The 104,875-nt window shown below is 54.5% G+C and carries 98 protein-coding genes and 2 pseudogenes; 76 read left to right on the top strand and 24 right to left on the bottom strand.

All coding sequences use genetic code 11. The features are described from left to right. Positions 1–505: 505 nt before the first annotated feature. From FPZ49_RS18320 to fdhD, 4 genes are all read left to right on the top strand, one after another. On the top strand, positions 506–1,015 hold the full coding sequence (locus tag FPZ49_RS18320; protein ID WP_144849606.1) for a GNAT family N-acetyltransferase: 510 nt from the start codon (positions 506–508) through the stop codon (positions 1,013–1,015). Between the two features lie 99 nt (positions 1,016–1,114). Beyond that, on the top strand, positions 1,115–1,474 hold the full coding sequence (locus tag FPZ49_RS18315) for a DUF2294 domain-containing protein (RefSeq protein WP_144849626.1): 360 nt from the start codon (positions 1,115–1,117) through the stop codon (positions 1,472–1,474). Positions 1,475–1,622: 148 nt separating this feature from the next. Next, complete coding sequence (locus FPZ49_RS18310) at positions 1,623–3,977, top strand: FdhF/YdeP family oxidoreductase (RefSeq protein WP_144849604.1); 2,355 nt, start codon at positions 1,623–1,625, stop codon at positions 3,975–3,977. A 32-nt stretch (positions 3,978–4,009) separates the two neighbouring features. Next, positions 4,010–4,822, top strand: coding sequence for a formate dehydrogenase accessory sulfurtransferase FdhD (gene fdhD / locus FPZ49_RS18305; protein WP_144849602.1), 813 nt, complete (start codon positions 4,010–4,012; stop codon positions 4,820–4,822). Positions 4,823–5,036: 214 nt separating this feature from the next. On the opposite strand, the gene FPZ49_RS18300 is transcribed toward fdhD, so the two are convergent. Next, positions 5,037–7,286, bottom strand: coding sequence for a helix-turn-helix transcriptional regulator (locus FPZ49_RS18300; RefSeq protein ID WP_144849600.1), 2,250 nt, complete (start codon positions 7,284–7,286; stop codon positions 5,037–5,039). Positions 7,287–7,497: 211 nt separating this feature from the next. On the opposite strand from FPZ49_RS18300, the gene FPZ49_RS18295 reads away from it, so the two are divergent. The 12 genes from FPZ49_RS18295 to FPZ49_RS18240 all read left to right on the top strand — a co-directional run bounded on the left by FPZ49_RS18295 (position 7,498) and on the right by FPZ49_RS18240 (position 19,512). Beyond that, the gene (locus FPZ49_RS18295) at positions 7,498–8,478 is read left to right on the top strand and encodes an ABC transporter permease (RefSeq protein ID WP_144849598.1); all 981 of its coding nucleotides are present in this window, start codon (positions 7,498–7,500) and stop codon (positions 8,476–8,478) included. Then, positions 8,472–9,341, top strand: coding sequence for a carbohydrate ABC transporter permease (locus tag FPZ49_RS18290; RefSeq protein ID WP_144849596.1), 870 nt, complete (start codon positions 8,472–8,474; stop codon positions 9,339–9,341). The genes FPZ49_RS18295 and FPZ49_RS18290 overlap by 7 nt, the downstream gene beginning before the upstream one ends. A gap of 43 nt (positions 9,342–9,384) precedes the next feature. After that, positions 9,385–10,968 (top strand): extracellular solute-binding protein, encoded by a 1,584-nt coding sequence (locus tag FPZ49_RS18285; RefSeq protein ID WP_261381477.1) that lies wholly within the window; start codon positions 9,385–9,387, stop codon positions 10,966–10,968. 119 nt (positions 10,969–11,087) lie between these two features. Then, positions 11,088–12,065: a Gfo/Idh/MocA family protein gene (locus tag FPZ49_RS18280; RefSeq protein ID WP_144849594.1), complete on the top strand. Its 978-nt coding sequence runs from the start codon at positions 11,088–11,090 to the stop codon at positions 12,063–12,065. A 26-nt stretch (positions 12,066–12,091) separates the two neighbouring features. Then, positions 12,092–13,705 carry a gamma-glutamyltransferase family protein gene (locus FPZ49_RS18275; protein ID WP_144849592.1) on the top strand — a complete coding sequence of 538 codons (1,614 nt, stop codon included), beginning with the start codon at positions 12,092–12,094 and terminating at the stop codon, positions 13,703–13,705. Between the two features lie 19 nt (positions 13,706–13,724). Further along, positions 13,725–14,345: a chromate transporter gene (locus FPZ49_RS18270; RefSeq protein ID WP_144849622.1), complete on the top strand. Its 621-nt coding sequence runs from the start codon at positions 13,725–13,727 to the stop codon at positions 14,343–14,345. 11 nt (positions 14,346–14,356) lie between these two features. After that, positions 14,357–14,887 carry a chromate transporter gene (locus FPZ49_RS18265; protein WP_144849590.1) on the top strand — a complete coding sequence of 177 codons (531 nt, stop codon included), beginning with the start codon at positions 14,357–14,359 and terminating at the stop codon, positions 14,885–14,887. Between the two features lie 32 nt (positions 14,888–14,919). After that, a complete protein-coding gene (locus FPZ49_RS18260) occupies positions 14,920–15,981 on the top strand; it encodes a Gfo/Idh/MocA family protein (RefSeq protein ID WP_144849588.1) in 1,062 nt (353 codons plus the stop codon). A gap of 15 nt (positions 15,982–15,996) precedes the next feature. Continuing rightward, positions 15,997–16,905, top strand: a complete 909-nt coding sequence (locus FPZ49_RS18255; protein WP_261381476.1) for a Gfo/Idh/MocA family protein — start codon at positions 15,997–15,999, stop codon at positions 16,903–16,905. Between the two features lie 48 nt (positions 16,906–16,953). After that, complete coding sequence (locus tag FPZ49_RS18250) at positions 16,954–17,688, top strand: creatininase family protein (RefSeq protein ID WP_144849586.1); 735 nt, start codon at positions 16,954–16,956, stop codon at positions 17,686–17,688. 9 nt (positions 17,689–17,697) lie between these two features. After that, a complete protein-coding gene (locus FPZ49_RS18245; protein ID WP_144849618.1) occupies positions 17,698–18,579 on the top strand; it encodes a sugar phosphate isomerase/epimerase family protein in 882 nt (293 codons plus the stop codon). A 3-nt stretch (positions 18,580–18,582) separates the two neighbouring features. Next, positions 18,583–19,512 (top strand): AEC family transporter, encoded by a 930-nt coding sequence (locus FPZ49_RS18240; protein WP_144849584.1) that lies wholly within the window; start codon positions 18,583–18,585, stop codon positions 19,510–19,512. A gap of 338 nt (positions 19,513–19,850) precedes the next feature. Here the strand turns inward: FPZ49_RS18240 and gerQ are convergent, their stop codons facing one another. Next, positions 19,851–20,261 (bottom strand): spore coat protein GerQ, encoded by a 411-nt coding sequence (gene gerQ, locus FPZ49_RS18235; RefSeq protein ID WP_144849582.1) that lies wholly within the window; start codon positions 20,259–20,261, stop codon positions 19,851–19,853. Between the two features lie 48 nt (positions 20,262–20,309). Continuing rightward, positions 20,310–20,742: pseudogene (locus FPZ49_RS18230) on the bottom strand (cell wall hydrolase). Positions 20,743–20,933: 191 nt separating this feature from the next. On the opposite strand from FPZ49_RS18230, the gene FPZ49_RS18225 reads away from it, so the two are divergent. Continuing rightward, positions 20,934–21,668 (top strand): NPCBM/NEW2 domain-containing protein, encoded by a 735-nt coding sequence (locus FPZ49_RS18225; protein ID WP_144849580.1) that lies wholly within the window; start codon positions 20,934–20,936, stop codon positions 21,666–21,668. Positions 21,669–21,779: 111 nt separating this feature from the next. On the opposite strand, the gene urtE is transcribed toward FPZ49_RS18225, so the two are convergent. The 5 genes from urtE to urtA all read right to left on the bottom strand — a co-directional run bounded on the left by urtE (position 21,780) and on the right by urtA (position 26,695). Further along, positions 21,780–22,508, bottom strand: coding sequence for an urea ABC transporter ATP-binding subunit UrtE (urtE, locus tag FPZ49_RS18220; RefSeq protein ID WP_144849578.1), 729 nt, complete (start codon positions 22,506–22,508; stop codon positions 21,780–21,782). Then, positions 22,501–23,289, bottom strand: a complete 789-nt coding sequence (gene urtD / locus FPZ49_RS18215) for an urea ABC transporter ATP-binding protein UrtD (protein ID WP_144849576.1) — start codon at positions 23,287–23,289, stop codon at positions 22,501–22,503. Before urtD ends, urtE begins: the two co-directional genes overlap by 8 nt. Before the next feature lie 15 nt (positions 23,290–23,304). Then, positions 23,305–24,429 carry an urea ABC transporter permease subunit UrtC gene (urtC, locus tag FPZ49_RS18210; RefSeq protein WP_144849574.1) on the bottom strand — a complete coding sequence of 375 codons (1,125 nt, stop codon included), beginning with the start codon at positions 24,427–24,429 and terminating at the stop codon, positions 23,305–23,307. A gap of 29 nt (positions 24,430–24,458) precedes the next feature. Next, positions 24,459–25,364 carry an urea ABC transporter permease subunit UrtB gene (gene urtB, locus FPZ49_RS18205; RefSeq protein ID WP_144849572.1) on the bottom strand — a complete coding sequence of 302 codons (906 nt, stop codon included), beginning with the start codon at positions 25,362–25,364 and terminating at the stop codon, positions 24,459–24,461. 95 nt (positions 25,365–25,459) lie between these two features. Continuing rightward, positions 25,460–26,695: an urea ABC transporter substrate-binding protein gene (gene urtA, locus FPZ49_RS18200; protein WP_391563834.1), complete on the bottom strand. Its 1,236-nt coding sequence runs from the start codon at positions 26,693–26,695 to the stop codon at positions 25,460–25,462. Positions 26,696–27,062: 367 nt separating this feature from the next. On the opposite strand from urtA, the gene FPZ49_RS18195 reads away from it, so the two are divergent. From FPZ49_RS18195 to FPZ49_RS18155, 9 genes are all read left to right on the top strand, one after another. Then, positions 27,063–27,368 (top strand): urease subunit gamma, encoded by a 306-nt coding sequence (locus tag FPZ49_RS18195; RefSeq protein WP_144849568.1) that lies wholly within the window; start codon positions 27,063–27,065, stop codon positions 27,366–27,368. Between the two features lie 52 nt (positions 27,369–27,420). After that, positions 27,421–27,786 carry an urease subunit beta gene (locus FPZ49_RS36835; protein ID WP_144849566.1) on the top strand — a complete coding sequence of 122 codons (366 nt, stop codon included), beginning with the start codon at positions 27,421–27,423 and terminating at the stop codon, positions 27,784–27,786. Then, positions 27,787–29,526, top strand: a complete 1,740-nt coding sequence (gene ureC, locus FPZ49_RS18185; protein ID WP_144849564.1) for an urease subunit alpha — start codon at positions 27,787–27,789, stop codon at positions 29,524–29,526. It begins immediately after the preceding gene. A 21-nt stretch (positions 29,527–29,547) separates the two neighbouring features. Further along, on the top strand, positions 29,548–30,252 hold the full coding sequence (locus tag FPZ49_RS18180; RefSeq protein WP_261381475.1) for an urease accessory protein UreF: 705 nt from the start codon (positions 29,548–29,550) through the stop codon (positions 30,250–30,252). A 40-nt stretch (positions 30,253–30,292) separates the two neighbouring features. Beyond that, positions 30,293–30,955 (top strand): urease accessory protein UreG, encoded by a 663-nt coding sequence (ureG, locus tag FPZ49_RS18175; protein WP_144849560.1) that lies wholly within the window; start codon positions 30,293–30,295, stop codon positions 30,953–30,955. Then, on the top strand, positions 30,948–31,805 hold the full coding sequence (locus FPZ49_RS18170; protein ID WP_144849558.1) for an urease accessory protein UreD: 858 nt from the start codon (positions 30,948–30,950) through the stop codon (positions 31,803–31,805). Before ureG ends, FPZ49_RS18170 begins: the two co-directional genes overlap by 8 nt. A 220-nt stretch (positions 31,806–32,025) precedes the next feature. Then, a complete protein-coding gene (gene cyoE / locus FPZ49_RS18165; protein WP_144849556.1) occupies positions 32,026–32,961 on the top strand; it encodes a heme o synthase in 936 nt (311 codons plus the stop codon). Positions 32,962–33,049: 88 nt separating this feature from the next. Further along, positions 33,050–33,655, top strand: a complete 606-nt coding sequence (locus FPZ49_RS18160) for an SCO family protein (protein ID WP_144849554.1) — start codon at positions 33,050–33,052, stop codon at positions 33,653–33,655. Positions 33,656–33,686: 31 nt separating this feature from the next. Then, positions 33,687–34,613, top strand: a complete 927-nt coding sequence (locus FPZ49_RS18155) for an AEC family transporter (protein WP_144849552.1) — start codon at positions 33,687–33,689, stop codon at positions 34,611–34,613. 2 nt (positions 34,614–34,615) lie between these two features. Here FPZ49_RS18155 and FPZ49_RS18150 read toward each other — a convergent pair whose 3' ends face one another. Together FPZ49_RS18150 and FPZ49_RS18145 are read right to left on the bottom strand one after the other, a co-directional pair. Beyond that, positions 34,616–34,966 carry a toprim domain-containing protein gene (locus FPZ49_RS18150; protein ID WP_144849550.1) on the bottom strand — a complete coding sequence of 117 codons (351 nt, stop codon included), beginning with the start codon at positions 34,964–34,966 and terminating at the stop codon, positions 34,616–34,618. Between the two features lie 15 nt (positions 34,967–34,981). Beyond that, complete coding sequence (locus FPZ49_RS18145; RefSeq protein WP_144849548.1) at positions 34,982–35,308, bottom strand: YnfA family protein; 327 nt, start codon at positions 35,306–35,308, stop codon at positions 34,982–34,984. 218 nt (positions 35,309–35,526) lie between these two features. On the opposite strand from FPZ49_RS18145, the gene FPZ49_RS18140 reads away from it, so the two are divergent. The 16 genes from FPZ49_RS18140 (at position 35,527) to FPZ49_RS18065 (ending at position 60,106) form a co-directional block, all read left to right on the top strand. After that, positions 35,527–37,329 carry a cache domain-containing sensor histidine kinase gene (locus FPZ49_RS18140; RefSeq protein ID WP_144849546.1) on the top strand — a complete coding sequence of 601 codons (1,803 nt, stop codon included), beginning with the start codon at positions 35,527–35,529 and terminating at the stop codon, positions 37,327–37,329. Continuing rightward, the gene (locus tag FPZ49_RS18135; protein WP_261381474.1) at positions 37,329–38,903 is read left to right on the top strand and encodes a response regulator transcription factor; all 1,575 of its coding nucleotides are present in this window, start codon (positions 37,329–37,331) and stop codon (positions 38,901–38,903) included. The genes FPZ49_RS18140 and FPZ49_RS18135 overlap by 1 nt, the downstream gene beginning before the upstream one ends. 120 nt (positions 38,904–39,023) lie before the next feature. Next, complete coding sequence (locus tag FPZ49_RS18130; RefSeq protein WP_144849542.1) at positions 39,024–39,941, top strand: carbohydrate ABC transporter permease; 918 nt, start codon at positions 39,024–39,026, stop codon at positions 39,939–39,941. Between the two features lie 34 nt (positions 39,942–39,975). Beyond that, positions 39,976–40,815 (top strand): carbohydrate ABC transporter permease, encoded by an 840-nt coding sequence (locus FPZ49_RS18125; protein ID WP_144849616.1) that lies wholly within the window; start codon positions 39,976–39,978, stop codon positions 40,813–40,815. Positions 40,816–40,936: 121 nt separating this feature from the next. Further along, positions 40,937–42,289 (top strand): ABC transporter substrate-binding protein, encoded by a 1,353-nt coding sequence (locus FPZ49_RS18120; RefSeq protein WP_144849540.1) that lies wholly within the window; start codon positions 40,937–40,939, stop codon positions 42,287–42,289. A gap of 64 nt (positions 42,290–42,353) precedes the next feature. Beyond that, complete coding sequence (locus FPZ49_RS18115) at positions 42,354–44,009, top strand: MGH1-like glycoside hydrolase domain-containing protein (protein WP_144849538.1); 1,656 nt, start codon at positions 42,354–42,356, stop codon at positions 44,007–44,009. 29 nt (positions 44,010–44,038) lie between these two features. Further along, a complete protein-coding gene (locus tag FPZ49_RS18110; protein ID WP_144849536.1) occupies positions 44,039–44,968 on the top strand; it encodes a glycoside hydrolase family 43 protein in 930 nt (309 codons plus the stop codon). Positions 44,969–45,903: 935 nt separating this feature from the next. After that, positions 45,904–52,404, top strand: a complete 6,501-nt coding sequence (locus tag FPZ49_RS18105) for a fibronectin type III domain-containing protein (RefSeq protein ID WP_222429924.1) — start codon at positions 45,904–45,906, stop codon at positions 52,402–52,404. Between the two features lie 124 nt (positions 52,405–52,528). Next, positions 52,529–52,624 (top strand): (2Fe-2S)-binding protein, encoded by a 96-nt coding sequence (locus FPZ49_RS37485; RefSeq protein WP_391563833.1) that lies wholly within the window; start codon positions 52,529–52,531, stop codon positions 52,622–52,624. 170 nt (positions 52,625–52,794) lie between these two features. Next, positions 52,795–53,550 (top strand): gamma-glutamyl-gamma-aminobutyrate hydrolase family protein, encoded by a 756-nt coding sequence (locus FPZ49_RS18095; protein ID WP_144849530.1) that lies wholly within the window; start codon positions 52,795–52,797, stop codon positions 53,548–53,550. A 24-nt stretch (positions 53,551–53,574) separates the two neighbouring features. Next, positions 53,575–54,549, top strand: a complete 975-nt coding sequence (locus tag FPZ49_RS18090; protein WP_144849528.1) for an ABC transporter ATP-binding protein — start codon at positions 53,575–53,577, stop codon at positions 54,547–54,549. Continuing rightward, positions 54,550–55,518, top strand: a complete 969-nt coding sequence (locus FPZ49_RS18085) for an ABC transporter ATP-binding protein (protein ID WP_144849526.1) — start codon at positions 54,550–54,552, stop codon at positions 55,516–55,518. Positions 55,519–55,583: 65 nt separating this feature from the next. Further along, positions 55,584–57,224, top strand: coding sequence for an ABC transporter substrate-binding protein (locus FPZ49_RS18080; protein ID WP_261381473.1), 1,641 nt, complete (start codon positions 55,584–55,586; stop codon positions 57,222–57,224). Between the two features lie 81 nt (positions 57,225–57,305). After that, positions 57,306–58,310 carry an ABC transporter permease gene (locus FPZ49_RS18075; RefSeq protein ID WP_144849523.1) on the top strand — a complete coding sequence of 335 codons (1,005 nt, stop codon included), beginning with the start codon at positions 57,306–57,308 and terminating at the stop codon, positions 58,308–58,310. A gap of 12 nt (positions 58,311–58,322) precedes the next feature. After that, positions 58,323–59,219, top strand: a complete 897-nt coding sequence (locus FPZ49_RS18070; RefSeq protein ID WP_144849521.1) for an ABC transporter permease — start codon at positions 58,323–58,325, stop codon at positions 59,217–59,219. Between the two features lie 83 nt (positions 59,220–59,302). Beyond that, positions 59,303–60,106, top strand: coding sequence for a hypothetical protein (locus tag FPZ49_RS18065; protein WP_144849519.1), 804 nt, complete (start codon positions 59,303–59,305; stop codon positions 60,104–60,106). On the opposite strand, the gene FPZ49_RS18060 is transcribed toward FPZ49_RS18065, so the two are convergent. From FPZ49_RS18060 to FPZ49_RS18050, 3 genes are all read right to left on the bottom strand, one after another. Then, positions 60,061–60,747: a DNA-binding response regulator gene (locus FPZ49_RS18060; protein WP_261381472.1), complete on the bottom strand. Its 687-nt coding sequence runs from the start codon at positions 60,745–60,747 to the stop codon at positions 60,061–60,063. The genes FPZ49_RS18065 and FPZ49_RS18060 overlap by 46 nt on opposite strands. A gap of 219 nt (positions 60,748–60,966) precedes the next feature. Further along, positions 60,967–62,544 (bottom strand): S-layer homology domain-containing protein, encoded by a 1,578-nt coding sequence (locus FPZ49_RS18055; RefSeq protein WP_144849517.1) that lies wholly within the window; start codon positions 62,542–62,544, stop codon positions 60,967–60,969. Positions 62,545–62,901: 357 nt separating this feature from the next. Further along, positions 62,902–64,071 (bottom strand): MFS transporter, encoded by a 1,170-nt coding sequence (locus tag FPZ49_RS18050; protein ID WP_144849515.1) that lies wholly within the window; start codon positions 64,069–64,071, stop codon positions 62,902–62,904. A gap of 110 nt (positions 64,072–64,181) precedes the next feature. Between FPZ49_RS18050 and FPZ49_RS35790 the strand changes: the two genes are divergently transcribed. The 9 genes from FPZ49_RS35790 to FPZ49_RS18010 all read left to right on the top strand — a co-directional run bounded on the left by FPZ49_RS35790 (position 64,182) and on the right by FPZ49_RS18010 (position 74,562). After that, positions 64,182–64,334 carry a hypothetical protein gene (locus FPZ49_RS35790; RefSeq protein ID WP_186445892.1) on the top strand — a complete coding sequence of 51 codons (153 nt, stop codon included), beginning with the start codon at positions 64,182–64,184 and terminating at the stop codon, positions 64,332–64,334. A 53-nt stretch (positions 64,335–64,387) separates the two neighbouring features. Then, positions 64,388–64,822 carry a hypothetical protein gene (locus tag FPZ49_RS18045; protein WP_144849513.1) on the top strand — a complete coding sequence of 145 codons (435 nt, stop codon included), beginning with the start codon at positions 64,388–64,390 and terminating at the stop codon, positions 64,820–64,822. Between the two features lie 45 nt (positions 64,823–64,867). Beyond that, positions 64,868–66,019 (top strand): transglutaminase domain-containing protein, encoded by a 1,152-nt coding sequence (locus FPZ49_RS18040; protein ID WP_144849511.1) that lies wholly within the window; start codon positions 64,868–64,870, stop codon positions 66,017–66,019. Positions 66,020–66,121: 102 nt separating this feature from the next. Beyond that, positions 66,122–66,838, top strand: a complete 717-nt coding sequence (locus FPZ49_RS18035; protein ID WP_144849509.1) for an HAD-IA family hydrolase — start codon at positions 66,122–66,124, stop codon at positions 66,836–66,838. 46 nt (positions 66,839–66,884) lie between these two features. After that, complete coding sequence (locus FPZ49_RS18030) at positions 66,885–68,954, top strand: peptidoglycan D,D-transpeptidase FtsI family protein (protein ID WP_144849507.1); 2,070 nt, start codon at positions 66,885–66,887, stop codon at positions 68,952–68,954. 374 nt (positions 68,955–69,328) lie between these two features. Further along, positions 69,329–70,606 (top strand): cation:proton antiporter, encoded by a 1,278-nt coding sequence (locus tag FPZ49_RS18025; protein WP_144849505.1) that lies wholly within the window; start codon positions 69,329–69,331, stop codon positions 70,604–70,606. A gap of 317 nt (positions 70,607–70,923) precedes the next feature. Next, positions 70,924–72,348 (top strand): spore germination protein, encoded by a 1,425-nt coding sequence (locus FPZ49_RS18020; RefSeq protein ID WP_144849503.1) that lies wholly within the window; start codon positions 70,924–70,926, stop codon positions 72,346–72,348. A gap of 4 nt (positions 72,349–72,352) precedes the next feature. Further along, positions 72,353–73,474, top strand: coding sequence for a GerAB/ArcD/ProY family transporter (locus FPZ49_RS18015; RefSeq protein WP_144849501.1), 1,122 nt, complete (start codon positions 72,353–72,355; stop codon positions 73,472–73,474). Continuing rightward, the gene (locus FPZ49_RS18010; RefSeq protein ID WP_144849499.1) at positions 73,471–74,562 is read left to right on the top strand and encodes a Ger(x)C family spore germination protein; all 1,092 of its coding nucleotides are present in this window, start codon (positions 73,471–73,473) and stop codon (positions 74,560–74,562) included. Before FPZ49_RS18015 ends, FPZ49_RS18010 begins: the two co-directional genes overlap by 4 nt. Before the next feature lie 149 nt (positions 74,563–74,711). Here the strand turns inward: FPZ49_RS18010 and FPZ49_RS18005 are convergent, their stop codons facing one another. Beyond that, the gene (locus FPZ49_RS18005) at positions 74,712–75,560 is read right to left on the bottom strand and encodes a sugar phosphate isomerase/epimerase family protein (RefSeq protein WP_144849497.1); all 849 of its coding nucleotides are present in this window, start codon (positions 75,558–75,560) and stop codon (positions 74,712–74,714) included. A gap of 205 nt (positions 75,561–75,765) precedes the next feature. Here FPZ49_RS18005 and asnB point away from each other — a divergent pair, with 205 nt between their 5' ends. From asnB to FPZ49_RS17980, 5 genes are all read left to right on the top strand, one after another. Then, a complete protein-coding gene (gene asnB / locus FPZ49_RS18000; protein WP_144849495.1) occupies positions 75,766–77,643 on the top strand; it encodes an asparagine synthase (glutamine-hydrolyzing) in 1,878 nt (625 codons plus the stop codon). Between the two features lie 13 nt (positions 77,644–77,656). Next, a complete protein-coding gene (locus FPZ49_RS17995) occupies positions 77,657–78,406 on the top strand; it encodes a Cof-type HAD-IIB family hydrolase (protein ID WP_144849493.1) in 750 nt (249 codons plus the stop codon). A gap of 36 nt (positions 78,407–78,442) precedes the next feature. Continuing rightward, a complete protein-coding gene (locus FPZ49_RS17990; protein WP_144849491.1) occupies positions 78,443–78,928 on the top strand; it encodes a DUF456 domain-containing protein in 486 nt (161 codons plus the stop codon). 64 nt (positions 78,929–78,992) lie between these two features. After that, complete coding sequence (locus FPZ49_RS17985) at positions 78,993–80,657, top strand: putative polysaccharide biosynthesis protein (RefSeq protein ID WP_144849489.1); 1,665 nt, start codon at positions 78,993–78,995, stop codon at positions 80,655–80,657. 258 nt (positions 80,658–80,915) lie between these two features. After that, positions 80,916–82,538, top strand: a complete 1,623-nt coding sequence (locus FPZ49_RS17980) for a copper amine oxidase N-terminal domain-containing protein (protein ID WP_144849487.1) — start codon at positions 80,916–80,918, stop codon at positions 82,536–82,538. Between the two features lie 97 nt (positions 82,539–82,635). Here FPZ49_RS17980 and FPZ49_RS17975 read toward each other — a convergent pair whose 3' ends face one another. Together FPZ49_RS17975 and FPZ49_RS17970 are read right to left on the bottom strand one after the other, a co-directional pair. Next, positions 82,636–82,839: a hypothetical protein gene (locus FPZ49_RS17975; protein WP_144849485.1), complete on the bottom strand. Its 204-nt coding sequence runs from the start codon at positions 82,837–82,839 to the stop codon at positions 82,636–82,638. 8 nt (positions 82,840–82,847) lie between these two features. Next, positions 82,848–83,693 (bottom strand): SPFH domain-containing protein, encoded by an 846-nt coding sequence (locus FPZ49_RS17970; protein ID WP_144849483.1) that lies wholly within the window; start codon positions 83,691–83,693, stop codon positions 82,848–82,850. A gap of 184 nt (positions 83,694–83,877) precedes the next feature. Between FPZ49_RS17970 and FPZ49_RS17965 the strand changes: the two genes are divergently transcribed. From FPZ49_RS17965 to FPZ49_RS17955, 3 genes are all read left to right on the top strand, one after another. Further along, a complete protein-coding gene (locus tag FPZ49_RS17965; protein ID WP_144849481.1) occupies positions 83,878–84,222 on the top strand; it encodes a thioredoxin family protein in 345 nt (114 codons plus the stop codon). 225 nt (positions 84,223–84,447) lie between these two features. After that, entirely contained in the window at positions 84,448–85,395 is a 948-nt protein-coding gene (locus FPZ49_RS17960) for a COX15/CtaA family protein (RefSeq protein WP_144849479.1), read from the top strand. Positions 85,396–85,446: 51 nt separating this feature from the next. Beyond that, complete coding sequence (locus FPZ49_RS17955) at positions 85,447–87,207, top strand: menaquinone biosynthesis decarboxylase (RefSeq protein ID WP_144849477.1); 1,761 nt, start codon at positions 85,447–85,449, stop codon at positions 87,205–87,207. Here FPZ49_RS17955 and FPZ49_RS17950 read toward each other — a convergent pair. Beyond that, positions 87,107–87,649 (bottom strand): hypothetical protein, encoded by a 543-nt coding sequence (locus tag FPZ49_RS17950; protein WP_144849475.1) that lies wholly within the window; start codon positions 87,647–87,649, stop codon positions 87,107–87,109. The genes FPZ49_RS17955 and FPZ49_RS17950 overlap by 101 nt on opposite strands. A 112-nt stretch (positions 87,650–87,761) precedes the next feature. On the opposite strand from FPZ49_RS17950, the gene FPZ49_RS17945 reads away from it, so the two are divergent. Both FPZ49_RS17945 and FPZ49_RS17940 read left to right on the top strand, forming a co-directional pair. After that, complete coding sequence (locus FPZ49_RS17945) at positions 87,762–88,475, top strand: Cthe_2314 family HEPN domain-containing protein (protein WP_144849473.1); 714 nt, start codon at positions 87,762–87,764, stop codon at positions 88,473–88,475. A 102-nt stretch (positions 88,476–88,577) separates the two neighbouring features. Continuing rightward, positions 88,578–89,375, top strand: coding sequence for an SDR family oxidoreductase (locus FPZ49_RS17940; protein ID WP_144849471.1), 798 nt, complete (start codon positions 88,578–88,580; stop codon positions 89,373–89,375). 55 nt (positions 89,376–89,430) lie between these two features. Here the strand turns inward: FPZ49_RS17940 and FPZ49_RS17935 are convergent, their stop codons facing one another. After that, positions 89,431–89,679 carry a NifU family protein gene (locus FPZ49_RS17935; protein ID WP_144849469.1) on the bottom strand — a complete coding sequence of 83 codons (249 nt, stop codon included), beginning with the start codon at positions 89,677–89,679 and terminating at the stop codon, positions 89,431–89,433. An 80-nt stretch (positions 89,680–89,759) separates the two neighbouring features. Here FPZ49_RS17935 and FPZ49_RS17930 point away from each other — a divergent pair, with 80 nt between their 5' ends. Next, positions 89,760–90,014: a YuzB family protein gene (locus tag FPZ49_RS17930; protein ID WP_144849467.1), complete on the top strand. Its 255-nt coding sequence runs from the start codon at positions 89,760–89,762 to the stop codon at positions 90,012–90,014. Positions 90,015–90,029: 15 nt separating this feature from the next. Here the strand turns inward: FPZ49_RS17930 and FPZ49_RS17925 are convergent, their stop codons facing one another. Both FPZ49_RS17925 and mqnE read right to left on the bottom strand, forming a co-directional pair. Beyond that, the gene (locus FPZ49_RS17925) at positions 90,030–91,094 is read right to left on the bottom strand and encodes an NAD(P)/FAD-dependent oxidoreductase (RefSeq protein ID WP_144849466.1); all 1,065 of its coding nucleotides are present in this window, start codon (positions 91,092–91,094) and stop codon (positions 90,030–90,032) included. Positions 91,095–91,125: 31 nt separating this feature from the next. Continuing rightward, positions 91,126–92,232 carry an aminofutalosine synthase MqnE gene (gene mqnE, locus FPZ49_RS17920; protein WP_144849464.1) on the bottom strand — a complete coding sequence of 369 codons (1,107 nt, stop codon included), beginning with the start codon at positions 92,230–92,232 and terminating at the stop codon, positions 91,126–91,128. Between the two features lie 330 nt (positions 92,233–92,562). Here mqnE and FPZ49_RS17915 point away from each other — a divergent pair, with 330 nt between their 5' ends. The 8 genes and pseudogenes from FPZ49_RS17915 (at position 92,563) to FPZ49_RS17885 (ending at position 96,357) form a co-directional block, all read left to right on the top strand. Further along, the gene (locus tag FPZ49_RS17915) at positions 92,563–92,787 is read left to right on the top strand and encodes an aspartyl-phosphate phosphatase Spo0E family protein (RefSeq protein WP_144849461.1); all 225 of its coding nucleotides are present in this window, start codon (positions 92,563–92,565) and stop codon (positions 92,785–92,787) included. Between the two features lie 73 nt (positions 92,788–92,860). Beyond that, the gene (locus FPZ49_RS17910) at positions 92,861–93,223 is read left to right on the top strand and encodes a HesB/IscA family protein (protein ID WP_144849459.1); all 363 of its coding nucleotides are present in this window, start codon (positions 92,861–92,863) and stop codon (positions 93,221–93,223) included. A 205-nt stretch (positions 93,224–93,428) separates the two neighbouring features. Continuing rightward, positions 93,429–93,599: a hypothetical protein gene (locus FPZ49_RS35785; RefSeq protein WP_186445890.1), complete on the top strand. Its 171-nt coding sequence runs from the start codon at positions 93,429–93,431 to the stop codon at positions 93,597–93,599. A 123-nt stretch (positions 93,600–93,722) separates the two neighbouring features. Then, positions 93,723–94,481 (top strand): phosphoribosylformimino-5-aminoimidazole carboxamide ribotide isomerase, encoded by a 759-nt coding sequence (gene hisA, locus FPZ49_RS17905; protein WP_144849610.1) that lies wholly within the window; start codon positions 93,723–93,725, stop codon positions 94,479–94,481. Positions 94,482–94,614: 133 nt separating this feature from the next. Continuing rightward, on the top strand, positions 94,615–94,989 hold the full coding sequence (locus FPZ49_RS17900) for a response regulator (protein ID WP_144849457.1): 375 nt from the start codon (positions 94,615–94,617) through the stop codon (positions 94,987–94,989). Positions 94,990–94,996: 7 nt separating this feature from the next. Next, a pseudogene (locus FPZ49_RS17895) lies at positions 94,997–95,463 on the top strand (SRPBCC family protein). Positions 95,464–95,625: 162 nt separating this feature from the next. After that, positions 95,626–95,805: an aspartyl-phosphate phosphatase Spo0E family protein gene (locus FPZ49_RS17890; RefSeq protein ID WP_261381471.1), complete on the top strand. Its 180-nt coding sequence runs from the start codon at positions 95,626–95,628 to the stop codon at positions 95,803–95,805. A 126-nt stretch (positions 95,806–95,931) separates the two neighbouring features. Next, positions 95,932–96,357, top strand: coding sequence for a GNAT family N-acetyltransferase (locus FPZ49_RS17885; protein ID WP_186445889.1), 426 nt, complete (start codon positions 95,932–95,934; stop codon positions 96,355–96,357). 28 nt (positions 96,358–96,385) lie between these two features. Here FPZ49_RS17885 and FPZ49_RS17880 read toward each other — a convergent pair whose 3' ends face one another. After that, positions 96,386–96,823, bottom strand: a complete 438-nt coding sequence (locus tag FPZ49_RS17880; protein WP_144849453.1) for a hypothetical protein — start codon at positions 96,821–96,823, stop codon at positions 96,386–96,388. Between the two features lie 157 nt (positions 96,824–96,980). Next, a complete protein-coding gene (locus FPZ49_RS36830) occupies positions 96,981–97,154 on the bottom strand; it encodes a DUF1427 family protein (RefSeq protein ID WP_261381470.1) in 174 nt (57 codons plus the stop codon). Between the two features lie 226 nt (positions 97,155–97,380). Here FPZ49_RS36830 and sda point away from each other — a divergent pair, with 226 nt between their 5' ends. Further along, entirely contained in the window at positions 97,381–97,536 is a 156-nt protein-coding gene (gene sda, locus FPZ49_RS17870; protein WP_144849449.1) for a sporulation histidine kinase inhibitor Sda, read from the top strand. A gap of 124 nt (positions 97,537–97,660) precedes the next feature. Here sda and FPZ49_RS17865 read toward each other — a convergent pair whose 3' ends face one another. Continuing rightward, the gene (locus FPZ49_RS17865) at positions 97,661–98,647 is read right to left on the bottom strand and encodes an NAD(P)/FAD-dependent oxidoreductase (protein ID WP_144849447.1); all 987 of its coding nucleotides are present in this window, start codon (positions 98,645–98,647) and stop codon (positions 97,661–97,663) included. A gap of 419 nt (positions 98,648–99,066) precedes the next feature. Between FPZ49_RS17865 and FPZ49_RS17860 the strand changes: the two genes are divergently transcribed. Beyond that, positions 99,067–100,257, top strand: a complete 1,191-nt coding sequence (locus FPZ49_RS17860) for an NAD(P)/FAD-dependent oxidoreductase (RefSeq protein WP_144849445.1) — start codon at positions 99,067–99,069, stop codon at positions 100,255–100,257. 3 nt (positions 100,258–100,260) lie between these two features. Next, complete coding sequence (locus FPZ49_RS17855; protein WP_144849443.1) at positions 100,261–100,539, top strand: hypothetical protein; 279 nt, start codon at positions 100,261–100,263, stop codon at positions 100,537–100,539. 51 nt (positions 100,540–100,590) lie between these two features. Here FPZ49_RS17855 and hemQ read toward each other — a convergent pair whose 3' ends face one another. Then, entirely contained in the window at positions 100,591–101,337 is a 747-nt protein-coding gene (gene hemQ, locus FPZ49_RS17850) for a hydrogen peroxide-dependent heme synthase (RefSeq protein ID WP_144849441.1), read from the bottom strand. 205 nt (positions 101,338–101,542) lie between these two features. On the opposite strand from hemQ, the gene FPZ49_RS17845 reads away from it, so the two are divergent. From FPZ49_RS17845 to dnaI, 3 genes are all read left to right on the top strand, one after another. Further along, positions 101,543–101,860 carry a YuiB family protein gene (locus FPZ49_RS17845; protein ID WP_144849439.1) on the top strand — a complete coding sequence of 106 codons (318 nt, stop codon included), beginning with the start codon at positions 101,543–101,545 and terminating at the stop codon, positions 101,858–101,860. Between the two features lie 325 nt (positions 101,861–102,185). Then, the gene (locus FPZ49_RS17840; RefSeq protein WP_144849437.1) at positions 102,186–103,703 is read left to right on the top strand and encodes a helicase DnaB; all 1,518 of its coding nucleotides are present in this window, start codon (positions 102,186–102,188) and stop codon (positions 103,701–103,703) included. 48 nt (positions 103,704–103,751) lie between these two features. Then, positions 103,752–104,714, top strand: coding sequence for a primosomal protein DnaI (gene dnaI, locus FPZ49_RS17835; RefSeq protein ID WP_144849435.1), 963 nt, complete (start codon positions 103,752–103,754; stop codon positions 104,712–104,714). Positions 104,715–104,875 lie beyond the last annotated feature (161 nt).

The following is a 104,875-nucleotide window of genomic DNA, read 5'->3' as shown; positions in this document are numbered from 1 at the left end:
TGGGTGTATAGTTGCCATGAGTAGGGTTCCTTTCTTGGTGACTTCAGCAATCCCGAGAATACCCTACTTTTTTGCTGCCTGGAAAGGCTCCAAATCTTGGTACACAAACAATTTTACATCATCCTGATCTCACGATTTAGCGGAACTGTATTCCGTTATTCTCATGGTTTTTCTCCCCTTACGGGATTTCGACCCAAATAACGGAACGTAGTTCCGCTACGTCCGCCGGCGCCCCAAACGAACCCCAAATAGAGGAATTGAGTTCCGCTATCTCATCGGTACTCTGCCGCGGATGCGATTCTAGATCATGTACGAATCGGCTGACACTACTTGTGTACTTAGGCTCAAGATTAGTGTTAGTTGGTTCGCAGACTGAGCGGGCGACGCGTTTTGGTGTGACATTGGGGAGATGGTCGAAAGGTGGTACACTGTTAAGGAAAGCATGGCCCGAGCCGTCGAAGAAGTAAAACAATGACAGCAACCACACACCGAAAGGGAGATGCACATGAGCAACGAAATCACCACTATGGAGCTTCACTCTATCGATCCAGCCGCTCTCACTCCATTGTCCGAGCTGCTGATTCACGTGGTCGAGGACGGGGCATCGATTGGCTTTTTGCCGCCTGTAGGCCATCAAGATGCGGTAGCCTACTGGAGCGGGGTGCTGCAGCCCGGCGTGGTCATGTGGGCAGCAGTTCAGCAGGGCCGCATCGTGGGCACGGTGCAGCTGCACCTGGCGCTAAAAGCGAATGCCGTTCATCGCGCCGAGGTGGCCAAGCTGATGGTGCATCCCGAGCACCGCAGACAAGGCATCGCACAGCGGCTTATGCAGACGCTCGAGAACGCGGCGAAGGAGCAAAGCCGCAGCCTATTGGTGCTGGATACGAGGGCGGGCGATCCCTCCAACACGCTCTATCAATCGCTGGGGTACATCGAAGCGGGGCGCATCCCGAATTACGCGATGTCCGCCGACGGAAGCCTGCACGAAACGGTGTACTATTACAAGCAGCTATAGCTAGCAGCCCTATCGCCACCGAAATAATATTGAACTTCATCCGACCGCATGGTACTATTTGACACATAGACTTCGTTGAAAAAGAGGGATTCCGTGGGCATGAACAAGGTGGAGGCGGAGTTCAGCAATCTCGTGAAAGCGTTTCGAAAGCGCCACATGGGCAAGGGGCCGAGCGTCATTCGGACAACGTTCTGCAAGCATTGGGCGATTTGCGAGATGGAAGGCAATCTATCGCCGGTGGAGAGGTTCATCGTCTCCGGCGGGACGGACGGCAAGCAGCTGCTGCGCGGCGCCCGAACGGAGATGGTGAAGGAGCTGTATCGAAGCCACCCGCCGGTCGAGATGGAAGCGCTGCTCGGAGCGAAATTCGTGGAGCTGTTCGTGGATATTGATTTGGAGAAGGATTTTGCGATGTCCGTGTTCGTATTCGATCAGGATATTCAGCGCAAGTTCTCATAACCTAACTGCATACCTGTGCCGTTGGCACTTAGCAGCGAACCTGCTCAAGACTAACCGCCGTAACTGTCGAATCCTTTTTTTTGATCTAAAGAAGGGTTTGGTTGTTGCGGCTTTTTTATGCCCGAAAATGGAATGGAGGATGACAAAAATGGGGAGCACGAAGCATACGGGGCCAATTAAGCTGCCTAAGCGGCTCGAGCCGAAGCTGTGGGTGAGCAAGGTACCGTTCGGATTAGGGCAGGTCAAGCCACATCATATAAGGGACATGGCCAAAATCGCATGGGAAAACCGCGACCAGCTGCCGTATGCGTACCGGATTTTGACACAGGGGGTGTGCGACGGCTGTGCGTTGGGTGTGTCCGGACTGTACGACCGCACGCTGGAGGGGCCGCATTTGTGCACCACGCGCCTGAATGTGCTGCGGCTCAGCACGATGCCGGCGATTCGTCCGCAGGTGCTGCATCAGGACATCGCTAAGCTGCGCCAAATGGACAGCACCGAGCTGCGCAAGCTGGGGCGCATCCCGTATCCGCTCATCCGGCGGAAGGGGGAGACACGGTTCACGCGGCTGTCATGGGACGAGGCGCTGGATCGGATCGCGGGCAAAATCCGGGCGATCGACCCGAAGCAGCTGGCGTTTTATTTGACGGCGCGGGGGATCACGAACGAGTCGTATTACGCAGCAGCCAAAGTGGCGCGCTTCATCGGAACGAACCATATCGACAACGCCTCCCGCATCTGCCACTCTCCGTCGAAAACGGCGCTGAAGCGCTCGGTGGGTATCGGGGCGTCCAGCTGCAATTACAAGGATTGGATCGGCACCGACGTGCTGGTGTTCTGGGGCAGCGTTGCCGCGAACAACCAGCCGGTGTCGACGAAATATATGTACGCGGCCAAACGGGCAGGCACGAAGATCATCGCGATCAACCCGTATTACGAGCCGTCGATGGAAAAATATTGGATTCCATCCATCCCGGAATCGGCGTTGTTCGGCACGAAGCTGACCGATGATTTTTATCAAGTGAACATCGGCGGCGATATCGCCTTCATGAACGGAATCATGAAGATTTGGTTCGAGATGGAGGCGAATCAGCCGGGCTCGGCGATTGATCATACCTTCGTGCGGGAGCACACGAATGGCATCGAGGCGCTGAAGGCGCATGTGCTGAAGCAGGATTGGGCGCTGCTGGAGCGGTCATCCGGCTTGAGCCGGGAGCGCATGCGGGAGTTTGCTCAGCTGCTGGCGGGGGCGAAGTCCGCCGTGTTCGTCTGGAGTATGGGGCTGACGCAGCACCGCTTCGGCACGGACAACATCTCGCAGGTCGCAAACCTCGCGCTGCTGCGCGGCTTTCTCGGCCGGCCTCACTGCGGCCTGATGCCGATCCGCGGGCACAGCGGCGTGCAGGGCTCCGGCGAAATGGGGGCCGACCCGTTCAGCCTGCCCGGCGGCGAGTTCAAGCCCGCCGACATCGAGCGCATTGAACGGGTTTGGGGCTTCAAGCTGCCCGAGTGGCAGGGCGATATCGTCGGCGTGTCGCTCGAGAATGCGCTGCTGCCCGAGGACCACGAGCGGAAGCTGAAGGTGTTCTATACCTCCGGCGGCAACTTCCTCGAAACGATGCCGGACCCGGATTTCATCCGGCAGTGCCTCGAGAGCGTCGATGTCCGCGTCCATCAGGACATCGTGCTGAACACCTCCACGCTGGCGGATGCGCGGGAAGAGGTGATCGTGCTCCCGGCGATGACGCGCTACGAGCAGCCCGGCGGGGGGACTTCCACCTCGACGGAGCGGATGGTGTACTTCTCGCCCGAGATCGAGGGTCCGCGAATCGAGGAAGCGCGGGCGGAGTGGGCGATCTACGCCGACCTGGCGGCGAGAATTAAGCCGGAGGGCAAGGCGCTCCTGCGCATGAGCAGCGCCGCCGAGCTTCGCGAGGAAATCGCGAAAGCGGCGCCATACTACGACGGCATTCAGCAGCTGCGAGGGCGCGGCGATGTGTTTCAATGGGGCGGCGCCTGGCTGTGCGAGGGCGGCGTCTGTCCGACACCGGACGGGCGCGGGCAGCTGCTGCCGATTGAGCTGCCGGAGCTGCGTAAGCCGGAGGGGCATTTTCACGTGACGACGCGGCGCGGCAAGCAGTTCAACTCGATGATCTACAGCGAGACGGACCCGTTCAATGCGGCGGATCGGTACGACGTGCTCATCAGCGGAGAGGATGCGGCCGAGCTGAATCTGAAGGACGGCGATCCGATCGTCGTGTATAACCGGTACGGGCGGATGAACGGCAAGGCCAAGACGGTCAACGTGCGAAAAGGCAATATCGAGGTGCACTGGCCCGAAGGTAACTGTCTGATTCCAAAAGGAGTATACGAGCCATTCGCCGGAATCCCGGAGTATACTACCGCAGCGATCGTGGAGAAGGCGGAAACGTATTTTGCGCTAAAGGATACAAGGTATGTCGAGAAGCGAATCGTCGAGCTCGAGGATGCGGTTGATCAGTAGCTGCGGTGCCTCACCAGAATGGAGTGACCACCTTGGAACCGGAACAAAAAGTAACAGCGGTACGCCGCATTCTGAAATATGAGGGAGGACGGCTGCACGAGCAGGAGGACGAGGTCGTCACCGAGCGTCCGTTGACGATCCGCGTGGACGGCGAAGAGTTCGCGACGCTCGTCTGCACGCCGACCGAGCTCGAGGAGCTCACGATCGGCTTTCTCGCATCGGAGGGAATGATTCGCACCGCAGCCGACATTCGCAGCCTCGCATTGCACATCGAGCAAGGTATAGCCGAGGTGACGCTGGTCAACCCGCAGACCCGGGGAAAGGACTGGTACAACAAGCGCTTTCTCGGATCCTGCTGCGGCAAGAGCCGCCAATTCTACTTCCACAACGACGCCCAAACGGCGAAGACGATCCCTGTCCGCCCAAATCAGCTGACCCCGGAGCAGTGCCTCGGGCTGATGCGCGAGCTGCAGCGGAGCTCGGATGATTTTCGCCGCACGGGAGGCGTACACAATGCCGCGCTGTGCACAGCGGATCGGCTGCTCGCCGTCCGCACCGACATCGGCCGGCACAATGCTCTCGATAAGCTGTATGGACACATCCTCCATGAACGCATCCCACTCAAGGGGAAGATGCTCGCGTTCAGCGGACGCATGTCTTCGGAGATCATCCTCAAAGCCGCCAAGATTGGCGTCGGCATCCTCTTGTCCAAATCGGCACCGACCGAGCTTGGGCTGCAGCTGGCGGAGGAGCTCGGCATTACGGTCGTCGGATTTATCCGGGGCGACGCCTTCAATGTGTACACCCACGCGGAGCGGATCGCGCATCGATCGCCGGAGCAATAGCTGCACTACGAGCAGCTAAATTCACCCGCAGACAAGCAAAGCCCGATTTAATTGCTCAACGAGCAGCTAAATCGGGCTTTTTCGGCAGCCGGAGGCGATGGCTGGTCTGTAACTGCCGCAAAGGCAGCTATTCCACTATAGTTTCCTCGATATTAGCGAATAAGTGCCTTCAAAGCAGCTAATGGCCACAGGGGCCTTCTCCCCGGCCCGCATTTTAAGAACTGCGACGGAATTCGCTGGGGGTCATGCCGGTGTACTTTTTGAACATGCGGTTAAAGGAGTTCAGATTGTGGTAGCCGACCTGGGACGCCGCCTCCTGAATTTTCAGCTCGGATTGGAGCAGCAGCTCCCTGGCCTTGGTAATGCGCACCTCATGCACGTAATCGATGAAATTATGCCCGGTCTTTTCCTTAAAATAGCTGGAGAGATAGCCTCCGGAAATGTCCAGCTTCTCGGCCACCGAATCGAGCGTAATATCCTCGTGATAATGCTGCTCCAGGTACTCGAGCACGAAGCGGGCCATGGGGTCGCGCTGATCCTTGCGCAGCCGAACCAGCTCGCAGGCCGCACTGAGCGCCTGCATCATCAGCGTCTCCAGCTGCTCCAGCGTGTGACACGCTAGCACCTGACGCTGCAGTTCGAGCTGCTCCCCGCCGATCTTGCTGTCGATGTTCAGCAGAGCGAGCGTGGTGAGCGTCTTGTCCAGCAGGTCCTTGCACAGCCGCTTGATTTGCCCCGCCGTCGCCCCTTTTTTCTGCATCGCACCCAGCACCCGCCTAACGAGCCGAAGCACCACTTCATCATTGCCGCCCCGCAGATTGGCTTCGAACTCCTGCTCCTGCGACGGGGTCAGCGTGAACGGCTCGCCGGACCTTGGCGGCTGCTCGATAATTTGCGTGTCCGCATTCAGCATTCGGCCCTCGGCCAGCTCCAATACGGCTTCATAAGCGACGGTAAATTGCGCGGACTCTTGATAGAACGGGCTCAGCGCGATCGTCAGGAAGCAAATTTCCTTATCGTGGTCGAAGACCTCCTTCAGCCGGTTCAAAACAACGGAAAGCTCCTCCTCCTGCACCTGCTCCCCATTAAACACGACGGTCAAAATCTGATCGTTCTCCACTTGAAAGGTGTGCGCATCCTTGTAGTACGTGGACATATACTGCCGAATAATTTCCCGGGAAAAATACGTGGCGCGCGCCTCTCCCACCTCGGCGAACTCATAGAACCGAGGGGTAAAATACAGCTGAAACAGCACAAAGCGGAACGGCCGGCCATTCGGCGCAAGCTCCTTGAAGTCGTCGTACTGGCTGTGAATATTTTTGACCTTGTTCGTGATGGCGTAGTATTTGAGCAGCGAATTTTTCTCGTCCAGCACTTGGTGAATGTCTTTATTGGTTTTAAACAGGCTGTGGATGGTTGTGTTGATTTGCTCGAATTCGTCCTTGCTAAGCCCGGTGGCTGCGGCTTCGCCTGTGTTGAGCTGCCGGATCGAATCGATGATCTTCTTCACCGGGTTGTTGAACCGCAGACTGAACAAGACCGAGGTGCCGATACCGATGGCGATCGCGACGAGCAGCAAGGTGAACAGCGTCAGATTGAGCCGGGAAACCTTCGAGCCGATCTCCTGCGTCGGAATGATATTCACGTACGTCAGCCCAGAATAGTCACCCTTCGTATAAAAGTAATAATAGTTGCCGTTTTGCACATAGCCATGCCCGTTCTTCAGCTCGGGGAGCGGCCCGAACGCCTCGGCTGCGGAGGAGTAGACGATCTTGCCTTGTTCGTCGAGCATGACAAAGTTGTCGTTGATCGAGCGGTGAAACGCCTTGTACGCTTTCTCCGCATCCAGCAAGGCGACCATGTACAGTCCGGGGGTCAGCTTGTTTTTAATGATGACCGGCAGCAGGGTTCCCCTGGGAGCTGGGACGCTTTTAAAGGTTTTATAGTAAAAAGGGGCGGCCGGATACAGATTGAAGAACAGCGGAGCATCAAACTGCTTTTGCCAAAACTCATACGGGTAGGCGTCGCTGCTGTAAAACTTCGTGAACATTGTGTCCGGAGCGGACGAGCCCTCTTTTTCCAAGATGAAGTTCGTGTCCTTAAACACCAGCATCAAGTTCTCCATATACAGCAGCGGATTGTTAACGGTGTTCTGGATATCGGACCGGATGTCGCTGGCGAGATTATAGGCGGAGGGGTTTTTATATAAAATTTGCACCCGGTCGCTGGAATAAAAGCCGAGCACCAGATTCGCGATGAGCTGAAGATGCGTCTCATAGCTGTCGGTCGTTTGCTTGAGGTTCAAATTGTTATACGTAATGATTTCCTCTTCCAGCTGGGTACGGAAAAAGGTGAAGGACAAGTAGTTGAACGAAGACAGCAAAACGATGATCAGCGTAAAGCTGGCGAGCAAGCGAATGAATAAGGATCGGGACAGCTGCCTAAAGCGAAGAATGGTTTGCATTCGGGCTCGCTCCGTTCGATAGGGGATTTTACTATATAGGGCTTGGACTTGTCGTTTTTATAGATCCTTCACACATCTTCGGATTATCCGTAAATTCGTCCAGAACCAGTAAATCTGCTGATTTCTATTCGGGAATTTGTCTTTTACTATAGGCATTACCAAGCGAAAGTCAACACCTTTTCACAAAAATGAGAGGAACAGGAGAATGCGTATGCCCACTGTAGATGTGACGACTTCCCGGACGGACGTGCTGCGGCCCGGCGAAGTGAAAGCAGCTCGGTCCACGGCGCCGAGTCTGCGGAAGCGATTCAAGCAAAGCCGATTGTTACTGCTGCTGTTCCTGCCTTGTCTCCTGTACTATATCGTGTTTAAGTACCTCCCCATGTTCGGAATTGTCATTTCGTTTAAAAACTACAACTTATTTAAAGGCGTATGGGCGAGCCCGTGGGTCGGACTCAAGTATTATCAGCTGTTTTTTGAGAATCCGGATTTCTTCAAGCTGCTGCGCAATACGTTCCTGCTCGGCGTGAATAAGCTGGTGTTCGGGTTTCCGGCGCCGATCGTCCTCGCGCTCCTGCTCAACGAGCTGAAGCACGCGGTGTTCAAGCGGTTCGTGCAGACGGTCAGCTACCTGCCGCACTTCATATCCAATGTCGTGGTGGCGAGCATGGTGGTCATGTTCTTATCGCCGACCAGCGGGATCGTGAACCACATCATTAAATGGCTCGGCATGGAGCCGATCAATTTCATGGTGAGAGCGGAGCTGTTCCGGCCGATCTACGTCATTTCGGAAATTTGGCAGCATGTCGGCTGGGAAACGATCATTTATTTGGCGGCGCTGACCGCCATCGACCCTCAGCTGTACGAGGCGGCGGAAATGGATGGCGCCAGCCGGTGGAAGCGCGTCCTGCACGTCACACTGCCCGGCATCGCGCCGGCGATCGTCATCTTATTCATTCTGAACATCGGCAAGGTGCTGGAAATCGGCTTCGAAAAGGTGTTTCTGCTCTACAATCCGGCGATTTATGAAACGGCCGACATCATCGGCACTTACGTGTACCGCACCGGTCTCAGTCAGGGGAACTACAGCTATGCGACGGCCATCGATATGTTCGGCGGCGTCGTGAGCCTGATCTTCGTTTATTCGGCCAATTATTTGAGCCGCAAGGTAGGTGAAACGAGCTTATGGTAGCCAAAAAATGGAGCCTAGCCAATGTGCTGATCGTCATCTGCTTGCTGCTCGTCGTGGCAGCCACCTTGTATCCGTTCCTGTACATGATCGCCGTCTCCCTTAGCAAGGACATCTACGTGATGCGAGGCGAGATTGGCCTGTGGCCGAAGGGACTTAACTTCGATATGTATAAGCTCGTACTGAAGGACCCTCGCATTGGCAGTGCGTACGTGAATACGATTGTGTACACCGTCGTTTCTACTGTGCTGTCGCTGATCATCACCGCGATGGGCGCGTACGCCATCTCGAAGAAGCACATGCTGTTTCATCAGACGTTTACGCTTATGATCGTATTCACGATGTTTTTCAGCGGAGGCATGATTCCAACGTTTCTCGTGGTGAAGCAGGTCGGCATCGTCGATACGATCTGGGGCATGATTTTGCCGACCGCGGTCAGTACCTGGAATCTGATCATTATGCGGACGTTTTTCTCGAACATCCCGAAGGAGCTGGAGGAGGCAGGCCGCATCGACGGGCTGAACGATATCGGCATCTTCGTCCGGCTGGTGCTCCCACTGTCGAAGGCGTCGCTCGCTACAATCGGGCTGTTTTACGCGGTGGGGATGTGGAACAATTTCTATTCCGCGCTGCTGTATCTCCGCAAAGCCGAGCTGTTCCCGCTGCAGGTCGTACTGCGCAATATCGTCCTCGCCGGTCAAATCGTCAATGGCGATGTGAGCAGTGTGGGAGGTGATTCGCTCATCGTCGAGGAGTCGCTCAAATTCGCCACGATCATCGTGTCGACGGTTCCGATTCTGCTGCTGTATCCGTTCCTGCAAAAGTATTTTGTCAAAGGCGTCACGATCGGCTCCGTCAAAGGCTAAAGCTTAAGGCTGATTCCATTCCAATCGAAAGAAGGGGAACGCTTTGAAAAAGGGAGTATCGTTAATCATGTCCATCGTCATGACCGGAGCCATAGCCGCAGGCTGTTCGAGCGGCAGCGGTTCCGGCGGAAGCACAAGTCCGAAGGCTGGAGACAGCGGCAGCGGGGCAGGCAGTGGCAGCGCGAGTGGAAGTACGACCTCGAAGCTGCTCGATCCGTCGAAGAAGCTGACATTCAAGATGCTCGACGATTCGCACCCCAGCTGGCCGTACAACAAGGATTGGCCGGTCTGGAAATGGATTGAGGAGAAGACCGGCGTCACGCTGGACGTCCAGGTTCCCTCCGGCAAAATCGAGGACAGCTTAAGTCTGGCGATTGCTTCGGGCAGCATGCCGGACATCATGTATTCGCCGAGTAAGTCGCTCGCGGATAAATACGGTCAGCAAGGTGCGCTGGCTAATATTTTGGATTACGTGAACGATATGCCGAACTTCAAGAAGTGGATGGATAAATACCCGGACGATACGAAATATTCGCTGTCGGCGGACGGGAAAATGTACATTTTCCCGAACCAGGGTATTGCCGAGACGAACCGGACGACGTGGCTGTACCGCGAAGACGTGTTTAAAAAGAACGGACTGAAGGCGCCGACGACTTACGATGAGCTGTATACCGTGCTCAAGAAGCTGAAGGAGCTTTATCCGAACAGCTATCCGTTCTCGTTCCGTACCGGCGCTCAAGTGAAAATTATGCGGACGCTGGCGGCCGAGTTCGGCACGGGCGAGGAGTTCTACTACGATTACGACAAGAAGGAATGGCGCTACGGCGCGATCGAGGACAATTACAAAAAAGCGGTCGAGTACATGAACAAGTTTTACAAGGAAGGGCTGATCCCTCCGGATTGGTTAACGGTAGACGCGAAGCAGTGGCAGGATCTGATCTCGACCAACCGCAGCTTTATTACAAACGATTATATCGGGCGGATCGACTTCTTCAACCAGCCGCTGCGCAAGGATAACAAAGACTTCAACCTGGCGTTCATGCCGCCTCCGGCGGGTCCGGGAGGGAAAGCGCTGAATGCGTACACCCACTTTAAGGTGTCGGGGCCGATGGTAGCCTCCACGTCCAAGCAGATCAAGGACATCATGAAATTCATGGATTACTTCTACTCCGAGGATGCCTTGGCGTCGTTCAGCTGGGGGAAAGAGGGCACCACATACAAGGTGGAGAACGGCAAGAAAAAGTTTATCGAGAACTACACGGACGTAGCGGATATGCGGAAAAAAACCGGCTTGTCCACCTACGCCACGTATACCTGGTTCGATTATGACGCCCACTTGTCCTTGTCTTCGCCGGAGCTGCAGAAGGCTTACACCGATGCTCGGCCGTATGATGACAAGCTGAAGCCGGAGCTTGCATACAATGAGAAAGAGATGGAGCTGATGGCGACCGCCGGAGAAGCAATCAACAAGCACCGGGAAGAAAATATTGCGAAATTCATCCTGGGCCAGCGCAGTCTGGATGAGTGGGGCAAATATGTCGATGAGGCGAAAAAGCTCGGCGTCGATAAGGTGCTTGAAGCGGACCGCGCCGCCTTCCAGCGGATGTCGAATGCCAAGATTAAGTAAAGGCTGAGATGACGGTTGGTTTTATTAGCATGGGGCTTTTCGGGGAGCGCTGAGGGTGCTGCCGGAGGGCCCCGGCTATTTCTATTTTTTATTTCTAACGACCTTGGGAGGGAACAAGCATGAAGTTAGCAGTGATTGGCGGAGGTACGATCGGCGTGAAGCACCTGGAGGCGGCTCGCGACGTGGAAGGCTTGGAAGCGGTGGCAGTTGTGGAAGTGAACCCGGAGCGGGCAGCGGAGCTGTCGGCGGAATTCGGGGTTCGTGCTTACGCCCATTATGAGGAGATGCTTGCGGAGGCGCAGCCAGAAATTACGGTTGTGGCGCTGCCGCATTTTTTGCATAAGGAAGTGGCGATCCGCTGCGCGGAGCGGGGCGTACATATTTTGCTCGAGAAGCCGATGGCGCTGAACGTTGAGGAATGCGACGCGATTATCGAAGCGGCCCATCGGCACGGTGTGAAGCTGATGGTGGGACATACGCAGCACTACCACCCGGATAACCTGGCGGCGAAGCGGATCATCGAAAGCGGCGAGCTGGGACAGCTAGTCATGATCAATGATATGCGTCACGTCAATTACTACCGGGCGGACCGGCCGGGATGGTTTTTCGAAAAGGCGAAGGCCGGCGGGGGCATCTTCACCAACCTCGGGGCACACTCCATCGATAAAATCCAGTGGCTGACCGGCAGCCGAGTTACGAAAGTAAAAGCGTTCGTCAGCCATTACGGTGACCGGGGCGATATCGAAGGCAGCGGCGTACTTCTGGCGGAAACGTCCATCGGGGTGCCGGCCACGATCTCGCAGTCCGGTTATCTCGGCGTTTCGCGCAACGAAACGGAGTTTATTTTTACGAAGGGCATGCTCAAGCTGGAGACGGGCAAAGGGCTGCAAATCAGCCGCAACGGCGTGTACGAGAAGGTCGCTGTGGAGGATTTGGGCAAGCCCTTGGCCCGGCAGCTGAAGGATTTGATGGCCGCGATTCAGGACGGGGCGGAGCTGGACTGCTCCGGCGAGTATTCGCGGACGGTCATCTCGGTGCTGGAGAGCGTGTATCGCTCGAGCGAGACCGGGACAGAGCAAGCGGTACGGCTAGTTTAGGAACAGGAGAGGGGAGACGACGAGCTATGGTTGCTTTTGACCCGCATTATTATCCGAATGCCTCCCGCAGGACGTGCACTTACGCTTCCCGCGGGATGGTGGCGACCTCCCAGCCGCTCGCTGCGCAAGCGGGGCTGGATATTCTGAAGCGCGGAGGCAACGCGGTCGATGCCGCGATTGCGACCGCAATCAGCTTGACCGTGCTGGAGCCGACGTCCAACGGGATCGGCGGCGATCTTTACGCGCTGGTGTGGATGGGAGGCCAGCTGCATGGGCTCAACGGCAGCGGAACGGCGCCGCAGGCGCTGGCCATTGACGCCGTGAAGGCGCGCGGGTACGAGGCGATGCCGATGTACGGCATCGTGCCGCTGACGGTGCCGGGTGCGCCAGCAGCGTGGGTGGAGCTGTCGTGCCGGTTCGGCAAGCTGCCCTTTGCTGCGCTGTTCGAGCCTGCGATCGAGTATGCGGAGCGGGGCTTCCCGGTGTCCGTGACGCTGGGCGCGCTGTACGAGTATGAGTTCACCAAGTTCAACAAGATGCAGAAGGGCCCGGAGTTTGAGCATCTGTATACGACCTTCGCTCCAGACGGCCGCTATCCGAGAACCGGGGACTATATTCGCTATCCGGATCATGCAGCGACCTTGCGCAAGATTGCCGAGACAAGGTCCGAAGCGTTCTATCGCGGGGAGCTGGCGGAGCGAATCGACGCTTACATCCGCGAGAAGGGCGGCTTCCTGACGGCGGCGGATCTTGCAGGGTACAAGCCGGAGTGGGTGGAGCCGATCAAGGTGAACTACAAGGGCTACGACATCTGGGAAATTCCGCCGAACGGGCAGGGCATCGTGGCGCTTATGGCGCTCAATATGCTGAAGCGGCTTCCGGTGACCGGGCGGGATGATGTGGAGCAGTACCATCGGCAGATTGAAGCGATGAAGCTGGCCTTTACCGACGGCTTCGAGCATGTCACCGATGCGCCGAGCATGAGGGTGTCGACGGACAGCCTGCTGGCAGACGCGTACGCTGAGGAGCGCGCGAGCACGATCGGCGATATGGCCCTCGAGCCGAAGCCGGGTCAGCCGCCGAAGGGCGGCACGGTCTATGTGGCTGCAGCAGACGGAGACGGAGGCATGGTGTCGCTGATCCAAAGCAATTACATGGGCTTTGGCTCCGGTGTGGTCATTCCCGGAACTGGAATCGCCATGCAGAATCGGGCGGCGGATTTCTCGCTCGATGCGGAGAAGGCAAACGCGTTGGTCGCTGGGAAGAAATCGTACCACACGATTATTCCGGGCTTTATGACCAAGGATGGCGAAGCGGTCGGGCCGTTCGGTGTCATGGGCGGCTTCATGCAGCCGCAAGGGCATGTGCAGCTCGTCATGAACACGATTGACTTTCATCTCAACCCGCAGGCGGCGCTCGACGCTCCGCGCTGGCAGTGGAAGCTAGGCAAGACCGTCGAGCTGGAGCCGGGCTTCCCCGACCATATCGCCCAGGCGCTGCAGCGCAAGGGGCATCAGATTGTGCGCAACCCGTCGTCGCTCAGCTTCGGACGCGGCCAAATCATTTGGCGCGATCCCGTGAGCGGCGTGCTCATGGGCGGTACGGAGCAGCGTACGGACGGGCACATTGCGGCGTGGTAGCAAGCAAGGAGGAAGCGGAATGGATCTGAAGCTGCAGCGCGACATCTTCATCGGCTTTTTCCGGGCGGGTCTGCTCGGCTACGGCGGGGGGCCCTCCTCGATCCCGCTCGTTCACACCGAGGTCGTCACCCGGTATGGCTGGATGACCGATGAGGCGTTCGGCGACGTGCTGGCGCTGGCCAATACGCTGCCGGGACCAATCGCGACGAAGATGGCGGGCTACATCGGCTACAAGCAGGGCGGTTGGCTCGGCCTTGTGAACGCGATTATCGCAACGGTGGCGCCGACCGTGGTCATGATGCTGGGGCTGGCCGGGCTGCTTGCGGCGTTCCGCCAGTCGCCGGTCGTCAAGGGCATGACCGAAGCGATCGCGCCCATCATCGCAGTCATGCTGGCGCCGCTCGCCAATTCGATGTTCAAGGAATCGAAGGCGGGGCTGGGCTGGAAGGGCTGCATCATCCTAACGGCAGCGAGCTTGCTGCTGATGGAGGGGCTGGATGTGCACCCGGGACTCTTGATCGGCGCGCTCATTGTGTACGGGCTGGCCGGACCGGAGCTTCGAAGGGTGCTGTCCATGCCGGTGCGGGTACGGCGTAGCAAAGGGGCAGCCCGCCAATCCGAGAAGAGCGAATCGTTGTAGGGGGAGAAGGCATGATCTGGATTCAGCTGTTTATGGCATTTTTCATTCCTTCCATCGTGGGCTACGGAGGAGGACCGGCTTCGATTCCGCTGATTCAAAATGAAGTGGTTGGTTCCTACGGCTGGTATACGGTGGAACGGTTCGGCGAGGTGTTGGCCATCGGCAATGCCCTGCCGGGGCCGATCGCGACCAAAATGGCCGGCTACATCGGCTACGAGCAAGGGGGCATCCTGGGCGCGCTGAGCGCCTTATTCGCTACCGTCGCCCCGTCGCTGCTCGCGATGGTCTTTTTGCTCGGGCTGCTGTATAAGTACCGTCACTCCCCGCGTGTCAAGCAAATGACACTGCTCATTCGCCCGGCGATCTGCGTCATGCTGGCCGTCTTGGCGTATCAATTTTTGGCTTCCTCCTGGCAGCATGCGGGGATCATTCATACGGTCCTGCTGAGTGTTATTGGCTACCTTTGTTTAGAACGCTGGAAAATTTCGCCTCCCTATGTCATTGTCGGAGCCTTGCTGTATGGCGCACTGATTATTGCTTAACCCATTTTAGGATCGAGAGGGGAACACAGGCCATGCCGGGATCGGAATCGAAACCGGGAAAAATGAGGTTTGCCATCGTCGGAGCGGGGGTCATCTCTCCGTTTCATGCCCGCGCCATCAAGGAAAATCCGGAGGCGGAGCTCGTCGCGATCTGCGACGTCTTGCCGGAGCAGGCCCAGAAGCTGGCTGCCGAGCATGCTCCTAACGCACAAACGTACACGGACTACGAGGCCATGCTGAAGCGGGACGATATTGACGCCGTATGCGTCACGGTGCCGAGCGGATTTCATGGCGACGTGGCGATTGCCGCTGCGCAGGCGGGCAAGCACGTGCTGTGCGAGAAGCCGCTCGACATCACCTCTTCGAAGATGACGGAGATGATCGACGCGTGCCGCAGCCGGAACCTGAAGCTGGGCTGCATTTATCAGCGCCGGGTGACGGAATCCACGATGCTGGCGAAAAAAGCGATCGACGAAGGCAAGCTGGGCAAGCTCGTGATGGGCGATGTTTATCAAAAATATTACCGCAGCCCCGAATATTACCGCAGTGCTGGCTGGCGTGGCACCTTGGCGATTGATGGCGGCGGCGCGCTGATGAATCAGGGCGTGCACGGTATCGACCAGATCGTCTGGCTTATGGGCGACGTGCATTCCGTCTTTGCCTACTCAGCCCCGCTGATCCGTGAGATCGAGGTCGAGGATACCGCCGTGGCGGTGGTGCGGTACAAGAACGGCGCCTTCGGCGTCATTCAGGGTACGACCTCTGTGTATCCGTCCCAGCAGGCGCGCTGCGAGATCCACGGGGAGAAGGGGACTATCGTATTCAGCGAGAACGGCTTCACCCAGTGGAAGTTTATGGACAGCGATGAGCCGATTCCTGCGGTCAAACCGCGGGCAAGGTCCAATTCCGGCGATCCGAAGGATATTCCGAACGACGGGCATTTTATTCTGCTCGACGACTTTATCCGTGCCGTGCGCGAGGACCGCGATCCGCTCATTACCGGCGAGGAAGCGCGCAAAGCGGTGGATCTGATCTTAGCCATCTATGAGTCGTCGCGAACGGGCAAGGAAGTACTTTTGCAGCCTAATAACTAGAGGAGTTGACCCTACATGTGTTCCTTGAAGCTGGGCATGATCGGTCTGGATACGTCGCATGTGTCGCATTTTACGAAGGTGCTGAACTCACCTGAGCACGAGAATCACATCCCCGGAGGACGGATCGTGACGGCTTACCGCGGAGTGCCTTCTGCGGATTTCGAAGCGAGCTATTCTCGAATCGACCGGTTCTCGAGCGAGCTGCAAAGCGAGTACGGCGTTGAGCTCGTCGGCTCCGCGGAGGAAGTGGCTGAGCGCAGCGACGCCATCTTTTTAATGTCGGTGGACGGCAGGGTTCATCGGGAGTTGTTCCGGCGCATTGCCCCGTACGGCAAGCCGGTGTTCATTGACAAGCCGCTGGCTGTGGACAGCCGGTCTGCGCGCGATATCGCCCAGCTGGCCGAGCGCTATGGCGTCAAGTGGATGAGCTGCTCGTCCCGCCGCTTCTCCGCCAGCTTCACCGAGGAGCTGGAGCGAACCGGCGAGGGCGACATCATCGGCGCCGATATGTACGGCCCGATGCCGCTCGAGCCGACGCAGCCGGGGCTGTTCTGGTACGGGATTCACATCGTCGATATGCTGTATCGCGCGCTGGGCCAAGGCTGCACGCACGTGACAGCCACAACGGGAGACGACCATGACCTGGTGGTCGGCGTTTGGAAGGATGGTCGGATCGGGACGATCCGCGGCAATCGGATGGGCAACAAGACAGCGGGAGGCCTCCTTCATCGCACGGCGAGCACCCGGTTTGTTGATGTAGAGCGGTCCAGTACGCGTGCTTATGCCGCAGCGGTGGGGCAGGCGATGCAGATGTTTACTACGGGCGTTGTGCCGATCAATCCCGCCGAAACGCTGGAGATTGTGCGGTTTATCGAGGCGGCGAACGAAAGCCGGGCGACCGGCGGCAAAACCGTGGTTTTGTAACAGACGGCGGACGCCAAGGAATAAATAACCGGGGAGGATCGTGTCACGATGCTAACAATGAACAATGCGAGGCCCGATTTTGAAAATGCGGACTTGAAGGTGGCTGTCCTGCCGATCGGTGCGGTGGAGCAGCATGGCAGTCATTTGCCGGTGGGGACGGACACAATGATCAGCTCCGAGATGGCTGCGCGGGTAGCGGAGCGGCTGGGCGCCTATTTGCTGCCGCCGGTGGCAATTAGCTCCTCGATCGAGCACCGCTCGGCGAAGGGGACGGTGTATCTGAAGGCGACCACGCTCGCGCTGGTCGTTCGCGATATCGCCGAATGCCTGCACGAGGCGGGCTATGAGAAGCTGATCTTGATCAACGGGCACGGCGGCAACTGGATTCTGAAGCCGACCATCCGCCAGCTGAACCGCGATCTGAGCGGTCTGGAAACGGTTCTGATCCACACCTCCGCCGGTGCTGAGCGGCAGCAGGTGGTTGTTGATCACAAGCATCACGATATTCACGCCGGGGAAAAGGAAACGTCGATCATGCTGCATCTGCGTCCGGAGCTTGTGGGCCAGGTGAAGGAGCTAAACGACAAGCAGTTTCAGCTGCAGGATTATATGGACTATTTTGACGTGATGGATTTGTCAGAGGACGGCTATTGGGGCTTCCCTGAAAGCGGGACGGTGGAAAAGGGAGCCAAGCTGATGGATATTATGGTGGACGGGGCCCTTCAGTATTTGGAACGGCTTGAGGCTTACCATGCCAAGGTGCGGGAGCGGAAGGGAGAGTAGGTGGAGATCATGATCTGGGACCGGTTAGGCGTCATAAGCGATGAAGTCAGCGCAGATTTTAGGGAAGCATTGGATTGGATTGTGGCCGAGGGCTTGAAGCACGTGGAAATTCGCATGGTGGACGGCATTAACGTTTCGAACCTGACCGACGAGCAGGTGAAGCGGGCGGCTGAGGAGACCGCGCATAGAGGGCTTAGCGTATCGGCCATCGCGTCGCCGTTGTTCAAGTGCTTGCTGGATCCTTCCAGACCGGTAGAGACGGGGGATGTGTTCGGGCAGGCGGAGGAGAGTGTCGAGGCGCATTTTGCCAAGCTGGAGCGGACCATCCGAATTGCTTCGATGCTCGGCACCAGCCGCATCCGGATTTTCTCCTTCTGGCGGGAGGGCGACCCTGCGGCGTACCGCGCGGAGATTGTGCAGCATTTGAGCCGGGCGGCCAGGGTGGCGGAGCGATCCGGCGTTACGCTGCTGCTGGAAAACGAGCGCTCCTGCAACGGCGGCTATGCCTTCGAAGTGGCAGCGCTGGTGCGCGCGGTCGACTCCCCGGCGCTGCGGGCGCTGTGGGACCCGGGCAATGAAGCGCAGGGCGAGTATTGGGCCTACCCTCAGGTATATCACGAGGTGAGGGACCTGCTGGGCCACGTGCATCTGAAGGATGCAGTCGTGGACGCTGCTTCGGGCAAGCCGCGCTGCGTGCCGATCGGCTCGGGGCGTGTGCCGTACGTGAGGCAGATCCACGATCTGGAGGCGGATGGCTACCGCGGGCTCTATGTGATCGAAACGCACTATGTGCCGCCGGGCGGCACGAAAATGGACGGCACCAAGCAAACGCTGGAGGGCTTGCGCAGCTTATTCGGCGGGATCGCGGTGTCTGATTCGGCGGCGCAGTAGCCTATGCTGTTCCCCGCGCTGCTGCCGCTGATCGGCGCCTTGGCCGCCATGGTCGCCATCGGAGCGGCGCTGTCCCGCAAGATCCGCTTCGAGGGCGAGGTCAAGCAGGCGTTCGTGACGCTCATTATGCAGGTCACGATGCCCTGCTTGATGCTCAGCAGCCTGCTGCAGCTGCCGGTGGACGCTGCGCTGCTTCGGCAGATCGGGCTCGTGCTGCTGCTATCCCTTGGCGTCCATGCGGCGGGCATCGTCCTGGGCTTATCCGCCAGCTTGCCGCTGCGGATCTCGGCGGCCAAGCGCAAGGAGCTGGCGGTGCTGGGCGGGCTGGGCAACACAGGCTTCATCGGCATCCCGATGTGTGCCCTGTTGTTCGGCCCCAAGGGCGCGCTGCTGGCCGCCGTGTTCGACATGGGGCTGGATCTCGTGCTCTGGACCTTCGTCGTCTTCTGGCTGAAGACGGAGCGGGTCTCTTTCCGGCACGGAATCAAGTCCGTGCTCAACATGCCGATGCTGGCCGTCGTCACCGGCCTGCTGCTGGCCTCGCTGAAGCTGGAGCCGCCAGCTTTTGTGCTGCAGCTGCTCGGCATGCTCGGCAGCGTAACCGTGCCGCTGGCCATGCTGTACATCGGCCTGCTGCTGGCGCAGCTCCTGCGGCGGAAGGCGCAGGTGAGCTACCGGCTGCTGCCGGTGCCGCTCGCCGCCAAGCTGCTCCTGCTGCCGCTGGCCGTGGCACTGCTGCTGCGGCTGTCCGCGCTGGAGCGCGAGCTGGCGCAGGTGGTGCTGCTGCAGTCGGCGATGCCGACGCTGACGATCGCCTCGATCCTGTTCGCCCAATGCGCTGCAGACGATGAGCTGGCCGCACTGACGACGGCCTGCTCGACCGTGCTGTCGCTTGTCTCCGTGCCTCTGCTGCTCGCTTGGCTCGGGGCGTAGCCGGCACTCATGGCCAGCCGCCGACCGCACAGCCAGCGCCTCGATCAAGCGATAGCGGAACTCTGTTCCGCTACCCGCGCCGAGGCAGGGGGGTGCTGCGGAATAGCGGAACTACGTTCCGCTATTGGCAGCAAAAGCCCGGGAAAACGGCCAAAACCGCCGAAACAGCTGGAATAACGGAACACAGTTCCGCTAAGTCCGCCACTTGGCCATTTTGCAGCCTAATAGCGTACCGTAGTTCCGCTAGGCTAAGGCTAAGACTAAGGTGCCACCCCAAGCGAAAAGGCCACTCCTCGGTCATCATGACCAAGGAGCGGCCTTTTTTTGGCGTGGCGTGATTATCGAGGAACAGGGTACGAATACTTGAGTTCTTCGTCGAACGTGATGTAATCCAGATTGACCATCAGAAGCACATAGCGCATACCGGTTCTTGGATCGCTGATGATGATATGGTCGCGTCCAGCTGCTTCGACTTTCCCTTTGAAAATTTTGGCGTTCCACTGGGAGTTGTTTTCATACGTCATGTAGAACGTACCGATTTTTCCCAGGTTCAAACGCAAAATGTTCTCGATGTACGATTGCTCGAAGCCGCCGCCGATACTCGGCATAGGCACCGCGGTGCCTTGTGATGCAATGGGGGAACCACTCGGTACCGAAGGCGGCATGGAGCTGGTAGGGTGCTGCTGCTGCATGCCTGTGTGGGACATCGGGTAACCGTAGGGAGACATTCCAGTTGGGCTCGTATACATAATTCAGTAAATCCTCCTTCAAATAAGTAAGTCGCGGCCGCCGCCGCATCAGAACGTGTTGTAAATCGCGTTGCATTCTCCTGGTTTCGGCCTATAGAAGCAATGGTTTCTTGAAGCGTCCGACGTTCGGTTGATCCCACCAGTTCTCAGGGCAGTCGCCGGTCGGGCGGAAATACCACAGGGCATTGGTGGCCAGATGCTGACGTTCACCGTTGATCGACCGTTTGGCTAGCCGGATATCCGATTCCCGCGCGCGTTGGTAAGAGTAGCCTGTTTGCGTCGCTTCAAACCCTCCGGGATTTTGATACACCATCTGGGGAATGGTGCGGATGTTTTTGAAGTCGGAACAATCTACACGGACGCGGTTCACACCGACGTTCCCCACCATGAGCATGCCTAAATCGCCTTCGCTTTCCGCCTCTGCGCGCATCAGTCGTGCAAGGAGTTTGATATCTTCGGAGTTGGCTTTAACCACTGCCATACCGCTTGGAATCACTTCCTTCTCCATAGGCTTTAGCACACAATCCATACTATGGTGGAGGTGGGCGTTTGGTGACGACGATTGGGGAAAAAAGGACAATGAGGCAGGAAAATGTCTAGTAAAAGCCGAAGTATAGCTGAAACCGGAACTGGTTTATTTTTCCATGTACCAATCTGGGGGGGGGGTTAGAGATGAAGAAAAAAATGCTGCTCACCTTATTACCTGTATGTATGTTATTCAGTGCCGGAGCCGGAGCAATGGCTGCATCCAATATCCAAGAGGTCAAAGCATTTATCAACAACGAAATCAAATTTACCCTAAACGGGGAAGTCTGGCAGCCAAAAGATAAGGACGATCATCCATTATCCGCGTTGGTCTATGACGGGTCGTCCTATTTGCCGGTTCGGGCCGTTGCGGAGGCCACAGGGCTTTCGATTGATTGGGACGCTGGCAAAATCGCCTTGTCCTCTCTAAAGCCGCAAGCCTTAACAGGGCAATGGGCTGCAAAAACGATTGCGTTTAATGAATTAATCCGTGATCCGGAGCCTCATCCATTGAAAATTCAAGGTGTAGTCTTTGATAGTGGATTAGCGGCAAGCCTGCAGCCGCAGCAGCGTTCAAAAGATACCGAGTCGAGTACGATGAAAACGATTACTTATAGCTTGAATGCCCAGTATGCTTCCCTCGGCGGAAGTGTAGGCATGGATGACCGTTCATGGAAGGGAGTAAATGGATCGATTCGATTTACTGGAGATGGCAGGGAAATACGAAGGGTGTCCGGCTTAAAAAACGGAAATGCACCTGTTCCAGTAGCTTTGGATGTGAGAGGAGTTACCAATCTGACGATCAGCTTTGAAATGGACAATCCGGACCCGTCTTACGGAGTCATTAATCTGGATTTTGTGAACGCGTACTTGTCCAAGTAACTTATAAAAAAATGATCCCCTCTTTTCTGCTTGCTGAGAGGGGATCATTTTTTTAGTTAAGGCGCGTGCCTCTCCAATACCTCTAGATCTCCGCTTTGTCATCGGCCGTCCCTACACCGCCAAATGCTTACGGACCTGCTCCTCGCTGAGCGCGGAGGAGCTGCCCTCGGCCACGATCGTGCCTTTGTCCAGCACGTAGTAATAGTTCGCGATGCTCGTGGCGAACGTCAGGCTCTGCTCGACGAGCAGCACGGCCATCGATCGGCTCGCCTTAATCCTTTCGATGACGCGCTCGATCTCCATCACGATGGACGGCTGGATACCCTCCATCGGCTCATCGAGCAAGAGCAGCTTCGGCTCGGACACCAATGCGCGGGCGATGGCCAGCTGCTGCTGCTGACCGCCGCTGAGGTCGCCGCCTTTGCGCTGCAGCATTTGCTTCAGCACAGGAAACTGCTCGTAGACCGACTCGGGGATTCCCGCCTTGCGCCGCCGGCTGTCGGTCGATTCGAGGCCGAGCAGCAAATTTTCCTCCACCGTCAGCTGCGGGAAAATATCCCGCCCCTGCGGCACGTAGCCGATCCCGGCCTTCGCCCGGCGATCCGGGGGGGACGCCGTCAGCTCGCGTCCGGCATAATGGACCGAGCCGCGCCGGGGCTTGATGAGGCCCATGACGGTTTTCATCAGCGTCGTCTTGCCGACGCCGTTGCGGCCCATCAGGCAGACGACCTGACCAGGCTTCACGCGAAGCGAAATATCCCGCAAAATCATACTTTCTCCATACCCAGCCTCCAGCTCCTTCAGCTCCAAGCCTGCGCCGTCTGTGCCTGTGCTACTCATGCCGTTCCCCTCGCCTTCCTAGGTACACCTCTGCGACCTTGTCGTCGTTCTGGATGTCCTGCATCGTTCCTTCCCGCAGCACCGTACCTTCGTGCATGACAGTCACCGTTTTGGCGAATTGGCGGACGAATTCCATATCGTGCTCCACCACGACCACCGTTTTTTGATCGCTGATCCGGTGCAGCAGTTCGCCCGTTTTTTCCGTTTCGCTGTCGGTCATTCCGGCCGCCGGCTCATCGAGGAGCAGCAGCTCGGGCTCTTGAATGAGCAGCATGCCGATCTCGAGCCACTGCTTTTCGCCGTGGGAGAGGGCGCCGGCCTTTTCCTTCGCCTTGTCCGTCAATGCGATCATCTCCAAATAGTAGTGCAAGCGGCTGCGCTGCTCTGGGGTCGTCTTGGCAACGAGCGTGCTGAGCAAACCGCGCTTTTGACGCATGGACAGCAGCAGATTTTCCTGCACCGTGAGTGTCATGAAAATCGAAGGGGCCTGAAACTTGCGGCCGATACCCAGCTGGGCGATCTGGTGCTCTTGGTGACGGGTGAGGTCCGTTTGCCGGAACAGCACGCGTCCCCCGGAAGGCTTCACCTTGCCGCAGAGCACGTCGAGCAAGGTGGTTTTGCCGGCGCCGTTCGGGCCGATCAAGAAGCGGAGCTCCCCCGCCTCCAGCGAAAAGTCCAGTCCCCGGATGGCCTTGAACCCGTCGAAGTCCACCTCTAGCTGCTCGACCAAGACGATGGGCTCCGAAATCGTTTTTCTAGGTGAAGTTTCATGATAATGCATACGATATCCGCCTCCTTACTGTGGTTTTTCAAGCTCCAGGTCCGTAAAGCCGAGCGGCGGCGATACAGCTGTTTTTAAAGCGGCAGCGGCTTGAACCTCACTTCTGCGGGTCCAATGCTCCAGCCGGTCTTTAAGCGTTCCTACAATGCCTCGAGGTAAAAAGAGCGTCACGACGATAAACATCGCCCCCATCAAAATCGGCCACCACTCCGGGTACGCCTCGCTGAAGGTGGTTTTGGCCGCATTGGTCAGCACAGCGCCGATGATCGCTCCGACGACCGTGGCACGCCCGCCGAGGGCGACCCACAGCACCATCTCGATGGAGGGGACGATGCCCATTTGAGCGGGGGAGATGATGCCTTCCTGGAGGACAAACAGGACGCCTGCTACGCCCGCCAGTCCTGCGGACACGCAGTAGATGAAGACCTTGTAGGCCACCGGATCGAAGCCGATGAAGCGGACCCGGTTCTCGGCGTCGCGGATGGCGACCAGAATTTTGCCCAGCCGACTAGAGGCCAGCCACAGGCACAGCACCAGGGCGATCGCCACAACGGCGACCGTGATGTAGTAGAACGTCAGCTTGGTGGATGCCTCGCCCAGCTTCCATCCGAGGAACGTATCGAAGTTCGTCAGCCCGTTCGTCCCTCCGGTGTACCCCTGCTGCCCGACGAATAGCGTGACCGTAATGATGACGAGCGCCTGCGACAAAATGGAGAAAAAAGAGCCGCGAATCCGGTTGCGAAACGTCAAGTAGCCAAGCGCGAAAGCGACAAGCATCGGCACGAGCAGCGCGAGCAGCAGGGTGAAGCCGGCCGAGTGGAACGGCAGCCAGAACGCCGGCAGCTGCTCGACGCCGCTCCACGACATGAAGTCGGGCAGCTGGCTGCCGGAGGCGGCGAGCTTCAGGTGCATCGCCATGCAGTAGGCGCCGAGCCCGAAGTAGACACCATGCCCCAGGCTGAGGATGCCGGTGTAGCCCCAGATGAGGTCGAGGCCCATGGCCAGCACGGCGTAGGCAAGGAATTTGCCGAGCAGCGACAGCCGGAACTCGGAGAGGAGCGTCGGCGCCAGCAGCAGGATGAGCAGGAGGATGAGGCTGAGTGCGATTTTGATTTTATTGTTGCTGAGGGCAGAGATCATGGTTCAGCACTCCTTTAACAAACCAAATGTTAGTCTAGAGCCCGCGACTTCATCGTCACAAGCCCGGACGGCTTCCACTGCAGGAACGCGATCATCAGCGTGAACACGATGACCTTGCCCAGCGTGGCGCTGGTTGTGTACTCGAACGCCGTGTTCAGCACGCCGATGCCGAGCGCGCCAACGACGGTACCGACCAGCTTGCCGATGCCGCCGAGCACGACGACCATGAACGCGTCGACGATGTAATACGTCCCGATCGACGGCCCGATCGGACCGAGCAAGGTCAGCGCGCAGCCGGCGATGCCGGCCATGCCGGAGCCGAAGGCGAATGCCTGCGCATCGACGCGCCGCGTCGAGATGCCGAGGCAGGATGCCATGCTGCGGTTTTGCATAACCGCCTGCATGCTGCGGCCCCCGCGGGTGTGATACAGATACAAGTAGATGATCAGGATGCAGACGACGACCAGCGCGATGATGAACAGCCGCTTATAGGGCAGCGTCAGGTCGCCGCCGACGGTGATCGCGCCTTCGAGCCAGGCCGGGGCTTTCACTGCCACGTTCGGTGCGCCAAAAATGCTCCGTGCCAGCTGCTGCAGCACCAGGCTGACGCCCCAGGTGGCGAGCAGGCTGTCGAGCGGCCGCCCGTACAGGTAGCGGATGAGCAGCACCTCCAGCAGCCAGCCGATGACGAAGGCGGCGCCAAAGGCGACGAACAGGGATAGCACAAAGTAAAAGCCGAACACGGAGGACGGTAGCATTTTTTGAAACAGCTGCTGGATCGTATAGGCCATGTAGGCGCCGATCATGATGAACTCGCCGTGCGCCATATTGATGACGTTCATGAGGCCGAACGTAATGGCGAGCCCGAGCGCGATCAAGAGCAGGATGGAGCTGAGGGAAATGCCGTTGAACAGCTGAAGCAGCAGTAAGCTCATAGCAGGGAAGCCTCCTCCTTCGCGAGTAGAGCGGTGCCGGAACGCATAGGGACTGCCCTAAGGCAGCCCCAGTCACGCCGGTTCTCTCTCGATTTTTACTTGGTTACGGCGGCGCCCCAAGGGTAGGTTTTCAGGAACGGGTCCGGCTTCACCGGCTGCCCGGAGTTCCATACCTCTTTGAACATCCCGTCGGCCTGCACTTGACCGATGCGCACCGTTTTGTAGATATGCTGATTCTCACCGTCGATTTTGACCTTGCCTTCCGGGGAGCTCCATTCCAGCCCTTTGGCGGCTTCTTTCACTTTATCCACATCGAAGGAGCCGGCCTTTTTCACAGCCTCCGCCCACAGGTACACACCGGTATAGGCAGCTTCGATCGGGTCGTCGGTGACGCGGTCTTTCCCGTATTTCGCTTTGTAGGCTTCGACGAATTTTTTGTTCTCAGGCGTGTCGGTGGTTTGGTAGTAGTTCCAAGCCGCATAGTGGCCCTCAAGAATCGAAGCGCCGATGCCGCGAATTTCTTCTTCCGCGATACTAACGGATAATGTGGTCAAATCCTTGGCCGTAATGCCCGCATCCTTCAGCTGCTTGAAAAAGGCTACGTTACTGTCACCGTTGAGTGTATTGAAGACGACGTCCGGCTTTTCCTTTTTAATTTTGCTGATGATGGTGTTGTAGTCGGTGTGTCCGAGCGGGGTGTATTCTTCGGCAATCAGCGTGCCGCCTTCCGCTTTCAGCTGCTCTTTAATAATCTTGTTGGCGGTTCTAGGAAAAACGTAGTCGGAGCCGAGGAGGAAAAATTTCTTGCCTTTGTTCTGAAGCAGCCAGGAAACGGCGGGGACGATTTGCTGGTTTGTGGTGGCGCCCATGTAGAAAATGTTCGGTGAGGCTTCCAGGCCTTCATATTGTACGGGATAGAAGAAAAGTCCTTTGTTCTGCTCGACAACAGGGAGTACGGCTTTACGGCTCGCGGAGGTCCATCCGCCGAAGGTGACGACGGCTTTGTCTTTTTGGATCAGCTTCTTCGTCTTCTCCGCGAAGGTCGGCCAGTCGGAGGCGCCGTCTTCGACGATCGGCTTCAGCTGCTTGCCCAGCACGCCGCCCGCTTTGTTGATTTCCTCGATCGCCATCATTTCCGCGTCCTTCACGGATACCTCGCTGATCGACATCGTTCCGGTTAAGGAATGAACGATCCCTACGGGGACAGTGTTGTCTCCACTAGAGCTTGCAGCTGGCGCAGCCGTATCGGTCTTTTTCTCTGGTGCTGCGGCCGGCTTCGTGTCGCTGGCGCATCCGGCCAGCAGGGCTGACAGCGTCAAGGAGACAGCCATCAAAGCAGTGAACTTATTTCTTTTTCGCAACATTCGATCCACTCCCCTAAAATTTGGTATGTAGTATGGTTACACGCCTTATGATAGTCAAATGTAATATATATGTCAATATAGATAACATAAGTTTGTGAAAATAAATATTTTCGTGTTTTCACCTGGAATTATGTTATTTAATGTGTCATATTATTAAGATTTCCGCCTAAAACCTAAACTCTCATTGATAATTAATGTCATGAAATATTACATAAGTTATTTACAGGTACTGGAATGACGAATATAATAAACCTATAGCAGGCGAAATATTCGTGTTTAGCTCAGGCTTACTTATGATGCTGGCTTTCTTATGGAAAGCCCTTAGGAGGGACTCATGAACCTGACAGAGAGGGAAAAAGAGAAGCTGCTCATTACGGTTGCGGCGGATTTGGCCCGCAGGCGGCTGCAGCGCGGAGTGAAGCTGAATTACCCTGAGTGCGTCGCACTGATCACCTCGGAAATTATGGAGGGAGCCCGCGATGGCATGACCGTGTCCCAGCTGATGCAGTTCGGTACGACCGTGCTGAAGGCGGAGCAGGTAATGGAAGGCGTGCCGGAAATGATCCATGAGGTGCAGGTGGAGGCCACGTTTCCGGATGGCACCAAGCTGGTGACCGTGCATCAACCGATTCGTCGGTGATAGTTTAATGTTAACTTACATCACATAAAAAAGTGAGAGGGGGCGAATCACCATGATTCCAGGCGAATATCGGGTAAAAGCAGGGACAGTGGAGCTGAACCAAGGGAAAGCGACGACGGAGCTTGTCATCATTAATACCGGAGACCGCCCGGTGCAGGTCGGTTCGCATTACCATTTCTTTGAGGTGAACCGCGCGCTCACGTTTGACCGCGAAGCGGCTTTCGGCATGCGCTTGGATATTCCAGCCGGTACGGCCGTTCGATTCGAGCCTGGGGAGGAAAAGCCGGTGCGGCTGGTCGAGTTGGGGGGAGAGCGGTTGTCCTACGGCTTGAACGGCTTGTCCGCAGGCAAGGCGATTCGCGGAGCGCTCCCGGAGCGCGTTCGCATCCGGCTGACCGAATGGGAGGAGGGGGTGTAGATGACGCAGATGGATCGCAAATCCTACGCTCTCATGTTCGGGCCGACCGTAGGCGATGCCGTGCGGTTGGCGGATACCGAGCTGTGGGCGGAGGTTGAGCACGACTACACGGTGTACGGGGATGAGTGCAAGTTCGGCGGCGGGAAGGTCATTCGCGACGGCATGGGGCAGTCCAGCCGGCATACCCGCGACCAAGGCGTGCTTGATACACTCATCACGAACGCGCTCATCATTGACCACTGGGGCATCGTGAAGGCGGATATCGGCCTGAAGGACGGACTGATCGTCGGGATCGGCAAGGCTGGCAACCCGGACATTATGGACGGCGTGCACCCGAACATGATCGTGGGCGCTTCGACGGAGGTAATCGCAGGCGAGGGCAAAATCATCACCGCCGGCGGCATCGACACGCATATCCATTATATATGCCCGCAGCAGATCGAGACGGCGCTCGCCTCCGGCGTGACGACGATGATCGGCGGCGGTACGGGACCTGCGGCGGGCACAAGCGCCACGACGTGCACTCCCGGTGCATGGCACATGCACCGGATGCTGGAGGCGGCGGAGGCGTTCCCGATGAACCTCGGGTTCACCGGCAAGGGCAACGCCGCCTTTCCCGAGCCGCTCGCCGAGCAGGTCGAGGCGGGCGCGATCGGGCTCAAGCTGCACGAGGACTGGGGCACCACCCCGGCCGCGATTGACGCGTGCCTCGGGGTAGCGGACCGTTACGACGTGCAGGTGGCCATTCACACGGACACGCTGAACGAGTCCGGGTTCGTGGAAGATACCATCAAAGCGATCGGCGGCCGCACGATCCACACGTACCACACGGAAGGCGCCGGGGGCGGGCATGCACCGGATATTATCCGGATCGCCTCCGAGCTGAACGTGCTGCCTTCCTCCACGAACCCAACCCGCCCGTATACGATCAATACGGTGGAGGAGCATCTCGATATGCTGATGGTATGTCATCATTTGGACAGCCGCATCCCGGAGGACGTAGCCTTCGCGGATTCGCGGATTCGTCCCGAGACGATTGCGGCGGAGGACATCCTGCACGACCTGGGCGTGTTCAGCATGATCAGCTCCGATTCGCAGGCGATGGGACGTGTCGGCGAGGTGATCATCCGCACGTGGCAGACGGCGGACAAGATGAAGCAGCAGCGCGGCCATCTGCCGGCACCGGAGGCTGCCGCTGCCGTCGCGCAAAGCGCCGACGCCACCGATAACTTCCGCATCAAACGCTACATCGCCAAATATACGATCAATCCGGCGATCACGCACGGCATTGGACATTTAGTCGGCTCGGTGGAGGTCGGCAAGCTCGCTGATCTGGTCGTCTGGTCCCCGGCGTTCTTCGGCGTCAAGCCGGATCTGGTGCTCAAAGGCGGCCTCATCGCCTTCGCCCAGATGGGCGATCCGAACGCCTCGATCCCGACGCCGCAGCCGGTGTTCGGCCGCCCGATGTTCGGCGCCTTCGGCCGTGCGCTGAACCACTGCATCACCTTCGTGTCGCAGGCAGCCTATGATGCCGGTGTTCACCGCGAGCTCGGCCTGCAGAAGCGCGTCGAGCCGGTGAAAAACTGCCGCAGAGTCACCAAGAAAGACATGATTCATAACGGCGAGACGCCGAAGCTGGAGGTCAACCCGGAAACGTACGAGGTCAAGGTGGACGGCGCTGCTATCACCTGTGAGCCTGTCAGCGTGCTGCCGATGGCTCAGCGCTATTTTCTTTTCTAACTAATGGAGGGGTGTACAACCGTGTCAATCTCTCCTGCCAACTTCTCATGGCTCGCCTATACGCAGCTGCTCGATTCGGCGCTGCCGATCGGCGGCTTTTCGCACTCGTTCGGGCTGGAGACGCTCGTGCAGGACGGCCGGATCGAGCGGCCAGAGCAGCTGAAGCACTACATCGAGGCCATGCTGTTCCACAGCTGGGGCCCCGTCGACGCGCTGGCTGTCAAGGCCGTGTACCTGCTGGCGCCGGAGGAGCGCTGGCCTGAGCTGTGGCACGTCGACCGGCTGCAGCATGTGCAGCGCGCGGCCGCGGAGACGCGGGAGGGCGTCGCCAAGATGGGGCGCCGCCTGTACCAGCTCGCGCGGGCGATCTACCCCGAGCTCGCGTGGGAGCCCCTGGCCGGGGCGATGCAGTCGCAGCGCTGCATCGGCACCCACCCGCTGATCCACGGCTGGATCAGCCGGCAGCTCGGCACGCCGCTCACGACAGCGGCCGAAGGCTATCTATACACGTGCACCATGACGTGTATCAACAGCGGGCTGCGGCTCATGTCCCTCGGCCAAACCGACGGCCAGCGGCTGCTCGCGGCGCTGCTGCCCGCCATCTCTGCAGCCTGGCAGGCGGCTGCGCACCTGGACCCGCTGGAAGACGGGTACGGCAGCACGCCGCAGGCGGAAATCGCGATGATGCGGCACGAGGGGCTGTATTCCCGATTGTTCATGTCCTAACCCTAACGATCATTCAACTTAAATAAGGAGGCTGGCGCATATGTGTCAAGGAGGCGCGCATCATCATCATGAGTGGGAGAAACCGGAGCAGGGACGTTTGAATCGTCCGCTGCGGATCGGGATCGGAGGGCCGGTCGGCTCGGGCAAAACCGCGCTCGTCGAACGGCTGGCCCGCAAGCTGAACCATAAATACAGCATCGCCGTCATCACCAACGACATTTATACGAAGGAAGACGCCAACATCCTGATCCGTTCCGAGGCGCTGCCTGCCGAGCGCATCATTGGAGTGGAGACAGGCGGCTGCCCGCATACGGCGATCCGCGAGGACGCATCGATGAACTTCGAGGCGATCGAGGAGCTGGAGCGGCGGTTCGACAAGCTGGACATGATCTTCATCGAGAGCGGCGGCGACAACCTGGCGGCGGCATTCAGCCCCGAGCTGGTGGATCGCTTCATCTATATTATCGACGTGGCCCAAGGGGAGAAGATCCCGCGCAAAGGCGGCCCCGGCATCATGCGCTCCGACATGCTGATCATCAACAAAATCGACCTGGCGCCCCACGTCGGTGCCAGCCTGCAGGTAATGGAAGAGGACACGAAAAAAATGCGCGGCGAAAAGCCGTTCATTTTCTCCAACCTGTTTAGCGGGCAGGGCCTGAGCGATATTGTCGACTGGGTAGAGCACGAATACAGCCATGCCTGAGCGGGTGACGGGAGCGATCTCGGCCACTTTCACAGCGGAAACTCCGTCTACGCGGACACAGCTGCAGCACCACGCGCAAGCCTATCCGCTAAAAATCGCCAAAACGTTCCCCTTCGACCACAACCAGCTCGGCGTCTACGTGATGGATGCGTCCCCCGGAGTGATGGCGGGTGACCGGTACGAGCTGAGCTGGCGTTTCGGCGAGGGCACGAACGTGTACATCACGAACCAGTCGTACACCAAGGTCCACCCCGCCCGCAAAAATGACACCGACCCAGCCAGCCCCAGCAGTCAGCGGCAGCAGCTAAGCCTCGCAGCAGGCGCGTACGTCGAATATATGCCTGAGCCGCTGATGCTGTATAAGGACGCGCATTTCCTGAGCGAGGCCGAGGTGCGGATGGAGCCGGGCGCGGCGCTGATCTGGAGCGAAATCGTCTGTCCGGGGCGGACGCATCGCGGAGAGCTGTTTCAGTATGAGCGATTCGTGAGCCGGATGACCGTCTGGTACGCGGAGGAGCTGATCTTCAGCGCGCGGCAGCGTATCGAGCCAACGGCCACGCAATCGCCGCAAGCCCTCAGCCGATGGGATAACTCCACCCATCTCGGAACGCTGTACTTGTTTTCCAATCAGGCTGGCCCCCAGCTCGTGGAAGGGCTGCGGGAGAAGCTGGACACCTTATCCCAAGCCAAGCCAGGTCTGTATTGCGGCGTAAGCCTCACCTACAAGCATGGGCTAGCGGTTTCGGTGCTGGGATCCCGGGTGTACGAGATCGCCAATCTGCTGACCGCAGCGTGGGAGCACATCCGAAAGGACGCCTTCCATAAGCCATCGCTGCTTGTCCCTAAGTAAGCGCATACGCATCACTGACCGTTCGTTCCAGTCCTTTGGGCAGGAATCGCCGAGTCGGGGATGCGTTATTTTTTTGCTTAATAATGGGAATAACAACATATCGACAATATTTTGAACACCAGGCTCAGTTGGTTGTCAAACGAGGTGCAGGTTGCTATTATTAAGGGGATGTGTTAAGGGTTAGCATGTGTGCCTACGGACACAGAAGGGGGTAACACAAATGAAAGATCAACTAAGCCTTGAGCTAGGTGCTGAGACGGCTGCAGCGGCTGCGGAGACGACCGTGACCGCGACCGAGTCGGCCGGATGGAGAGATTTCGTCCAATTGGCCAAGCCCGGGATTCTTTTTTCCAATTCCATTACAGCATTCGGCGGCTTCTGGGTCGCATCCAAATGGAATATCGACTGGCTGCTCATGATATACACGATTGTCGGCACAGCGCTGGTCATGGCATCGGGCTGTGTGCTAAACAATTACTTGGACCGGGAAATGGACACGAAGATGGCCCGGACGCAGAAGCGTGCGCTCGTGGTAGGTAAGGTAGCGCCGAATACGGTGCTTGTGTATGGCATTATTCTGGGCATTATCGGGCTGACCGTCCTATGGTTCGGCACGAATCCGATGGCTGCACTGCTCGGCTTGATCGGACTGTTCGCCTATGTTTGGATTTATACCGCTTGGTTTAAGCGTACCTCGGTTTGGAGCACGTTCGTGGGCAGCTTTTCGGGTGCAATACCTCCGATGATCGGCTACTGTGCCGTGCATCCGGATATCGACGCCGGCGCGCTCATCTTGTTCGGCATCTTGTTCCTGTGGCAGCCGCCGCATTTCTGGGCGCTCGGCATTCGCCGCATGGAGGAGTATCGCGCAGCAGGCTTCCCGCTGCTTCCAGTAGTGCGGGGCACGTACACGACGAAGATCAGCATGGTCCGCTACATTGTGCTGCTCGTTCCGGTTTCGCTCTTGCTGTACATTTACGGCTATGTAGGCTCGATTTATTTCTTCGCAGCCACCGCGATGGGCTTGTATTGGGCGTTTCTCAGCTTGAAGGGCTTTAAGGCGGAGGACGAAGTGGCGTGGGCGAAGAAGATGTTCATTTTCTCGATTAATTATTTGACGCTGCTGTTCATTATTATGGTTGTTAACACGATCTAGGCAGGAATTAGTTCAGTTGATTGGGTCCCATGGCGCTTCACGGCACGTGGGATTTATTTTTTAATTCGAAAGGCTGGTTGAAGCATCCATGCAAAGCAAAGGCTTCAGATTCGTCATTATTTTATTGCTAATTGGGCTCATCGGAACACTCGGGTATATGCTGGTCAAGGGACCGGAGAAGAAGATCGGCATCCTGCAAAAGGCACCGGACTTCAAGCTGGAGAACTTGGACGGCAAACAGGTCTCGCTTGCGGACACGGCGGGCAAAGCGAAGCTGGTATATTTCTTCTATTCTACTTGTCCTGATGTTTGTCCCGCGACGACCTTCACGATATCGAAAATTCAAAACAAGCTGATCGAAAAAGGCGTCTTCGGAAGCAAAACAGCGATCATGTCGATCTCCTTCGATCCGAAGAATGATACGCCAGAGCAGCTGAAGAAATTTTCCGATAGCTATCACGCGGATTACAAAGGCTGGTATTTCCTGCGCGGCGAAGAATCAACCGTCTTTGATCTGGCCAAAAAATTCGGCGTCCTGCTCGTCAAAGACCCACAAACCGGTGCGTTCACGCACAGCAATTTGATCCTGCTGGTCGATGGCAAGGGCAACCTGCGGACATACTACGACGGCAACGATGCAGATGTAAATATCGATAAAATTGTGAGCGACTTGATCCAAATCAGCAAAGAGTAGACAGAATCGACCGGGGGACTGAAGTCCAATCATGAGTTATTTCTCACATATTTTACTCAATAATGTCATCCCGCTTACCATTATGATCGCCATCGGGATCGTTTTGTACCGGGTGTTCAAGCTCGATATTAAGACGCTGTCGAAGCTGAATTTTTACTTGTTCTCGCCCTCGATCATGTTCAAAATGCTGTACGAATCGAGCCTGTCGTTGGCGGTGCTGGGGAAGACGCTGCTGTTTTTTTGCATCTACTTTATCGTGATGTTTCTGATCGTCGAGCTGGTCATCCGGCTGCGTGGGTATCGAGGCGGGATGGTGACGGCGATGCGCAACAGCGTTATTTTTTACAACAGCGCCAACTATGCGATTCCGCTCAATCAGCTGGTGTTTGTCGGCGATCCGTTCACGCTGTCCATTCAGATCATCATCATGATGATGCAGAGTCTGCTGCCGAACACGTATGGCATCTACTCGGTGAACGCGAACAAGAAAAGCGAACTGAAGGCCACGCTGCGCACCATTCTAACCTTGCCGGTCATTTATGTTATCCCGCTGGCGTTTCTGATGAAAGGCTTCCACATTCCGGTGCCGGGGTCGATTTACACGACGGTCAACTATGTGGCCAACGGCTTTATTGCAACGGCGCTCCTGACGCTCGGGGTTCAGCTGGGCAGCATGAAATGGAAGTTCAATTTCTCCGATGTCATGCTCTCCAACGTGCTGCGGCTTCTGATCGGACCTGCGGTCGGCTTCGGGGTCGTCATGCTGATGGGCATTCACGGTGTGATGGCGCAAGCGCTGGTCATGTCCTGTGCCGTCCCAACGTCGCTTAGCAGCGTTCTCATCGCGGTCGAATACGACAATGAGCCGGAGTTCTCGTCGCAGGCGGTGTTTTCTTCCACGATTTTTAGTATTTTTACCGTGACGATGGTCATCTATTTAATCAAGTTCATCTCGTGATTTTAAAAGGTCGGGTGCACCGGGGGATAGACGATAAATTCCTCGAGCCCGGCCTTTTCTAGCTGCTGGATCAAGTATTCCTCCGGAGTGCCTTCGACTCCTGCATAGCCGCGGCGCGTATAGATTTGTTCGGCGTCAGGGAAGGCGTCGCGCAGGATGCCGCGGATTTTTTTGCCCGAGGAATCGTTGTCGGTGAACAGGTAGATCTCCCGGGTGCCGACTTTTTTTCTCAGCTCCTCCAGCCGCTCTGTATTCAAAGAACCGTAGGTGCACAAGATGGTGACCTCCTCGGTTAACAAGCCCCGCAATCGGCTCTTATCGTTCTTGCCTTCGACGATGATAGCGATGGACATGAACATTCCTCCATTCTAGCTTCTTGGTGCCCACAGGATGACGGACACGCCTAAGAGACAGATGGCCGCTCCGATCCAATCGTACAGATCCGGCGTTTTCTTATCGATCAACCAACCCCAGAGAACAGCCAAAACGACGAACACGCCGCCGTAGGCCGCATACACCCGCCCGAACGAGGGGAAGCTCTGCAGCGTAGGGATGATCCCGTACACGATGAGGATGAAGCTCCCGACCAGGCCATACCAGAGCGGCTTTGACTCCCGCAGCCAGAGCCATACCATATAGCCTCCGCCAATTTCGGCCAGCCCGGCCAGCACAAATATGAACCACGCGAGCAGCATATCCATTCCCCCTGACCTTCAAAAAGCTGACGTTTTTGCAGACAACGCTTCCGCACGGGAATGTTTTCTTAGGATGGCTCATTTTGTTCCATAATACCATGAGATTGTGGATTGCAAATAAAGAGTTATTGTCGAAACGTGCCGCTGTCCTTATAATAGGCCTAACCGACCGGCCCCACACGGTCCAATCCTAGCGCTGACGGCGGGAGGCTGCCTCTATGTTTTATACCCTTCGAAACCGATTAATTGCATTTTTCGTGCTGCTGCTGGTGTTTTCCTTCGGGACGATGTCCTATTTCCTGTTCAACGAATCCCGGTCTATCATCCGTTCTTATATCGAATCCTCCGCGCTGGAAAAAATGGACGAGTACGGCTCGTTCATCGACATGGCGTTGACCCAAATGTATGATTTATCCTCTCTTGTATTCAACAGCAATACGACGAAAAGCTGGGACATCGCCTTGTCCGATCCGGCCCTTCCGCAAGGGGAGAAGATGCTGGCGAGCCTTACGATGAGCCAATTTCTGACGCAGGCGACCAACAATTACTCCGGCGTATCCTCAATTTCCTTGTACCGCCGAGATGGGCTGCGTGTAAGCGCTGACAATCAGGTGGTTTCAGAAACATCTTTTTTGCAGGAGCCGTGGTATCAAAATTTCGTGAATCACGGGCAGCAGTGGGTGTCGTCGCATGCGGATCCGGTGGAGACGTCGCGGTTTAGGTCGTACCAGGTCGTCAGCCTGCTGCTGCCGATCGGAGCCTTCGATCCCATGCAATCCCGCAGCATGATGAAGGTGAATGTGAGCACCGACTTTTTCCTGCAGCCGCTGAATCGGATTCATCTGGGGGACACCGGCACGATCTTCCTGCTCGACCCTAACGGGCGACCCATTCTGCCTCAGTCGGAGTATGACACGCATACTGCTGCCATCCCACAGGTCCAGAGTCTATTGTCGGCTGGCCGGAGTGCGCAGGGAGTCGTCTATTTGAAAAATGAACATGGCCAGTCGGAAATATTGGTGTACAAAAAGCTGAAGCTAAACGACTGGATGCTCGTCGGCATCGTCCCCGAGGTGGACCTGTACGGGAAGCTGTTTAAGCTGCGGACGACGATCATCGTCTTCTCCGCACTGCTGCTGCTCTGCGCCGTGATCGTTGCAACGTGGCTGTCCTATGGCATCTCAAAGCCGCTCTCTCGCCTGACTTCCGCGATGCGCTTTGTCCAGCAGGGCGACTTCGTCAAAGCGGAAAGCCGCATTCCTGCAGAGGGACGCGTCAGCGGCGAGGTGGAGTATGTGACCTTGAGCTTCCGCAACATGGTCGCGCAGCTGCGAACGCACATCAAAACGGAGTTTGAGCTGAAGCTGCTGCGCCAGCAGGCAGAGTACAAGGCACTGCTCATGCAGATCAATCCGCATTTCCTGTTCAATACGCTGGAGCTGCTGAGCAGCCTTGCCCTGCAGCGCCGGACGCAGGACACGGTCAAGGTGATCGAAGCGCTGGGCGCGATGCTTCGCTTCTCGCTGCACATCAGCAGTGATTTGGTGACGCTGCAGGAGGAGCTCAAATATGTGCGGCATTATGTCGCCATTCTGCAAATTCGGTTTGGCGACCGGCTGAAGATTGCTTTGAACGAAGAGGGGGATCCGTCGGGACGCCGTGAGGTGGTGAAGTTCATCGTACAGCCGCTGATCGAAAATGCGGTCAAGTACAGCTTCCGTCACCAGGCCATCGCCGAGGTGTCGATTGACGTGCGCTGCACGAAGGAGGCCGTACTGCTGACGGTCACGGATAACGGGCCCGGCATTCCGCAGGAGGTCGCCGCCCAGCTGGCGGCCGAATCGTCCGCGCTGCAGCTGGATCAGGTGCTGAGCAGCGGCTCGCGGCAGATCGGCCTGCGCAATGTGCTGGCGCGCTGCCGGCTGTATTACGGGACAGGCTTTACCTACGCCATTCGTTCGGCCGAGGGCCAGGGGACCTCGATCGAATTAAGCTTGCCGATCCAGGAGGGGAATCGATAATGTACCGTGTATTGATCGTAGATGACGAGCCGGAAATCCGCCATGGATTGCTGCTGAAAATCAATTGGGAGGAGCTGGGCATCCTCCTTGCCGGAGAAGCCTCCCATGGGTCGGAGGCGTTGGAGCGACTCGCGTGCGAGCCGATCGACATCGTGATGACGGATATGAATATGCCGGTCATGGATGGGGTGTCATTCCTCGAAGCCTGCCAGGAGCAGTACCCGTCCTTGCGTCTGCTGGTTATTACCGGCTACGAGGATTTTCATTATGCGAAGGTGGCGATCAAGAGCCACGTCCGGGATTACTTGCTGAAGCCGGTTGCTCAGGAGGAGCTGAACAACGCTTTAAGCAAGGTGGTGCAGGAGCTGAAGCAGGAGAGGAATCGCCGCGACGAGCAGGCGACCGTGCAGTGGAAGCTGTCCCAGCTGTACCGGGAAAATAAGGAGCACTTCCTTGTTCATCTGGTCAGGGAGGAGCTGCCAAGGAACGGCAGCGGTTCGCTGAGCGAACGGTTTAAGCTGTTCGAGCTGGAGGGGCTGGGGCAAAGCGCTGTTCGTTTTGTAACAGCGGGCCTCGTGAAACGCGCAGAGGCTGAGGGCGACAACGGGCGGACGCCGGAGCGGCTGAGGACGCCGTTCGAGATGCTGATCCGGGAATTCGCGGAGTCGTATGCCGCCGAGCTGCAGCCTGCAGTGTTCCGCGACCCCAGCTATCCCGGGCTGGTTCACGTCATCCTGCCGGGAGAGGCGGAAGCGTTCGTTCGAGAGCTTCGCGATTGTGTTCAGCAGCACTTGGGCTTCGAGCCGGCGGTCGGCGTCGGCCGGCAGGTAACGGGCTTCCAGGAGTGGAAGGAAGCCTATTCGTCCGCGCTGCTCGCGTGGAGCATGGAGGCCGGAGGCGCAGAGAAGGCGCCGGCAGAAGCCGACGCCGCATTGCCCGCCGATTTCGCCAAGCTGATCCAGCGCTGCCTGTCCCGCGGCGAGCTTGAGGCCTTCGCGAAGGCGATCGAGCAGGAGCTGCGCTCGGCTTACCAGGAATCGCGCGTGCGCTTCGTGAAGCGGATCTTCCAGCTGTATTTGCTGCTGGAGGCGGAAGCGGCCTCAGCTGCGGAGCGGTCGACGACGCTCAGCGACGGCGAGCAGCTGTGGGTGCGGCCCGACCTCGTATGGGCGCTGGATACGGTGGAGAAGGCAAAGGAGTATTTGCTGCGGCTGGCTTCAGGAATGCAGCAGCCTTCGGACGAGGACGATCCGGATCGCTCGCTCCTTCAGACGGCGCGGCAATATATCGATGAGAACTACAATTACGATTTGAACCTAACGATGCTGGCGGAGCGGTTCAACTACCATCCTTCGTACTTTTCGGAGCTGTTCAAAGCCAAGGTCGGCAAAACGTTCATCCAATATTTGACCGAGGTGCGGATGGCAAAGGCCGTTCGTCTCTTGGAGGATACCTCACTCAACCTGTGGGATATCGCGGAGCTGACCGGCTTTTCCAACGCCAGCTATTTCAGCTCCAAATTCAAGAAAATGTACGGTGTGACGCCGTCGGAGTACCGAAGCAAGCCCATCTGAAAAAATTAATAGCGAAGTGCCGAAGAAATAGCATTCAACAACCGGCTTCCGACTCGTATCATTGGGATTATCATCAGATCATCAGTCACCATCACTATGACGAAACGGGAAGTGGATGCTATGCAAACGGTACGCAAAACCTATGACAGGCGGCAAACTCGGACCGCCTATTTCTTTTTACTCCCATGGCTGATCGGGTTCTTTTGTCTGACGCTCGGTCCCATGCTGGGGTCGCTCTACTTGTCGCTGAGCAAGTTCAACCTGCTCACGCCGCCGGCGTGGATTGGGCTGGACAACTATGCGCATATTTTTAGCGATGATCCCTCCTTTCTGCACTCGCTCAAGCTGACGTTCACCTACGTCATCTTTTCCGTGCCGCTGCGGCTCGTCTTCGCCTTGCTCGTGGCGATGGCGCTCAATCAAGGCATCCGGGCGCTGGGCATCTACCGGACGGTCTACTACATTCCGTCGCTGCTCGGCGGCAGTGTGGCCATTGCCATCGTTTGGCGGAAGCTGTTTGACGGCGACGGGCTGGTCAATCATTTTCTGAGCTGGTTCGGCATCAAAGGGCCGGCATGGATCGCGCATCCCGACTATGTGCTCTCCACGATCGTGACGCTGGCGGTGTGGCAGTTCGGCTCGGCGATGGTCATCTTCATGGCCGGCTTGAAGCAAATCCCTGCGGATTTGTACGAGGCCGCTCAAGTGGACGGCGCGGGTCCGATCAGCCGGTTTGCGCGCATTACGCTGCCGATGCTGTCGCCGGTCATTTTTTTCAATCTGGTCATGAGCATCATTAACTCCTTCCAGGTGTTCACTCCGGGCTTTGTGATCGGGGACGGCCGGGGCGGGCCGATCGATTCGACGCTATTTTACACGCTGTACCTGTACCTGAAGGGCTTCTCCTTCTTCGACATGGGCTATGCCTCCGCGCTGGCGTGGATCATGCTGTTCATAATCGCTGCATTTACGGCCATCGTCTTCCTGACCTCCAAGTATTGGGTGTTCTACGGAGATGAAAAGAGCGCAAAGGAGTGACACCCACATGCAAACGACACCAATGACACCCACCATGGGGCAAAAAGCAAGTATGCTCCGAATCGGCAAACACACTCTGATCATCATACTTGGTCTTTTAATGCTATATCCGGTGCTGTGGCTCTTGTTCAGCTCGTTTAAGCCGAATCAGCTCATTTTCTCGGATACAAGCCTGTGGCCGAAGGAATGGACGCTGAGCAATTACGCGAACGGCTGGAAGGGCCTGCAGGGCATCTCGTTCGGAACCTTTTTTGCCAATTCGGCTCAAATCTCGATCGCATCGGTGCTGGGGAATATCGTAACGTGCTCGCTGGCGGCGTTTGCTTTTGCCCGGCTGGAGTTCCGCTTCAAAAAGCTGTGGTTCTCCCTGATGCTGGTGACGATCATGCTTCCGTATCACGTTACGCTGGTGCCGCAGTACACGATGTACAACTATTTCCACTGGATTAATACGTATTATCCGCTCATTATCCCGAAATGGCTGGCGCATGACTCGTTCTTCATCCTTCTGATGGTGCAATTTATTCGGGGGCTGCCCAAAGAGCTGGACGAGAGCGCAACGATCGACGGCTGCGGGTACGGCCAAATTTATTTGCGCATTATTCTGCCGCTGCTGCTGCCTGCGCTCATTACGACTGCGATCTTTACGTTCATTTGGACGTGGGACGATTTTTTCAGCCAAATGATCTACTTGAACAACATCAAGCTGTTCACGGTTCAGCTCGGCATCCGTTCGCTGTTCGACCCTTCGGGACAGTCGGATTGGGGGGCGCTGCTCGCGATGTCGGTGCTGTCGCTGCTGCCGATCATGACGATTTTCTTCAGCTTTCAGCGGTACTTCGTGGAAGGGATCTCGACGACGGGGATCAAATAGCGGAGGCAATCCGAAATTTTTGATAGCCAAGTGCCGAAGAAATTCCATTCACCGGGGGCTGGGTCTGCTATACGATGAAGGAGTCAGAGGCTTGAAACTAATGAGCAGGGGGACATAAGCAATGAAAAAACGTTGGGTAGTATCGGCTTTGGCGGGGATGATGGCAATCGCGACGGCTTGCTCCGGCGGCACGGGCGGCGGACCTCAGGGTGGTGCGGCAGCTCCGTCCCAGTCCGGGACAAGCGGCGGTACGGCCGCAGCTGGCGGCAGCGGGGAAAAGGTAGAGCTGCGCATCATGTGGTGGGGCGACCAGAAGCGCGCCGACCGCACGAATGAAGCGCTGCGCAAGTTCGAGGAGAAAAATCCGAACATCAAGGTCGTAGGCGAATTCGCACCGAGCTCGGGCTATTTCGATAAGCTGAACACGATGCTGGCTTCGGGCACGGCTCCGGATGTCTTTTTCCTCGGCGGGAACGTAGTGGATTATGCGAATAAAAACGTGCTGCTCGAGCTGGATCCGTATGTCGGCAAAGAGCTGAACCTCTCCGACATGGATAAATCGATGATCGAATACGGCACGTTCAAAAATAAACTGCTGCACGTCTCCGCAGGAGCGAATGCAAGGGGCATCGTCATTAACACGGAGCTGTTCAAGAAGGCGGGCATCGAGGCTCCGAAGGACGGCTGGACGTGGGATGATTACGCCCGGATCTCCAAGGAAATTTCGGCAAAGCTTGGCAAGGATGTGTTCGGCACGTACAACTTTACGGTGGACGGCATGGACATCTTTTTGAAGCAGCGCGGCAAGCAGCTGTACGACATGGACAACGGCAAGCTGGGCTTCGATCAAAAGGACGTTGAGGAATGGTTCAACTACTGGAGCGCAATGTCCAAGGCGGGTGGAGTCGTTACGCCGGAGCTGCAGGTGTCGAATCCGCCGACGGATACGAGCAAGTCGCTCGTGGTGACCGGCAAGGTGGCGATGAGCCTGATTGCCTCCAACCAGCTGGGCGCTCATCAGAACCTGATTAAGGATAAGCTTGAGCTAGTACAGCTGCCGCGCGGTCCGAAAGGGACCGGGGTCGTCTTCGAGTCCAGCCAAGGGCTGTCCGGCTATGCGAAGACGAAGCATCCGAAGGAAGTCGCGATGCTGATGAACTACTGGATCAACGATCCGGATGCAGCGAAAATTCTCGGCAACGACCGGGGTGTTCCGGTGACTTCCAAGATGCGCGATCTGCTCAAAAAGGATGCCGATCCGATCGACCAAATCATCTACGACTACACCAGCCGGGTGTCCGATGCGACGAAGAAAGAGCCGTTCAAGGTCAGCTATAACCCTCCGGGATTCACGGAATATTCCAAGCTGGCGGATACGACGGTGCAGGAAATCGGCTTCGGCAAGAAAGATGTTAAGAAAGGCGTAGAGGATTTTTATAGCGGCACGGTGAAGATTTTTAATAACAACAAATAGGGAAGATTTGGAAATAGGCTGCCGGCGGCAGTCTGTTTCTTTTCCATGGGAGGCTGTACTAGCGATGAGCGAGAAGGTATTGGAACGACTGCGTGGATTGACGGTGACGGATCGCATCGGCGAGCTGGGCAAGGCATCGGATGGGCCGGTGCTGGAGGAGTGGCTGCGTTCGGGCGTTAAATTTGCTTCGGTATCCGGGCGGTTGGAAGGGAATTACTATGCGGCGCTTCGCAAGCTGTTCGACTGCATCGTACCGACGCTGGGGGACGCTCCGGTGCTGCATGAAGGGGGCATCTACCTCGGCTGCTGGATGGAGAGCACGGGGACGATTAATACAGAGCTGCTGTCGCGGTTTTTGCCGAGCGTCTCGGAGGATACGTACCAGCTATTCGCGGACTACCAGAAGGACGACGGGCAAATGCCGTATAAGGTGACGGAGCACGGCCCGGCCTATCGGCAGATTCAGACGGTGACGCCGCTCGCCCGCTGCGTGTGGAATCATTATGAGTTGAACGGGCGGAGCAAGGCCTTTTTGCAAAAAATGTACGATGCGATGGCACGGTACGACGAGTGGCTTGTGACGTATCGGAACACCCGGGGCACCGGCTGTGTGGAGGCGTTCTGCACGTTCGATACGGGGCACGATCTGTCGCCGCGCTTCTGGCATGTGCCGGATACGGGGCATTTGGATGATGCCCGGCAGTATAACCCGGACTCGCCGATTTTGCCGTTCTTGGCGCCGGATTTGACGGCGAATGTGTACTGCCAGCGCGGCTACCTGTCACGGATGGCTCGGGAGCTGGGCGATGAGCAGGCGGCGGCAGAGTGGAGCGCGAAGGCCGAGCAGAGCCTGGGGAGCTTGTTTGCGCACTGCTACGATGAGGCGGATGCTTTCTTCTATGACCGGGACCGCAATGGCGAGCTCGTTCGCGTCCAATCGGATGTGCTGCTTCGCGTGCTTGCTTGCGAGGTAGGGGACCGTGAGTTTTTTGATGCGGCGCTGCAGCGGTATTTGCTGAATACGAGCAAGTTTTTCGCCAAGTATCCGTTCACGTCAATTGCGATGGACGATCCGCGGTTCGATCCGTTCTCCAGCTATAACACCTGGGCGGGGACATCCAATTTCCTAAGCATCATCCGCACGCCGCACGCGTTCGAGCATCATCACCGGTACGTAGAGCTGACGTGGGTGCTGAATCCGATTTTGACCGCTTTGGCGCAGATGACGCGTTTTGCCCAAACGGTTAGCCCTTGGAACGGCAAGGAAGGCTTCACGGAGACGTATTCACCGGCGCTGTTGTGTTTGCTCGACTTTGTGGAGCGGCTGTGCGGGATTTTGCCAAGGCCTGACGGGGAACTGTGGTTCACGGCATTGGTACCGTATCCGCAGGATCACGGGGAGAACATGGCTCCGGAAACCGGCTACAGCCGGGTTGTCGATGGTGTCACGTTCGAGTTCGTTACGACGCGTGAAGGGGCCACGGCTTATCGAAACGGAGAGGCGTATTTGCGCTTGCCGTTTGGGACGAGAGCGGTGACAGATCGCCAAGGACGGCTAAAGGCGATCATTGGGATGAGTGTGCGTACGATCGAGGGGACGGTATGGTATGAAGGGCAGGAATTCGCTCTAACGGTGAAGGGCAATGAGCAGGTGGAGCTGCTGGATGGCCGATTGGTGAGCGTGCGAGATATCGGCGTGATTACGCCGACGTATCGGTAGGCTGGGGAGAAGCTGAAGGAGGGATGGCTATGGCTAAGGTGGTTACGAATCAGGATTTGCAGCTTCGCGACCCGTTTGTGATTCCGGTGCCCGAGGAGGGCGTGTATTACTTGTTCGGAAGCACCGACCGGAATATTTGGGGCAAGGGCATCGGCTTCGATGTGTACGTGGGGAAAGATTTGAATGCATGGGATGGGCCTTATGCTGCGTTTCGGCCGGAGGCGGACTTCTATGCGGAGAACAATTTTTGGGCTCCCGAGGTGTACAAGCATCAAGAGCGCTGCTATATGTTCGCTACGTTCCGGCGCAAGGACAACAACCTGCTCGGCACCGCGGTGCTCGTCAGCGACAGCTTGCGCGGGCCGTTCGTGCCCCACAGTGACGGGCCTGTGACGCCGAAGGATTGGAGCTCGCTCGACGGCACGTTGTACATCGACGAGGCGGGGCTGCCTTGGATGGTGTTCTGCCATGAGTGGCAGCAGGTGGCCGATGGGCAGGTATGCGCTATGCGGCTGTCCCTGGATCTGCGGGAATCGGCGGGCGAGCCGGTGGTGCTGTTCACGGCTTCGGAGGCGCCCTGGACGACCTCGTTCCAGCATCCCCGGTACCCGGATCAGGACAACTACGTTACCGACGGCCCATCCATGTACCGGGCGAAGAACGGAGAGCTGCTGATGCTCTGGGCGAGCTTCATCAACAACACGTACGCCCTGGGTGTTGCCCGTTCGGCCTCCGGCAGCGTGCTGGGCCCATGGGTGCAGGACGCGGAGGCGCTCTATCAAAGCGACGGCGGCCACGCGATGCTTTTTGAGGCCTTGGATGGGCGGCTGATGCTAGCGATCCACACCCCGAACCAGACGCCGAACGAGCGGCCTTTGTTTTTGGAGGTCGAGGAGCAGGAAGGGCGGCTGCGGGTGGTGGCGGAGGCTAGGGGGAAGATCTCTAACTGGCTTCGCTAGCATATTCGACTATATTTGACTTAAAGAACATCATGATTCCTAAGTGGATCGTGATGTTCTTTTTTGTCGTTTACCTGCTTCCGCAATAATCAATTGCTCAGATTTTACCTTGTGGAAGGCTGTTTTTTCATACATACAGGAATTAACCAGCCCCTCCAATAGTCCTAAATAAAAGTTAAAAACTGCTGATTGAATGTTCTATAGGAATATGAAAAATTAGTTATGCAACCGCATTCATATGGTGACAGCAAAGGAGTTGACGAAAGGTAACTTATGATCATCAATATTGCTTTAGAATGATTATTCAGACATGGGGGTGGAAACCACATAAGCGTTTTTTCAAATCTCTAACTATGAAAACGCTTCTGAATTTTTATTTGTAATGCGATATTGGAGCTAGTACAGGCTAGCCAAACGATTTTTGGTCGTTACTCCATTTAAATAATGCAAGAAGGGGAAGAAGAACTTTGAAAATTAGCTTAAAAACGGCGATCAGCAAGCTGCTGGTCATACTCATGGTTATATCCTTAATGTCTGGCAATCTTGCAATTGATAACACTGCTTTTGCCGGTACTAGCCAAATTGATGTCTGGGATTTCGGGGGAAATCAGGTTGTCGGTGCTGTATATAATAATCGGATTTCAACAAGTACGATTGATGGTCTATCGGCTGATTTTTCCGGGTCGCCCAAGACGATCTCCAGTGCCTTCACCGGGAGTACTGCGATTACTTTTGGTGACCTATCCTTATATCCAGCATCCGGCGATAGATGGTATTATACAGGTGGTATTAATAACTACGGAACTTTGGCGTTAGCATCAAATAATTATAGCGATGGTTATTCTGCAAATGGTATGTATTATTCCAATGGTACGGCAGGTACTACGAAACGGTATTTCAAGCTCGCAAATGTGGCTGTAGGGGACAAAATTAGTGTGTATGGAGGGTTAAACAACTCGGCCACAGAAACAATCCATTTCGAACATTTGGGAAGTGATAATTCTACACCGGATGGCGCGCAGGACGGTCAGTCTTCTGTTACGAATGCCGCTGCTCGGTATGATTTTATCGCTCAAGCCAGCGGAACTTACAGAATTTATGTTACGGCGGCTGCCAGTGGCAAGCCTTATTTCCACAGAATCGTTAGAACTCCTGCGGCTCTAGTATCTAACGTTCCCGCTGCACCAGTCATTACGGTATCTGCTGGCGATGCACAGGCTGCATTGCAATGGGGTAATGTAACTGGTGCAACTTATTACAATGTAAAGCGCGGTACAACAAGCGGCACATACACCACAGTGGCAAGCAATTTGACAGGTACAAGCTATACGGACAGCGGCTTGACGAACGGAACAAAATATTATTATGTGATGACGGCGTCCAATACCTCGGGCGAGAGCGCTCTCTCGAACGAGGTCGATGTAACGCCGACTGCGACAAAACCAGATGCTCCCACCGCCCTTTCGGCAAGGCCGGGCGATACGCAGGCCAGTCTGACCTGGAATGCCTCGACAGGTGCAGCGTCCTATACTGTGAAGCGCGGTACAACAAGTGGCACGTATACTACAGTTGCAGGCAGTTTGACAGGTTTAAGCTATACGGACATCGGATTGACGAATGGAACAAAATATTTTTATATAGTGACGGCTTCCAATACTGCGGGCGAAAGCAACCCCTCGAACGAAGTGAATGTCACACCGGCGGCGCCTGTTGCAGATTCTACTAATCCGGGATTTACCAGTGAAGACATTGGAGCAGTGGGAATACCGGGAAGTGTAGCTTATAACAGTCCCGCAAATGAATTTACGGTTAAGGGTGCAGGCGTAATCTCAACCTTCGCTACTCTAAATGATTTGGATAGTTTGCATTTTGTTGGCCTTAGCTCTAAGCTTAGCGGCGATGGAACAATCATTGCCAAGGTAAGAAGCTTCGATACTGGTGGAGCTTCAAATGTTGTTCTTGGTTTACAAGTTAGAACGAGCTTGGGTGCAAACAGCAATAACGCTGGCGTAATCATCAAGCCAACGGCTTCAAGCAATGGCAGTGCCACATCATATATTCCTTACTATGCATATCGGGACTTGTCGCAGAATAAAAACACAAACTCAACTGGAGCTACAGCGGTTAATACAGCAGCTGACGGCAGTTTTTATTTAAAGCTGGCATATCAGGGTTCCACGATAGCAACTGGAGATACGACAACATCCGCAAAGTACCGTTCTTATATTGGTCAAGTAGACGGTTCCGGTAACATTCAGTGGACAGTAGCCAAAGCTACCAGCACGCCATCGGCTGTGTCTAATTCCTATTATATTGGAATGTTTGTGGCCTCCAATGACCCCACCAAAGCGGTTACTGTCAATTACGATAATGTAACCATTGAGAATAGCTATGATATTGCGACGAGCACACCACTTTCTGCACTGGATGGGATGGCTGCTCCTACTTGGGCTGGCAAGGGCAAAGTAACGCCGGTTGTTTCGGCGAACGGCGATGTTTCACTGAGCTGGAACGCAGCTTTTGACAACTTCAGCGTAGCGAAATATAACATCTATCAGGGCAGCAACCTGATTGCCAGCACCGCTAATGGCAGCACGACCACTTTTACAGTGACAAAAGCAATGGTTAACGGCATCGATCCGACTTATGATCCGACAACCAAGGCCTACATGTTCACTATACAGGCGGTAGATGCAGTTGGTAATGTTTCGGCGGACGGTCCTTCCACATCAAGCGACATTATTGTGCCAACATGGACATCCGGGAATGTAAACGCACCTTCTGTTACTCAGAACAGCGTAACGCTGACATGGAGCGGGGCATCAGACAACACAGGGGTTACAAACTATAAGGTGTACAATGTCACCGATAGCGCAAATCCGTCTTTAGTTGCAACGGTTGACGGCAATACAACCAGCTATACCGTTAGAAAGCTCAACTCGAGCACACCTTATGTATTTAAAGTAGAGGCAGGAGACTCTTCGAATAACTGGTCTACGAACGGTCCTACCCAATCGGTAACCACTACAGCTCCAATCGTAGATACAGAAGCACCGACCTGGCTGGCCGGGCAGCTTACCGTTTCGGGCATATCGCAGACCGGACTAACTCTTACCTGGAGTCATGCAGACGATAACGTTGGAGTAGAGGAATACTATATTTATAAAGGATCGAGCACTACGCCTATCGCAACTCTGGATAGTGTTCATAACACTTATGTAGTTACAGGGCTTACACCTGCAGCAAGCTACACCTTTACGGTGCAGGCAATGGATGAAGCGGGGAATATATCAAAGAATGGACCAAGCCAGTCCGTATCCACGCCTGCAGGGCCGTCCTGGCCAGCTGCTGCATTAGCTTTATCCAATATGATTACTGCTCAACCTAATAATACAGGTCCTGTGTATAAGGCAGTTCTAAAGGATTCCGTAACTCTGACTTGGAGCGGAGCATCAGATCCGATAGGGGTAACGGGATATAAAATCTACCAAAAAGGGATAACGAATCCAATTGCCACAGTAGATGGAACAACGGACTCTTATACGGTTGTAGGTCTTACTCCCGGTGTATCGTATACCTTTAAGGTAGAGGCGATGGATAACGCAGGAGTCCTATCGACGGATGGACCTAGTTCGGATGTAACGATGGCGTTGGAAGACACGACATTATTGCCACCGCAAAATTTATCCGTACCTACGCTGGCGTACGACGATACTAGCATTACCTTAGTTTGGAACAAGCCTGACAATTATGCTGAAGCTGATATTGCAGATTATAACGTCTACATGGACGGCAAGAAAATCGGGTCTGCGAAAAATAATTCCGCGTCTCCTGCCAAAGCATTCGTTGACAATTTCTATAATGATTCCAGCAATAGCTCGGCTGTAAAAGTAAGCAATCATACGTATATAGTGACGGGGCTTGCACCTAGCACTACACATGCCTTCACCGTCCGTTCGGTAGACAGTAATGGAAATGAGTCGGCAGACAGCAACACGTTAACACAAGCAACAACGGCTACACCGGAAGTTTTCAACGTTATGAATTATGGAGCCGTCGGCGATGGCAAAGCGTTGGATACGGCCTCTATCCAGGCGACGATTGACGCAACTCCTTCGGGTGGAAAGGTATTGATACCTGCGGGCAAGACTTTCGTATCCGGTTCGCTCTGGATTAAAAAGAGCAATATCACCTTCCAGGTGGATGGAACCTTGAAGGCATCGGATAACGCAGCCGATTTCCCTTACCCGGATCCTACCCATAGATCGGCCGTGAAGACCTATTCATTGCTGAATACCGATTCTGGTTTGGAAAACATTAGAATCGTCGGTACAGGTATCATCGACGGTAATGGTTGGAAGCAGGATGCTCCCGATGCTGACGGGTTCCCGATAGCAAAAACCAGCAATGTCGGATCGGTTACTACAAACGGTATTCTTGCAGCTGCGCAATTTAATCTTGCAAAAAGCTGGGGTTTTAGTGACGACGATGCATATAAAACTAGATCCAATCTGATTAGCGCAAGTGGAGTAAACAAAGTGTATTTCGGAGGCGGACTTTCTGTAGTCAATCCTTCGCAGCATACGCTATCTGTGAGCAGCACCAATGTTACGCTTAATGGGGTTAAAATCATGACCTATGATGTTAACAATGGTGATGGCATAGATATGAGCGGTACCGGATTGATCGTCATTAACAGCGTGTTTGACACGGGCGACGATGACATCAATTTCGCTGCAGGTGTTGGAGCAACAGCAGAGAGGAATCCTTCAGTACAAAATATTTGGATATTCAATAACTTCTTCCGTCGTGGCCACGGCGCAGTAGTAGCAGGCAGTAATACCGCTGCATGGATACAAAATATCATTGCCGAAGACAATGTCATGAACGGCATTGGCGTGGGACTTCGTGCCAAAACGGGTGCTGGAGTTGGCGGCGGCGCGAGGAATATTGTATTCAGGGATACGGCGATGAAAAACGTTTCAGATGGCGATCAATATCCATTTGAATTTACTTCCGCATATCCGTCATCTACTAACGACCCGGCACCGGACATGGGCCGATTCAAACACATCTTTGTTAAAAATGTATCCGTAGATACATCGACGAAAAATGCCATATTTGTTTCCGGTACAAGTGATGCACCGCATGAGGACATCCATTTTACGAATGTTTCGTTTAATAATACGCCGGCAACGAGCATTAATTATTTGAAGAACAGTTCCTTTATCAATGTGGTCTTTACAAATGTGCAAAAAGGTGTAGCGCCTTGGGTTTACACCAATACGACTAATACGTTGATATTAAATGATACAACGGCTCCAAGCTGGAACTCAGGTACATTGACGTCTTCGAATGTAACTTCGAATAGCTTAAGCCTCTCATGGAGCAGTGCAAGCGACAATGTAGGTGTAACGGCTTACCAGGTCTATCAGGGCTCCAAGTTGGTAGGCAGTGTAGCAGGGAATGTATATTCCTACAGCGTAACGGGACTTGCAGCACAAACCGGTTATACCTTTACGATTCAGGCAGGAGATGCAGCTGGCAACTGGTCAGCAAACGGACCAAGGTCAACTGTAACTACGCTTACTGGGGGGACAGCACCTGCAGCGCCGCAAAGCTTGACTGCTACTGCAGGAAATGCTCAAGCGACGTTGACATGGAGCAGCGTGACGGATGCAACTTACTACAACGTCTACCGTGGTACAGCGAATTCTGGTCCATTCACCAAAGTAGCGACGAGTGTGCCGGGAGCCACCTACACCAACACGGGATTGACGAATGGTACGACCTATTACTACTATGTGACTGCTAATAACACGTTCGGGGAAAGTTCTTCTTCCAATGTAGTCAATGCAACACCAGTCGCTCCACCTCAAGCACCTTCAGCACCTCAAGGCCTGACGGCCACTGGTGGCAATCAACTGATTTCTTTGAGTTGGTCCGCTGTATCTGGAGCGACAAGCTACAATGTCTACCAATTCTCTAACAATACGTACACCAAGCTTGGTAGTGTGACGAACGCGGTGTATACGGTAGGCGGTTTGGGAAGCGGCACCTCGTATAGTTATGCCGTCACTGCTGTGAATGCGGTGGGAGAAAGTACGTATTCTTCCATTGCCAGCGCCTTGACGCTTTCTTCCAGCTCGAGCAGCAGCTCTTCTGGCGGAGGCGGAACCTCTTCACCAACTAGCACCGTACAAGCAACCAAAGACGGGGCTCAAGTGTCGAGCGAGCCGGTGAAGGAAACTGTTGGAGGGAAGACCGTCTCGAAGGTCACAATCGACTCCGATACACTCGGCAAAGTATTCGATGCGCTGAAATCTGGCGACAGCAAAAAGATCAGCATCGAGGTCAAGAGCAGTGAATCGATTGCGAAGGTTCAATTGGACGCCAACGCGCTGTTAACGGGTCTGAAAAATGCACCTAACGCAGTCCTGTCGATTAAGAGCAATGATGTGACATACAATCTCCCAGCCAAAGCATTGGATATCGCAGGTCTAGCTAAACAGCTTGGCACCGATGCAGGCAATGTGAAGCTGAACATCGTCATCGAGAAGGTGACGGGTCCAACGGCGGATCTGATCAGCTCCAAGGCAGCGCAAGCCGGTCTTACACTGCTCTCCGGCGCGGTAGACTTTAGCATCACGGCGGAAGGCAACGGCAAGACAACGACGGTAAGCGATTTTGGCAACTCGTATGTACCTAGATCGATCCTGCTGACACAAACAGTGGATTCCGCACAAGTGACTGCGGTATTGTACAATCCGGCCACAGGGGAAATGTCTTTCGTGCCCGCGACCTTTGCAACAGTGAACGGCAAGACGGAAGTGACGATCAAACGCCAAGGAAACAGCACGTACACCGTGGTGAAATCGTCCAAAACGTTCGATGATATCCAAGGACATTGGGCGAAAAATGAAATCGAGCTGCTCGCTTCCAAGCTCGTGATCAAAGGTGCAACCGATACCTCGTTCGCACCGGACAGCAACATTACCCGCGCTGAATTTGCGGCCCTGCTGGTTCGCGCGTTCGGATTTACTGAAGCTGCACCGGCCAAGTTCAATGATGTTCCAAGCAGCAGCTGGTTCGCCAGCGCGGTAGGAACGGCAGTGAAAGCAGGTCTGGTGGAAGGCTTCGAAGACAATACGTTCAAGCCGAATGACAAGATTACCCGCGAACAAATGGCTGTGATGATTACACGCGCCATGAAGCTGGCCGGTAAATCCGAAGCCTCAGATGCGAAGCAGCTGGACAAATTCACTGACAGCACATCGATCAACGCATGGGCTAAAGATGCTGTAGCGCAAGCAGCCAAAGCGGGCATCGTGAACGGTGCAACCGACACGACATTCGTCCCAGCAGCCAATGCTACTCGGGCTGAAGCAGCCGTCATGCTGAAACGCTTGCTGACGTATGCACAATTTATAAACTAGCCAAACGCGCGGAAACCCTCTTGCAGAGCTAGAGCTGCAAGGGGGTTTTTTCGTCCTGATTACCTGCATTCCACTCGGAGAGGGTGCTTGGGGATGGGCTGTGGGCGGAGGTAGAGCGGCGTATATGCGGGTGACTTGTTGTTTGTTTTACCGCGTACCGGGCGATCTGAGGGAATTCTCTTTTTATGTTTCGGAGCATGATTTCTACCATAAAAAGTAATAAAAATTACTTAAATAACAAAATAATAGCAATAAAACTAATAAATTAAAATTTCTTTGGTCAAAAAAGAGGATAATTCATAGGATCGTCGAATTCAAAAAAGCAGCATAAAAGAAAGCGATTCCAGTTTTGACTTTTCAAGAATTGCAGAAAGGGCGATACACGTACATATGCCGCCATTGATTGGAGTTACGGGATACTATCTGGACAAGTCGGAAACCGCAAGTCTCGGCTCGCTGGGTTCATTGGGCAGAGATTTGGCCGTCATGTCCTACGATTATACGAGATCGATCGAACGGGCCGGGGGCATCCCCGTGATGATTCCGCTGCTCGACACGATGGACGTGGGCTCCTTGCTGGACCGGCTGGACGGACTGCTGCTGTCCGGGGGCTCGGACGTGAACCCGCTGCTGTATGGGGAGCAGCCGACAACAAAACTAGGTCAAGTGGTGCCCGAGCGTGATGCGTTCGAGCTCGCTTTAATCCGCGCCGCGCTGGAGCGGGATATGCCGATCTTCGCGATATGCAGGGGGATGCAAATCCTGAATGTTGCCCTCGACGGAACGTTATATCAGGATTTGGAGACGGATAAAGGTCCGGTCCATTACCATGCCTACCGTCAATTTCGCAAATGGCAGCCGGCCCATCCTGTAAGCGTTCACAGGGATTCGAAGCTTTACGAGTCGGTAGCTTACGAAGAGCTGTGGGTCAATTCATATCACCACCAAGCGGTAAAAAGCTTAGGGCAGCACCTGAAAGCGACCGCGTGGTCCAAAGAGGGCGTCATCGAAGCCATGGAATCGACCCGGCACGGCTATGTGGCTGCGGTGCAGTGGCATCCGGAGATGATGAGTGAAACGGATCCGGCGGAGCAGTCGCTGTTTGATCACTTCGTCTCCTACATCAAAAGGAATCAACGTTCATGAAACGAATAAGGGGCTGCAACTGAGATGACACAGAAATTGCTGGAGATTAAAGGGCTGCACACCCATTTCGAGACGGATCGCGGTGTCGTGCCTGCGGTCGACGGAGTGGATCTGTATATAGAGCCGGGCGAGGTGCTAGGCATTGTCGGAGAGTCTGGGTGCGGCAAAAGCGTAACGTCGCTATCGATCATGCAGCTGATCCCGCCGGTGGGAAAAATGAAGGGGGCGATCCTCTTCAAGAACGAGAATTTGCTGGAAGCCAAAGAAAAGCGCATGAAAAAGCTTCGCGGAAACGAAATATCGATGATTTTCCAAGAACCGATGACTTCTCTTAACCCTTTATTGACCATAGGTCAACAAATTTCAGAGACGGTCAAGCTGCATAAGCGCGTCAGCAGTAAGGAAGCACGCAATGTATCCGTCGATATGCTGAGAAAGGTTGGCATTCCACGCGCGGAAGCGATTATGGATGAGTACCCTCATCAGCTGTCCGGCGGGATGCGGCAGCGCGTTATGATCGCGATGGCGCTCAGCTGCGAGCCGCAGCTCTTGATCGCCGATGAGCCGACGACGGCACTCGACGTGACGATCCAAGCACAGATTCTGGACTTGATGAAAACCTTAAATCAGGAAACCGGAACCGCTATCATGCTGATCACGCACGATTTGGGCGTGGTCGCTGAGGTTTGCAGCCGGGTGGCTGTTATGTACGCAGGGAAGGTCGTGGAGGATGGCAGCGTCGCCGATATTTTCCGGAATCCGTCGCATCCCTACACCAAAGGCCTGCTCCAATCGATTCCCCGCATGGATCTGGACAAGGAGCAGCTTTACTCCATCCCGGGCAACGTGCCGATGCCGGGGGCCATTACGGCAGGCTGCCGGTTCGCTCCCCGCTGCGAATACGCGATGGACCGCTGCCGCACCGAGCTGCCGGAATTGACCGAGCTCGAGGCCGGACACCGCAGCAGATGCTGGCTGACCGATGAAAGAGGTGCTTAAGTGAATCCGAATCTTTTGGAAGTGCATCAGTTGAAAACATATTTTCCGATCCGGGCCGGCCTGTTCCGCAAAGAAGTCGGCAGCGTCAAGGCGGTCGATGATATTTCCTTTCATGTGAAAAAAGGCGAGTCGTTCGGGCTCGTAGGGGAGAGCGGCTGCGGCAAGTCGACGACGGGCCGATCGATTCTACGGCTGATCGAGCCCTCCGAGGGCAAGGTCATGTTCGACGGGCAGGAGATCACGTCGATGTCCAAGGAGCAGCTTCGCCTCATCCGCAAGGACATGCAGGTGGTGTTCCAAGACCCGTTTGCCTCGTTGAACCCGAGACACACGGTGCGCAAAATTTTGGAGGAGCCGTACATCGTCCACGGGATCGGCAATGCCGAGGAGCGCATGGAACGGGTGCTGGAGCTGATGGAGCACGTTGGCTTGAACCGATCGCAGCTGGACCGTTTTCCGCACCAGTTTTCCGGAGGGCAGCGTCAGCGGATTGTGATTGCCCGGGCGCTGGCGCTCAAGCCGAAGCTGATTGTGGCGGATGAGCCGGTGTCGGCCTTGGACGTGTCCATCCAGTCGCAAATCATTAATTTGCTGAAGGATCTGCAAAAGCAGTTTCAGCTGACCTATATTTTCATCGCCCACGATTTGAGCGTGGTGAAGCATTTTTGCGACCGGGTAGCGGTCATGTATTTGGGCCGCATCGTCGAGCTCGCCGATACGAAGGAGCTGTATCGCGAGCCTAAGCATCCCTACACGCAGGCGCTGCTGTCCGCCGTTCCCGTACCGGATCCGTTTACCGAAAAGCAGCGGATCATTCTTCAAGGCGATGTGCCGAGTCCGGCAAATGCGCCCTTAGGCTGTGCGTTTCATACCCGCTGTCCGCTGGCGACGGATCGCTGCAAGACCGAGCGTCCTCAGCTGAAGCCGGTGGGCGCCGGACATCAGGTGGCGTGCCATCTCTACGCTTGATCTATAAGGTCAGGCCGGAGTTAGCATATAAAAAAATTAGAACATATTTTTAGGAGGGTCTTTGCATGAAAAAGTGGGCAGCTGCCGGAATGATGTCTGTTCTGGCCATTTCTCTGGCTGTATCCGGATGCAGCAAAACGCCGGAGGCGCCGAAACAAGAGGCAAGCAAGCAAGATACGCCAGCGCCGGGCAAAAAGGTACAGGACACCCTAATCGTAGGGCGCGGCGGCGATTCGGCGAACCTCGATCCAGCGATCGTCACCGATGGCGAGTCCATCAAGATCGCACAGCAAGTGTTCGACAAGCTGCTGGAGTACAAGCCGGGCACAACCGAAGTACAGCCAGGACTCGCAGAGAGCTGGAAGGTTTCTCCTGACGGCTTGGTGTATACCTTTACATTGCGTAAAGGCGTGAAGTTCCATGACGGCACTGATTTTAACGCCGATGCAGTCGTGTTCAACTTCAACCGCTGGAGCGATCCGAAGAGCCCTTACAAATTCCAAGGCGATTCGTTTGACTACTACAACTCCATGTTCGGGATCGAGACCGCACGCGTCATTAAAGAAGTGAAGGCTGTGGATGCGAACACCGTTCAATTTACGCTCAACAAGCCGCAAGCTCCGTTCCTGCAAAATATCGCCATGCCTGCGTTCAGCATCGGCAGCCCGAAGGCGATTCAAGAGAAGAAGGAGAAGTTCAAGTCCGAGCCGGTCGGTACAGGCCCGTTCGTCTTTAAAGAGTGGAAGCGCAACGACTCCATCACGCTGGAGAAAAACCCGAACTACTGGAAGCAAGGGCTTCCGAAGCTGAACAAAGTGATCGTGCGCACGATTCCGGACAACTCCGCTCGGTACACGGCGCTGCAAAACAATGAGCTCGACCTGATCGAAGGCGTGAACCCGGACGATCTGAAGACGCTCGAAGCGAACAAGAATCTGCAAAAGGTCGTTCGCCCGTCCTTCAACGTCGGCTACCTCGGCTTCAACCTGAAGAAAAAGCCGTTTGACGATCCGAAGGTGCGTCAGGCTCTCAACTATGCGGTGAACAAGAAAGCGATCATCTCCGCGTTCTTCGCAGGCCTGGCTGAGCCGGCAGTCAACCCAATGCCGCCGTCCCTGTGGGGCTACAACAAAGACATTCAAGACTATCCGTATGATCTGGAAAAGGCCAAAGCGCTTCTGAAGGAAGCAGGCTACCCGAACGGGCTGCCAGGCGAGTATACGTTCTACGCGATGCCGGTTTCCCGCCCTTATATGCCGGATGGCAAGAAGGTGGCGGAAGCGATTCAAGCGGATTTTGCCAAGATTGGTGTGAAAACGAAGATTGCTTCTCCGGAGTGGGCGACCTACTTGGAGGATGCGAAAAAAGGCGAGAAAGACGACATGTACATGCTCGGCTGGACCGGCGACAATGGGGATCCGGATAACTTCATCTACTCCCTGCTGGACAAAGACACGGTTGGCGGTAACAATCGCAGCTTCTATGCGAGCGAGGAGCTCCACCCGCTATTAGTCGAGGCCCAATCTGCAACGGACAAAGCGAAGCGGGAAGAGCTGTACAAGAAAGCGCAAGTCATTATCAAAAAAGACGCTCCATGGGTTCCGCTCGTTCACTCCACGCCGTTGATGGCGGCCAAAGCGAACCTGGCCGGCTTCGTACCGTCGCCAACAGGCTCGGAGGCGTACACGGACGTTTACTTTAAGTAAGACAAGACACTTTTGGCAAGGGCGGCGGTAGGCTGGTAGTACCAGCCGCCTTTGTTTTTTAACGAAAGCGGGTGATTCATCATGGCAGCGTACATCATGAGACGCTTAGTTCAATTAATACCGGTTCTCATCGGCATGACTCTCATTGTCTTTTGCATTATTCACGCAATTCCTGGTGACCCTGCCGAAACGATTCTGGGGGAAAAAGCGAGCCCCGAGGCGAAGGCGGCCTTACGGGTGGAGCTGGGCTTGGATGATCCGCTCTATGTGCAGTATTTTGAATATGGCAAAAAGCTGCTGTCCGGTGACCTGGGCACCTCGATCCGTACGAAAGTGCCGATTGCGCAGGAAATTGGACCTTACCTGGCCGCTACGGCCGAGCTGACGATTGTCAGTATGCTGATCGCGGTCATTGTCGGCGTGAATGCCGGGATTTTTAGCGCCTGGAAGCAAAATTCCTGGTTTGATTATGGCAGTATGCTGATCGCGCTCGTCGGCGTGTCGATGCCGATTTTTTGGCTGGGGCTGATGGAGCAGTGGATTTTCGCGCTGAAGCTGCAGTGGCTTCCGTCGATCGGACGCATGGATGTGCGGGATCCGGTGGAGTCGATCACCAACATTTACACGATCGATGCGATTCTGGGGGGGCGTTGGGATCAGCTGTGGACGGTGGTGAAGCATTTGATCCTGCCGGGGATTGCGCTCGGTACGATTCCGATGGCGATCATCGCCCGGATTACCCGCGCCAGCATGCTGGAGGTGCTTCGCTCCGACTTTATTCGGACGGCGAAGGCAAAGGGGCTGTCGCAGTTTTTTATCATCTACAAGCATGCGCTGCGCAATGCTCTGATTCCGGTGATGACCATCATCGGTCTGCAGACGGGGCTGCTGCTTGGAGGCGCGGTGCTGACGGAGACGATTTTTGCTTGGCCGGGTGTAGGGCGGTATATTTTTGATGCGATCAGCTCCCGGGATTATCCGGTCATTCAGTCCGGCATTTTGATTATTGCGCTGTTGTTTGTTCTGATCAATCTCCTTGTCGACCTGCTCTATGCGGCCGTCGATCCGAGAATCAGCTATAAGTAGGGGGGACGCGGCATGGCACAACCGGCAACAACGAATTTGAAAATGAGCAGCATGGCGGTCGAACGTCCGTCGAACCCCTGGTTTGACGCATGGCGGGGCTTTGCCAGAAACAAGCTGGCGATGACCGGACTGGTGATTTTGTTATTTTTTATTCTGCTCGCCATCATCGCTCCATGGATCACGCATTTTGATTATAAAGAGCCGAATTTGACGGATCGTTTGCAGGCTCCAAGTGGTACCCATTGGTTTGGCACCGACGATCTGGGTAGGGACTTGTTTACGAGAATCGTGTATGGCACCCGGATTTCACTATGGGTCGGAACCATGTCCGTACTCGGATCGATCGTGTTTGGCACATTTTTCGGGATTTTGGCCGGATTTTATGGGCGCTGGACGGATACGATCATTTCCCGTTTGTTCGATATTTTACTCTCGTTCCCAGGCATTCTGCTGGCGATCGCCATCGTCGCGGCCCTGGGACCGTCGCTGCAAAACTCGCTGCTCGCCATCGCGATCGTGAACATTCCGGTGTTCGGCCGGATGGTCCGCTCGAAGGTGCTCAGCTTGAAGGCTGAGGAGTACATCATGGCGGCGAGGGCGCTGGGGATGAAGGATGGGCGTATTTTGTTCCATCACATTTTGCCGAACAGCATCGCGCCGATCATCGTCCAAGGGACGCTCGGCATCGCCACCGCGATCATCGAGTGCGCCGCGCTCGGCTTCCTGGGCCTAGGCGCTCAGCCGCCGGAGCCGGAGTGGGGAAAAATGCTGTCCGACTCGCGCCAGTTCATCCAGAACGCGCCGTGGACGGTGCTGTTCCCGGGCATCTCGATCATGCTGACCGTGCTGGGCTTCAACCTGATCGGCGACGGCCTGCGCGACGCCCTGGATCCGCGCATGAAGCATTAGAGGTTTGAGGTAGAGTCTGGTCTTAATTGGCCAGATTCTTTTTGTGTTTGTGGAGGCTCGCACCTGGACCGGAGGCGCCGCCGATGGGCCGCAAGAGCGGGAAAAATCCCGCACTTGGACCGGAGCCACCGCCGATGGGCCGCAAGAGCGGGAAAAATCCCGCACCTGGACCGGAGCCACCGCCGATGGGCCGCAAGAGCGGGAAAAATCCCGCACCTGGACCGAAGGCGCCGCCGATGGGCCATAAGAGCGGGAAAAATCCCGCACCTGGACCGGAGCCACCGCGAATGGGCCGCATGAGCTGGAAAAATCCCGCACCTGGACCGAAGGCGCCGCCGATGGGCCATAAGAGCGGGAAAAATCCCGCACCTGGACCGGAGCCACCGCGAATGGGCCGCAAGAGCGGGGAAAATCCCGCACCTGGACCGAAGGCGCCGCCGATGGGCCGCAAGAGCGGGAAAAATCCCGCACCTGGACCGGAGGCGCCGCCGATGGGCCGCAAGAGCGGGAAAAATCCCGCACCTGGACCGGAGCCACCGCCGATGGGCCGCAAGAGCGGGAAAAATCCCGCACCTGGACCGGAGGCGCCGCCGCTGGGCCGCAAGAGCGGGAAAAATCCCGCACCTGGACCGGAAGCGCCGCCGATGGGCCGCAAGAGCGGGGAAAATCCCGCACTTGGACCGGAGCCACCGCGAATGGGCCGCAAGAGCGGGGAAAATCCCGCACCTGGACCGGAGGCGCCACCGATGGGCCGCAAGAGCGGGAAAAATCCCGCACCTGGACCGGAGCCACCGCCGATGGGCCGCAAGAGCGGGGAAAATTCCCGCATAGCGCCCACTTACTACTTATTACTAAACAAAGTCCATGCCGAAGCAGCAACGGAGTAACGCATGATACGGCCCGTTCGCGATTGCAGAGGGGTTACGAGTCCTTTTGCGGCGAGCGATCGTAGATATTTAATTGCTGTCTGCGGATCCATCCCCAGCGCTTGCGAAACCTTCGCAGGCGTAAGCGCATCAGGACACCCTTGAGCAAACTTCAGTATTACTTGCTCATACAAAGTGAGCTGCACGTCCGCGCGTTTCTGTGTATGCCCCCATTTGCCGAGCGCTTGCAGCAGAACCTGCTGACAGCGGCGCGGCTTCTCGTGCACATCATCATAGGCAAAACGCAGCAGCCTCCAGTCGTCTATTAGCAGGTGATTTTGCCGCATAAGATGGTCCGCAAACTGCCAACGGCTCACATCCCGCCAATGGGGGCCATATCCATCCAGCTCCAGAACCACCTTTAATTGTGGTGTTGGCAAATAGCCGAAGTCGACAAATCGAGCTCCGTCCTTAAAGTCACGCACCTCGTGCTCCGGATGAAGACCATCCAAATTTCCGATCGCGGGCCACCATACATTTGCTAAAAGCAGCTTTTCTGCGATTCCATGATGCTCCTGCAACCGGCGCTTTCGTTCCGCGCTGCTTTCCCGCACACTCCGTCCCATCAGCTGCTCGTACGCCTTCTCAAACGCCGGATCCATCTTCCCAACGCCTCCCAAAAAATAAAATAGCCGCTCGCCCAGAGTCTCCCCGGAACGAACGGCGTGTGCTTCACGACTAACCTTCATGTCTATCATAACGCAATCGTCTGTGGGTAGCAATCCTTTCCAGTTTTGGTACGACAAAAAACCTCCAAATCCGCCGCTAAGCGGAGATGGAGGCTCTTTTATTTCGGAGAGTGGAAGGTTCTGCTTCTAAAACTAATTAATAAACTTCGCGCTGGTGAGCAGTCGCTTCAGCATCGTAGCGGACTGCGCACGAGTAGCGGTGCCACGGGCACCCAGCGTATCGTCCGTCATCCCGTCGATGATGCCGGCGCTGATCGCTACAGCGATCTCATTCTGCGCCCAGACGATGCTGCTCGCGTCCTTGAACTTCGCCAGCAGCGCAGCTTGCTGCTCGCTGCTCACGTCCGGCTTCGCGCCGGCATAGGCCAGGGCGCGCACCACCATCGCCGCGAGCTCTTCGCGGTTGATGCTGGCACTTGGACGGAACGTGCCGTCCTCGTAGCCGTCGATGATCTTCGCGTTGACCGCAGCGCCGACGACACCGGCAAACCAATCGCTGGCAGCGACGTCTTTAAACGAGCTGCTGGTGCCGGTCGTGGCGAGGCCGAGGGAGCGAACGACCAGAGCGGCGAATTCCGCACGGGTAATACTGCGCTCCGGCTGGAACGTCGTATCGGTAACACCGTCTACGACAAGCTTATTAGCCAAGAGCGTAATATTGCTTTCAGCCCAATGGCCGTGCGTATCATTGAAGCTTTTGTTCAACTCGATCACAGCGTAAAGGCTGCTGCCATTGCGCTTGATCTCGGCCGACTGCCCAGAGAAGACGGCAGGGACGAAGCTAAGCTTCTGTGTGGACTCGTTGTACCAGACGGCGGTCGCTTGGTTCGGATTCACCGTCTTCGTCAGCGGAAGCGTCCGGCTGAGGTAGCTGTTGCCCAGGTCCAGTGGAGCGGTTTTGTTGTCCTTGCCGAGGCCCACGATGTTGAAATCAACGACGCTGCTGGCCAATGTCCCCCCAAGCTGAGCGGCGGCCGCAGTGACGCTATTGGCTGTCGCCGAACTGGCCTGACTGATCGAGACCTTCAGCGTCAGATCGTCTACAGAAACGCCGACACTGTCCGCGAGCGGCTGCAGCTTCAGTACGTTCAGCGGGATGCTGTACGTTCCGTTGCTGTTCGTCACCTTGAGCAGCTTCTTCGGATCCGAGGTAAAGCTGTTGAGCGCTTTAGCCGGAATCAGGGCGAAATCGCCGCTAAGCGACAAGGTCACCGTGTCATACTGGTTGAAGGAATTGAGCAGCTGATCGCTGCTTACAAATCCAGAAGCATACACGCTGATTGAGTCGGAGGATGCCCAGCCGCCACCGCCACCACCACCGCCATAGCCACCACCGCCATTGACGGGATCCGTGGTCAGGTAAACCGCTTGATAAACGGAATCGGCTACAGGTGTCCCGCCAACAGGGCCATACAAATTAAGATACGAATAAGTGCTCAAGCCGCTGGCGCTGAAGGAATAATTGTATACCCCGTCATACACGCTGTATGTAACGCCGGTAACGGCAAGCTGGTGGCCGCTCGGATCGTACATGTACACCTGCGAGCTGACGCTGTAAACATCGGAATACACTGTACCGGTCACGGTGCCGTTCTTGTAGCTGACGTTTTTAAACCCGGAAGAGGCGAACGCCAGCACCGGAAGCAGCATGGAGAGAATCAGCAGCGTGACGGTAACCTGGGCCGTTTTTTGCAAAATTGCAGGCTTCATACGGAACTCACTCCTATCTCTGTGTGCTTTTGTAGAAGGATTGCGTGGATCGTGTGACAAAATGCATCTCACCTCCTTTTTCCCAAATTATCCATTTAAAAGGCTTCGGTCTGAAAATCCAGAATATGACGGTCCTAGGAAAAACTACAAGAAATTGCTTCGGCGGTCCCACACGCTTAACTCCAGTCGCCCCGATTCGACGCTAATTGACCTGTATTAACGCACGTGCATATACGAAGGTTGCGGGCTCGTCCAAATTTTGGACTAATGAACCAGAAACTTGATTCCCACAGCACGGACCCAATTGGGTAAAAAGAAAGAGCCGCCCGCCGAAGCGGACGACTCTATCAGTTCTACTTAAGCGCGAACAGGTGCGGAAATGGTGCGGATCGGAAGCAGGGACAGCGCCAGCATAAGAAAGAGGAAGGCAAAAAAATAAGGCGAGGTATAAGTTCGAATTTGTCCGGCAACAATGGGGCCAATGAAGGCTCCGATAGAATACGAGATCGAGAGGATCGAGAAGATCCGGCCGTACTTGTTGCTGCTCGTCACACTGGCCAGAAACGAAGCGATTGCGGGGTAGATGATCCCCTTCGCCATCCCGATCAAGAACAAGGATGCGGACATCGGCAGCGGCCAGTGCACGGACATCCCGAAAAAAATTAAGGCAAGCGCCAGTGCACCGAACGATGTGCGTAGAATGGGCGAGAAGCGGCTCAAAAACAGCATGCTCAGCGTCACCAGCGCCCCTAGACTGATGAGGGAGAAAAAGACGCCGGACGTGAGAATCGAGCCGTGGGTTTCCTTCATTAGAGGAAGCTCGAAAAATAAGATGCCCTGCGAGCACGAAATCGCCAAAGGCACGCTGTAGAACAGCCATGGAATACGCTCCGGTCCCACCGGCGCTCCAGCCGCAGCTTCGTCGCCTTGAAGCACTGGAAGATGACCGTGAGGGAACAGCTCTGCGGCCGCTTTTTTGTACTGATGCTCCTTGACGCCGAACCAGGCTAGCAGGCCGGTAATGATGAGGCCCCAGCCCAGAAACGTAAACGAATTGGCGAAGCCGAACTTCGCGACCAAATAAGCGCCGGCGGCGGGGCTGAGGACGGACGCGATCGTGTGCACCATGCCGTTGCCGGCCATCAGCTTCCCTTGCTGGACGCGGTCTTTGGCGATTTTGGCAAGCAGCGACAAGCACGCAGGAGACAGAAAAGCGAGAACGAAGCCGCTGATAGACCGGATGATCAGGAGGTCCCACGGATTGGTGACCCGGGATTGAACTAAAAGCACGATTCCTGCTACAATCAGGCTGAAGACGATGAAGCCCTTGCTGCCGAATTTATCTACGCCATAGCCTGCGATCAGGTTGCCGGGCAAATGCGTAATCGAGTACACGCCCAGAATAAGACCAACGAACGAGGGCGCGGCCCCGAGCGAGATAGCGAAGGGAGACAGAATCGGATACTGCGCATGCAGATCGAAGAAGGCGACGAATATAAACAAGTAGAGCCAAACGGCGGTTTTCACCCGCATCACCTCACGCTTAGTGTTGGATGGTTCGCATGCCTGTACCTTACTAGGTGTACGCCTGCCAGCCGGTGAATAGAACAAGCTTTTAGACCGAAAGGAGTGCTCGGATGGATCCGCTGATCTTGACCGTACTGGTCGCCGTGGTGCTGATCGCGCTGCTGCGTCTCAGGTGGACATTCCGTAAGTCGCGCAAGCCGGACCGGGGGGAGCAAATCCAGCGAAAGCTCGCCGAGCTGCGGAAAAAAAGGGATGAAGACTAAACGCAAATTGGTGTATGATGAACAAGGCTTACTATAGAGGGGAGCGATGGCGAATGGATTTTATTACAGCCTTTTTGGCGGAACGTTGGTATATTATTGCTGCGGCACTGATCGTATTATTTTTAGTCGTCAAAATTGTCAAAACCGTCATTAAATGGGCAATCGTACTGGCTGTGCTGGCGGGGTTGTTTTTCTACGGAGCAAGCTATAAGGATCAGCTGCTGGAGATGGGCACGACAGTAGGCGCGAAGGTGGCGGCCGACGTGAAGACGCAGGCGATGAAAGCTGTTACGGACGAAGTGAAGGACGCCAAGTATAAGCTGAACCCGGACGGCTCGTTCACGATTACGACGAAGAGCCTTAAGGTGGACGGCAAGCCAGGCGCCAGCGACGTGCAGGTGACGTTCATGAATCAAACCTTCAATCTGAAGGTGGACGATGTACTCAAGGGCTTTATTGATCAAGCGAAGAAAAACGCAGGCATGTAAGCCTCGAGCCGATAAGAGTCTGCAAAAAAGAAAGGGGAGGATCGCGTGAACACCTGGTTCCAAGAGCTGCAGAAAACGAATGTCATAACGATCATCATCGCTCTCGTCGTGCTGGTGTCAGTCATACAAGGCTTAGTGCACGGCGCATCCTCCTCGGCCAAACGGCTGGTGCTGATGGTAATGGAAGGGATTGCGACGCTGCTGAGCCTGTTTCTGGCCTGGGAGCTGACCAATTGGCTGTCGCCCCAGCTGCAAGCTTATTTGACGGGTCTTGGCATCACCATTCCCTCGGAGGAGCTGGACGGCTGGAAGTCGTTCTACTACACGGCGGTTACGGCACTGCGCGATTTTTCGCTGCTTCGGTTCAGTATCGTTTTTGTGCTGGGCTACGGGCTCATCAAGCAGCTTCTGTACCGGGTTCTCGATCCGCTGGTCGAGCACTACTGGTCGTCTTCGCGGGGGCCGATGGACGGGCGGCGCAATCCGACGCTGTTCAGCAGCTTGATTGGCGGGGCGCTGGGAGCCGTGACCGGGCTTGGACGCGGCCTGGTGATGATTGCGGTGCTTTTCATCGTAACGGCATTGTTTCCGCAGACACCGGCGGCCAGCTACATTCAAGCCTCTTCCTTGTACCAGAAAGGTGCTTCCGAGGTGATCGAGCCGGCGGCCGGCGAATTCATCGCAAGCCAGCTGCCGGTCTTTACGCGAGCGGTCGAGGATGAGTTCACGAACATTTTACAGCGCAAATATGAGGTGCTCGACGCCAAGGTTCCTGCGGATGTCGCGTTGGCGGCCAAGGAAGTGACGGCGAAGGGCAAGACCGACGAAGAGAAGGCCAAGCTGCTGTACCGCTGGGTCGGAACGCGTGTCAAGTATGACTGGGACAAGGTCAAGCTGTACGAAGACCAGCGCATCTGGAAGGAGCAAACGCCGGAGGAAACCTTCAACACCAAGCTCGGCGTTTGCATCGACTACTCGCGCCTGTACGCGGTCATGGCCCGTTCGGTCGGGCTGGAGGTCAAGGTCGTTACGGGGCTGGGATACGATGGCCGTGGCGGGTATGGCCCGCATGCATGGAATGAGGTCTACCTGTCGGAAAAAAATCAATGGGTGCCGCTAGATTCCACGTGGGTCGCCAGCGGAGGCAACTGGTTTAACCCGCCGAACTTCAAGGATACACATATTAAAGAAGCATAGCTGCAGCCGGGATTTGCGCCGAGAGGCCGACAAATTCCGGCTTTTCTCTTGCCGCCTCACTTGTGGTACACTAAGAAGAGAAACAACTAGAGGTGATAGAGCATGCTGCGTAAACCGCTGAAAGCATATAAAGCGATTTTTTTTGATGTGGGTGATACATTGCTCACGATCCCGGCGGCCCGGTCCATTATGCGTGAGTATTTGGCCAGCCGGTCGCTCCATCGGGATGAAGTGCGGATCGGTGAACTTTTTACCGAGGCGTTTCGTCTATTCTATTATGGGAAGCCGCTGGACGCGTTTGAGGTGTGTACACCGGAATCCGATCGGGCCTTCTGGGTGAAGCTGTACCGGTACATCTTGCTGAAGCTGGATGTGCATGAGGAGCAATGGACAGAGGAGCAGCTGGATGAGTGCAGCTCCGAGATGTACGATCTGTTCACTTCGCCGGAGCAGTACGCGTTGTTTGACGATGTGCAAGATAGCATCGCAGCCTTGAAGCAGCAGGGCTACCATCTGGGAATTATCTCGAATTTTGCCCCCACGCTGGCCTCGATCCTGAAGCATAAAGGCATTTTGCACTATTTCGATCCCGTCATCGTGTCGACAGAGGTGGGGCTCGAGAAGCCGGACCCGGCGATTTTCCGACTGGCATTGGAGCGCTCGGAGCTGGCACCCGAGGACGTGCTGTATATCGGTGACCACGACCGCAACGACATCTGGGCACCGGCGCAGGCGGGCATTGATGCGGTGAAGATCAAGCGCTATGACTACCACTCAGGAGAAGGCATTCATTCCCTGCGTGAGCTGTTGGCAATGTAAGCTGCAACAAACCTAATGAATCAGAGTAAAGGAGTACAACCGCTTCATGAAAAAGCCGATCGTTATGGACGACCCGCAGAAGCAAGAGTCGAACAAACGCCGCTCATTCACTTTTCGCATTAATATTTTCTTTTTCTTTACCTTCTTCTTATTCTCCGTCTTAATTGTAAGGCTGGCCATGCTGCAGTTCGTGGAAGGTAAGGAGCTGAAGGCCCAGGAAGCCGATACGAACAAAGCGAATACGCCGATTCCGCCGATTCGCGGCAATATTTATGACCGCGCTGGCGCGCCGATCGCCTACACGACCTCAACGCAGTCCCTGTACTTCCGCATCGAGCAGGAGCAGCCGAAGGACGACGTCATCGCGCTGGCGAAGCGGCTGGAAGAGATTTTTACCAAGTACGGAAAGCCTACACAGAAGAAGCTGACCGCTCTGGATATTATTAAAGAAATGGATGTAGGCTACGACCTCGATAAGAATAAAACGGCCGCTCCGAGCTATTTTGCCGTGCCTCGGCGGATCAAGTCGGACTTGTCCGAGCAGGAAATGGCCTTTATCTATGAGCACCGGGACGAGCTGAAGTGGATCGAGATTACCGAGGAGAGCATTCGGACCTACGATCAGGAGAATACGCCGGCGGTGCAGCTGGTCGGGTACATGCGGCCGTTTTCCCGCGCGCGGGAGCCGAAGTACGGGCTGGATTTTTACAAGGATAAAAAAGCCGAAGGCTACCTGGATACGGAGGATGTCGGCTACGACGGCATCGAGTACATGTATCAGGGCGAGCTGCGCGGCAAGAACGGATACAAGACCTATCCTGTCAACGCGGCGCAGAAGATTATCGGCAAAGTGGAAATTACGAAGCCGATCAAGGGCAACAATCTGTTCCTGACGATCGACAAGAACGTGCAGCTCACGACGGAGCAGGCGATCATGGATCAGCTGGCCTGGCTGAAAGGTCCCGAGGCGCGCAACAACCCGTACGCGAACAAAGGAAGAAATGCCGTCGCCGGCTATGCGGTCGCGATGGAAGTAGATACGGGCAACGTCGTGGCCATGGCCAGCATGCCGGATTACGACCCGACCGTTTGGTTCGGCGGCATACCTCAGGATGAGTACAACCGGATTCAGCCGTTTATTAACAACGGTACGATCACAACGGCGTATCCGGATTACCCGCAGGATGAGATTTCCAAGCATCCGACGTCCATCGTGTATGTGGGCTCAACGATCAAGCCGCTCTCTGTACTGGTCGGGTTCAATGAAGGGCTGCTCACGCCGACATCGAGATATCAGGATACCGGAAGCTTCAGCTACGGGAAAGACAACAACGCCAAACTGTCCAACTCCGATGGTACGGCTTGGGGCAGCATCAATGCGACGGAGGCGATCTGGCATTCGTCGAACACGTTCATGTCCGCCATGATCGGCAATGCGCTCTATATGCGCAGCGGTAATAAAGCGGTTGACATTTGGGAGTCCTACCTTAACAAGTTCGGTTTGGGAGTTACCACGGGCAGCGGACTGCCGAAAGAGTACAAGGGCTTAAGCGAGTTTAAGGAAAATACGAAGGAAACCGTGCAATCCCGGATGGTATTTGCTTCCTGGGGCCAGAACGAGAAATACACCACGCTGCAGCTGGCACAGTACGCGGCAACGCTTGCCAATAAAGGGAAACGGATCAAGCCGCAGTTTGTGAGCAAGATTGAGACGTACGAGGGCCAGACGGTCAAGGAGTTCAACCAGCCAGAAGTACTCGAAGAGACGACGTTCCCGAATGCTTACTGGGATGCCGTTTTCAAGGGGATGAAGATGGTAGGCATCCAGGGCTTTGACGGCTTCCCTTACGAGATCGCGAGAAAGACCGGTACATCCACGCAGCGCGTAGGCGGAGGCAAAGAGGTCGATAACGCCGTGTTCATCGCCTTTGCGCCGGCCGATAAACCGAAGCTGGCGGTTGCCGTTGTGGTTCCGGAAGGCGGATACGGTTCGTGGGGAGCCGCGCCGATTGCGCGCAAAATTTTCGATGCGTACGACCAGTACTACGGGCTCGACGGGGTCCCGAAGGGCAAGGCTGGAGCTCAAGCACAAACGCAATCGACGAAAAAACCATAAGGTAGGCGGAGAAATCTCTTGGCTGCTAAGGCGGCGGGAGGTTTCTTTTTTAGTGTGGTCAACTAAAGTTGCACAAAGGAAAAACTTTTGCGTATATTAAAGTGTAGGGTAGGAACGAATGAACCTGCATTGGAGTGTATACGGATGAATCGCAAGAGAACCATTCCATCTTCTTTCAAACGATTTATTTTGACCATATTGTTTTTGAGCGTGGTGTAATGAAAAACCTTCGTTTCGGTTGCAAGCAGCATTTATTAGCTCTATAATTGATTTTAATGATATAGGGAATCATTAGGAGGAGTCTGTCACCAACAGGCTCCTCTTTTTTGTTTTTCGAACATAAGTTCCGATTTTATGAAAAAGGTGTGAAGTCCATGCATTCCGAGTCCGTCGTTCAAGCGCAGCATTTAATGATGCATTTATTAGTTATTTTTCTTGCAGGCACCTTAGGGGGGAGGCTGGCGGAGAAGCTGAAGCTTCCCGATGTGGCGGTGTTTCTGCTGATCGGCATGGCGCTGGGACCGGCAGCGCTTTCCATGATTGAGCTTCCGGCAGAATCGGTGCTGAATCAATGGATATTGATTTTCGGAGCCTGCTTCATCTTGTTTCACGGAGGGACGATCACCAGCTTCGCGGTGCTGCGTAAGGTATGGGGCACGGTCACGCTGCTGGCTACCACTGGGGTTGTTCTCACCGCGATCATTGTCGCGCTTGCGGCGAAATGGATCGTGGGGATCCCGTTTATGGTCGCTCTGCTGCTCGGAGCGATCTTGGCTTCTACCGATCCGGCGGCGCTAGTGCCGATATTTCAGAAATTCCCCGTACGCCCGAAGGTCGCACAAACCGTCATTACGGAATCGGCCTTCACGGACGCGACGGGGGCGATCATGACAACCGTCATCATGGGCTTGCTTATGTCGGAATCGCAAGTTGGCGCGTTAGGAATCGTCTGGCAGTTTGTACAGCTCGCATTCGGAGGACTCCTGGTGGGGATTGTGGTGGGAGCGATTGCCGCCTTCCTGATCTCGGAGAACGATTATGGCCTACTAAAGGAATTTTCGCCGCTGGTCATCGTTATCAGCGTGCTTGCCGCATACCTGCTGGCAGAACAAATGCATGCAAGCGGCTTCATGGGCGTGTTTGCCGCCGGGCTTATGCTTGGCAATGCGCGCTCGCTAAGGCTGACCGTTCTCGCCAAGGAAGAGCATGCGATGCACAGCTTTATGGATGCGATCGGGCTCAAGCTGCGGATGCTGATTTTTATTTTGCTGGGAAGTCAGGTGGATTTCGCGGTATTACGAGATTATGGTGCAGCAGCCGTGTTGATCGTGGTCGTGTTTATGGTTATCGCAAGACCGGTTACGGTGCTGGCGAGCTTGCTCCCGGACCGGCAGGCCGGCTGGGCGAGAGAAGAGGTGCTGTTTTTCTTCTGGACGAGAGAAACCGGCGTCATCGCTGCGGCACTGATCGGCATCGTCGCCAGCACCGGACTTGCGGAGGCGCGCCTGCTTTCCGCCATCGTCTTTGTGGCCATTCTCGCCACTTTATTGGTGCAAGCCAGTACCACTCCTTGGGTCGCACGGAAGCTGGGGCTGTTGGTGTCCGCTCAGGGGCAGCTCGATGAAAATGGTGGAAAAGATGGTGACAAGTAAGCGATGCATGTATAATGGATAGCGTTGTTTTCGGACGTGAATCTATTAAAGGAGTGAATTCGCTGTTGTATCAAAAATTAAAGAACGGCTGGGGCTTCAACATCCTATATTTATAGTTTAATAGAAAGCGTAATTCGAGAGCTCCCCCGTTTATTTTTTTGACACAATAATCCCGCAATCAATGCGGGATTATTTAATTTTTCAAACAAACTCACAGCTTCTGTTCTTAGTAAGTAATATCCATTCGTTTGTTTAAAACTCGATCCAGAAAAGCATAATAAAGGTAATCTCAGCGCGCGCTGATTCTGGGGTGAACGATGACGACAATCTCTTTAGAAGCTTTAAAGCAGCGCCTCGCCCTAATTGAGGACGCGGAGATAATTGATCGAGAGACTACCAATGGAATTCGTTTGACATTTATTTATCTTGGAACCTTAATCGATCAGGAGCGTCTTAACGAATCGATTCTTGTGCCTCTCGTTCGATCATTCCAAAGTTCAGTGGAAAAAAGCCTGACCACCGCCAAAATCACATGTTTATCCAATTTGGAGCAAGCCTTCCAGTATCTCATGAAGGGTTCAGTGCTCGTTCACGACTCATCCAGCGGGCGGTGGCACGCTATTATGCTCCCCAACCTGCTCAGCCGGTCCATCGAAACATCAGAGACGGAAACAATAATGTTCGGCCCGAAAGACAGTTTCAGCGAGCAGCTGGAGCAAAACATCTTGCTGATTAGAAGAAGGCTTCCTTTAACAGCGCTCAAAACAGAGAGATACTCCGTCGGCTCCTTAACCCAAACAACCGTAGTCCTTATGTACATCGACGGGCTAATCAATCCAGAATTTGTAGCGGTCGCGAAAAAAAAACTTTCCAGCATCGACTTTGATATGTTTTTGGACTCTTCACATGTTGCAGCGTTTATGGAAGACCATTATCACAGCATCTTTCCTCAATATCTCCAGACCGATCGACCGGATTCCTGCGCTTATTCACTAGGCATCGGAAAATTGGTCATTTTAGTCAATAATACTCCTTTTGCCTTAGTCGCTCCGATTACGCTGTTTCACTTGTTTCAGTCTCCGGAGGATTATATAAACCGCTGGTTGGTAGCTAGCTTCTTGAGGCCGTTACGCTATCTCAGTTTCCTTCTTTCCATTACTCTAATTCCACTTTACGTGGCATTAACGACTCATCATTATCAAATGCTACCCCTGCAAATTTTATATGTAATCATCGAGTCTCGTAGCAAACTGCCGCTATCCCCCTTCTGGGAAGCGTTTATTATTCTTGTTACGCTAGAAATTATCAAGGAAGCCAGCTTAAGAATGCCGACCAAAACGAGCCAAAACTTGGGGGTTATTGGTGGAATCGTTATAGGACAAGCTGCGGTAGAAGCCGGATTCGCAAGCAAAGTACTAATTGTATTGGCAGGCATTTCGACGATTTCCACTTTTCTCGTTCCGAACTATCTGGTCACCAAATCCAGTTTACTGCTTCAATTCATGTTCTTGATTCTCGCGTCCTATTTGGGCGTTCCCGGTATCTTGCTTGGACTTGTCGGCATGATTGCCCATCTGAACGGGCTTACGTCCTTGAACCAGCCCTACTTGGCGCCGGTATCTCCGTTTTATTGGAGAGATTGGGTCGATCTCTTCGTCCGAGGGCCGTTACACGCTATGCGCAATCGGCCTGAAGCATTGCGTCCTTTGAACAAGTATCGTATTAGAAGAAGGAGTAAATGAACCCATGCAAGCTATATCGCTGTTTCGAAAAACCTCACATCAAGAAAGCGGTTTTTACGCACTCTTCCTCACCAATAGGATTCAAATGCTTTATTACATGATTGTCATGCCCTCAGCCCTCGTTCAACCGTATATGTTGTTGGCGATTGTAGCAATGGGCATAGCCTCACAATTTTGCCTATATATGCTGTCCAAGTGGTTCGCAACCCCCTACTCAGCCCAAGGGTACCAAGGTTTTCAAAGATTATTCGGAAAAACAGGCATCAAAATCTTAGCTTTGGCAAGCTTGCCGCTCCTTTTGCTTAAGTTCTCTTTCATTTCAGTCAGTTATGCCGATATCATGCATCAATTTGTTTTTCCCTCTATGGACCGAGAATGGCACATTGTGTTTCCTTTTATCCTTAGCTGCTATTTGGCGCTGTTTGGAATGGAAAACATGGTACGGTTCGTAACGGTTGTGTTCATTGTAACGATTTGGATCTTCCTTTTATATATTCCGTTTATTTTTGTGCAATCAAATTCGATTCACGATCTATACCCTCTCATTCCGATTGGCCCAGAGCCGTTTGCATGGAAATCCCTACTGCTCGTTTTTTCGTCGTTATCCGGACCTGAATTATTAATCGCTATTTCATACTGGCTGAATCCGCAACGGAAAATGCTAAAATATTTGACGATCGCTAACGCCATCTCGGTCGGCGAGTATCTCTTTATTTCCATTGCGTCCTTGCTCTTCTACGGCTCCAAATACTTGCCAACCATCAAATACCCGAACCTGGAGATGGGGCGCTACCTGCAATCTCCTGTATTCGAAAGGGTCGATATTATCCTGATCTCGGCATATATGTTCAGCTTCATTTACTCAATCGCCTTGTTCGTGTTAATGATATATGGCGCTTCTCGTTTGCTAGGCAAAACGAAGACAAGCACTACGCGTATTGGGCTGATCCTTAGCGGCTGTGCGGCGATGGCCGTCACTCTTTCGATCAGTAAATGGTTTTGGGAGCCCGGGCTCGAACAAGCCTTTTGGCTCGACCTGCAGATGTGGGCAGGATCCGCCACTTATTTGTTATCACCTCTCCTCATCTGGATCGCGATCAAGCGCAAAGCCAGGACAACTTTATGAAACGCTTCGTACGAGCAACGCTTGTGCTGCTATCGTTTTCTTTGTTGACATTCGCATGCGGTTGCGTCCCCATACCGGAAAACAATATGATCGAAGAAATCACGCCGATCATTTTCTGGTCCATACTTGGTGGAGGAGAAGAAGACGGAAAGATAACAATCAGCACGATCGTCCCTCCTCTTATCAAGCAGAAAAAGCGAGTCCTTACCCATAAGGTCTCGCTATTGAATGAAGGCAATAAGGGGTTTAATTTGACCTATTATAACGAACTGAAAGCCGGTCAAATCCGCTTGCTGTTCGTGGACGAAACTTATGCGAAACGGGGACTGACCCGTCTTATCAATACCGTCCTGACCGATCCGAACGTTTCGCAACGGCTGTACTTAGTCATCACGAAAGGTAACTTTAATGAATTCCTGGCCAAACACTTGGATGAAACAGACAATATTGATTATTACCTTTATCGCATGTTCAAACATTACGAGAAGAAAAAACAAGGCGAAATTACGGTCGTCAATTTGCACCAGTTTATGAAAATGCTGTACTCTCAGGTTTCCGATCCCCAACTACCAGTATTTCGCGCGGAAGGCGAACAGTTCCTGTACGAAGGCACAGCATTTTTCGACCGTGACAGTATGGTTGCGGAGATACGTGGAAAGGATGATCAAATCAAACAATTGTTGTATAGGGACAGATTCGTACGATATTTAGTCCTTCCTGACCTCTCGGTTACGCTAGGGCATATTCGCGCGCATACCCGTAAGAAACTAACCCCGGATTTATCATCCCTGTCCATCGAAATCGACGTGAAGGGAAGAATTGATGAATTGGATTCGCTCGCAAGAATCGAAGATAACTTCCAATATGCCGCTCTCACACAAAAAATCGAACGGTACTTGGAGGAGAATGTCATCCGCTTGCTATCCCGAATGCAAAAATTACAGATTGACCCCCTTCAAATCGGGGAGTTGACTGCTAAGCCGTTCTCCAAACCAATAACCAGAGATACATGGGATCGGCATTGGTCTACTATGAAGATTAATGTAAAAGTGCGGCTGCATTTAGAGCCTCTGACGAAGGTGAAATAGGAAGTTGGAATGGCCGGCGTCGATCCGATGATGGGGCTGTACGCCTCCTTCTGTATTGCCGTGACTATCTCGCGCAGCAACGCAAAAAGACCGCATTCCTTCTAAAAGAAAGGTGCGGTCTTCTTCTTTGTATCCTTAGAGCTAGAGCTTTACTCCAAACCTGCGGCAGCGAACACCTTGGCAAACGCCTGCTGCGACTTGGCGGCCAGCTCCTCCGACGGCTGCGTGAGCGGCTGCGGTCTCAAAATCTCCTGCGCGACGACCCCTTGATACCCGATCGCCTGCAGACCCTTCAAGAAGGCGGTCAAGTCGATCACGCCTTCGCCTGGATACAGACGGTCGTTGTCCAACACTTCCGCCACAGGCACGTCCGGTGCGTCGTTGATATGGACGTGGACGATTTGATCCGCGCTCAGCTTCAAAATATCCTCGTACGTGCCCTCATTCGTGTACCAGTGGTACGCATCGAACAGCAGGCCGACGTTGCTTTTGTCGATGGCTCCGATCCAGTCCAGCGTGCTGCGGATATCCCAGATGAACGGATTGGCCCAACGGGTACGCAGATGATGCGGCCCGACGAATTCCAAGCCCAATCGGATGCCGTAGGCTCCGAGAATGTCGGCGCAGGTGCGAAGACGGCGAGTCGCCAGCGCCATGAAATGGGCGGCGTTGTAATCCGTCGACGGCAGCACGTAGGTGCAGCAGCGGGTTACGCCCAGCTCAGCGGCTGCCTGAGCGTCCTTGGCCAGACGCGGCAGTCCGGCGCGGAACTTGTCCTCGTCGTGACGCCATTCCACCGACAGCCCGATCGAGCCGATCTGTACCTTTTTCTCCTGCAGGAAGCTTTGTACGCCGTCCCGCCCAGCTGCTGCAATCCATTCCTCCAGCTCCGTTCCTCCGGCGTCAATAGCTCCGAACCCGAAACGGGAGGCGAGCGCTGCGAAATTTTCTACCGAACCTACCTGTCCGATGCCTGCTCTGGATAAACCTTTGATCATTGAAAGAAAGCCCCTCTCGCAAAGATTTCCTTTTCTGCCCAAATCATATCGAATCACTCTAGCACTGTCTACTCAAAAAAAGCGACATGTCAGGTATGAATACGCCACATTTACGCAAGTCCGTACGAATATGGTATACTATTATATCGGGCAGTTTTAACGTTTAAGCTGCAATAGCGCAGCATTTTATAGGAGGAACACATATATGTGCGGGATTACCGGCGTCATGTATTTTGAAGATAGAGAGCCCTCAGAATCCATGCTGAAAAGCATGACCGATTGCATCGTTCACCGGGGGCCGGATGATTTTGGATTTTGGAGCGAAAACCGGATCGGGCTAGGCTTCCGCCGATTATCCATCATTGATATTGCGGAAGGGCATCAGCCGTTGTCCAACGAGGACGATACGGTGTGGATCGCTTTTAACGGTGAGATATATAACTACAAATATTTACGCAATACGCTGCAGTCCAAGGGGCATCAGTTCCGCACGCACAGCGATACCGAGGTCATCGTGCACCTGTATGAGGAGTACGGCGAAGAGTGCGTGAAGCAGCTGCGCGGGATGTTCGGATTCGTCATCTGGGATCGTCGCAAAAAGAAGCTGTTCGGCGCGCGGGATCATTTTGGCATCAAGCCGTTCTACTATTACAATGACGGTCGCCGATTCCTGTTCGGTTCGGAAGTGAAAAGCATTCTGGCGGCGGACGGCATCGAGCGCAACATCCATACGGAGAGCCTGCTCAACTATTTGACGTTCCAGTATGTGCCGGAGCCGACGACGATGTTCGAAGGCATTCACAAGCTGCCGCCGGGCCATTCCGTTACCGTGACTTATGACGGCCACATGAGCATTCAGCGCTATTGGGACCCGATTCTCGCTCCGGAGGAGCGCCCGTTCGGAGACTACGTGGAGCAAATCCGCGAGATGCTGAAGGACTCCGTCGTGCATCACATGCAGAGCGATGTGGAGCGGGGCTGCTTCCTCTCCAGCGGCATCGACTCGACGGCGATTGCGGCGCACATGCGCCAGATTGAGCCGATCCGGACGTTTTCCGTCGGCTTCGAAGGGGCCAACAACGAGACGGTCATCGCCCGTCAGACGGCGCAAGCGCTCGATACCGAGCACTACGATAAGATCATAACGCAGCAGGACTATTTCGGTTCGCTGGCGAAAGCCGTTTGGCACCAGGACGAGCCGGTGGCCGATCCGTCTGCGATTGCGCTATACCATGTCGCGCAGCTGGCCCGGGAGCACGTTACCGTCGTGCTGTCCGGTGAAGGCGCCGACGAGCTGTTCGGCGGCTACCGCATCTACTGCGAGCCGGGCTCGCTGGCTCCGGTGGAGCGGCTGCCGCATGGAGTGAAGCGCATGCTGCACGCCCTGGCACGGGTGCTGCCGAGCGGCGTGTACGGCCGCAACTACCTCCTTCGTGGCACGACGCCGCTGGAGGAGCGCTTCCTCGGCAACGCGAAGATTTTCAGCGAGGACATGAAGGCTGAGCTCGTTCGTGTGGACCGCGAGATGCTACGCAGCTACCGCAATCCGGTGCAGGTCGCCAAGCAATTTTATGATAAAAGCAAGCATTTGGACCCGGTCTCCCGCATGCAGTACATCGACATGAACCTCTGGATGCCGGGCGACATTCTCATGAAGGCGGACAAAATGACGATGGCACACTCACTCGAGCTGCGCGTGCCGTTCCTGGATGTGGAGCTGTACGAGGTGTCGCGCCGCATTCCCGCCAAGTACCGGATCGCGGAAGGGACGACGAAGTACATTTTCCGCAAGGCGATGGAAGGGATTATCCCGGACTTCATCCTGAACCGACCGAAGCTGGGCTTCCCGGTGCCGATGCGCGACTGGATGAAGGGGCCGCAGGGCAAGGTCATTTTGGAGCAGATCGAGGGCAGCGGCATCGAGGACTACATTCAGATGGAAGCCGTTCGCCGGATGATGAAAGGCCACCAGAGCGGACAGGGCGATTACGCCCGCCGCATTTGGACGATTTACATGTTTGCGCTTTGGCACCAAACCTTTATGGAAGAACAGCAAGCGCCGACGTTGGCGCAAGTGCGGTAGGGGGAGAAGAGCGATGGCCACGGGGAAATACAAATTGGTTGCGTTGGATTTGGACGGAACGCTGCTGCTGGAGGATAAGACGATCTCCGAGGAGAATAAGGCGGCCATTCAAGAGGCGCAGGCTGCGGGCGTCACGGTTATCTTTTCGACAGGGCGTGGCATTCAGAACGTACGAGACTATCTGGAAGAGCTGGGACTGCGCTCGCCGATCGTGACGGTCAATGGCGGCGAGGTATGGAAAGAGCCGGGGGTGCTGCATCAGCGTCATACGTTGGAAGTGGAGTTGATCCGGCGCTTGCACGTGCTGGCGGTGCAGTATGACACGTGGTTTTGGGCATACTCGGTGGGCGGCATCTATAACAAGGAACACTGGTTGGACGACTCGGAGCTTGATGCGAAGCAATGGCTGAAGTTCGGATACTTTACCGAAGAAGCCGAAAGTCTGGCCGCCATCCGTAAGGAGCTGGAATCCTGGGGCGTGCTGGAGATTACGAACTCTCATCCGTTCAATTTGGAAGTGAACCCAAAGGGGGTAACCAAAGCGAGCGGTGTCCGCGAGGTCTGCGAGATGCTCGGTCTTGAGATGTCGCAGGTAATCGCTATGGGCGACAGCTTGAACGATGAGTCGATGATCCGGGAAGCGGGACTCGGCGTGGCGATGGGGAACGCGCAGGAGGAAGTCAAGGCGTTTGCGGACACGGTGACGGTGACCAATGAGGAGCACGGCGTGGCTCGCATTATCCGGGAGTACGCGCTGGTGTGATGGCATAAGCAGTTGCAATAAGGAGGAAAAGAGCGCATGACGATAGCCGCATGGACGATTGTCGTCGTACTGTTTGTGGTCGGGATGGCCGGTGCCGTTTATCCGGTGCTCCCGGGGGCGCTGGCGATTTTTGCCGCGTTTTTCGTCTACGGCTGGATGATTAGCTTCGAGCCGTTTGGACTTTGGTTTTGGCTGATTCAGTCGACGATCGTCGTCGTGCTCCTGATCGCCGATTATGCCGTAAGCGCGCTCGGGGTGAAGCGATTCGGCGGTACCCGCGCTTCCGTAATCGGCAGTACGGTAGGCCTGATCCTGGGCCCGTTCGTCATTCCGGTGGCCGGGCTGTTGATCGGCCCCTTCTTGGGGGCAGTCATCGGCGAGCTAGTCGTAGGCACCGAGATACGTCAAGCGGTGCGTGCCGGAGTAGGGGCGCTCGTCGGCTTTTTCTCCGGACTCGTTGTAAAATTTGGCCTGCAGCTAGTGATGATCGCGCTGTTTATCGTTTGGGTTATGAAGGGTTAGGTGTCCGGTTAACGGTTAAGTAGGTCACCTTGGCATTATGTGCTTGTAGGAAGAAGGGAACGTTTTGTCTACGAAGGATTCATTAGTCAAAGGTACGCTCATCCTGACCTTGGCTGCGCTGGTAGCCAGGGCGCTTGGCGTGGTGCAGCGAATTCCGCTCGTCTATCTGCTCGGCGATATCGGGATGGCGGCGTACGGGATTGCTTTCAATTTATACTCCGTGCTGCTGGTCGTGGCCACCGCAGGCATTCCCAGCGCGCTTAGCAAAATGATTTCGGAGCGCACCGCCCTGGGCCGGCATGCCGAGGCGGATCGCATCTATAAAGCGGCGCTGCTGTTCGCCGCGATCGCCGGCGTTATCATGACGCTGCTGCTATACATCGGCGCGCCGTATTTCGCGGAGAGCATTATCAATCCGCAGGCGACGCTGCCGATCCGCGCGATTGCGCCGGCGCTGCTGCTGTTCCCGCTGATCGCCATCATGCGCGGCTACTTCCAAGGCCGCCGGATGATGATGCCTAACGGCATGTCGCAGATCATCGAGCAGGTTTTTCGCGTCGCCACCTCGGTGGCGCTCGCTTACCTATTGCTCAGCCACAGCCTCGATTACGCCGTAGCCGGCGCCTCGTTCGGCGGCGTGATTGGCAGCGTGGCGGCCGCCGCCGTGATGCTCTACTACGCAATGCGGCTAAAGCGCAGCGATAGCGTGGAGCGTTCGAGCGACGTCCAGAAGCAGTCGGCCGCCGCGTCCCAGCAGCTGAGCTTCCTCACGATCTACGCGCAGCTGTTCAAGCTGTCGGTGCCGATCGTCATCTTCTCGATGACGGTGACGCTGATCTACACGATCGATTCTTCGATCGTGACGCTGCTGCTCAAAGATGTGATCGGCGAAGAGCCGTCACGGGAAATTCTAGGGATTCTCACCGGTCGCGCGCAGTCGCTGGCCGGAATCCCGATCATTCTAGCCGTGGCGCTCAGCCAATCGATCGTGCCGATCATCTCCTCGGCGTATTCGCAGAAGGACATGGAGCAGGTGGCCGCGCAAACCGGCAAAGTGCTGCAGCTGTCGATCCTGTCCGGCCTGCCGATGGTGCTGCTCATCTGCTTGGCGGCGCGTCCGATCAACGGCTTCATCTTCGGCAACCCGACCGGCTCGCCGATCGTTGATGAATACGCGGCCCCGATCATTATGGCGCTCACCGTTAGCGCCATCTTCCAGATCGTCATGCAGACGTCCGGCGCCGTCCTGATGGGCATGGGCCGGATGAAGACGCTGGTGATCGGCGTCATCGTCGGCATCGCCGTCAAATTGATCGGCAGCTACGTGCTGGCGGCGTACTTCGGCATCTATGGCATCATTGCCTCCACGGCGCTTTGCTTCATTGTGATGACCGTACTGAACCTGCAGGCGCTGCGGCGTACGCAGACGATTCCATTCCGCGTGCTGGGCGCTCGCCGCTGGCTCTCGCTAGCCCTGACCACCGTGATCATCTGCGTGATCGGCGTGGCGCTGGACGTTCTCAGCCGGGCGTACATTCACCCGTTCGGCAGCCTCCGCGGGGACGACATGGTGCAGGCGGTGCTGATCTGCGCCGTTACGGGAGCGGCCTATCCGGTGCTGTTGTTCCTGACCCGGGTAATGACGGTCAGCGACCTTCAGCATCTGCCAGGACCGCTGCGCAAGCTGGCTAGGCCGATCCTCGCCAGACTAGGCATGTCGGAGCGGTAAAATTAAAAAGCCTCGAACGAAGGTGTCTCAGCGTAAGAGACGCCGTCCTCGTTCGAGGCTTTTTTGTGCTGCTGTTCAGGGCACCATTGCTTGCCTGATCCCTTCCATAGGACAAAAGAAGTGTATTTCTGTAAAAAAAAGGATTTGTCCGCTGCACGTCGTAATAAATTTACGTATAGTGATGTGATCCTTTGAAGCGAGACGAAGGCGAAGGACGCACTCATCCCATTTTATCTATTGTAGGCTGGAGGGTTAGGAATGAAAGTAATGAAGCGTTGGAATGCCGTTCTATGCGGTCTGCTTGTCCTCGTATTGCTGGTGGTAGCGGGCTGTCAGCCGGTGAGCGGGTTCGATGTCAACAAGCTTCTGAACAACAGCGTGGCCGTGAAATCGGCAGAGGGTAAACGAACCGTCACCCTCGAACTGACGCCTGATGCACAGAGCGCAACAGCCGATCAGCAGAAGCTGTTTGACCTGTTCGGCAAAGTAAAGCTGGAAGTGTACGCTTCCAAAATGCAGGATCCGCAGCACGCATCGATGAGAGGCGCGGTGGAGTATGCGAAGGGCCGCATCCCGTTTGAGCTGACGCTGGCCGATCAAGTGTATACCATCCGGATCGAAGGGGCGAAGAAGCCGATCGTCATCAAAGGGGCTGCCGCATGGAATCCGAATCCAAACCCGATGGTGCCGGTCACCAAGGGACTTCAAGAGCAGCTGGATCAAATGAGTAAACGGGCGGTGGATGCCGCACCGGCGATGGCTTCCTTTTTCATTAATAATTTCCCCAATCCGAATACGATCAGCGTAACAGGCGTGACGGAGTCGGTGAATGGAGAACTGATGCCGCTTCAGAAGCTGCATGCTGAAATTTACGGCAGTGAGTGGATCGGTCTCGTGAAAGGCTTCCTGACCAATGTCTTGGCCGATGATAAGGGCATGAAGGACTTCCTCGGACAGCTGTATGATCTGTACATACCGGTCATTATGGAAGCAATGAAGGGCGTAGACGAAGGCATGCAGAAGCAAGGCGTGCAGCCGAAGGACGATGAGAATTCGATCACGAATACCACGATGCCGTACCTGAAAAACAAAACGCTCGCCGTAGAATTCGCCTACACGTTCCTGAAATCGACTCTGCAAAAGTACCTGGACAACTATGATAAGAATGTGGCTGATTTTACAGCTACAGCCAATGGCAAAGAGCTGTTGAATGATAACCAGTATTTGAAAATGGATATTTATGCCGATCAGGATCTGCTTCCGCGAAAATCCACGATAGAGCTGCTCTTAACCAATCCGGAATCGGACCACAACGATGGACTGAAAAGCATTAAACTGACGTCCACCTCCGAGGTGTGGAGCGTGAACAAGCCCGTAACGGTCGATACGATAAATACTTCGAATGGTGTGATCGATTTGGCGGGGGAGTCGGGCAATTTGACGATGAGCAAATTTATCGGCGCCCTGGAGCCGAATTCACAGCTCTACAAGCTGCTCAAGGAAGACCTGGAGCTGACGAAAAAAGAAGTGACTCTGCTCATGGGACAGCCGGACCCGTACAGCTTCAGTACCCGACCGTTCAATGACCAAGGCGTCGTCATGGTGCCGGCGCGCTTCGTATCGGAAAAGCTGGAAGCCGAAGTGAAGTGGCTCGCCGACACCAAGCAGGTGCGCATTACCGATCCGGTGAGCGGGACGGTGATTCTCCTGACGATTGACAGCCCTGAAGCTTCGGTCAACGGAAAAGCCGTCACGATGGAAAAGCCTGCGGTGCTCGTCCATGGATCGACCTTCGTTCCTGTCCGCTTCGTGGCGGAGAGCCTAGGGGCCAAAGTGAGCTGGGATGAGACGCTGCAAGCGGTGAAAATTACAAGAGAATAAGCAAGCTGCTTTTCAAATGAAAAAAGCCTTTCATCGGATCTCCGCCTGGGATCGATGAAAGGCTTTTATTGTTTACAAGGGCACGGGCTGGGAGCCTCTAGGAAGACTCCTCCTCGCTCGCAGTCGTCCCGGCGGGCGGGGCTGACCGGGGGGAGGGCAGCCGTCCGGCGCGGGCCGCGGCATCGCGCAGCAAATATTCGATATGGCTGTTGACGCTGCGGAATTCATCGGCCGCCCATCGCTCCAGCAGCTCATACAGCTTGGGATCGAGCCGCAGGGGGAAATTTTTCTTCGCAGCCATAGGAGATCTTAATATAAGCTTCCCGTATTAATGACCGGGCTGGCGGATCGGTCGGAGACAATCGCGACGAGCAGGTTGTTGATCATAGCGGCCTTGCGCTCCTCATCCAGCTCGATGACGCCTTCCCGCTGCAGCCGCTCGATCGCGAGCTGGACCATGCCGACGGCACCCTCCACGATCTTGCCGCGTGCTGCAAGGATCGCTGCCGCTTGCTGCCGCTGCAGCATGGCGCTGGCGATTTCCGTGGAGTAGGCCAAGTGCGTCAGCCTGGCTTCCATCACCTCGACACCGGCAACGGACAGGCGCTCCTGCAGCTCCCGGCTCAGCTCATGGGCCACCTCATCGGAGTTGCCGCGCAGCGAATAGCCGCCTTCATCGTAGGAATCATAAGGATATTTATTGGCGACATGACGCAGGGCGGTTTCGCTTTGAATTTCCACGAACTGCTCGTAATTGTCCACATCGAATGTGGCTTTTGCTGTATCAATAACTCGGAAAACAACGACGGCGGCAATTTCAATCGGATTACCTTCAATATCATTTACCTTCAGCTTCGCGCTGTTAAAGTTACGCACCCGCAGCGACACCTTTTTCCGAGCGGAGAACGGCACCGTCAGCCAAAAGCCGCTGTCCAGCAGCGAGCCTGTGTAGCTCCCGAAGAACGTAATGACCTGCGCCTGATTCGGCTGAACAACAACGATCCCTGACATCAGGATTACGCCTGCGGCAATCAGGATGCCTCCAACGACGAGGGAACTGGAATTTGCAATCAGGATCAGCCCCAATACGAGCGACGCGAGAATAACCAAAAGCCCTAAAAAGCCGTTTACAGCCCATGCTTTTCTTTCTTTCACTGAAAACCACTCCTTCTGCCTAGATGAATAAATATTGTTTTGATATATATATGATATCACTTTTTCAAAATAATGTAAATTCCAACTTATGGCTCAGCAGCGTATTGACACAAAGTAATCCCGATGCTATAAGTGGGATATGACTTGAACAGCAAGACCCCAAGAATGAAGGATGGTGCCATCTATGGAAAAAGTATCTGCCGATGCACGCTTCCGTGAGCTTGTAGCCAGCGCGAAGCCGACCATTGCCGTATTTAAAACAACCTGGTGCAAGGACTGCCACTTTATCGATCCGTTCATGCCGCAGGTGATTGAGGCGTATCAGGATCGCCTGAATTTTATCGAAATCGACCGGGACGATCTGCCGGACCTGTGCAGTGAGCTGAACATCCTGGGCATTCCAAGCTTTATTGCTTTCCGCGAGGGGCAGGAGCTGGTGCGCTTTGTCAGCAAGCTGCGTAAAACCCGGGACGAAATCGAGCAGTTCTTGGATCGCGCGATTGAAGTAGCTAACGCTCTTTCCAAATAAGCGTCACACGTTTCGCGAAAAGGCCCTTCGAATGCTCATTCGACAGGGCTTTTTCGGTTTCATGGGTTTGTAACATTCGGGCATGGATTTGCCCTGCGATAATCGTTATAATGTAACTTGAAAACAATCGACATTTGTCCAAATTTGTTACAGCTGTTGTGGTTTGCCACCGCCGCGGTTGTCAATGCATGTCGATAAACGTCTAAAAAGCGGGTGAGTGACCACATGAATATACATCGATGGCTTAAGCGGTTTTCCTTTGCCAGCATGATTGGGATGTTTCTAATTCTGCTCATGGGCGCACTGGTGACCAAGACGGAATCCGGGCGCGGCTGCGGAGAAGACTGGCCGCTGTGCAATGGCAAATTCATTCCGGCCTATACCATTGAATCTCTAATCGAATACAGTCACCGTTTTGTGGTGGGCGTAGTGAGCATGATTTTGCTTGCGACTATGATTCTGGTTTTCTTGTTCAGCAAACGGAAGGATGCCAAATGGTATGTCAGCGGGGCCATGTTCTTCACACTGCTGCAAGCCTTGCTTGGAGCCTTGGCTGTCGTGATGCCTCAATCGTCGGCCATCCTTGCGCTGCACTTCGGATTTTCGCTGCTGTCGTTTGCTTTTACGCTGCTGCTGGCTCTAGTGTACACGCGCTTCGGCGAAGCGATGCAGCACGGCGATGGAACGAACATATCCAAGGGCGTACGCATGGCTGTGTGGGGAATCCTACTGTACTCTTATGTCGTTGTTTACTTGGGCGCTTTCGTACGGCATACCCAATCCACGGGCGGCTGTATCGGGTGGCCGTTGTGCAACGGTGAAGTCATTCCTGAGATGACGGGTGCGACCTCGATCGTGTTTACCCACCGGCTTGCTGCGGCGCTGCTGGGGCTCGTGCTTTTGATGCTGTTTATGGTGGTCCGAACGCAGGCCCGGCCGGGCAGCAGCTTGTATGAAGCCGCGAAGTGGTCGTTGATTTTAGTGGTACTGCAAATTTTGAGCGGCGGCTTCGTCACTTTAGCGCTCGGCCACGATATCTATCTTCTGGCGAGCTTGCTGCACACCTTATTGATTTCGTGCCTCTTCGGCATGTTAAGCTTCTTATCCATAACCACCTTGCGCACGTCCGCGCAGGAGGACATTCAGGCTTACGCAGCCCCACGGCTGCCGTAAGCCTTCTTGCTAGATAAATCCTTGTTGAATGGAAGGGGCTCCGTCATTCCTATGCGTTTTGCCAATTTGCGCTCATTTCTGGAGGCGCTTCGTCAAGAAAACGAATTAAAAGTCATTTCCGCTCCGGTCGATCCGAATCTGGAGCTGGCGGAAATACATCGACGCGTCATCGAAGAGGGGGGACCTGCCCTGCTCTTCACCAACGTCAAGGGGGCAAGCTTCCCTGTCGTTACTAATCTTTTCGGCACCATCCGGCGAGTGGATCTGGCCTTCGGACCGCGTCCAGAGCAGCTGATGCGTCAAATCATCGGGGCGATGGATTCGCTTATGCCGCCGACGCCTAAGGCGTTATGGCAGGAGCGCAATCTCATCCTCGACATGCTCAAGGTCGGCACCAAGACGGTGTCCTCTGATGCCGCCCCGGTGCTGCAGCAGTGCCGCAAGGATGCGCCGCTGGCGGGTCTGCCCGTGCTGACCTGCTGGCAGGAGGACGGCGGTCCGTTCGTGACGCTGCCGTTAGTCTACACCGAGCATCCGGAGACGCGGCATCACAACCTCGGCATGTACCGCATGCAGGTGTATGACGCCCAGACGACAGGGATGCACTGGCAAATTCACAAGGGCGGCGGGTTCCACTACCATGAGGCCGAGAAGCGCAATCAGCAATTTCCGGTCACGGTGTTCCTCGGAGGGCCGCCGGCCTTGATCGCCTCCGCGATCGCACCGGTGCCCGAGCACCTGCCGGAGCTGATGCTGACTTCTCTCATCATGGGCCAAAAGCTGCCGCTGGTGGAGAACCCGAACGGCGGCCACCGGCTCGTCGCCGAAGCGGAGTTTGCGATTTGCGGTACCGTACCGCCGCATCTGCGCCGTCCCGAAGGGCCGTTCGGTGACCACTTCGGCTACTATTCCTTGACCCATGATTTCCCGGTGTTCAACGTGAATCACGTGTGGCATCGCAAGGATGCCATCTATCCAGCCACGATTGTCGGGAAGCCGCGGCAAGAAGATTACTACCTCGGCGATTTTCTGCAGCGCCTGCTGTCCCCGGCCTTCCCGATGGCCATGCCGGGGGTCAAGTCGCTATGGACCTACGCCGAGACCGGGTTCCACCCGCTGGCCGCAGCGGTCGTGCGCGAAAGCTACAGCCGCGAAGCGCTGGGCTCCGCCTTCCGCATTCTTGGAGAAGGCCAGCTGACATTGACCAAATTTTTGATCGTGACCGATCAAAATATTGCGCTTGACCGCTTCCCTAGCCTTCTGGAAGCTGTACTGGAGCGTTTCGATCCGCAGCGCGACCTGTTTATCTTCGGCCACACGTCGCACGATACGCTCGATTACACCGGCGACCGCCTGAACCACGGCAGCAAGGCCGTGCTGCTCGGCGTCGGCGAGCAGCGGCGCGAGCTGCCAGCCGTTTACAGCGGTGGCGAGCTGCAGGGCATCCGCAGCGCCTCCGTATACTGCCGAGGCTGCCTCGTGGTCTCCGGCGCTTCGTACGCCGAGGACCCAGGCCTCGCGAAGCGGCTGGTCGAGACCGAGGCGGGACGCCTGCAGGAGTGGCCGCTGGTCATTCTCGCGGACGATACCGCGATCACGGCGAACCAGACGGCGTTCCTTTGGACTGTGTTCACGCGCTTTAACCCGGCCGCCGACATCTATGCGCGCTCGGAAGTGAAAGGCCACCACCTCGGCTACGAGCTGCCGCTCGTCATCGACGCCCGCATGAAACCGGGCTACCCGGACGAGCTGTTCCCGCGCGAGGACATCGTAGAGCTGGTGGATCGCCGCTGGAACGAGTACTTTGCTTAGTCGGTGAGGCCTCGGTGATCGCAGCAAAGCGTAAAATCCGCTTTGGCGAGCGCGCCCGGCCCCCGGCCAGCGCTGCAAAGCGTAAAATCCGCTTTGGCGAGCCCGCTAGGCCTCTGGCCAGCGCAGCAAAGCGTAAAATCCGCTTTGGCGAGCCCGCCCGGCCTCCGGCCAGCGCAGCAAAGCGCCAAACCCGCTTTGGCAAGCCCGCTAGGCCTCTGGCCAGCGCAGCAAATCGTAAAATCCGCTTTGCGCGTCCCGCCCGGCCCCCGGCTAGCGCAGCAGAGTGGAAAATCCGCTTTCGCGAGCCCGCTAGGCCTTCGGCCAGCGCAGCAAAGCGGAAAATCCGTTTTGGCGAGCCCGCCCGGCCCCCGGCTCCGCCGCTTGGCAGTGCTCCGCCGCTTGGCTTTGGCTTTGCACGCCCCGCCGGGCTCATCGCGTCCAACTCATCTCTTTCCCCAAGCCCTTCCAGCCTAGGCTGAAAGGGCTTATTTGTTTTCCCAAATGGGATTCGGTTATACTTAATGGTACATTGGTCTTAGGGAGGTCTGTCGTCTATGCTCAGAGCGATCTTCGGCGATCCGCCGCGTAAGGATGAGGGACTGCTGCTGGAAGCCTTCCAATCGATACATAAATTTTATAACAGTCTATCGTTGATCCCTTCGGACAAGCAGACGCCGCAAGAGAGGCGCTTTGTGATCTGGTGCCAGGGCTTCCTGCGGGCGATTGACGAGCTGGAGCAGAGCCAGTATGCGGCCAAACGCTACGGCGAAAAGGTGACGCAGGAGCTAGTTGAGCTCATGTCACCGCAAGAGAAGGACGACTATAATCGCCATCTTTATTATTATAAGAATGGACTAATCCGCGTGTTTGCCATTTTGGACAAGCTGGGGCATTTTATGAACGAACGGTTTGCCCTGAAGACGGAGCGGGTCAAAGCGCGGTTTTCCTTTTTTACGGTGCTGCGCAATATGCACGAGAACCGGAAGTTTACGGATCTGGAGGGGCAGCTGTACGGGCTCAAGGAGTTCTATAAGGACCCGGTAACACGGCTTCGCAATCAGCGAAACTTGGAGATTCACACGATTAACGCGGATCTGCTGGACGATTTGATCCAGGCGGCCGAGCTCAAATACGGCGAACGGGTACGGACGGAGACCGAGGACATTAAGGGGAACTTAAGCGATTTGGAGCAGGGCTGTAATATGACGTTTCAGGCGATTGCGATCGTCTTTCATTATATAATGAGACGGCCACCCAGCGCTGAATAAATCCTGGACTTCCATCATAGAATGGAGTATTTGAAGTCTGTCCAAGGATTGAACTGGGAATGGGATCGGACAGGCACCTGGGAGAAAACGGGAGGAAGAGGCATGGAACAACGAAAGGTGGCGCTAATCACCGGCAGTGCAAAGGGTCTAGGCAAAATGACGGCACTCACGCTCGCCGAGCAAGGCTGCGACATCGTGTTGAATTATGTGCGCAGCGAGCGGGAGGCCGAGGAGCTGTGCAGACAGATCGAGGCCCAAGGCGTACGATGTATTGCCGTGCAGGGCGATGCGGCCAGCTTCGACGACATGAAGCAGCTGGTGGAGACAGCGGTGCAAGCCTTTGGTACCATTGACATTTTGATCAATAATGCGGGGCCCTTTGTCCGAGAGCGGAGGCTGTTTATGGAATACCGCCCGGACGAGATCCAGTACTTAATGCAGGGGAACCTGGTAGGTGTGATGTATTTGGATCAGCTGGTCATTCCCTTCATGCGCCGCAGCAAATGGGGGAGAATCATTCATTTCGGCTTTGGACATGCGGCGGAATCGCGCGGGTGGCCGCACCGTGCCGTGTATGCCGCCGCTAAGGTGGGGCTCGTTTCGTTTACGAAATCGCTTGCAGTCGAGGAAGCGGCGAACGGCATTACCGTCAATATGATTTGCCCGGGCGATATTAAGGGTGCCAATAAGGAAAAAACCATTTCGGAAGCGCAGCACTTGATTGATGAGGAGTCGCCGCGTGGCCGACCGGGGACGGGGGAAGACATTGCGCGTGTCATTTCCTTCCTGTGCGAGGAGCGCTCTGACTTCATTACCGGTAACATCATGGATGTATCCGGCGGCTTGGATCCGATCCGGGCAACCATCGGCAGCGGATCAGTGGATCGTGACCGCAAATAACACAAAAAAGCCTTGTTCCTCCTAAGAGGACAAGGCTTTTTTAGGACGAAAAAAATTAAAATACCTGCATAACCTCTTGTACGCCTTCTACTTCTTCCAGCAGAGCGCGTTCAATACCGGCTTTCAGCGTAATGGTCGAGCTCGGGCAGCTGCCGCAAGCACCTACCAGCTTCAGCTTCACGATCCCGTCTTCCACGTCAACGAGCTCAACGTCGCCGCCGTCGCGCTGCAGGAATGGACGAAGCTTATCTAGAACTTCGAGCACCTCATCGTACATGGTGTCTTGGTTTGTATGTTCACTCATTTGCATCATCTCCCTTCTATCACTTATTATATTACAATACAGTGAAAAATAAAATGGTTTGGCGAGGGAGGCGAGCCTCCATGAGGCCGATAATCGAATTTTGTGCGAATAATATGCATCACGGGACGAACAAGCTGCTCAAAAAGCTGGAGCAGAATCCCGACTATGATGTGATCGAATACGGCTGCTTGGGCAACTGCGGGGAATGCTACATGCTGCCCTACGCCTTGGTCAACGGGGAGATTGTCGCGGCGGCGACCGTAGACGAGCTCGAAGCGGCCATCGACGCCAAAATTAAAGAGATCGAAGCGATGTTCGATCTCCTTGGGGAATAATATATTTTATCCACGTTAGCCCAAATGTCGTTTGGACTTCCAAAGCACGCCGGTTTTGAGTGCACGGGGCACCATGCCGACCATGACGGTCCGCTTGCCCATGAGGCCGAAGCCTGACTTTTTACCGAGCGACCCCAGAACTCCTCTGAGCTTGATTTTTCCGAGCCGAGGAGTTTCGTTTTTCCAGATGGCTTGCAGCACTTCCGCCACCTGCTTGCCCTGTGCCTCTGCCGCTTGCCCGCTAGGGGAGAAGGGCAGCGCCGCACAGTCGCCCACCACAAAAATTTCGTTGTAGCTCGGCAGCTGATGGTACTCGTTAATGGTCAGCCGTCCTTGATTGTCTTTGGGCAGATTCAGGTTTTGCACGATCGGGCTGGGCTGGATTCCGGCGGTCCAAATCGTCATATCCGTATAGATCAGCTCCTGCTGATTGTACAGAATGCCGCCTTCTAGGTTGCAAAGGGCGATATGGGAGCGAAGCTCAATGTCGTGCTCCAGCATCCATTCGCGGACGAACCGCTGCAGCTTTTCCGGGAAGGGCGACAAGACACTGGCCCCGCGGTCAAGAATGCGGATATTCAGATCGGCACGGCTTTCGCGCAATTCCGCTGCAACCTCCACACCGCTGAGTCCTCCGCCGACAATCGTCACTTGTCCATAGGGATTGATGTCGTTGACGACCTGATACGTTTTGCGGGTAGCGGACAACGTTTGAATACTGTGCGAGAACTCCTGAGCCCCAGAGATGCCATGATACTTGTCCACACAGCCGAGCGCAATGACCAGCCAATCATAGGACAGCGGCTCATCGTTTTCGAAGCGAATCAGCTTCTGCTCCGGATCCACCGACAAGACTTCCCCGTATTTTAGGATCAACCGCGGATCGACCGGGAACTGCACCCGAATATCCTTGTCCGACACCGTACCGGCCGCAAGCGCGTAATATTCCGTTTTCAGCCCCTGATAAGGCATCCGATCCACGAGAATAATGACCGTATCCGACGGCACATCCCCCTCGAGCAATTCCTTGGCAACCGTTAAGCCGCCATAACCTCCACCCAAAATCACAAGTTTCTTCATAACAACGGCAAACCCTTTCTACATAGCAAAATTAATAAACCTTGATCTCATTGTAAAATGTATCGCGCTCTACAGGTATACGCCCAGCGCCTTTGATGAGCCATACGAGCTCGTCCCTAGTTACACCCTCCGGCGATTGTGCGCCAGCAGCATGGCTGATCCGCTCTTGAATGATCGTGCCGTGCGCATCGGATGCGCCGAAGCTGAAGGACAGCTGTGTCAGCTTAATGCCGATATTGATAAAATAAGCCTTAATATGCGGGAAGTTATCCAGCATCAGGCGGCTGATCGCCATCGTTTTGAGCTCGTCGAACGCAGGAACGCGGCGTTTAATGCCTGCATTGACACTAGCCGGCTGCACCGAGTTCGGAATAAACACCAGAAAGCCGTTCGTTTCGTCCTGCAGCTCGCGAAGCAGCATCATGTGCTCGATGCGTTCTTGCAACGTTTCGACGGCGCCGTACAGCATCGTGGCGTGCGTCTTCATACCCAGCTGGTGAGCGGTGCGATGAACGTCGAGCCATTCCTGGGTCGAGGCTTTGTCTTTGAGCAGCATTTTTTTACGGTAGCGGTCGGACAAAATTTCAGCGCCGCCCCCGGGAAGCGTCTCAAGGCCGGCTTCCATCAAAGTCTGCAGCACCTCTTTATAGCTTAACCCACTGAGTCTGGAAAAAAACTCGATCTCCGCTGCCGTATGCGCTTTGATCGTTACATTTGGATAATGCTGCTTGAGCGTGCGAAGGCTGTCCACGTAATACTCAAACGGAACGTGCGGATTATGGCCCTGGCTAATGTGAAACTCCCGCATTTCCGGATGATAATGCTGGGCTACGTATTCCAGCATTTGGTCCGGTGTCAAAGTGTAAGCCCCAGCTTCCCCTTCGTCGCGGCGGAAGTGACAGAAAGCACAGTGCTCCTCGCACACATTGGTGAAATACAAGCTCATGTTTTGGACAAAATAAACCTTCTTGCCGTTCTTCCGCTGATTCACTTTATCTGCCATTTGCCCAATCGTTAAAAGGTCGTCGGATTCATACAAGTAGACGCCGTCTTCCAGGGTTAAGCGCTCGCCGTGCTCCACCTTCTCGGCAATTTCGGCCATGCGAAGATCGGAGCTGCTGTTGATTGTGGTGCTCATACAATCCACCTCCATAAACATAGTTAGCCCCTGTCCAGAAGGAGGCAGGGACGCAATATAATATAAGGACACGTAATGAATAACAATACGTTCTATTATAAACCTCCTTTTCACGCGGGGCAACACAAGGGCGAAACAAAAGCGTTTTCATGCTCGAATTCCCCAAAATCCCGGCGATTGATGTAATTTTATTTCATAAAGATTTTCATAAGATGGTATTTTTTATCGTTTCTGCTATTTCTTTTGCTGGGAGAATCTAGTATACTCTGATTCTGTGACTAATTAACTAGACTCATTTTTTCGATTAATCATTCATGGGCGGTGCGAAGGTTGTTCACAACAGTAGGTACTGACAAGCATTCGGCACTTTCGGTTGAAATTGAAAAAGTTCGCGAGCAAATGGTTCGGCTAGGCTGTCAATTCGGTTTGATGCATCCAGAGGTACAGCGATGTAGTCAACAGCTGGATGTGCTGCTGATTCGATATTATGCGATAGACCATCGTTTAAAAGGGGCGGCTGCTCTTGAGGAGCCGGCAAAGAAGGAGTATACTTAGGGTAGCGGCTATAATAGTGCTGCGCTTCTTTTCTTCTTTGTTCTTATTTTGAACCCTAAGGGAGGTCATACTTATGATTACAATTAGCGAATCCGCTAGCGATAAAATTAAAGAAATGCTCGCGGCAGAAGAACTGCCGAATCTGTTCCTGCGTCTGGGCGTCAAGTCCGGCGGCTGCAGCGGATTTTCCTATGGGATGGGCTTTGACGATAATCAAGCCGAAGACGATAAAGAATTCGAGATCCACGGCTTGAAGGTAGTTGTTGATGCCGATAGCTCGAAATACCTGTACGGCGTCGAGATCGACTTCCAAGACACCGGTATGGGAGGCGGCTTCACCATCCATAACCCGAATGCTGTAGCAACCTGTGGCTGTGGTTCGAGCTTCCGCACGAAGGAAGAGGACGCGGCGCTGGCTCAGCCTTGCGAGGATTAAACGTTCTGACCATAGACCTTCCAAGCTTGTGTGTTCATGCTAATGCACATTTGGGAGGTCTTTTTGTATATAAAAGTTAAACGAATGTTAATGGAAACAGCTAATAAAATTGACATTTCCTTAGTATGATTAATCTTGAAGGCGGCTGTACCCTATGTTAGTTTTCATTTTCTAATTCATCTTTGTTTAAAGGGAGACGATGAAAATGCGTAAACACACTGCAGTTTCTAAACAAGATTTTAAGGAATATGAAGACTATAAATCGGGGGAAGTGGTTTCTTATATCCTGCCAGCCGAGGAACTTCGTAAATACAGCAATATGGGTGAGCCTGTAAAGGGCAAAGTATTTAAGCTTCATTCCCGCAAGAAGGCTTAATACAAGATCGAGGATTTGTCTTAGAAGAGTCACTTTGATGTGGCTCTTTTTTATTTTCATATTGACTATCGATTGGCAAATATTAATACTGAGAATAAAAGATCTAGGAAGGCGGAGAAAACATTGAGATTCAGACCCTGTATAGATATTCACCAAGGAAGGGTAAAGCAAATCGTCGGAGAAACATTGACGGAGGAGAATGGAGCAGTCATTGAGAATTTTGTATCCGATTATGATTCATCCTATTATGCAGCTAAATTTAAGGAAGATAAACTAGTTGGCGGTCATGTCATTATGCTGGGAGGCGGCAATGAAGCCGCTGCGATTAAAGCGCTGCAAGAATATCCAGGCGGCTTGCAAATTGGCGGGGGAATCACTGCGGATAATGCAGCTTTATACCTTGAACAAGGTGCATCACACGTGATCGTAACTTCATATATTTTTCGAAATGGTCAGCTTGATCTAAGTAACTTGAACAGGATGGTTGAAGAAGTTGGGATCGATCGGCTGGTGATTGACTTAAGCTGTAAAGAGAAGAATGGCAAGTGGTATGTGGTTACAAACCAATGGAAAACGTTTAGCGATTTTGAAATCAACAAGGAGAATTTAAAATATCTTGAAAGCTTTTGTGATGAATTTTTAGTTCATGCTGTCGATGTAGAAGGTAAACGTGCGGGTATTCATGAAGATTTAGTACAGCATTTGGCTCATTGTGTCACAATCCCTACCACCTATGCGGGTGGCGCTCGCTCCATTTCCGATTTGGAGCTGTTTAAGAAGCTGGGTCAAGGCAAGCTTGATATAACCATTGGTAGTGCCTTGGATATCTTTGGAGGCAAGCTTCCATATAAGCAAGTAGTTGAATATTGCAATTCGAATTAAAATAATAATGCTTCCCCCTTATCTAAAGTTTATCACTGATTTTTTAGCCAAATTTAAAGCTTCTTCCTTCATTTCCTTTGCTATAATGCAGATAAAACTCAGCGAAAGGCTTGGGCACAGGGGAGCGATAGACTTGGCTAGAATTATGGTCGTCGACGATGCAGCGTTTATGAGAACGATGCTGAAAAATATGCTGACGGAATTTGGTCACGAGGTCGTGGCGGAAGCCGTTGATGGAGACGAGGCTGTCCGAAAATACAAGCAAGTAAAGCCTGACCTGGTAACGATGGATATCACCATGCCTGAAAAAGACGGTTTGATTGCGCTGCAAGAAATCAAAGCATTCGATGCGGAGGCGATTGTCATCATGTGCTCCGCGATGGGACAGCAAAAAATGGTCGTGGATGCAATCCGCAGCGGCGCTAAAGATTTTCTGGTGAAGCCGTTTCATAAGGACCGGGTGCAAGAAGCGGTTTCCAAGCAGCTAAAGCTGGCGCAAATCTTTTAGACAGACGATGCCCATCATCAAAACCGAATTGTGGATCCAAGCCCCGGCAGAGCTTTGCTTTGACTTGGCCAGAAGCATCGACATTCACGCGCAATCGACCGCTCATACCAGGGAGAGGGCGATCGGCGGTGTCACCAGCGGGCTCATTGAGCTAGGCCAAACGGTCACGTGGGAAGCAACGCATTTTGGCATCAAACAGCACCTGACTGCAAAAATCACGGCATTTCAAAAGCCGCGATGCTTTGTGGATGAGCAGGTTCGCGGAGCATTTAAGCGGTTTTGGCATTCCCATGAGTTTATCGAACACGAACAAGGGACGCTTATGATCGATACGTTCGACTATACGTCTCCTTTGGGTGGCTCGGAAGGGTGGCGGATCGGCTGTTTTTGGAGCGCTATATGAGGGATTTCCTAATAAGTCGGAACGAATACATTAAACAAGTGGCAGAACAAACAGCAGTCGGTCAAGGCTGATACGGCTGCTTTTCGAGGTGCAATCAGCACACGATCACTAGAGCAAACTATGAAATTTCCAATCTTAATAAATTCTAACAATTTCCTAATATTAGTTTAATATCTTCGTGTTACTCTTTATGTAAGCGTTATCCAGACGACTTATATAAGGAGAGTGAAATTATGGAATCGTTTCTTCAAGAGAAAATCGAATCTTTACGTTTCCAAATGATTGAGCTGGCACTTATATATGGAACTCTTACGCATGAACAAGTCGTAATGGTGAGCCAGCAGTTGGATCGATATCTGGTCGTGTATCAGAAGATCCAGTATAGAAGATTTAAGATGAAGCGCTGCTGCTAGCGCATGGATTATCCCCGTTGCCTTAGGGCTGGCGGGGATTTTGTGTGTCTTAGGCTAGTAGCTGGTATGATAGTTCTGCAGGATGGAGCTGGATAAATATTCAGGTTTCGAGATCGGAGGATGTCAATGTTCATTCGAAAAGCGGAGATGAACGATGCAGGACCGCTCTGCGGTCTGTCTGGGCAGCTGGGGTATGCAGTAAGCGAAGCGCAGATGAGCGAGCGGCTGGGCAACATTTTGCCGGATCCGGAGCACGCCGTCTTTGTCATGGAAGTGGAGGATGAAATTGCGGGATGGGTGCACGTGCATGGCCGGTTTTTGCTCGAAAGCGCACCGTTTGCTGAGATTGGCGGGCTGGTCGTGAGTAATCGGCATCGGCGGCAAGGCATTGGAGAGAAGCTCATGCGAGCATGCGAGACGTGGGCGCGCGAACAGGGGTTTAGCGCGATGCGAGTGCGCTCAGGGGCGCAGAGGAAGGAAGCGCATGCCTTCTATGTCGGTATAGGGTATGCGAATGTGAAAGCGCAGCAGGTGTTTCATTTGAACTTGTAGGGGCCCAGGGAAGGGCCTCTTTTGTTGTCTAGCTCGTGTTCGCTCGGAGGGTCGTCCGCGAACCATCCCCGAAATCAGCCAACCCTCCCGGAAGATCCTTACGAATATATCGCGTCACATCCTCGCCCAAATACCGCCTCATCAAAAGCTCCGCCTCCACCCGGATCAAATTCGTCAGCATCATAAATTCGGAATGATGGCTGCGATACACATATTTCGCTTGAATGCCATCAGCGGTTCGTTTCATATCCAGGACTCGAATGCCGCTGGCGCGAAAATAGCTCCGGAGCTGTACAATATCCGACGTAATGGCATCCATAGCCCGTTGGATCGTATCTGCATAGGGGCCGGGCGTTTTGACTGCGGCTGTTATTTGTTTGGCATCGCGATCGAAAGCGGTCAAGACGTAGGGCAGCAGAACATATTCTTTCAGCATCCGAATCTCTTCGTTGGTAGGCACGTTCACGCTTAGATTACACCGCCTTTATATAGAACATATGTTCGTTATTAGTATATCTAATTTTAACGCGATTATGCATGGGTGACAATAGCCAAAAAACCTTCGCTCTACAGCAGCATCATTGCAGCCGTTAAACGAAGGCTTCTGGTTAAAGGCCAATGGTTTACGAACCGAACCAGCGGGAGAACAGAATATAGCCGAGGGTAATGCCGAAAATGCCCATGACAGCTGGAATGGCGGGAGGAGCGGGAACGGGGAGGCGCAGAAAGGCGAACAGAAAGCCGACGGCAAGGCCGCTTCCAAGGGATGCAATAGTTTGAAAAAAATAGGTTTTCACAAAAGTGAAATTCTCCTTTTTTTGATCAATGTTTTTTATCAAAAAAAGCTTTGGAAAAATGTGTATAACTTTGTCCACATAACACACCGCACTAATATCCATATTTCTACAGTTATCAACACGTTATTCACAGGTTATACACAAAAATGTGTGGATAAAGGAACGCTTGTTCTAATTTTTACCCCATGTTAATATAATTTTACATTAACGAACAAGGTGATCCTTTATGAAACTGATCAGTAATGAGATCTTAGTGGACTCTTACTTCAAAGCCGTCAGCCTGCATTTGGAAGATGATTTTGTCGAACTGCTGCTCGAAGAGATTAGACGCCGACAAATCAATTTGGATTACTACAGACAAGGCGATGCCCAGGTCAGCTGACCGGGCTTTTTTTTTGTGGACAAAAGAAAACGGGCACCCGCTTATCCACATGAGATGAACGGATACCCATTTAATGTGCTTCGTTATACCGTGTTTATGCACACTCGCTGTGCAGACTCCAGTGCTACAGCTTCATGTTGCTGCTGTGGCCCGGGGACAGCTTAGCGGTAGGATCAAAATAAACCTTCGCATTGTTGATCGCCGTAGGTGCTTCGCCGAAACCAACCGCAATCAGCTTCAGCTTCCCTGGATACGTCGTAATATCGCCTGCCGCGAAAATACCCGGAATGCTCGTTTCCATGCGGGAATCTACAATAATGGAGCCGTTGTCAATCGAAAGTCCCCACTCGGCAATCGGTCCGAGGGACGAGACGAAGCCGAAGTTGACGATGACCGCATCTACGTCGATGATGGTTTCTTCGCCTGACTTAATGTCAGCCAGCGTTACTTTCTCAATGGAAGTATCGCCGTGCAGCGACTTAATTTCTTTTGGCGTCAGCACTTCGACCTTGGAATTCATCAGGTTCTCTACGCTGTGCTCATGCGCGCGGAATTTATCCCGGCGGTGGATCAGCGTCACTTTCTCAGCGATCGGCTCCAGCATGAGCGACCAGTCTACAGCGGAGTCGCCGCCGCCGCTGATGAGCACCTTTTGACCCTTGAATTTATTGAGATCGCTAACAAAGTAATGAAGGTTGGCTTTCTCATAGCGTACCGCTTCCGGAAGCTCCAGCTTTCTTGGCTCGAAAGCGCCGACGCCGCCGGTGATGATGACGGATTTGGATTGATGTACGCCCTTATCGGTCGTCACTTCAAACAGGCGCTCGTCTTTCTTCTCAACGCCCAGCACCTTTTCCTCCAAACGAATGTCGATCGGGAAGTGCTTCATCTGCTTATCCAGATTGTTAACAAGCTCTTGTGCCGTGACCTTCGGGAACCCGGCTACGTCATAGATATACTTCTCGGGATACAGCGCTGCCAGCTGTCCGCCGAGCTGCGGCATGCTCTCGATGAGCTTTACCGTTGCTTGCCGCATTCCACCGTAAAATGCAGCGAACATTCCTGCAGGGCCGCCCCCGATAATAATAATATCAACCGTTTCGTTACTCATGTTGCTGATAGACACCTCCGAAACATTTTTATCCACTATATTATAAGCTCTAGAGCGCTGTAATGAAAATAAAATTATGGTTTTCATAAAAAAGATTTATTTTAATTAGTCCGATAAATAATTTATATGAGAATTTTTAAATCGCCAATATTGGCAGATTTCAGGAAATTTACCTTATTATTCTGGGGATATTTACGCATTTTTAATCAAAATAAAGCTTGCCTTTTGAATCGTTACATTATATTATTTTTTTTAATTGGTTAAATCTGTTGTCAAATTCACAGGTTGGACGCTCATATTTTCATACGTGGAAGCAAAAAATAGGGACGAAAACTATTTTTCGGCGTAGCTTGTGTAATTTTTCACAAATGGATCAGGGCCATAAAAAAACAGAACATACGGATGGAAGGGATAGAACCATGAGTCGAATTCCAAGAATAGTCATTTTAGGAGCAGGGTATGGCGGCATTGTAACGGCTATTCGGTTGCAAAAAGAGCTGAATTACAACGAGGCGGATGTGACGCTGGTCAATAAGCATGATTACCATTATATCACTACGCATCTGCATATGCCCGCCGCAGGAACGGATAATCCTGAGAATGCACGCGTGAACATTTTGAAGCTGATTGACGAATTCAAAATCGATTTCGTGAAATCCACGGTCGTTCAAATTCGTCCGCAGGAGAAAAAGGTTATTCTGGAGGAAGGCACGCTTTCTTACGATTACCTTGTGATCGGCCTTGGTGGCGAGCCGGAAACATTCGGCATTCCTGGCTTGAAGGAATATGCCTTGGGTATTCGCTCGATCAACAGCGTGCGTTTTATCCGCGAGCACATCGAGTATCAGTTCGCGAAATTCAAGCGCGAGCCTAACCGCACGGACTACCTGACCTTTATTGTCGGGGGCGCCGGGTTTACAGGGATTGAATTCGTGGGCGAGCTGGCGGACCGCATTCCTGAGCTTTGCAAAGAATTCGACGTCGATCCTTCCCTCGTGAAAATATATAACATCGAAGCGGCACCGACTGCACTTCCAGGCTTTGATCCGGAGCTTGTCGAGTACGCTATGAATGTTCTGCAGAACAAAGGCGTTACGTTCAAAATTGCTACAGCGATCAAAGAGTGTACACCGGAAGGCGTATTGCTCGCTACCGGCGAAGAAATCAAATCGTCCACCGTTATCTGGACTGGCGGGATCCGCGGCAATCATATGCTCGAGGAAGCCGGCTTCGAGACGATGCGCGGACGTATCAAGGTTGACGAAACGCTTCGTGCGCCAGGTCACGACAATGTGTACGTACTGGGCGACTGCTCGATCGTTATGAGTCCGGAAGGCCGTCCGTATCCTCCAACGGCCCAAATTTCCATGCAGCAAGCGGAAATCTGTGCGCAGAACCTGGTCGGACAAATTCGCGGCTCCGAGCTGAAGGCATTCGAATACAAGCCGAAGGGTACAGTAGCTTCTCTTGGCCGCGGCGAAGCGATCGGTATCGTTGGCTCCAAGAAGATCAAAGGCGGAACGGCTGCGATCATGAAGAAAGTCGTTGACCTTCGCTACCTGTACATCATCGGAGGCATTCCACTCGTGCTGAAGAAAGGCCGTTTCTAATCGATGCGGCACTGCAGCGTTCAAGTTCGCGGCCTGCTTACGCGGGATGAGCTCGACCGTTATAATGCGCTGATCGATGTCGGCCATTATCTCGAGACGCAAGCCCGGTACGACCTCGTGCACACCGTGCAGAAGGAAATCGATATTTTGATTTTGCCTGCCATCGAGCGGCTGAAAGAGAAATCGCGGCAGCGCGACCGTGACACGGAAGACTACTTGCGACGCAAAGCGGAGCTGGACGCATTCTTGAACAAAGCGGACGATGAGGAAGACGAGGATTAAAAAAGAAACCCTTGCCAATGCGGCAAGGGTTTTTCGTTAGATGTGCAAGGCTTACAGCTTCAGCATGGCAGCCATTTTGGATTGATCCAGCAGGTTGCCGACATAGAAGTCGCCGAATTCCCCGAAGCGGGCACTGACTTCATCGAAGCGCATTTCGTGGACGATTTTCTTAAACTGCAGCGCATCGTCAGCAAACAGCGTAACGCCCCATTCCCAGTCATCCAGACCGATGGAGCCGGTAATAATTTGTTTGATACGGCCGGCATAGTTGCGACCGATCATCCCGTGGGAACGCATGAAATTGCGGCGCTCATCGACGGAGAGCATGTACCAATTGTCATTGCCTTCGCGGCGCTTGTTCATCGGATAGAAGCAGATGTGCTTGGATTTCGGCAAAATCGGTTTCAAACGAGCGACAATCTCCGGATCCTGCATCGGATCGGAGCCTGGCTTCGCCATGTAAGCGCCGAGCTCTACGATGGAAACGTAGGAATAGGTAGGGATCGTAACTTGGGCAAACAAGGACTTGTTGAATTCGGTTTCAAGCTCATTCAGCTCTTCCAGCGTCTCGCGCAGGTGCATGAAGACGAAATCCGCTTTTTGACCGACGACAGAATAGAAAGCTGTGCTGCCTTGTTTCTCGTTCTCGGTGTTCTGGTATTTGCCCAGCAGGGAGAACAGCTCGTCCTCCGCCCGGGATCTTTCGGACGCGCTAAGGCTTTTCCAGACGTTCCAGTCGATGGCGCGGAAATCGTGCAGGCAGTACCAACCTTCTAATGTATGTAAGGCTTCACTCATGGGAAATAATCTCCTTTATATGGAATTATATCGATCACTTCGTTTTTTGCTTGTTTTATTGTAGCGAAATCCGCCCGAAAGGGCAAATGATCAAGGGCTTAGGCCGTCGAATGTTTTGTGAATTAAGGAATAAGTTCAACAACCGTTCACTTTACCATAAGTGGTCGGATGGGGTAAAATAAATTGGATGCAAACAGGTCCTTGCATGGCTGGACCTACTTGGAAGGAGCGGTTGGTTGTGCTGCAGTTAATGATTGCTACCGTGCTGTTGTTCGTGCTGTTCTTCGGGCTCGGTTTTATATTGAACATGCTGATGAAAACAACTTGGTTTCCCATTTACGGATATATTGCGCTGGTCATCGGTTTGGTCATTTATTGGGGCTGGGATTCCGGCTCCGTCATGTCGAGCTTGTCCGGCTACACGGTCGTAGACTATGTCTCGGGTATTGGCGGTCTGATCGGCGCCGCGCTGAGCGGATCCACGATCAAGTCCCTTCGCGAGAAGGGCTATAAGATGTTTTAATTGCTTTTCACGTAGGGGCTCTGCCACTTTTGGCAGGGCTTGTTTTTGTTTTCGCGGAGGGGAGTGGAGAGGAGAGTCGTACAACCGCCGTAGAGTTTACGCGCCGCCTTTAAAATCGGATTCATACCATCTAGTATAATAATAGAATCCGATTTTAAGAGCGGCCGAAGGCGGTTAGTACGAACTCGCAGCGACCGGCACGGAGCGTATGAGCAAACTTGCCCATGCCAACACCCAAAAGAGCCCCTTTTTTTCCACCTCCCGCCTCGCCCGGTTCTGTGGTAAAATGAATAGATACTTGAATGGGGATGGAGTTTTGGACTGAATGCGGATTAACAATTTGCTCCATTTTTCGGAATATCATCGATTTTACGTACGGCGTGATTTTGCTTTAAGCAGCTTGGATTATAAAATGCTGGCGGCCATCTATCAGCCGATGATCGGGGCCTATGCGATTAGTATCTATCAAACTTTGTTTCAGCAGCTGCCTGCTGATAAGGTAGGCATGTCGGCGATGGAGCAGCAGCGCAAGCTGTTTTTGGCTCTGGAACTGGAGTCTGGCGAGCGCGGAAGAAAGCTGTTTATCGATCAGACATCGCGTCTGGAAGCGGTGGGGCTGCTTAAGACGACTCGCCGATTTGCTTCGGCTTCGGACGACTATGTCTATGAATATACGCTTTTTGCACCCTTGTCGCCGACGGAGTTTTTCCGTAACCAGCATCTGACACTGTTTCTGCGGGATAAAGTGGGCAAATATGCGGTATTTGCGCTTCGCGATGAGCTGGTGCTGCCGGATGCGGATGAGGTGAAAGAGGCAAACAGCGAGAATTTGTCGGTGCCGTTCTATGAGCTGTTCACACTCAATTCGCAAGTGGTAGATTACGAGCTGGAGCAAGCGTTCTTCGAATCGGCTGCATCGTCTGGTTCGACGGAGGCGAAGCCGGAGGTTGTGAACAAAGGCTTCCAGTACGCGGAGATCATCATGCATTTCCCGAGGGAATCGTTAAACCGGGAATACGTGGAGCGGCTCAAATACGAGCAGGAGCAGCTGGCTACGATTAATTTTGTGGCGAAGAAATACAATCTGTTTCTCACCGATGTGTGCCGGTTGCTCGATGAAGACGGCGTGTTCGATGAAGATGGGCGGATTGCGCTGGAGCTGCTGCAGCATAAGGCAAACCAGGTGTTCCGGCAGGACAAGAAGCGCTCGGATGATCGTACCCGCTTGATGGCCAAGCTGGCGGACCAGGGCGTCGTGACCTCGGCAAGTCACAATAGCAATGAAGCTAGTGAGAACGGCGGCGAGAAGATCGTCGAGATGGAGTATTACCTTGAGGTGCCGGATTTATTCCAGGGCGAGTGCAACCAGCATCAGTACAATTACATTTTGCGGAATGAGCCGTATACATTTTTGCTGGAAAAAATCTTTTCCAAAGGCTCGGTGCCGGACGGACTGCTGGATACGTTGTCGAAGGTTGATTTGAACTACGGCTTGCGGGAAGAAGTTATCAATGTCCTGATTCATTTTATATATGTCAACAAACGGTCGTGGGCGAAGTCATCGATTGAGTACAGCGTGACGGACATGCTGGGGAAGCAGGTTTCCACGTTCGAGCAAGCGGTGAAATATATTCGCGAGCAGGTCAAGTATCAAGAGAAGCGCTCAACGAGAGGGACTACGGGATCAAGCTATGGCGGCAACAACGCCGCGCCGAGGAATGGCCGGGGACGGCAGAAGCCGGTTATCCCGATCGTACAGGATGCTCCGGCAGCCAAGCAGCGGACGGCGGAGGAACGCGAGGCGCTTCGCAAGAAGGCCCAGCAGCTGGACGGCAAGCTATAGCAAATAGCAAACAATCGTTAACGCAAGAGGAATGGGGGAGGTGCGCCGATGGAATCGTTAGGAGAGCTGTTGCGCCGTGGTTCGCAGGGACGGAACTTATTGATGCAGGCGGAGCAAAAGGTTCGCGAGGTTGCGGCCAATCCGCTGATTGCGAAGCTTCGCGGGAAGCACCCGGAGCTGGATTACGAGACGATGAAGCTGAACTTGAACAAGCTGCATCAATACGTGACGGAGTATAACAACTGCACGAATTGTCCGGGACTAGATAACTGCCCGAACGATATGGAGGGGCATTATACACTGCTCACCGTCGAGCCGGGCGAAGACCGGACACGGGTGTACGATCAGAAGGTGGCGTGCAAGAAGTTTATTGCCAAGTCAACGCAGGATGCGGTCCGCAGCCGGATTCAAAGCTTTTATGTGGATGAGCGGGCGTTGTCGCAGGGGTACTCGTCGCTGGAGATTTTGGACAAGGATGCCGAGCGTGAGGAAGCTGTAGGACAGGTCATCGAGTACATTTTCAAAATGCGCGAAGAAGGGCTGCAGAAAAACGGGCTGTATCTCGCAGGCCAATTCGGGACGGGAAAGACGTTTCTCATGTGCTACATGCTGTACGAGCTGGCGAAGGACGGATTTACCGGGGCGATCGTATACATGCCGGATTTTGCCGAGGATTTGAAGTCGATGTTCAACGATCCGCTGAAGCTAAAGGAAACCATTGATGTGCTGAAGGAAACGGATCTGCTTGTGTTTGACGACATTGGCGCAGAGAACCTGAACCCTTGGCTTCGAGACCATGTAATGGGGGCGATTCTCAATTACCGGATGAACCGCAAGCCGACGTTCTTCACCTCGAACCACGATCTCGATGCGCTGGAGAAGCATTTCAGCTTTACGAGCAAGGACGGGGATGAGGAGTATAAAGGACGCCGCATCATGGACCGCATCCGGCCGTTTGTCGATGTGGTGATGGTGAACGGGTACAATAAGCGGGGAGCTTCTTCGTCTTAAATAGGAAAAAAACGGATTCCATCCTGGAGTCCGTTTTTTTGGTGCGCCTCGCAGTCGCACAGTCTAGGTGGTTCAAATCCACTCGGTAACTTTACCCTTTAAAGTGCCGTAGCCGAAGTAGAGGTCCAATCTTCATATGGAGAGGGACTGGCAGGGTGTCT

Source organism: Paenibacillus cremeus (assembly GCF_007786445.1).
Lineage (GTDB): Bacteria > Bacillota > Bacilli > Paenibacillales > NBRC-103111 > Paenibacillus_G > Paenibacillus_G cremeus.
Note: the sequence above shows the minus strand (reverse complement) of the source record. Positions and strands in the feature narration are given on the sequence as shown.

What these genes read in the sequence shown, in the direction of transcription:
- FPZ49_RS18275 (WP_144849592.1), top strand. Translation starts at nt 12,092, where the DNA reads ATGGTTGCTTTTGACCCGCATTATTATCCGAATGCCTCCCGCAGGACG.
- FPZ49_RS18280 (WP_144849594.1), top strand. Translation starts at nt 11,088, where the DNA reads ATGAAGTTAGCAGTGATTGGCGGAGGTACGATCGGCGTGAAGCACCTG.
- FPZ49_RS17935 (WP_144849469.1), bottom strand. Translation starts at nt 89,679, where the DNA reads ATGAGTGAACATACAAACCAAGACACCATGTACGATGAGGTGCTCGAA.
- FPZ49_RS18020 (WP_144849503.1), top strand. Translation starts at nt 70,924, where the DNA reads ATGACGACAATCTCTTTAGAAGCTTTAAAGCAGCGCCTCGCCCTAATT.
- FPZ49_RS17940 (WP_144849471.1), top strand. Translation starts at nt 88,578, where the DNA reads ATGGAACAACGAAAGGTGGCGCTAATCACCGGCAGTGCAAAGGGTCTA.
- FPZ49_RS18250 (WP_144849586.1), top strand. Translation starts at nt 16,954, where the DNA reads ATGCTAACAATGAACAATGCGAGGCCCGATTTTGAAAATGCGGACTTG.
- FPZ49_RS17990 (WP_144849491.1), top strand. Translation starts at nt 78,443, where the DNA reads ATGACGATAGCCGCATGGACGATTGTCGTCGTACTGTTTGTGGTCGGG.
- FPZ49_RS18260 (WP_144849588.1), top strand. Translation starts at nt 14,920, where the DNA reads ATGCCGGGATCGGAATCGAAACCGGGAAAAATGAGGTTTGCCATCGTC.
- mqnE (WP_144849464.1), bottom strand. Translation starts at nt 92,232, where the DNA reads ATGAGCACCACAATCAACAGCAGCTCCGATCTTCGCATGGCCGAAATT.
- hemQ (WP_144849441.1), bottom strand. Translation starts at nt 101,337, where the DNA reads ATGAGTGAAGCCTTACATACATTAGAAGGTTGGTACTGCCTGCACGAT.
- FPZ49_RS18065 (WP_144849519.1), top strand. Translation starts at nt 59,303, where the DNA reads ATGGGCCGCAAGAGCGGGAAAAATCCCGCACTTGGACCGGAGCCACCG.
- FPZ49_RS17910 (WP_144849459.1), top strand. Translation starts at nt 92,861, where the DNA reads ATGATTACAATTAGCGAATCCGCTAGCGATAAAATTAAAGAAATGCTC.
- FPZ49_RS18005 (WP_144849497.1), bottom strand. Translation starts at nt 75,560, where the DNA reads ATGATCAAAGGTTTATCCAGAGCAGGCATCGGACAGGTAGGTTCGGTA.
- FPZ49_RS18060 (WP_261381472.1), bottom strand. Translation starts at nt 60,747, where the DNA reads ATGGATCCGGCGTTTGAGAAGGCGTACGAGCAGCTGATGGGACGGAGT.
- FPZ49_RS18240 (WP_144849584.1), top strand. Translation starts at nt 18,583, where the DNA reads ATGCTGTTCCCCGCGCTGCTGCCGCTGATCGGCGCCTTGGCCGCCATG.
- FPZ49_RS17890 (WP_261381471.1), top strand. Translation starts at nt 95,626, where the DNA reads ATGGAATCGTTTCTTCAAGAGAAAATCGAATCTTTACGTTTCCAAATG.
- FPZ49_RS18120 (WP_144849540.1), top strand. Translation starts at nt 40,937, where the DNA reads ATGAAAAAACGTTGGGTAGTATCGGCTTTGGCGGGGATGATGGCAATC.
- FPZ49_RS18145 (WP_144849548.1), bottom strand. Translation starts at nt 35,308, where the DNA reads ATGCTGCTCGCGTGGTTCATATTTGTGCTGGCCGGGCTGGCCGAAATT.
- FPZ49_RS35790 (WP_186445892.1), top strand. Translation starts at nt 64,182, where the DNA reads ATGGATCCGCTGATCTTGACCGTACTGGTCGCCGTGGTGCTGATCGCG.
- FPZ49_RS18310 (WP_144849604.1), top strand. Translation starts at nt 1,623, where the DNA reads ATGGGGAGCACGAAGCATACGGGGCCAATTAAGCTGCCTAAGCGGCTC.
- FPZ49_RS17980 (WP_144849487.1), top strand. Translation starts at nt 80,916, where the DNA reads ATGAAAGTAATGAAGCGTTGGAATGCCGTTCTATGCGGTCTGCTTGTC.
- FPZ49_RS18320 (WP_144849606.1), top strand. Translation starts at nt 506, where the DNA reads ATGAGCAACGAAATCACCACTATGGAGCTTCACTCTATCGATCCAGCC.
- FPZ49_RS17855 (WP_144849443.1), top strand. Translation starts at nt 100,261, where the DNA reads ATGCGGCACTGCAGCGTTCAAGTTCGCGGCCTGCTTACGCGGGATGAG.
- FPZ49_RS18265 (WP_144849590.1), top strand. Translation starts at nt 14,357, where the DNA reads ATGATCTGGATTCAGCTGTTTATGGCATTTTTCATTCCTTCCATCGTG.
- FPZ49_RS18095 (WP_144849530.1), top strand. Translation starts at nt 52,795, where the DNA reads ATGCCGCCATTGATTGGAGTTACGGGATACTATCTGGACAAGTCGGAA.
- FPZ49_RS18300 (WP_144849600.1), bottom strand. Translation starts at nt 7,286, where the DNA reads ATGCAAACCATTCTTCGCTTTAGGCAGCTGTCCCGATCCTTATTCATT.
- FPZ49_RS17885 (WP_186445889.1), top strand. Translation starts at nt 95,932, where the DNA reads ATGTTCATTCGAAAAGCGGAGATGAACGATGCAGGACCGCTCTGCGGT.
- FPZ49_RS17960 (WP_144849479.1), top strand. Translation starts at nt 84,448, where the DNA reads ATGAATATACATCGATGGCTTAAGCGGTTTTCCTTTGCCAGCATGATT.
- FPZ49_RS18225 (WP_144849580.1), top strand. Translation starts at nt 20,934, where the DNA reads ATGAAGAAAAAAATGCTGCTCACCTTATTACCTGTATGTATGTTATTC.
- FPZ49_RS18015 (WP_144849501.1), top strand. Translation starts at nt 72,353, where the DNA reads ATGCAAGCTATATCGCTGTTTCGAAAAACCTCACATCAAGAAAGCGGT.
- FPZ49_RS37485 (WP_391563833.1), top strand. Translation starts at nt 52,529, where the DNA reads ATGCGGGTGACTTGTTGTTTGTTTTACCGCGTACCGGGCGATCTGAGG.
- FPZ49_RS17955 (WP_144849477.1), top strand. Translation starts at nt 85,447, where the DNA reads ATGCGTTTTGCCAATTTGCGCTCATTTCTGGAGGCGCTTCGTCAAGAA.
- FPZ49_RS18045 (WP_144849513.1), top strand. Translation starts at nt 64,388, where the DNA reads ATGGATTTTATTACAGCCTTTTTGGCGGAACGTTGGTATATTATTGCT.
- FPZ49_RS18130 (WP_144849542.1), top strand. Translation starts at nt 39,024, where the DNA reads ATGCAAACGGTACGCAAAACCTATGACAGGCGGCAAACTCGGACCGCC.
- FPZ49_RS18070 (WP_144849521.1), top strand. Translation starts at nt 58,323, where the DNA reads ATGGCACAACCGGCAACAACGAATTTGAAAATGAGCAGCATGGCGGTC.
- FPZ49_RS17995 (WP_144849493.1), top strand. Translation starts at nt 77,657, where the DNA reads ATGGCCACGGGGAAATACAAATTGGTTGCGTTGGATTTGGACGGAACG.
- FPZ49_RS17845 (WP_144849439.1), top strand. Translation starts at nt 101,543, where the DNA reads ATGGCTGGACCTACTTGGAAGGAGCGGTTGGTTGTGCTGCAGTTAATG.
- FPZ49_RS35785 (WP_186445890.1), top strand. Translation starts at nt 93,429, where the DNA reads ATGCGTAAACACACTGCAGTTTCTAAACAAGATTTTAAGGAATATGAA.
- urtA (WP_391563834.1), bottom strand. Translation starts at nt 26,695, where the DNA reads ATGGCTGTCTCCTTGACGCTGTCAGCCCTGCTGGCCGGATGCGCCAGC.
- FPZ49_RS17865 (WP_144849447.1), bottom strand. Translation starts at nt 98,647, where the DNA reads ATGAGTAACGAAACGGTTGATATTATTATTATCGGGGGCGGCCCTGCA.
- FPZ49_RS18055 (WP_144849517.1), bottom strand. Translation starts at nt 62,544, where the DNA reads ATGAAGCCTGCAATTTTGCAAAAAACGGCCCAGGTTACCGTCACGCTG.
- FPZ49_RS18075 (WP_144849523.1), top strand. Translation starts at nt 57,306, where the DNA reads ATGGCAGCGTACATCATGAGACGCTTAGTTCAATTAATACCGGTTCTC.
- FPZ49_RS18090 (WP_144849528.1), top strand. Translation starts at nt 53,575, where the DNA reads ATGACACAGAAATTGCTGGAGATTAAAGGGCTGCACACCCATTTCGAG.
- FPZ49_RS36835 (WP_144849566.1), top strand. Translation starts at nt 27,421, where the DNA reads ATGATTCCAGGCGAATATCGGGTAAAAGCAGGGACAGTGGAGCTGAAC.
- FPZ49_RS18110 (WP_144849536.1), top strand. Translation starts at nt 44,039, where the DNA reads ATGGCTAAGGTGGTTACGAATCAGGATTTGCAGCTTCGCGACCCGTTT.
- ureC (WP_144849564.1), top strand. Translation starts at nt 27,787, where the DNA reads ATGACGCAGATGGATCGCAAATCCTACGCTCTCATGTTCGGGCCGACC.
- FPZ49_RS18270 (WP_144849622.1), top strand. Translation starts at nt 13,725, where the DNA reads ATGGATCTGAAGCTGCAGCGCGACATCTTCATCGGCTTTTTCCGGGCG.
- FPZ49_RS17860 (WP_144849445.1), top strand. Translation starts at nt 99,067, where the DNA reads ATGAGTCGAATTCCAAGAATAGTCATTTTAGGAGCAGGGTATGGCGGC.
- dnaI (WP_144849435.1), top strand. Translation starts at nt 103,752, where the DNA reads ATGGAATCGTTAGGAGAGCTGTTGCGCCGTGGTTCGCAGGGACGGAAC.
- FPZ49_RS18155 (WP_144849552.1), top strand. Translation starts at nt 33,687, where the DNA reads ATGAGTTATTTCTCACATATTTTACTCAATAATGTCATCCCGCTTACC.
- FPZ49_RS18245 (WP_144849618.1), top strand. Translation starts at nt 17,698, where the DNA reads ATGATCTGGGACCGGTTAGGCGTCATAAGCGATGAAGTCAGCGCAGAT.
- FPZ49_RS18170 (WP_144849558.1), top strand. Translation starts at nt 30,948, where the DNA reads ATGCCTGAGCGGGTGACGGGAGCGATCTCGGCCACTTTCACAGCGGAA.
- FPZ49_RS18025 (WP_144849505.1), top strand. Translation starts at nt 69,329, where the DNA reads ATGCATTCCGAGTCCGTCGTTCAAGCGCAGCATTTAATGATGCATTTA.
- FPZ49_RS18255 (WP_261381476.1), top strand. Translation starts at nt 15,997, where the DNA reads ATGTGTTCCTTGAAGCTGGGCATGATCGGTCTGGATACGTCGCATGTG.
- sda (WP_144849449.1), top strand. Translation starts at nt 97,381, where the DNA reads ATGAAACTGATCAGTAATGAGATCTTAGTGGACTCTTACTTCAAAGCC.
- asnB (WP_144849495.1), top strand. Translation starts at nt 75,766, where the DNA reads ATGTGCGGGATTACCGGCGTCATGTATTTTGAAGATAGAGAGCCCTCA.
- FPZ49_RS18140 (WP_144849546.1), top strand. Translation starts at nt 35,527, where the DNA reads ATGTTTTATACCCTTCGAAACCGATTAATTGCATTTTTCGTGCTGCTG.
- urtC (WP_144849574.1), bottom strand. Translation starts at nt 24,429, where the DNA reads ATGATCTCTGCCCTCAGCAACAATAAAATCAAAATCGCACTCAGCCTC.
- FPZ49_RS18135 (WP_261381474.1), top strand. Translation starts at nt 37,329, where the DNA reads ATGTACCGTGTATTGATCGTAGATGACGAGCCGGAAATCCGCCATGGA.
- FPZ49_RS17840 (WP_144849437.1), top strand. Translation starts at nt 102,186, where the DNA reads ATGCGGATTAACAATTTGCTCCATTTTTCGGAATATCATCGATTTTAC.
- FPZ49_RS18125 (WP_144849616.1), top strand. Translation starts at nt 39,976, where the DNA reads ATGGGGCAAAAAGCAAGTATGCTCCGAATCGGCAAACACACTCTGATC.
- FPZ49_RS18010 (WP_144849499.1), top strand. Translation starts at nt 73,471, where the DNA reads ATGAAACGCTTCGTACGAGCAACGCTTGTGCTGCTATCGTTTTCTTTG.
- ureG (WP_144849560.1), top strand. Translation starts at nt 30,293, where the DNA reads ATGTGTCAAGGAGGCGCGCATCATCATCATGAGTGGGAGAAACCGGAG.
- FPZ49_RS17930 (WP_144849467.1), top strand. Translation starts at nt 89,760, where the DNA reads ATGAGGCCGATAATCGAATTTTGTGCGAATAATATGCATCACGGGACG.
- FPZ49_RS18080 (WP_261381473.1), top strand. Translation starts at nt 55,584, where the DNA reads ATGAAAAAGTGGGCAGCTGCCGGAATGATGTCTGTTCTGGCCATTTCT.
- FPZ49_RS18115 (WP_144849538.1), top strand. Translation starts at nt 42,354, where the DNA reads ATGAGCGAGAAGGTATTGGAACGACTGCGTGGATTGACGGTGACGGAT.
- FPZ49_RS17975 (WP_144849485.1), bottom strand. Translation starts at nt 82,839, where the DNA reads ATGGCTGCGAAGAAAAATTTCCCCCTGCGGCTCGATCCCAAGCTGTAT.
- cyoE (WP_144849556.1), top strand. Translation starts at nt 32,026, where the DNA reads ATGAAAGATCAACTAAGCCTTGAGCTAGGTGCTGAGACGGCTGCAGCG.
- FPZ49_RS18030 (WP_144849507.1), top strand. Translation starts at nt 66,885, where the DNA reads ATGAAAAAGCCGATCGTTATGGACGACCCGCAGAAGCAAGAGTCGAAC.
- FPZ49_RS17945 (WP_144849473.1), top strand. Translation starts at nt 87,762, where the DNA reads ATGCTCAGAGCGATCTTCGGCGATCCGCCGCGTAAGGATGAGGGACTG.
- FPZ49_RS18195 (WP_144849568.1), top strand. Translation starts at nt 27,063, where the DNA reads ATGAACCTGACAGAGAGGGAAAAAGAGAAGCTGCTCATTACGGTTGCG.
- urtB (WP_144849572.1), bottom strand. Translation starts at nt 25,364, where the DNA reads ATGAGCTTACTGCTGCTTCAGCTGTTCAACGGCATTTCCCTCAGCTCC.
- gerQ (WP_144849582.1), bottom strand. Translation starts at nt 20,261, where the DNA reads ATGTATACGAGCCCAACTGGAATGTCTCCCTACGGTTACCCGATGTCC.
- FPZ49_RS18290 (WP_144849596.1), top strand. Translation starts at nt 8,472, where the DNA reads ATGGTAGCCAAAAAATGGAGCCTAGCCAATGTGCTGATCGTCATCTGC.
- FPZ49_RS18150 (WP_144849550.1), bottom strand. Translation starts at nt 34,966, where the DNA reads ATGTCCATCGCTATCATCGTCGAAGGCAAGAACGATAAGAGCCGATTG.
- urtD (WP_144849576.1), bottom strand. Translation starts at nt 23,289, where the DNA reads ATGCATTATCATGAAACTTCACCTAGAAAAACGATTTCGGAGCCCATC.
- FPZ49_RS18160 (WP_144849554.1), top strand. Translation starts at nt 33,050, where the DNA reads ATGCAAAGCAAAGGCTTCAGATTCGTCATTATTTTATTGCTAATTGGG.
- FPZ49_RS17965 (WP_144849481.1), top strand. Translation starts at nt 83,878, where the DNA reads ATGGAAAAAGTATCTGCCGATGCACGCTTCCGTGAGCTTGTAGCCAGC.
- FPZ49_RS18295 (WP_144849598.1), top strand. Translation starts at nt 7,498, where the DNA reads ATGCCCACTGTAGATGTGACGACTTCCCGGACGGACGTGCTGCGGCCC.
- FPZ49_RS17925 (WP_144849466.1), bottom strand. Translation starts at nt 91,094, where the DNA reads ATGAAGAAACTTGTGATTTTGGGTGGAGGTTATGGCGGCTTAACGGTT.
- FPZ49_RS18315 (WP_144849626.1), top strand. Translation starts at nt 1,115, where the DNA reads ATGAACAAGGTGGAGGCGGAGTTCAGCAATCTCGTGAAAGCGTTTCGA.
- urtE (WP_144849578.1), bottom strand. Translation starts at nt 22,508, where the DNA reads ATGAGTAGCACAGGCACAGACGGCGCAGGCTTGGAGCTGAAGGAGCTG.
- FPZ49_RS18035 (WP_144849509.1), top strand. Translation starts at nt 66,122, where the DNA reads ATGCTGCGTAAACCGCTGAAAGCATATAAAGCGATTTTTTTTGATGTG.